We start from the raw sequence: 115,343 nt of genomic DNA, 5'->3' as shown, positions 1-115,343 counted from the left end.
AGAGTGTCACGGCCGTGAGTGGTGCCTTGCAGGCTGTCGTCGCCGGATGTGCCGTTGGTGAGCGGGAGGAAATTATCCGCGGTCAGGCTGGTGCGGTAGTCGCCTTTGAGGATCAGCTCGAAGCGCTGGCCTTGAGCGTCGGCGTCATAGCTCTTGAGGTAGGTAAGGTCCTTGTCGGCGTTGTAGGTCAGGTCCAACGTGCCGTTGTGGCCATTGCCCAGGCCGCTAAGCCCCAGGCTGGTGACATCGATGCTGTCCTTGCTGACATCGAACGCGCTGATGGTATCGGCAAAGCTCGCGCTTGCAGTGCGATAGCTGTCGGTCAGCTGGGTGAATCGGAAGGTATCGTGGCGCTGCGCACCCACGAGCTGGTCCACGCCGGCACCGCCGATCAACTCATTGTCGAGGTCCCCACCCATTATCACGTCGTCACCAGCACCGCCATACAACACAGTGTTGTAAGCCCGGGCATATTCGGAGATCACGTCGTCACCCGTGGAGCCGTAGGTGGTCAACGCGTCGGTGTTATCGAACACTGCGGTCGTGGCGCCGACCACCTTGACGTCGCCCTCGGTGGCGTTGCCGATGAAGTTGTCACCAATACGGTTGTCGTTGCTCTGGCCGCGCTCCTCGACGCCGTAGGTAGACCTCGCGCCGTCATAATAGCCCGTTGCGCCAATCACGTTGCCACGCACTTCGGTGCCGGTGCTGTCTTGCACAAGCACGTAGGAGTGGTTGGCGTCCAGGTAGCTGCCATCGATATGATTGGTGCTGATCTGGGTACCCTGGGAATCGCGTACCTCGATGGCCAACAGGCGGTTGTACGAGATGGACAGGTGATCGACCACCGCGTCGCTGGCCTTGTCGATCAATACTCCACTGGTGCGGTTGCTGGTGATCGATCCACTGATCAACTGCGCCGCATGGCCATCAGCGTCACCCACAACGGCGACGCCATAGCCCTGATTACTGGTGCTGGTGATGTCTTGCACCCTCACCGCACCTTGAGTGGTGAGACCGTTGCCATCGTTGTCCGTGACGATCAGGTCATCGAGCGCACTGCCGACCAGCCCCGCCGTGATCACGCCGCCCTGCCCGTTGTAATCCACGTAGGCCTTGTCGGACTGGACCTGACCGCCCTCAGCGCGTAGATCGAGGCCGTAGCCGGACGCGTTGGTGGCCTGGACGTAATTCAGCGTCAGTTGCGCGCCGTCGCCCAGCGATAAATCGCTGACCACGCCCGTGGTATGCGCGCGGTTGCCGTCGATAACCAGACTGCTGACGCCGACCGCATTACCATCAGCGCGCAGGATGCCGTCGATATCAGCGCTGGAACCGTTTGCCAGTTTCAGCGTCGGCCGATCAGTGGTGTCGCCTTCGAGCAGAACGTTGTCCTTGAGTATCAGCGCGTTGCCGGAGGCCTGGGCGCTGACGATATAGGTGCCGCTGGGGATCACCACCGTTCCGCCCCCTGCGGCCGATGCGGCGTCGATCGCAGCTTGCAACGCCAGGGTGTCGTCACTGTGCCCGTCGCCCACGGCGCCGAAGTCTTTGACATTGAATGAATTCGCCATCTGGTCATTCCTTTAAAGAGAGTCGAGGATTCATCGCTTGCAGGAGGAATCGACCTGAGAATGGCTTGATCATTCAATGGCAATCGATGGGAGGTAAGCGCTTTGGGCTGCCAGTCGCTTCCACGGACGGTATCGGGTGGCGTCAACTCACCACTGCATTTCACCCTTGGCCACCTTGGCGCTGATCTCGAGTGACGATTCCTCGGCCAGATCGGGATACAGGGCCTGCATCGCCACGATCAGCTCTGCCGCGTCTTTAACCTGAGCGGCCTGGGCGTCGAAGGCCTTGATGTAGCCCGCTGTAAACTCGGCAGCGTCGCGGGAATCGAGCTTGCCAGGCAGGAAGTGGCCAGGGACGACCGTGACCGGTTCGAGGCTTTCGATCCGGGCCAAGGTCGCCAGCCAATCCTGATGGGAAGCCGCACTTTGGGTGTCGGCCATCCACACGTGGATGTTGTTTGACAGCACCACCCCACCCACCACGGCTTTTATCGAAGGGATCCATACGAAGCTGCGCTCCGGTTGCGGCCCATCCAGGCCAATGACCTGCAGTTCATGGCCTTCCAGGGTGAGCGCACTACCCTGCATCAACTCAGGGACGATCACTTTGTCGGGTGCGCCATCGCCCATCTGCGGCCCCCAATACGCCAGTTTGGCGGCCATGGTGGCCTTGATATGGGCGACAGTCGGCGCACTGGCGACGACCTTGGCCTGGGGGAAGGCCCCTGTGAGCGCCTCCAGGCCGAAGTAGTAATCCGGATCGCCATGGCTGATGTAGATGGTGGTGAGGTTCTTGCCGCTGTGGCGGATCTTCGCGACCAATTGCTCAGCCTGGGGCCTGGCGAACTGCGCATCGATGAGGATGGCGTCCCTCTCGCCGCTGACCAGCACCGAACTCACGGGGAAGGCTGCCGTCGCGCCTGGGTTATAGACGTCCAGTTGCAGCGGTGGCGCTGCCAGACTCACGACGGCGGTGCCGAGCAAAGCAATACAGACGAGCAGCCGTGGTATGGCGTGTTTCCACATGAGCAATTCCCTTCCAGTGACCAGAGTGCCGGGTAGAGTAGGTCAGGCTGGGAGACCGAAACATACTGGCGAGTGGCCCAAATCATTTCCGCAGATGATCAGCCAAGCATGGGGGTGGACCGCTGGCTACATCGCCGTCGAATGATCACAAAAGCCCCAGCACTGCGCTGGGGTTCAAATCACTTCAACTCACCGTAACCCGGCTATTTCGGCAGAACTGATAGCCGCTCAGCCCTTGTCCGCCGCATGCAGCGCCGCCTGCTCGATCAACGCCGCCACTTCTTTGGGATGCGATTCATACACCGAGTGACTGGCGCCCTTGATCTCGATGGTATGGCTGTTCGCCCGTTTGGCATACATGCGCTCCAGGTCCGGGTTGATGATGCGGTCAGCCTGAGCCACAGCGTACCAGCTAGGTTTGGTTTTCCAGGCTGGGACGCCCGCCGGGGTGGTGAATACCGAGGCTGCAGTCAGCTCTTGGGCATTGGCTTCGAACTCGGCTTGGGCCTTGGGCAGGTCGGCGGCGAAATCCGCGGGGTAGAAGGCCGGGTCCAGATAGAGGAAGCCGTCGTCGGTTTTCTTCACCGCCTTGGTCGCGTTGGGGTACAGCTTGCCGTTCTGCGCTTCGGTCTCCCCCTGATCGAGGGCATGAGCGGCGATATAGACCAGGCCGGTGACATGCTCGTCATTGCCGACATCGGTGATGATCGCGCCGCCGTAGCTGTGGCCGACCAGAATAGTGGGGCCGTCTTGCTGGTCGACGATGCGCTTGACCGCGGTCACGTCATCGGCAAACGAGGTCAGCGGGTGTTCGGCGACCGACACGTGGTAGCCGTCCTTGACCAGGATGTCGTAGACCGGTTTCCAGCCCGAGCCGTTCACGAAGGCGCCGTGCACCAGCACGATATTCTTTACCGGCGCGGCTTGCGCGGCGCTGGCGTTGCTGATGCCCAAGGCCAGGCCGGCAGCGATAAAAGCGCTCGATAGCAAGGTTTTCTTGAAGATGTTCATGGGGGCTTCCTCGGTGTGCGTTCAGGGTTCGGGAGAGGCTTGGCAGGCCGTGGCGCTGCGTTTCGCCGTGGAGCCATTGAATGCTCTGGACGTATCTGCAATGTGTCGTGGCGGGTCGGCAATCAATCACAACGTATCGACGAGGCACCCAGATACAGTTCGATACAAAGCCGCTGGAAATTCCCCGCCTTTGCCGTCACCTTGTAGTGCGTAACCGCCCGGCAAGGGCTGAGAGGCGTCACCCATGGACCATGTGGACCACATTCTGATCGTCGACGACGACCGCGAAATCCGCGAGCTGATCGGCAATTACCTGAAGAAGAACGGACTGCGCACCAGCGTCGCGGCCGATGGCCGTGCGATGCGCAAGTTTCTGGACGGCACGCCGGTCGACTTGATCGTGCTCGACATCATGATGCCCGGCGACGACGGCCTGCTGCTGTGCCGCGAGCTGCGGGCGGGCAAGCACCGGGCGACACCGATCCTGATGTTGACCGCGCGCGACGACGAGACCGACCGCATCATCGGCCTGGAGATGGGCGCCGATGACTACCTGACCAAACCGTTCTCGGCCCGCGAACTGCTGGCGCGCATCAATGCCGTGCTGCGCCGCACTCGAATGTTGCCACCCAACCTGCAGGCCACGGACAAAGGACATCTGCTGTCCTTCGGCAAATGGCGCCTGGACACCATCGCCCGCCATCTGCTCGACGCCCAGGACACCCTGGTGGCCCTGAGCGGTGCCGAATATCGGCTGCTCAAGGTGTTTCTCGATCACCCGCAGCGAGTGCTCAACCGCGATCAACTGCTCAATCTCACCCAAGGCCGCGACGCCGATCTGTTCGACCGCTCCATTGACCTGCTGGTCAGCCGCCTGCGCCAACGCTTGCAGGACGATGCCCGCGAGCCCGCCTACATCAAGACGGTGCGCAGCGAGGGTTATGTGTTTTCCATGAGTGTCGAAACCCTGAGCGCCACGCCATGATGCGCCTGCCGCGCACTCTCACCGCCCAGCTGTCGCTGATCTTTTTCATCGGCCTGGTCCTTGCTTACGGGCTGTCCTTCGGCTCGCAGTTCTACGAGCGCTATCAAAGCTCGTCGAGCATGATCAACTCGATCATCGAGCGCGAAGTGGGGGTCAGCGTGGCGGTGCTCGATCGCTTGCCCGCCAGCGAGCGTGGCGCCTGGCTGGAGCGCCTGCAAGGCCGTAGTTATCGCTATGAGATGGGCGCCACTGAAGCGGGACCCGCGCTGGATCCGCTGCCCCCCGCGGCCCAGGCCATCGCCAATGCGTTGAGACAATACCAGCCCACCTTTACAGGCTCATCCGCGCATTTCCGGGTCCATCTGGCGCTGCACGACGGCCAGTCGATCAGCCTTGATGTCGAGCCCCGCGACCTGCCCGTCGCGTTGTGGCTACCGGTGGCACTGGCCATCCAGTTCGCCCTGCTGTTGCTGTTGATCTGGGTGGCGGTGCGCATTGCCATACGGCCCTTGGCCAATCTGGCGCGGGCCGCCGAAACGCTGGACCCGAACACCCCCGGCAAGCCCCTGGAGGAAACCGGTCCGCGAGAAGTCGCCCACGCTGCCACGGCGTTCAATGCCATGCAGCAACGCATCGCCGACTACCTCAAGGAGCGCATGCAGATCCTCGGGGCGATTTCCCACGACCTGCAAACCCCCATCACCCGCATGAAACTGCGCGCCGAGTTCATGGATGAGTCGGTGGAAAAAGACAAACTCACCCATGATCTAGGGGAGATCGAGCATCTGGTCCGCGAAGGCATCGCTTATGCGCGCAGCAGCCATGGTGCGACTGAAGCGAGTCGGCGGATTGATGTGGATGCGTTTTTGCAGAGCCTGGTGTTTGACTATCAGGATGTCGGTCAGAACGTCGAGTTGCGTGGCAGTACCGCGGCGCTGCTGGATACCCGGCCACAGGGGCTGCGGCGGATACTGGCCAATCTGCTGGATAACGCGGTGAAGTTTGCCGGGGCGGCTGAGATTGAAGTGAGTCGGGGGGGGGATGGCAGCCTGTCGATCAAGGTGCTGGACCGAGGGCCGGGTATTGCGAGTGATGAATTGGCCGAGGTGGTCAAACCCTTTTATCGGATCGAAAGTTCGCGCGGCCGAGAAACGGGAGGCACCGGCCTGGGGCTGGCCATTGCTGAGCAACTGGCGACTGCGCTGGGTGGCAGGCTGACGCTGAGTGAGCGTGAAGGTGGCGGGCTTTGTGTGGAGGTGTGCTTGCTTGGGGTAGCTCGGTAATGGGAGTAGATTGCTTAGAGTCAATCGATCAGCGGCGTCGTTGAAATTACCGATTATTCGGAGGTGCATCATGTTCAAGAATGACATGCGTCCTGTAGGGACACTGCGAAAAGTAATACGGTCGGATATAGAAAGCTATTAGCCGTATTCACTGACAGCCAGACGTCAACGTCTGAAGGTTACATTCTGGTGACTCCGCACCACTGAAGACATCAGCACAGGATCGCCTTCCAATAAACGTAGTCGACACAAAAACCGCTCTTGCTGTTGCCTTTGCTCTGAATCGTATGCTCGGCATACGGGTTATCACCTCTTTCGTGGGCGACGATTGCTACCGCACTTCGTGTTCTGCACGAAAACAGAAGATCAAGATCAAAGACAGATTTTCTGTAATTTCATTTATTGGATAGTGTTCGACCGCAGGTCATAGGTCGATTCGTCCACCGTGAGGTAGGGATAAACCCTCAATGGTGAATGACTTTACAGCGCCGCTGTAGTGTTCATCTGCCTTGACCGTGCATCAACCCTTGGTTGACCTGTATGGAGGCCTGATATTCGCCATACCGCATCCGCAACCATGCCGTAAAGTGCCGCTTCATGCTCGGTCATTCTTTAATTTCCTTTCTGGGTGGTAATGCTGCAATTATAATGTCGCCGACAGAGCTATTTCTACCCATGCATACTTCGGAAACTGCTCCCTGAGCGAATTTATTCCATATGGCGTGATAAATATACCCACCCTGTGTGGCCACAATTGTTACATCGGCAATTTTAGCTTTATTTGAATCTTCAATAATCGCCCCGCGAGCCCAAGCGCCAAGTTTAAAATATTTATGAAAATGCACGATTGAATATTGGCTTGCTTTGATGTCAGAAGCAGTTGTTCCGCTACGTTGTACTTTTATGTAGCGGCCGTCTCCTGAGTCAATCTCTACATATGCGTAGCCTCGACGAATATAATTTTCTGCATCTCTAATCCTCCACCCTTTTGCATAAAAACCGTCTACTTCGTGAGAAGAATACAAATGAGTACCTGCATCACTGCATTCTTGAGTGAATTTAATAAAACATAATATATCGGTGCTGCATAGTGCTAGCGTAGCCAATGTTGAAACAACTACCAGCTTGTGGCGTGGCATTTTAAATAATTTGCATACAGTTGCCACTGTTAGAAAAATAAATATAACAGCGATGAAAAACATGATAATAAGCATATGAGCTCCATACTGCGTGAAAATTTATATTGTGTGGCTGCAGTAACTAACTGTGACAGTTGAGCCTTCGGGTGTAGGTTGGCGGCCAAGCGAGCGAAGCGATGCACGCTATGAGTGGTTCACACCGATAGCGGTGCTATCAAGCTATTGGGTCACCTTCCTGTACGCCCAGTACACAATGCCAGCAAAGAAAGGGATCAGCATGATCCCTGCCGTTCTCCGCGCCTCCTCGGCGTAGAAGCCGCCCCAGTCGAAGGGATCGAACAAACGAATACTGAAGAACCAGAAGACAGCCCATACAGGGCAGATGAACAACCACGCTCGAAACGCCTTCGGCTTGCTTCTCCACCATCCCTGATTGCGGTGCATTATCCCAGCGAACTTCTCGCCCTCTGCTTTCACGTCAAGCGCCCGCTTGTGGGCAATCTCCTTGTCCGTTGCCAGCATCCTGTCGAATGCATCCATTACGTACGTGGGCGGCTTATCGCTACTATTCGTCTTGCCCCATTTGCCATGTGCATAATCGAAGGCGGGTTGCAGGTTCACCGAGGGCGCCAGCCCAACAGCCAGATACGCTTGCCACGCGGCATTGATTCTTTGCTCATTGGCCAGTGACAGTACGTCTCTACTGCCCACCCACCGGCAAATAGCTTCCCAGTCATTCCGTAACGTCTGGGGCGCCCCCTGCTCGCTGGCAAGGGATTCGAGTATCCGCAGGTAGTACGTGCCCGATGATGCAAACAGGTCGAGCGAGGACCGTCCAGTATTGTCCATTGCAGCGTTCCATGGTCTGAGCCTGATGGCCATTATGGCGGCGCTTCACGCCTTGGAACAATGAGTGATGATAATTCGCTTTAAACTCCCAGAAACCATGCGAAAACCTGCCGTTTATTCCCTCGCAGACGGGTACGTCTGATGTGTTCACCACGCCACGGCCCAGCATTTCCGGGCCTTGTGCTCGAACATGGATAAGCCGGGCACGTTGAAAGGTAGTTTCCTAACGATTCAGGACGGCAAAAACGGTCGAACCGGCCAGAATCATCGTTTTCAGCAAAGGAACGCCAGTCATGACCCGCCCCAGTCAATAACCCTTGAGATTCTGCAATGTGCAGCAGAGGGGCGCCCGGTTGAACTTGGCCGACCAGTTGAAGCGTTGCTGCCGGGCTTGATCCTTGGTGGTTACCTGACCATCGACAATGTCGGCGGTATTCCCACGCCTGAGTTAACCGCTATCGGCGAAATAGTTCACCCAGTGCTCACTCCCAAGGGCCAAGACCTTTCAGACACGTTCCGATAGCGACGAATGGCCTTAACGTTTCGCTGCCTACCGTCAGCAATATCTAAGATGCCCATCACCAGCGAAATCAAGGGCGAGCGATGAAACCAGTAGTGGCGTATGCAAGGATGTCGACAGACGATCAATGTCTTTCGGTCGCTGGTCAATTCGCTGCTATCCGCATCGCTGCCGAGGCGAACGGTTGGGACATCGTTGCCCAATTCACCTACGAAGGTGTGTCAGGCTCCATCGATCCACAAGAGCGCTCACAATGCCGTTTGGCTCTGGCCAAGGCCAAAGCACTGGATTGCCCGGTGGTTATCCACCGTGTTGACCGACTAACACGTGACCACACCCACTTCGTAACCCTGCAAAAGAAGTACACCTTCATCGAAGCAGAAGACGTTCACGGCTCTGGCCTCGTCCGCAACATCTAGTCCCTGTTGGCAGAAGGAGAACTGGTGAAGATTCGCCAGCGGACCAAGACTGGCTAGCAGAGTTGAAAGCGCTCGCACTCGCCGACACGCCAGAGGGTGAAGAGGCCCGCCAGAAGATTGCCAACCGCGATGCAGGCCGTAAAGCGGCATGGGCGGTAGGTAACGGGGCTGCTGTCGCTGCAAAGGCTGTTAACGCTGCTGCTCGTGCCAAGGTGCTGGAAGCTGAGCTAAAGGCATGCTTGTACGATGGTAAACCGACATACTCTGCAATCGCTGCATGTTTGAATGCCAAGGGTGTTACCACGGACCGTGGGAGCGTGTTCAGTGCGATGACTGTCAGTCGCTTGATGTCCCGTCTTGGTCTGTCGCTTCCTGCCTGATACAGCGCTTCCAACTGGTGCTGATGCTCCTTCGTCACTGGTTACACCTGGGCCAACGAGTGAAATCCATCGCGCTCAGCGATGATTCCAGCCCGCCCATGGCCAGCGAACCCGCGCAACTTATTAGAAAATCACTCACCTTCACACAGCGAGGTAGAGCCGGGCGCTTAGCCGCTCTGGTACAGATGCCGTCTCTGGTTACTTTTTCTGGTGACGCAGGGACTACCCTTGTTGTGCAACCTTTCTTTTCGGCGGCGGGGGTGGTTGTCACAGAAAAATGCCCCTTGCCGTGTGGCAAAGGGCATGGGCTGTTAGAACTCGAAGCTCAACTGCTGTGGAGGGCTACGGAAATGCTGCCGCACATGCTCCCAGCGGCCAAAGCGCCACCGGGGATAGGCATGCACGTAAATAGATTTGACGCGTTGGCGGGACGTGCGGCGGGTTCTGCGATTTTGCGTGATCATATGGGTAATTCTCTACTGAATTGCAAAGGTGTGCATTCATCTGGAGAACGCCCCACTGATCGCCAACTGTTGACGAAACCGTCACGCTGTTGGCTTAATGGCGCTCGCTCCAGAGTCATGCGTTTTCGAATGCCAGCTTCGGGGGTGATGCGGGTGAACACGTTCTGTGACCAAACTTCGCGTGTTCATCCGTAGTCTTTCCTTCCGCTATCCGTTCAGGATAAGCATCCAGCACAAAAGTCCGAAAACCCAACATGTAGTGGTTTTCTGCGCTTGGGATACAAGATAAAGCGCCATCAGGGGTAATGCAACCAGTCGTGTCTGTGGATAACGTGTGGGTAAAGTGTGTGTGTGGCGTGCGTGAAACGCTGTAGCCCTTGAGCTAACTGGTGTAGGACTTTTCGACAGCTTTGTAGGACGGGGGAAAATTTTTTCCTGAATTGCGCTTTTTGATGCCTGCCGTAAGGCGCCTGTGACGTCGACCACGCTATTTTCGCGAAATCGCTGTGTGTATCACGGAAAACAAGGCGTCGGTTACGTGCGACCCTCCCAAGCCCTGGAAATACGCTTTCAAAATTGTCAACCCCAAAATATTGGCAAAACGTCGCACCCCTCCCGTATATTCCACCCCATCGCCATTACTGGCGAACCACCCAAACGCGGCGCCCAGCGCCGAAGGAAGTGACTCACATAACGAACTGACTACAAGGAGCGCCCCGCCACGCTCGATACTTTCTGCAAAATCACGCACACCCTTCTCCAAGCCAAACACATCATCAGCCGACTTATTGGCGAACCCATCATGTTCAACGCCCAGGATAAAATCCTGTGGGTGTGGTTGAAGGATCGTCACGATTATTTCAAGCGGCTGGGTAACGATTGGTTCGACAACCAAGCCGATCTAGCCTACCCCTGCGGCTGCGACCTAAGCACCGTGAAGCGTGGACTTGCCCCTACCAGACCGGACACCAACTCCCCGTTAAATTGATGCTGCTGCCAGACGCCTAAATTCTCGCGGCGACCGATATTTCAAAGCGCTGTGCGGATGCTGCTCGTTGTAATGCTCGAAGGCAATCGTCAGATTGCGCAGCGCTGTTTCTCGATCCGGCTTGGGCATGTGCGCCACGTAATCTCGCTTGATCGTCTTCACAAAGCTCTCTGCCATGCCGTTGCTTTGCGGGCTGCGTACTGGTGTGGTCACCGGCTGCAAGCCGATCTGACGGGCAAACAGACGCGTCTGTTCGGCGATATAGGCCGAACCGTTATCGCTCAACCATTGCACTGGAGTGCTCGGTAATTGATCCCCAAATCGCTTCTCCACGCTTTCCAACATCAAGTCTCGTATGTCATCGCCGCTGTAGCCTGTCGGGCTGGCGACCCAGCCGATGGCTTCGCGATCACAGCAGTCCAGGGCGAAGGTCACGCTCAACTTTGCACCGTCGTCGCAACGGAACTCGAAGCCGTCTGAGCACCAGCGGGTATCGCTGGTACTAACGGCAATTCGGCCTTCATGCCGACGCTGCACGCCAGGCTGCTTGATGCGTCGTTCCAGCAACAGATTGTGATCGCGCATGACGCGATAAACCCGCTTCACATTGATCGGGGCCAGTAACTGGACTTCACGCTCGCGGCGCAGCAACCCCCAAACCCGGCGGTAGCCATAACTTGGCAACTCGCTGACTTGCTGCTTAATCTCGGCGACCAACTCCGTATCGTTCACGAGCCGACGTCGCCGTACTTTGGGCGATGCCGATTGCTTGATTCGAACCGTTAATTGCGAGCGCGACACACCGAGACATTCGCTGACCAGTTTCACTGGTCGTCCCCCGGCAACAAGGGTGAGTGCGCAATCCATTTTCGCGACCGGGCGATCTCCACGGCCTCTTTGAGGACTTCGGCTTCCATCGTCTTCTTGCCCAACATCCGCTGTAATTCTCGGATCTGCTTGAGCGCGTCGCTCAGCTCCGACGCTGGTACCACCGCTTCGCCAGCACTCACCGCCGACAGGCTTCCGTCCTGGTACAGTTTGCGCCATAAGAACAGCTGGTTGGCATTGATGCCGTTGCGCCGGGCCACCACGGATACACTTTGTCCGGGTTCGAGGCTCTCGCGAACCATGGCCAGCTTCTGGTCGGTGCTCCAGCGGCGTCGGCGTTCCTGGCCGAGCAGCTCGCCACCCTTATCGTTGCTGTTAGTCATAAACATACCCGTTTGCCTATCCCTTATCTTAAGGGGGGAACGGTGTCCTGTCTTTCATGGGGCTCGTTCAAAGCGCTTCATTGCCAAGATGACCACTCATGGGTATTTGGTGATTGAGAAACGCAAAATTCACGGCTGTGCATTCTCAAACTCGATGACCATCACTCAGGACTTGATTCTGGCCCCTGTGGCGGCGCGGAAGGCGATTCCGAAGCCTGTTGTGGCGGTGGTAGCGCCAGAGCATGAGCGTATGCCTGAGTACGCTCCAATCGTTCTGCCAGAGGTGGCGAAAGCCAGGACGAAACCAGTGATGCTGCCGCCAATTCAGGACTTGGACGATGACGCTTACGACGACTCGCCCGAGTGGATGCGTGGTGCAGCATGAGCTACGTGGTGGTCCAGGTGATCCTCGGCATAGGTCAGCCTGCCCTGTGCAGTAGCTCAATATGACCTATCCGGAATGGGGCAGGATGCACCAGTAGTGAGACAGAGTATTTAATAAGACAGAAGTAGAAAGACAGATGTAGAAAGACAGATGTAGCAAGGCCTTGCACGAGCAAGCTGAAGAGCGGGTGAAGCAAGGCAAAAAGCGGATTGGGGATTCTGTATTACTGGCCGAGGTACGGCAGGAAGGGTGATGGCGTTGCAGTGGGCGAGTGAATCGCTATGACGTGCAATCACGCCGAAAGCTGACCGCTTTCGTGCACACCGTTCAAAGCGCCAGCTTTGGTGTTAACTCCCGTCAGCGGCGCTGACGATTGGAGTGGGCAAACCGAGTGGGCAAAGTGAAAAACCATCGGGCACAAAAAAGCCCCGTAAATCAAAGACTTACGAGGCTTTATATGTAATGGCGGAGAGATAGGGATTTGAACCCTAGGTACTGTCACCAGTACAACGGATTTCGAATCCGTCCCGTTCGGCCACTCCGGCATCTCTCCAACGGCGCGCATCATATCAAGCTATTGCCCGGAAGCGAAGCCCCCAATGCAAAAAAATTTCCGTGCTATCAAATGCTTGCGCGCAGACAACACTTTACAGCGGTACACCCAGGCGATGGGCGACTTCTTCGTAGGCTTCGATGACGTCACCGAGGCCCTGGCGGAAGCGGTCCTTGTCCATTTTCTTCTTGGTGTCCTTGTCCCACAGGCGGCAGCCGTCAGGGCTGAATTCGTCGCCCAGGACGATGGAGCCGTCGCTGAACACGCCGAACTCCAGCTTGAAGTCGACCAGCAGCAGGCCGGCGTCGTCGAACAGCTTGCTGAGCACCTCGTTGACCTTCAGGGACAGCTCTTTCATCTTCGCCAACTGCTCGGCGGTGCCCCAACCGAACGCCACCACGTGGGATTCGTTGATGAACGGGTCGCCTTTGGCGTCGTCCTTGAGGAACAGCTCGAAGGTGTAGGGGTTGAGCTTGAGGCCTTCCTCGACGCCCAGGCGCTTGACCAGGCTGCCGGCGGCGTAGTTACGCACGACGCATTCGACCGGGATCATGTCGAGCTTCTTGACCAGCACTTCGTTGTCGGCCAGCAGCTTGTCGAATTGGGTCGGGATGCCGGCCGCTTCGAGCTTTTGCATGATGAACGCGTTGAACTTGTTGTTCACCATGCCCTTGCGGTCGAGCTGTTCGATGCGCTTGCCGTCGAACGCCGAGGTGTCGTTGCGAAACAGCAGGATCAAGCGGTCGGCGTCGTCGGTCTTGTATACCGATTTGGCTTTGCCGCGGTAGAGTTCTTCACGTTTTTCCATGATGGGCTCCGCTTGCTAAGTAGGTGGGCTAGGCGATATGGCGCCAGTCGAGCCCTGAATCTTGATCGGCCAGTTGCAGCCAGGCCGGGTCGCACCCGAGGGTGTCGACGAATTGTTGCCGGGCCAGCTGCGGCAGGTTGTTCTTGCTGCTGAGGTGGGCCAGTACCAGGTGTTGCAGGTGTTTCCAGCCTAGCTCGGCCACTAGGTCGGCGGCCTGGTGGTTGTTCAGATGTCCTTCGCTGCCGCCTACCCGCAGCTTGAGAAAGTTCGGGTAGTGGCCGCGCGCGAGCAGATCGCGGCAATGGTTGGCTTCGATCATCAGGGCATCACAGCCCTCATAGTGGTCCCGTACACGGGGGCACCAGGAGCCCAGATCCGTGAGCAGACCAAAACGTCGCCGACCATCATTGAATACATATTGGGTCGGCTCCAGCGCATCGTGCGCCACGCGGACCACGTCGATGCGCAAGGCACCGATTTCCAGTTGCTGTCCGCAGACCACATGGCCTGCCACCTCGACCGGCTTGCGCATCCCGCGCAAGGTCCCCTGGCTGAGGTAGACCGGTATATTGTAGCGCCGAGACAGCAAACCCACGCCATGCACGTGGTCGGCATGTTCGTGGGTCACCAGGATGGCGCTCAATTGTGCCGCTGCAACGCCCAGGCGGGCCAGCCGCCGTTCGGTTTCGCGCAACGAGAAACCGCAGTCGACCAGCACCAGAGTGTCTTCGCTCGCGATCAGTGTGCCATTCCCTTGGCTTCCGCTTCCCAGTACGGCGAAGCGCACTTAACCCAGGTTGTCCTGAATCACGCTCAGCACACGGCGGGCGATATCGGCCGGGGCCAAGGTGTTGATGTTTTTCTCGACGGTGACCTGGACGCTGTCGCCGACCTTGCTCAGGCGCACTTGATAGCGCTGGGCACGAGCCTCGATCTCTTCCTTGCTGGCCTCGTGGCCGAACAGACGACCGAAGAAGCCCGGCTTGTTGTCTGGCGTGTCGGCTTTTTCCGCGAGGTTGATGTAGTACAGGCCCAGGCTGCGGTTGATGTCTTCGACGCGCCATTGGCCCTTGTCCAATGCACGGCCGACGCTCGACCAGGCGCGGTCGATGTCGGAGCCGACGTTGAGCACCAGGCTGCCGTTGCCGTCTTCGACCAGGCTGACGCGGCTCGGGGCGTCGAAATCGCGGGCGGCGAGCAAGGACACCGAACCGCCCTTCTCGGCTTCGCGGGTCAGGTTGGCGAGCATCTGGTCGACCAGCACCGAATCCAGTCCGGTGTTGGCGCTGCGTGCCGGGAACGCGGTGTCGGCTGTGCTGCCGGCCGGGCGCTCGGCGCTGCTCACATAGATCTCGCTGGTGTTGCGCTGCACGCCGGGCTCGATGCGCACGTGCACGCGCGCCTGGCCATCAGCACTGCTGGCGCTGCTGCGCAGGCGGTCGGCCATGCCAGCAGAAAGCTCGTCGAAACGCTGCCAGGTGGTGCTGAACTCACCGGTTTGCGGGTGATCGTCGGCGATACGGAAGCCGTTGTCCTCGAAGAACTGATGCGCCACGGGCCAGACTTCGGCGGGGGTTTTCTGGGCCAGGATCCAGCTGCCGCTACCGGTGCGTTGCAGCGAGTAGTCGCTGGCCGCAGCCGCCACTTGCAGGGGCAGCGGACGCGGCACTTCGAAGTGGAGCTTGTCGGTATCGTCCGCGACGTTGCGCGGGATCGGCAGCAGAGGGTCGAGACGCTTGCTCAGGGTCAGGTCGGGTGGAACTTGCATCGCTGGGGCCTGATTGGCCTCCAGATAATCATTGCCGCGGTCGCGGAAATAACCCTGGTCGCCCCAGAGCCATCCACAACCGCTCGTGCTCGAAATAACCACGGCAAGAGCACTAAGACCGGCCAATCGCTTCATGCGTCGTTCTTCCTCAATCAAACCAGGACGCCGGACTGGCGCAAGGCCTGCCGCAGCGGTTCGTGATAGTCAGCGCTCAACCAGGTGAGCGGCAGGCGAATGCCTTCGGGCATCAGGCCCATTTCATGCAAAGCCCACTTGACCGGGATCGGGTTGGCTTCGAGGAACAGATTCTTGTGCAGCGGCATCAGTTTGTCGTTGATGGCGCGGGCCAGCGCGGCGTCACCGTTGAGGGCGGCGGTGCACAGGTCGGCAATGGCGCGCGGCGCGACGTTGGCGGTGACCGAGATGTTGCCCTTGCCACCGGCCAGGATCAGCTCGACAGCGGTCAGGTCGTCACCGGAGAGCACCAGGAAGTCGCTGGCAACACCGGCGATGATGGCCTTGGCGCGGTCGATGTCGCCGGTGGCTTCCTTGATGCCGATGATGTTCGGCACGGTGGACAGGCGGATGACCGTGTCGGCGAGCATGTCGCAGGCGGTGCGGCCCGGCACGTTGTAGAGGATCTGCGGGATCGCCACGGCCTCGGCGACGTGCTTGAAGTGCTGGTACAGGCCTTCCTGGGTCGGCTTGTTGTAATACGGGGTTACCAGCAGGCAGGCGTCGGCACCGGCGTTTTTGGCGTTGGTGGTCAGCTCGACGGCTTCGCGGGTGGAGTTGGCGCCCGTGCCGGCGATGACCGGGATGCGCCCGGCGACCTGATCGACGACGCGACGAATGACCTCGATGTGCTCGTTGACATCAAGGGTTGCCGACTCACCGGTGGTTCCGACCGCAACGATGGCATGGGTGCCTTCTTGCAGGTGGAAGTCCACCAGTTTGCTCAGGCTGTCCCAATCGAGACGGCCCTGTGCATCCATGGGTGTGACCAATGCCACCATACTGCCCGAAATCATGCCAACCGCTCCTGCCGGAAAAAGAGAGCGGTAATGGTACTGGCGCCTTCGGGCTTGCACAAGCGAAGTACCGCGCTACGAGCATTCCCCTCAGCGCCGGATTTCGCTACCCTTCAGACTTTGATCGGTACGGGCAAGCCCGCTGACTCGCTTGCGGCGTGAACAATCGTCCTCCAGACCCCTGATCCTGAGCCTTGCGGCCCGCCACAGCAGTGCTTTGGCGGCAATGGCCGGCCTTGGCGCCGGCGATCGGGAGACGACCGACACGCGCACAGCAACTCAGCTTCATGACTCCCGTGCCGACCGCTCATCGTTTTAGAGAGGCTGCATGTCCACCCCCACCGTTCGCGAACAATTGCTTGTCATCAGTGCTCTTGGCCCTAATCCGATGGAGCTGACCAACGTCCTGTGCCGTGCGGCCCACGACAGCCGCTGCTCGGTCGTGACCTCACGCCTGACCCGCCACGGCGAGTGCAGCGCGCTGGTGCTGGAGATTTCCGGCACCTGGGACGCCCTGGCCCGCCTCGAAACCGGCCTGGCGCCCATGGCTAAAAAGCATGGTTTCACGGTCAACGTGGTGCGCAGTGCGCCGCTGGAAAACCGCCCGCAGGCCTTGCCGTACGTGGCCTACATCAGCGCCGCGTATCGCTCGGACATCGTCAACGAGCTGTGCCAGTTCTTCATCGACCACAACGTCGAGCTCGAGAACCTGACCTGCGACACCTATCAGGCACCGCAAACCGGCGGCACCATGCTCAACGCCACCTTCACCGTGACCTTGCCGCCGGGCGTGCAGATCAGCTGGCTGCGCGATCAGTTTCTGGATTTCGCCGACGCGCTCAACCTCGACGCATTGATCGAGCCGTGGCGCCCACAGAATCCTGCGTGAGCCCGCTCGAATCAGATCTGCATTGAAAAGGAACCAACCCGATGACCGTATCCGTCGACCAGCCGGTAGCCGACTTCACCGCCGCGGCCACCAGCGGCCAGACCGTCACCCTCGCCGCGCTCAAGGGCCGTCAGGTGGTGGTGTATTTCTACCCGAAGGACAACACCCCGGGCTGCACCACTCAGGGCCAGGGCTTCCGTGACCAGTACGACGCCTTCAAGGCCGCCAACACCGAAGTCATCGGCGTGTCCCGCGACAGCCTCAAGACCCACGAGAACTTCAAGGCCAAGCAAGGCTTTCCCTTCGAACTGATCAGCGACAAGACCGAAGAGCTGTGCGAGCACTTCGACGTGATCAAGTTGAAGAAGCTGTATGGCAAGGAATACATGGGCGTCGACCGCAGCACCTTCCTTATCGACAAGGACGGCGTGCTGCGCCAGGAATGGCGCGGGGTGAAGGTGCCAGGGCATGTGGATGCGGTGCTGGCGGCGGCGCAGGCGTTGAACAAGGGTTGAGCGCTGAACCAGGCTCACGTGATGCCGTCTAGCCTGGGAATATAATTGTAAATGGTCAGCTCCATGAAGTGCGCCGTACTGCGGTGCTCTTCTTGTAGATATAGCCGGGCACTGATTGAAACTGGTTCATATCTGCTCTGCCAACCGCCACAAGTTCCTGACCGTTTTCAGTTCGGACGATTTTTGCGGCAGGACCGCTCGAGTGATGGGTAGTTATTCTTTCAGTCGTGAACGTTGTTCCATTCTTCAGATGGATATCCGTTCTTGCGGTCTGAACGACATAATTGATATCGCCCACCTCGTAAGCCCTGCCCGCTCTGAAAGCGTTTGAGCTCGATGGTAGAGGGGGAGCCTTTAATGCCGGGGCTGGTAAGGTGCTAGCAGACAGGGGCGCCGCCACGGTACTGCCAGACGCCATGGGCTTGAAGCTGATGGCGTTACGAGGCAGTGCAGAACTGCTATTAAAGACCGCAGAGCCCGCGGTAGGCTTGCTCACCATAGTGGCCTTGGATCTACCGCGTCTACGCAACCAAGCCCAGAATCTGGATAGATACGGAATATGCCCCGTCGGATCCACCCTGTTCACCGGGTCTCCCAGGCAATACACATATGCATTCAAGCCCCCTGCGTCAAAAGGGCTGAAGCTGTCCGGGCTGGTAAATCGCATCAACTGCGGATTGAACGTACGATAGCCCTGACCTAGCAGATATTGCCCTAGCTTTGGCTCAAGCCATTCACCGTTGAAGGCGGGGCCTGGATGCCCGCCAGCACCGAATGGGGCAAATGCCTGAGACCGTCGCGCATTGCGCAATACAGTACCTGGGGCGTCAGTGACCAACAAATTTGTAGAGCTCGATTTCATGGTGAAGTACCGGTTGTCTCAAGGCACTTCACCATAAGCAGCTAAAACCCGACGCACTAGCTATCAGAACTGTTAGGTATCACTGGCGGGCACACTGCGAAGCCTCAGATCATCGGCGAAACCGTCGGCTCGTTGCGCGGCCAGGCATCTAGCACCGCCTTCACCAGAGTCGCCAGCGGAATCGCGAAGAACACCCCCCAGAAGCCCCACAGCCCGCCGAACAGCAGCACCGCGCAGATGATCGCCACCGGGTGCAGGCTCACCGCCTCGGCGAACAGCAGGGGCACCAGCACGTTGCCGTCCAGTGCCTGGATGATCCCGTACACCGCCATCAGGTAGATGAACTGGTCGCTCCAGCCCCACTGGAACAACGCGATGAACGCCACCGGTACGGTGACCACCACGGTGCCGACGTAAGGCACCACCACCGACAAGCCCACCAGCAGCGCCAGCAAGGCAGCGTAATTGAGGCCCAGGGCGATGAAGCCGATATAGGTGGCGATCCCGCAGATGAAGATCTCGATAACCTTGCCGCGGATATAGTTGGCGATCTGGCGGTTCATGACCTTCGCAACCCGAGTCAGCAAGGCCCGGTTGCGCGGCAGGTAGCCGCGCATCCAGCGGCCGATGATCTCGCGGTCCTTGAGAAAGAAGAACACCAGGATCGGCACCAGCACGAAGTAGATCATGATGTTGACCGCCAGGCGCAGACTGGTCAGCGAGACGGTCAGCACCCATTGGCCGAACTTGCCGACCTCGCCCCTCGCCACGTCGATGGCCTGCAGCACCTGCTCGTCCGAGACCAGATGCGGATAGCGCTCGGGCAACAGCAACAGCAGCGACTGCCACTTGCCAAGCATGCCCGGCAGTTCGTTGAACAAGGCGATCAACTGGTGCCAGAGCAATGGCACCAGCACCAGCACGAACAGCGCCAGGGCGCCCATGAACAGGGCGAACACAATAGCCACCGCCAGCCAGCTGGGGACGCGCAATCGCTCGAGCGTCATGACCAGGCCATGCATCAGGAACGACAGCACCATGCCCGCCAGCACTGGCGCCATGATGCCGCCCAGCGTCAGCACGGCGGTGAAGGCCAGCACCAGCAATACGCCGAGGACGACGGCCTCCTCGTCGGAGAAATACCGCTGAATCCAGTCTTGAGCCACCTTGAACATCGAAAATCCCTTATGAATGCACGTACGGCGATCAGGCCTTCTGCAACCAATAGCGATAGACGCCGGCTTCAGCCTTTTCTTGTAACAGCAGGTTGCCAGAAAGTTTGGCAAATGTACGGAAATCGCGCTGCGACCCGGCATCGGTAGCGATGACCTTGAGCACTGCGCCGCTGGCCAGCTGATTGAGCTGCAACTTGGCCTTGAGTAACGGCAATGGACAGTTCAGACCGCTGGCGTCGAGCTCGGCGTCACATTCCGGGAGGTCGGTCATCGGTTTTTTCTCCTGCGGGGGGGGCTCTGGTGCGCTGACGAGGCACAAGCGGCCAGCGACTGCCAAGCATACCGCAAGCGCACAGCGCTGGTCGCCACGCACGGTCCCGGCTACAGTAGCCCATTTGCCGACAAGAGCAGTGTGCATGAATTCATTGCGCCCCCTGGTGATCGCCCTGGCCTGCCTGCTGGCGGTACCTGCCCACGCTGACGATCTGCCATCGCTCGGCGACGCCAGTTCAGCCATCGTCTCCCCGCAACAGGAACACGACCTGGGCCGCGCCTGGTTGAGCCTGCTGCGCAGCGAGGTCGGGCAGCTGTCCGACCCGCAGCTCAAGGATTTCGTCGAAACCACCGTGTATCGCCTGGCCGAGACCAGCCAACTGCAGGATCGTCGGCTCGAATTCATCCTGATCAACAGCAAGGAGCTCAACGCCTTCGCGGCGCCTGGGGGCATCGTCGGCGTCAACGGCGGGCTGTTTCTCAACGCCGACACCGAGGGTGAATTCGCCGGCGTGCTCGCCCACGAACTGGCGCACTTGTCGCAACGCCACTTTGCCCGTGGAGTGGAAGCCTCCCAGCGCATGCAGATACCGGTCATGGCCGCGCTGCTGGCCGGCGTGGTGCTGGCGGCGGCGGGCGGCGGCGATGCGGGCATCGGTCTGATCGCTGGCAGCCAGGCGGCTGCCATCCAGGCCCAGCGCACGTTTTCGCGGCAGAACGAAGCCGAAGCCGACCGTATCGGCATCCTCAACCTTGAAAAGGCCGGTTACGATCCGCGCAACATGCCGGAGATGTTCGAGCGCCTGGCGCGGGTCTACAAGTTCGATGCCTCGCCACCGGAATTCCTCTCCACTCACCCGGTCACCGATGAGCGTATCGCCGACACCCGTAACCGCGCCGAACAGATGCCCAAGGGCGGCAAAGAGGACAGCCAGTGGTTTCAACTGATGAAAGCGCGCACCCAGCTGTTTTATGAGGAAACCCCAGGCATCGCCGCCAAGCGTTTCCGCGCGCAGCTGGACGAGACACCCGGCTCGATACCGGCGCGTTACGGCCTGGCGATCGCGCAGATCAAGGCCGGTCAACTCAACGAAGCCCGCGCGGGCCTCAAGGGCTTGCTCGACAAGGCGCCCGATGACGTGACCTTCAACCTCGCCCAGATCGAGCTGGACGTCACCAACAACCGCCTGCCCGACGCCCAGGCGCGGGTCGACAAGATGCTCGTGCAATACCCGGGCAACTATCCGCTCAACCAGATGCGCATCACGGTATTGCTCAAGCAGAACCGCAATGCCGAGGCCGAAAAAGGCCTGGACGCCTTGCTCAAGACCCGCCCCAACGATCCGGATGTATGGAGCATGGTGGCTGATACGCGTGGCTTGAACGGCAATATCATCGGGCTGCACCAGGCCCGCGCCGAGTACTTTGCCTTGGTGGGGGACTTCGACCAGGCCATGCAGCAACTCGAGATTGCCAAGCGCCAGGCCCCGAACTTCCAGCTGGCTTCGCGCATCGATGCGCGGGAGAAGGACCTGCGCGAGTTGCAACGCACGGTCAAGGACATGATGTAGATCGCTCTGCCCGCATTGGCCCCTTGCGGGCCGAATGTACAGCGGGGCTGCTGAAACCGCACGCTTATGGGAGATTCCAGGGTTTTGGGCAAGCTGCACCGCCGCCTTCGCCAGCAAGCTGTGCCCCCACAGGTGTGTGTACTGCATACACCTGTGGGAGCACAGCTTGCTGGCGAAGGGGCCCGAGCCGCCAACTCAGATCCAGCAGCCAATCCACATTTCCCGCCCCCTCCCCGCCCAGCGTCTAGACTCCAACCAAGTGCGATGATTTTCCGTAACCGGGTTGAACACTATGGGCGCGCTGTGGCAAACCGAACCTCCAAAGACCGCGGCACCGGCCGACGATCTGCAAACGCCCCGTCGCCCTGATCTTCCTCGCCAGCCCAAACGACGTGCCACCTGGCTGTGGGTCACCAGCGCAGTGCTGCTGGTACTCATGGCCATTCTTGCCTATGCGGCACTGATCGAAAGCCGCACCTCACGCCTGCAAGCCCAGCAATTCAGCCGCCTGGCCAGCACCCTCACCTGGCACCTCGACGACGGCCCCAGCGATGCCATCGTCTACCCTGGCGACGGGCCGTTCGACAAACGTCTGGGCTACAGCAGCCTGGGCACCTTCCTGCCACGCCTGCTGGATCACGATTACCGTATCATCCGGCAGGTGCGCTTCTCGCCCGCCTTGATGAGCTACACCGACCACGGCCTGTTCGTGCCCTACGCCGAAAAGAGCCAAGGCGGCCTGCTGATCACCGATTGCAAGGCGGACACGCTGTATCAGTACCGCTACCCGCAGCAGCTCTACGAGCAGTTCAGCGATATCCCGCCGGTGATCGTCGACAGCTTGCTGTTTATCGAAAACCGCGACCTGCTGTCTGTCGACGCGCCGCAGCTCAATCCGGCGGTCGACTGGCCCCGCTTCTTCAAGGCCGCCTGGTCCCAGGTCGCCAAGCTCCTTGCCCTGCCGGGGCAGTCGGCCGGCGGCAGCACCCTGGCCACACAGCTGGAAAAATACCGCCACTCGCCCGACGGCCTCACGCTGTCCGGCGCCGAGAAGATTCGTCAGATGATTTCCGCCAGCGTGCGCGCCTATCAAGGCGGCCCACAGACCCTGCCCGCGCGGCAGATCGTGGTGCGCGACTACCTCAACAGCGTACCGCTGTCAGCGGTGCCGGGGCATGGCGAAGTGCATGGCCTGGCCGAAGGTCTGCGGGTCTGGTATGGCGCCGACTTCCAGCAGATCAACCGGGTGTTGAGCGACACTGCCGCGCCGATCGCCGAACGCGGCCAGGCTCTGCGCGAGGTGCTGTCGTTGATGATCGCCCAGCGCCGCCCCTCGCACTTTCTTGCCAAAAGCCACAAGGAATTGGCGCAACTCACCGACAGCCACATCCGCCTGCTGCAACAGAACAACGTCATCACGGCGGACCTGGCCCAGGCAGCCCTCGCCAGCCAATTGACCTTCCGCGACTGGGCGCAACAGCCCACCCTGCAAGCCAATGAAACCAACAAAGGCATCAGCGTCGCCCGCAGCCGCCTGGGCTTTCTGCTCGAACGCCCGCTGTATGATCTCGACCGCCTCGACCTGGCCGCCACCAGCACCTTGCAAGGCGACTTGCAGCAGCAGGCCAGCGCCTACCTGAAAAAACTCGCCGACCCCGCCTTCGCTCAGCAGATCGGCCTGCTCGGCGACCATCTGCTCGGCGCCGCCGACACCGCCAAGGTCAGCTACAGCTTTACCCTGTTCGAAACCACCGGCGATGGTTTTCGCGTGAGGGCCCAGACCGACAGCACCGACCAGCCGTTCGACATCAACGAGGGCAGCAAACTGGAATTGGGCTCCACCGCCAAGGTGCGCGTGCTCACCAGTTACCTGCAGATTATCGCCGAGCTGCACGACCGCTTCGCCGGGCAGCCCCCCGCGCAACTGCGCAAAGTGCCGGTGGCAGAGCCCGACCGCATTACCCGCTGGGCGATCGACTACCTGATCCAGCACGCAGACCGCAACTTGCCGGCCATGCTCGATGCCGCCCTGGAGCGCCAGTACTCGGCCAGCCCCGCCGAAAGTTTCTTCACCGGTGGCGGCGTGCACACCTTCAAGAACTTTCGCCGCCAGGACGACAGCCAGAATCCGACCCTCAAGGTCGCGCTGCAGGAATCCATCAACCTGTCGTTCATTCGCTTGATGCGCGACCTGTTGCGCTACAGCACCTACCAGGGCGATAACAACAGTGCGCAGCTGCTCAAGGACGATGACGACCCGCGTCGTCAGGAATACCTCGCCCGTTTCGCCGATCGTGAGGGTACGGAATTTCTAAGGCGCTTCTGGCGCAAGTATCAGGACAAGAGCTCGGACGATCGCCTCGATACCTTCATCGACGGCATGAACGTCACGCCGATTCGCTTGGCAGCCGTGCATCGCTACCTGTTCCCCAGCGCCGATCAGGCGACCTTCAACGCCTTTGTGCGCGACCACCTGAAAACCACCACCGTCACCGACAAGCGCCTGGGCGAGATGTACCGCACCTACGGCGCGGGTGCCTATGATTTGCCGGATCAAGGCTATATCGCGCGCTCCCATCCGCTGGACCTGTGGCTGCTGGGCTTTTTGCTGCAGCGCCCTGACGCCAGCCTCAATGACGCGATCAAGGCCAGCGAACAGCAGCGCCAGGAAGTTTATGGCTGGCTGTTCAAGAGCAAGCACAAGAGCGCCCGCGACAGCCGCATCCGCACCATGGTCGAGATCGAAGCGTTCCTCGATATCCATCAACGCTGGAAAAGCGTCGGCTACCCCTTCGACCATCTGGTGCCATCGCTGGCCACCGCCATCGGCAGCTCGGGCGATCGCCCGGCGGCGCTGGCCGAACTGCTCGGGATCATTCAGAACGATGGCGTGCGCTTGCCGACATTGCGCGTCGACAGCCTGCACTTCGCTGCCGGCACCCCTTACGACACGCAACTGAGCAGCGCGCCCGATCAGGCCGAGCGGGTGATGCCCAGCGAAGTCGCAGCGGCGTTGCGCGGGGCGCTGGCGAAGGTGGTCAGCGACGGTACGGCCAGGCGCGTCAACGGCAGCTTCACCCAAGCCGACGGCACGCCACTGGCCATGGGCGGCAAGACCGGCACCGGTGACAACCGCCTGCAGAGCTTCGGCGCGGGTGGGCGGATCATCGCGTCCAAGGCGATCAACCGCACGGCGACCTTCGTGTTCTTCATCGGCGAGCATCACTTCGGCACTTTGACTGCCTTCGTGCCGGGGCGCACGGCGCAGAACTTCAGCTTCACCTCAGCCTTGCCGGTGCAGGTACTCAAGGGCATGGCGCCGATGCTGGCGCCGTATGTGCAACCGGGGGCCCGCAGCCTGTGTACTGCGGACAATGGGGTTATTCAATAGGATTTTCTGCGGCTTGAAGGGCCTCTTCGCGGGCAAGCCCTGCTCCCACAGGTGTACGCCGCTGGATCAGCCTGCCCAGTGGGAGCAGGGCTTGCCCGCGAAGAGGCCGGTACATTCACCCACCAACCATCACATTGATAACAATTCTCACTATCCTCTTGCCGAGCACTAAGATATATCTTAAGGTATATCTTAACGAACGCGAGAGAAGAGAAAATGAGAGAACACAGACCCCAGGAATTCGGCGGTGGCCGCGATGGCTTCGACCGCCACAAAGGCGGTGGCCGCGGCCCCCGCGTATTCGCCTCAGGCGACCTCAAACTGCTGTTGCTGGCGCTGGTCGCCGAACAGCCCTGCCACGGATACGACCTGATCCGCCGCATCGAAGGCCTGTTCGACGGGGCCTACAGCCCCAGCCCCGGGGTCATCTACCCAACCCTGACGTTTCTGGAAGAGAGCGAGCTGGTCACCGGCGACGCCCAGGGCGGCAAGAAGCTCTACACCGCGACCGACCCCGGTCACCAGATGCTGATCGAGCAAGCCGTGGCCCTCGAAGGTGTTCGCACCCGTATCGATGTCAGCAAGCGCTCGCTGCGCGGCCATGATCGCCCACCCCAAATCCACGAAGCGGTGCACAACCTGCGCCACGCCCTGCAGCTGCACCATGGGCGCTGGAGCGCAGAAGAAATCCGCCGCGTGCGCGACCTGCTCAACACCACCGCCCAGGCCATCGTCGACGGCCCCGACATGAATTCCCCCGCTCAGGACTCTGCCCAATGAAAGCCGATCAACACGCCGAAAGCCCCTATGGCATCCACCGCGTCATGCACGACATCAAACGCCGTCGCCTCGACGTGCTGCGGGTCACCGACCTGACCCCGCGCATGCGCCGCATCACCGTCGGCGGCGCCGAGCTGGCCGGTTTCCTCAGCCTGGGCGCCGACGACCACATCAAGTTGTTGTTCGCGACCACGCCCGAGGAACAGGCCGCGCTGGAGACCTTGACGCTCGGCGCCAAGGGCGACGGCCCGAAACCTGCGATGCGCGACTACACCCCGCGGCGCATCGATCTGCAAGCCGGCGAGCTGGACATCGACTTCGTCCTGCATGGCGACGGCCCTGCCTCCACCTGGGCAGCCCAGGCGGCGCCCGGCCAATCGCTGTACATCGGCGGCCCACGCAGCTCGAACATTGTTCCGGACAGCTTTGACAGCTATCTGCTGATCGGTGACGAAACCGCCATCCCCGCCATCGCCCGTCGACTGGAAGAACTGCCGGCCGGGCGCCGGGCAATCGCGGTGATAGAAATCGAAGACGCCAGCGAGCGCCAGCCGCTGCTCAGCGCGGCTGATGTCGAAGTGATCTGGGTGGAGCGGCACAGCGCGCAACTGACCGACGTGGTAAGCCAGCTGACCTTGCCTGCGGGCACGCTATATAGCTGGGTGGCCACCGAAGCTTCGTTGTCTCGCAAACTGCGGCGGATCTTGCTGGATGAGCACAAGGTCGATGACCAGGCGCTGAAGGTCGCCGGTTACTGGCGCGTCGAGGGGGATGACGAGGAGTAACCGGAAAGATCGAGGCCAGTCTCGCTGGCCCCTTCGCGGCCTGACGCGAAGAGGCCACACCCGCCTACCGAAGCCGCTTGGCGATCAGACGGTCAATCACTATGACCAACCCACCGATCGCTAAAAACCCGCCCAGCACCCCGAACGCATTCATCCACACCTGCCAATACCCCAGCTTCAGCACATCCACGAACGGATACGGGTAAACCCCCAGCGTATCCCCGCGAATCAGGATGCAGGCGAAATACGCCGTCGGGTATAGCGCCCACAGCGGCAGATGCCACACCCGCAGATGCCCCTTGGGCACCCATGCCAGCCAATACCCCAGAAACACCAAGGGCATCACATCATGGAGAATCTCGTTGGCCAGCCATTGCCAGCCACGCGGGTCCCAGAGGTCGCGCAGCAACACGTTGTAGGCAATCCCTACCAATACGATGCTGGTGGTCACCCCGGCAATCACCCACGGCATGCGAAACCAACGAGCCATGCAGCCCTGATGCCGACTGGTAGCAGCCGTCAGCACCGCCGCCGCCAGGGTATTGCTCAACACGGTGAAAAAACTCAGGAAGGCCATCAACCCGCCCAGCAGACTGGCCTGCTCCTGCCAGCGGGAGAACAGTATCAGGTACAACTGCAACCCCAGCCCGAACCAGGCCACGCAGGCCACCGTCAGCACGGCAAGATGCAAACGCTCGCCATATAGCCCACCCATGCGATGTCCGTTATCCACTCAGCGCTTGGTGCGTTGCAGTTTGACGTAGAGGCGCTCGACCTTCTCCCGCGCCCACGGCGTGCGCCGCAGGAAGGTCAGGCTCGACTTGATGCTGGGGTCGCTCTTGAAGCAGCGGATATCGATACGCTCGGCCAGCCCCGACCACGCGTAGTGCTCGACCAGCGTGGTGAGGATGTGTTCGAGAGTGACGCCGTGCAGCGGATCGGAATCGGAAGCAGTCACAGCGCGGCGCTCGATGGGCAAAGAGTCATCTTGATGGTCCAGTCTCGGCAAAGCGGCAACCTTAGCCTAGAGCCACGATAGCGCAAAGCGCTGAACGGGGGTGTCGCGAATAAATCTTCACCCGGCGCACACGTTCTCATAGCACCGCGCCGCTGCCGACGGCGGGCTCGTGAAGGGATTTTGCGCCTTGCGGCGACATATTCTGAAACTAAATAGCCCCCTAACGGCTCTACGCATGACTCGGGACATTCGAACCCGATACCAATAATTAACGCACGATGGAGTTTCCCCACGATGAACAACGACGGGACAAACAGTCGCAAGCGGCTACTGCCTAGCCTCTTGGGGCTGGTGTTTCTACTCATGGGCCTGGCCCTGCTGGTTGGCGGCATCAAGCTTGCCAGCAACGGCGGTTCGCTCTACTACCTGATCACCGGCATCGGCATCCTGCTGGTCGGCTTCCTGTTGCTGGCCGGACGCGCCGCCGCATTGGGCCTGTATGCCATCGTACTGTTCGCCAGCAACCTCTGGTCGCTGTGGGAAGTTGGCCTGGACTGGTGGCAGCTGGTGCCGCGTCTGGCGCTGTGGTTCGCTTTGGGCATCGTCCTGCTGTTGCCGTGGTTCCGTCGCCCGCTGCTGTGGGATCAAACCTCGAACCTGGGCAGCAAGGGCCTGACCGTCGCCGTGGTGCTGGCCGGCCTTACCGCCCTGGCCAGCCAGTTCACCAACCCCGGCGAAATCAAAGGCCAACTCGACCGCGACAGCGCCGGCACCGTCAGTGGCGCACCGGCCATGCCCGAGGGCGACTGGCAGTCTTACGGCCGCAGCGGTTTTGCCGATCGCTATTCGCCGCTGGCGCAGATCACACCGGACAACGCCAGCCAGCTCGAGCCGGCCTGGACCTTCCGTACCGGCGACATCCCCGGGCCCAACGACCCGATGGAAACCACCGCCGAAAACACCCCGCTCAAGGTCAACGGCATGCTCTATGTATGCACGCCGCACAGCCAGGTGATCGCTCTGGACCCGGACACCGGCAAGGAAATCTGGCGCTTCGATCCAAAAATCAGCACCCAGAAAGCCGCTAATTTCAAGGGCTGGGCACACATGACCTGCCGCGGCGTCTCCTACTATGATGACGCCGCCTACGCCGCCAGCGCACCGAGCACCACCGAGGCCAGCCCGGTCCCTGTGGTCGAGGCCAGTACGCCGGTCGCCAGCAGCTGCCCTAAACGCATCTTCGTACCCACCGCCGACACCCGCCTGATCGCCCTCAACGCCGATACCGGCAAGATGTGCGAAGACTTCGGCGACAAAGGCCAGATCGACCTCAGCACCAACATCGGCAGCTTCGCCGCCGGCGGTTACTATTCCACTTCACCACCGGCCGTTACGCGCAACCTGGTGGTCATCGGCGGTCACGTCACCGACAACGTGTCCACCGACGAGCCTTCCGGCGTGGTCCGCGCGTTTGACGTGCATGACGGCCACCTGGTGTGGAACTGGGACAGCGGCAACCCCGACGTCACCACCCCGATCGCGGCGGGCGAGCACTACACCCGCAACTCGCCGAACATGTGGTCGCTGATGAGCGTCGACGAAAAACTCGGCATGCTCTACCTGCCCATGGGCAACCAGATGCCCGACCAGTGGGGCGGCAATCGCACCCCTGAATCCGAGAAATACAGCGCCGGCGTCACCGCTCTGGACATCAACACCGGCCACGTGCGCTGGACCTTCCAGTTCACCCACCACGACCTGTGGGACATGGACGTCGGCGGCCAGCCGAGCCTGCTCGACATGAAAACCAGCGAGGGCATCAAGCCGGCGCTGCTGGCCTCGACCAAGCAGGGCAGCATCTACGTGCTCGACCGCAGCAACGGCAAGCCCATCGTACCGATCGATGAAGTGCCCGTGCCGCAGGGCGCGGTGGAAGGCGACCACACCTCGCAGACGCAACCCAAGTCCGAGCTCAATTTCATGCCGCCGCCGCTCAAGGAGCGCGACATGTGGGGCGTGACGCCGTTCGACCAGATGCTCTGCCGTATCGACTTCAAGTCGCTGCGCTATGACGGGCCGTTCACCCCGCCATCGTTGCAGGGCTCGATCGTCTACCCCGGCAACTTCGGGGTGTTCGACTGGGGCGGTATTTCGGTCGATCCGGTGCGCCAGATCGCCTTCGTCAACCCGAGCTACATGGCCTTCCGTTCCAGGCTGGTACCGGCTGCCGATGCTGCCAGCGGCCCTGGCCGCAAGAGCGAAACCGAAGGCGTGCAGCCCAACAAGGGCGCGCCGTACGGGGTGATCCTCGAAGCGTTGCTGTCGCCCATGGGCCTGCCTTGCCAGGCTCCGGCCTGGGGTTACGTGGCGGCCGTCGACCTGACCACCCACCAGACGATCTGGAAGCACAAGAACGGCACCGTGCGTGACAGCTCGCCGGTACCGATCCCGCTGACCATGGGCGTGCCGAGCCTGGGCGGGACCTTTGTCACCGCCAGTGGCGTGGGCTTCCTGAGTGGCACCCTGGACCAGTACCTGCGCGCCTATGACATGCGCAACGGCAAGCAGCTGTGGGAAGGCCGCCTGCCTGCGGGTGGCCAGACCACGCCGATGACTTACACCGGCAAGGATGGCCGCCAGTACGTGCTGGTAATGGCTGGGGGTCACGGCTCGCTGGGTACCAAACAGGGCGACTATGTGATCGCCTACGCGCTGCCGAAAAAATAAGCAGCGCTGCGATAAATGAACGGCTCCTTCGGGGGCCGTTTTTGATGGTGTCCATGCGGCCCTCTTCGCCGCCGAACGCGCATCGTGGCCCCTACAGTGTCGGCAGGTCCTGAGTCGCACGCCTGTGGGAGCCACGATGCGGGCTCGGCCGCGAAGAGCACTGTTGCAAATTAAACAAAGATGAATCCCGTTACTCGATCTGTTAATAATAAAAAAATATCTATAATCTGCCCGCCGAAGACCACTGAAACGTTTAACTTTTCGTAATAATCCATACATTTTGCCCGAATACTTTTTTCTCTCTCGGCAAACGGCATTGAACAGTTAGCAGTCTCGTCTTTGCGATCTTCATCCTCGGTGCTCCGTCGCCGCCGATTTTGCAACTCCCCATAACGTGGCACGACGCCCATTTACCGAGCGCAGGTTAATTCCTGAACTATGCTCGAACGACTGAAATATGCTGATACACCTCGGAGAAAAGACCTATGAGCACTGATGGTGCTTTGAGTAGAACACGCCTGTGGCCCAGCCTGTTGGGCCTGGTATTCGCCGTGATGGGCCTGATCCTGCTGGTACTGGGCGTCAAGCTCGCCAGCCTGGGCGGCTCGCTGTACTACGTGATCGCCGGCCTTGGCATCCTCGTCACCGGCCTGCTGTTGCTGGCCGGGCGCTCTTCGGCCATCGGCTTGTATGCCGTGGTGCTGTTTGCCAGCACCGTCTGGTCGCTGTACGAAATCGGCTTCGACTGGTGGCAGCTGGTGCCGCGCCTGTCGCTGTGGTTCGTGCTCGGCCTGCTGCTGTGGCTGCCGCTGTTCCGCAACCCGTTGGTACGCCGCGCGCCTGCGCCGTTCGCCACCCGCGCCTTGGGCGTGGCGGTGATCCTGGCCGGTGCCTGCGCCCTCATCTCGCAGTTCACCAACCCCGGTGAAATCAACGGCGATATCGGCCGCGACGGTGGCGATCTCGCCAGCGCTGCCCCGGCTCAGCCTGACGGCGACTGGCAGTCCTACGGCCGCACCGAATTCGGTGAGCGCTACTCGCCGCTCAAGCAGATCACCACCGCCAACGTGGGCAAGCTGCAGGAAGCCTGGCGCATCCGTACCGGTGACATGAAGACCGACAAGGACCCGGTAGAAATCACCGACCAGAACACCCCGCTCAAGGTCAACGGCATGCTCTATGCCTGCACGCCGCACAGCAAGGTACTGGCGCTGGACCCGGACACCGGCAAGGAAATCTGGCGTTACGACCCGCAGATCCAAGGGCCTAACAACAACGATTTCACTGGCTGGGCGCACATGACCTGTCGTGGCGTGTCGTACTACGACGAAGCCAACTTCAGCAAGTCCGACGCCATCAGCACTCCGGCCGCTTTGTCGGATCAAGGCAAGGCCATGGCTGCCGAGTGCCCTCGTCGCCTGTTCCTGCCGACCGCCGATGCGCGCCTGATCGCGCTCAACGCCGACACCGGTAAAGTCTGCGAGTCCTTCGGTGACAAAGGCACTGTCAGCCTGCGTACCAGCGAAGGCCCGTTCACTCCAGGCGGCTACTACGCCACCTCGCCCGCCGCTATCACCCGCAACCTGGTGATCATCGGTGGCCACGTGACCGACAACGAATCCACCAGCGAACCGTCTGGCGTGATCCGTGCGTTCGACGTGCATGACGGTCACCTGGTCTGGAACTGGGACGCCGGCAACCCCGACGAAACCACCCCGCTGCCAGCCGGCCAGACCTACACCCGCAACTCGCCAAACATGTGGTCGCTGGCCAGCGTCGACGAGAAGCTGGGCCTGGTCTACCTGCCATTGGGCAACCAGATGCCTGACCAGTGGGGCGCCAACCGCACCGCCGGCAGCGAAAAATTCAGCGCCGGTACCGTCGCGCTGGACATCGACACCGGCAAAGTGCGCTGGAACTATCAGTTCACTCACCACGACCTGTGGGACATGGACGTGCCGGCTCAGCCAACGCTGATGGACATCAAGACCGCCGAAGGCGTCAAGCAGGCGCTGATCCAGCCCACCAAGCAAGGCAGCCTGTACGTCCTCGATCGCAAGACCGGTACGCCGATCGTGCCGATCCAGGAAATCCCGGTGCCTAGCGGTGCTGTAGAAGGCGACCACAGTTCGCCGACTCAGGCACGCTCCGAGCTGAACCTGCTGCCACCCAAGCTGGATGAAAAAGCCATGTGGGGGGTCACGCCGTTCGACCAACTGCTGTGCCGCATCCAGTTCAAGTCGCTGCGTTATGAAGGCCAGTACACCCCGCCGTCGACCCAGGGCAGCATCATCTACCCAGGTAACGTCGGTGTGTTCAACTGGGGCGCGGTATCGATCGATCCAGTTCGTCAGCTGATGTTCACCAGCCCGAACTACATGGCGTTCGTGTCCAAACTGGTGCCGCGTGCCGAAGTGGCCGCTGGCAGCAAGCGCGAAAGCGAAACCAGCGGCGTGCAGCCGAACGCCGGTGCGCCGTATGCGGTGATCATGCATCCGCTGATGTCGCCGTTCGGCGTACCGTGCCAGGCACCTGCCTGGGGCTACGTGGCCGGTATCGACATGACCACCGCCAAAGTGGTGTGGAAGCACAAGAACGGCACCAGCCGTGACAGCTCGCCCGTGCCGATCGGCGTCAACCTCGGCGTGCCGAGCATGGGCGGTTCGATGGTCACTGCCGGCGGCGTTGGCTTCCTGAGCGGTACGCTTGACCAGTATCTGCGCGCCTACGACGTGCGCACAGGTAAAAACCTGTGGTCCAGCCGTTTGCCAGCAGGTGGCCAGGCTACGCCGATGAGCTACACCGGCAAGGACGGTACGCAGTACATCCTCGCGACCGTCGGTGGCCATGGCTCGCTGGGCACCAAGATGGGCGATTACATCATTGCCTATAAATTGGCCCAGTGATGGCTTGAAGCAAGACTGAGAATGGCTCCCTGCGGGGGGCCATTTTTTTGCTTTATCGAAGGCCAGGAACGTCCAGACCTATCAGATCTGAGAGTTGTGGAGTGGCCTGGAACGTCGTCTGATCGATCTTTCACATTTACCTGAAAGGGATGATCCGATGGCCAGTATCAAGCCAGTTCCACACATCAAACTGCTCGCCTGTGACTGGGCCAATAGCGTGACCGGCAGCACCACGACCGAAGGCACCATCGCATTCGCCCATAGCCCGTTTGGCCACCGTTCGCCCGAGGTGGATGACGACACTGGGCCGGGCTACAACGGGCAACATCTAGAGCGTGATGGGGGTTACCTGCTCGGCCATGGCTACCGGGAATACCGACCGAAGCTGGGACGCTTCAATGCACCGGACAGCTACAGCCCGTTTGGCGGTGGGGGGTTGAACTGTTATGCGTACTGCCGAGCGGAGCCGGTGAACAGAAGCGATCCGAGCGGGCACGCGGATAACTCGAAGCGAGATGAAATCCTCTTCGGTTCCTTGGCAGGTTTTATGTTGCTTCTTGGGGTTCTGATAGGCCGGGGGGTCGCTCATCAGATGCGCCATGCCGGTCGATTGGTAGCCGCCCCAGTGGGTGCAGGCTCGGCCTTGGGTGCACGGATGCGAAGGCGCACGAGTGCCCCGGCTGACCTCGGGTCGATATCGGTTGATAGGGATATGCCTGTTTTCGGGCGATTTCAGCGGGCTGACAGCCCCACTCAGGCACATCCCGTTACGAGACGCGAGATTGGCGTGACCTATGCCCAGGTAATAGCGGGACCACCACCACCGCCAAGGCCTCCGAGCCCTGTGCGCTTTACGGGAACGCAACTGAACCATGGCGGTACGCCTCGGGACCTGCTCGCAGGTATCCTTAGAGGTGGGCAAGCGAACCTCAAACCAGTAGGTACTTCAGCAGGCATCCAAAGGGATGTCTTGCCTGACCTGGATGCTCTTACGCCTCGACAGCGATTTATAGCCGCGAGAGAAAGATTATCTGACGCCCCCGTTCACGTGTTAGCAGGCAGTCAAGTCAGCGCAGCAGACGCCAGTGCACAGATCAGGCGCAAATGATTGCGTGGCACCTTACTTACGTATGACCTCCCCTCGCTGCGCTGCCAACCGGGCCAGCAAACGGTTCTGCACCGGCACGGGCACCTGCTGACTGTCCATGGACTTGATCAGATCTTCCACCAGCGCATTGAACTCACTCGGATCGATGTGCTGGCCCTTATGGGCCTCAGCCATATCCACCCCGGTATAGGTGCACGGCCCGCCCGCCTCGACGCAGAACTTCTCCACCAACTTGTCGCGCAGCATCACCGGATCGACGTTGCGAAAGTGCGCGCCGATGCGCGGATCCTTGACCACGATCAGCAACATGCCCTCGACGATCCGGTTGATGCCGGGCTTCTGGCCCAACGCCTGATACAGGCTGTCATCGGCAGCAGGTGGCAAGGTCTTGCTGGCACAGGCCGCCAACAAGGCAAAAACGGTAATCGCAACGAACAGGCGCTTCATCAGAAACTCCCCTGCACAGACAGATACGTGCCGTTCTGGTTATCCAGCGTGGCAATCTCCCCCAGCCGCGCATAGGCCAGCACAAAGGCCACATGCTTGTTGGGGAAGTACCCCAAAAACATGTCCGCCCAATCACTCTCCCCCGCGAACGACAGGTTGTCCGGCTTCTCCCGGTACTCCACGCCCAATGCCCAGCGGGGATTGAACAGCACGGCCACCGAGCCTTCCTTCAACACGCTGCGGGTATCACGGCGATCACCGCCAAATCCGAGCACACCCATCTCGTTGGCGCGGCTGTAGCGCACGCCGCCGTTGACCACCAGGTTGTAGCCGAACGCCGCGCCCATGAACAAGCGGCTAGCGGTGATATAGCCTTCCACATCGTGATCGCGCCTGGCGCCCACCAGGCTGGGGATCAAAAAGTCGCGCTGATGCTTGTACTCCAGCCCGGCCGAGACTTGCGGCAGCTGGTCATAGATCAAGTCACCGAACAGCCGCACTTTCACGCCAAAGATGTCCTGGCTCAGGCTGTTCTCTGGCAGGCTCAGCTTCTTCGCCAAAGTGCCTAGGTCAAAGCGCTGCCTAGCGTAGGAAAATTCCACGCGATTACCGTAGGACGCCGACATCCCGGTCACATCCAGGTTGTAATCCGGCAAGTCCACATGGGTGCCGAATACCGTGCTACTCCACTGCCCCTGCTCGCTGTAGCCGGAAATCACCGCCCACGGGATCAGGCCGCCGCCTGCAGCACCTTCGACACTGGTCGCGCCACCGGTGGCGATCAACCGACCGTCGCCGGCCAGCACCGGGTCGGCACACAGCAGCGCCAACGAACTCAATAGCAAGGGAATTCGATGTTTCATATCAGTGGACCATCAAGGACGGCGTTGCCAATGGTTGCTTGACCCAGACTTCAAACGCCGCTGCCGTGAGCGGTCGACTGATCAGATAGCCCTGGGCCGTGTCGCAGTGCCAGCGCTCGAGCAAGCGCAGGCTGTGTTCGTATTCGACGCCTTCGGCGACCACCTTGAGCCCCAGGTTGTGGCTCATCTCGATGGTCGAACGGACGATCACCGCGTCTTCGCTGGTTTCGTCCAGATTGCGCACGAAAGACTGGTCGATCTTGAGTTCCTGCACAGGCATACGCTTGAGGTGCGCCAGCGACGAATAACCCGTGCCGAAATCGTCTACCGACAGGCTGATGCCACATTCGCGCAAGCGGTGCAGCACCTTGAGGGCGGCCTGCGGCTCGCGCATCACCGCGCTTTCGGTAATCTCGAAAATGATCTGCTCAGCGGGTACGCGGTACTGGCGCAGCAGCCGCGAGGCCTGTTCGGGCAGGTCTTGGCCGTGCAGGTCGTCGGCAGAAATATTCAACGACAGCTGCACGCGCAGCCCGCGTTGATTCCACTCGCTGAGCTGACGAATGCCCTCTTCGATCACCCAGCGGGTCAGTGTCTGAATGCTGCCGGTACGCTCGGCCAGGATGATGAACTCCGCCGGCGAGACCATGCCGAACTGCGGGTGATGCCAACGTAACAGCGCCTCGGCCTGGCGCACCTGGCCGTTGCGAATGTCGAGCTTGGGTTGATAGTTGAGGATCAGCTCGTTGTTGGCCGCCGCATGGCGCAAATCGCGGATCAGGCTGATCTGGCGCTGGTGGGCCAGGTCGCGCCCCTGCTGGTAAACCTGCAAGCGCCCGGGCAGGGTTTTGGCATCGCTCATGGCAATGGAGGCGCGCGACAGCAGCTCTTCGGCGATCTGGCCATCCACTGGGTAGGCAGCGATGCCGATCAGGCACTCCATGGCAATGTCATGGCTGCCCACATGCTGTTGTACCGTCATGAACTGCTGGATACGGTCGGCGGTGGCCACGGCGCTGTCACTGTTGAAGTTTTCCAGCAGCAGGAGAAATTCACCGGCGATCAGATGGGCCAGGGTATCGCCGGGGCGCAACACCTCCTGCAGCAGCTCCCCGGCGCGCTGCAGAATGCCGTCGACCAGCACCGGGCCGCCGTTCTCGCCCAGCTCGCGCAGGTTGTCGATGTTCAGATAGAGCACCGCCACCGGCCGCTCGGCGGCAATCGCACTGCCCAGACGCTCGGTGGCCAGGGCGCGGTTGGGCAAGCCGGTGAGGCTGTCGTGCAAGGCGTTGTGGGCCAGTTGCAGTTCGCGCTCGGCGATACCCGCCTGCATGAGGTTGATCGCACCGGCCAAGGCGCCCAGCTCGTCGCTGCGCTTGAGCAACACTGGCGTCTGATAGTCGCCCTGGCCGATACGGTCGGCGGCTTCGGCCAGGGCCTGTACGGGCTGCGACACGCTGCGGGCCAGCAGCAGCGCGCCGACCAGCGAGGCCAGCAAGGAGGCCATGGCGATATAGATGATGTTGTGGTCCAGCGGCGCGAAGGCCTTCATGGCGTCGTCGAGGGGGCTTTGCAGCAAGGCGATGACTTTGCCGCCACTGGCGCTGTCGCTCGCCAGCATCAGGGGTTCATTGAGGAAGCTTTGCTGCTCGTGGACGGTCAGCGTCACCCGGCGGCCATCCTTGTTGTGCTGCATCCACTCGCTGATGCTGGCATGCAGCTCGGGCGCCTGGGTACTGACCAGTTGGCCGACGCCGTCGCGGGTCTGGGTCAGGAACGACACCTGCAGATTGCTCAGCGAATGCAGCTCCTGAGCAAAGGCCGCATCCATGGTAAAGCCCATCACCACGCGGGCGATGGGCAATGGCGCCAGCACCTGGGCCTCGACCAGCAGGTGCGGCTGGCCATTGAGTGGCACGATGAGCATGGTCTGCTTGCTGCGCCGAGCGTCACGCAAAGCCTGATCGTAGGCGAACGGGGTGCCATCGGCGACATCGTCAGCGGTACTGGAGATGACTTTGCCGTCCATCCCCAGTACGAACATGTCACTGGCGCCGATCCGCGCACCGTGGTTGAGCAGCGCCGAACGAATGGTCGCCGAATCGCCACTGGCGATCGCATCGCGAAAACCGAAGTCCGAAGACAGTATCTGCAAGCCGTCACGCAAGCGCCGCCCGCGCACATCCAGCAAACGCTCGAACACCCGTGTACCCACCTCCAGTTGCTCCGCCGCCTGGCCGCGCACGGCCTCGTTGGTGGCTACTTTGACGGCGAGCGTCAGCGCTGCGACCACAACCAGTAGCAGGAGAATGAGGACGCAGGCAATACGCGCCTGAAAGCTACTTCTCAGTTTCACGCACAGCCTTGCCGAAAGCATCCCCGAAGGCGCTAGGCGCGGGGGCGCTCGGGGCATCGGCAGACAGGGGTTCAAGGGTCATGCTGTAGCTCTTTTGCACGGCCTTGTCGGCCATCACCAGCTCGCCACCGTTTTGCGTGGCCATGTCGGCATGCTGTGGGTGCCAGAGGGTGACGTTGTAGTGGCCGGCGGGCAGGTCGAAAGTGATCTGGCCCTTGGCATCGCTGACGGCGAACCAGGGGTCATCGGTGACATAAATGTAACCGAGCATCCAGTCATGGATATTGCAGCCCAGCACCACGATCCCAGCCTTGTCGAAGACTTGAGCTGCAGGGATGCCTTCATACAGCTTGAGCTCGAAGCGTTTGGTGGGCGAAAACGAATAGACCTGATGGCGAATGTTGTCGCTGTTGGGGAACGTCACGTTGGTGTTGCTGTGCACGGCCAGCACGTGGGGCACGAACTCCTTGTTGCGCTGGTCCATGTCCGCTTTGGTGCTGATCGGGCTTTTGCCAGGCGGCCCCTGCAGGGTGAGCACGGCATCCGCCACGGGCTGGCCTTGCTGATCCACGACCTGGGCGATGAACGGCGCGGCGGTGGCCAACGTGGTGTACAGCAGTGCACCCACGATGATGGTCGCGCCGCAGAAGATTTTAGGCATTGCAAGGCACCTGACAACGAGTGAAAGATCGCGCGGTTTGACCTGCACAGCGGTCAAACCGGAGAAACGATCAGTAACGAATCATTCACGTCCACAACTAGGCGTATTGCCACTATTCACCTCAGCCATGGGCCACCGGGCTTCAGACCGTCTGGGCAGGGGGCCGAACCCGTACCGATCTATGGCTCGCATGAATACAGCGTAGTGGCTTCTGCTCAGGTTATCGTCAACTTCGGGTAAAGCTGGAGGGTCGGGATTGAAACGAGTGGTCGGGTACCCCATCTAACCTGCATAGACCATTGCGCAGGTGCCCCATGAGCGACCAGCAGGATTACGCGGAAACTCCAGACGAACATCTGGAATCGGAACACATCGAACACTCCACCACCTCCAGCACCGAGTTGACCTTGCCCGGCCAGAATCTGCCGGACAAGGTGTATGTCATCCCGATCCACAACCGGCCGTTCTTCCCGGCGCAAGTGCTGCCGGTCATCGTCAACGAAGAACCGTGGGCCGAAACCCTCGATCTGGTCGCCAAGACCCCACATCACTCGCTCGCGCTGTTCTTCATGGAAACGCCCCCTGAAGATCCGCGGCATTTCGATACGTCCGCGCTGCCGCTGTACGGCACTCTGGTGAAAATCCACCATGCCAGCCGTGAAGACGGCAAGTTGCAGTTCGTTGCGCAGGGCCTGTCGCGGGTGCGTATTCGCACGTGGCTCAAACACCATCGGCCGCCCTATCTGGTGGAGGTCGAATACCCGCAACAGCCCATCGAGCCCACCGACGAGGTCAAGGCCTACGGCATGGCGTTGATCAACGCGATCAAGGAGTTGCTACCGCTGAACCCGCTGTACAGCGAAGAACTGAAAAACTATCTCAACCGCTTCAGCCCCAACGATCCGTCGCCGCTGACCGACTTCGCCGCCGCCCTGACCTCCGCCACTGGCGCCGAGCTGCAACAGGTGCTGGACTGCGTGCCCATGCTCAAGCGCATGGAGAAGGTCCTGCCGATGCTGCGCAAGGAGGTCGAAGTCGCGCGGCTGCAGAAGGAAATTTCCGCCGAGGTCAATCGCCAGATCGGTGAGCATCAGCGCGAATTCTTCCTCAAGGAGCAATTGAAGGTCATCCAGCAAGAGCTGGGGCTGACCAAGGACGACCGCAGCGCCGACGTCGAGCAGTTCCAGGCACGCCTGGAGGGCAAGACGCTGCCGGCCCAGGCGCAAAAACGCGTGGATGAAGAAATCGGCAAGCTGGGGATCCTCGAAACCGGCTCACCGGAGTACGCCGTCACGCGCAACTATCTTGACTGGGCCACCGCCCTGCCCTGGGGCGTTTACGGCAAGGACAAGCTCGACCTCAAGCACGCGCGCAAGGTGCTCGACCAGCACCACGCCGGGCTCGACGACATCAAGTCGCGGATTCTCGAGTTCCTCGCGGTGGGCGCCTACAAGGGCGAGATCAGCGGTTCCATCGTGCTGTTGGTCGGGCCGCCCGGCGTGGGCAAGACCAGCGTCGGCAAGTCCATTGCCGAGTCGCTGGGGCGGCCGTTCTATCGCTTCAGCGTCGGCGGCATGCGCGACGAGGCCGAGATCAAGGGCCATCGGCGCACCTACATCGGCGCCCAACCGGGCAAGCTGGTGCAGGCGCTCAAGGATGTCGAGGTGATGAACCCGGTGATCATGCTCGACGAGATCGACAAGATGGGCCAGAGCTACCAGGGCGACCCGGCCTCGGCGCTGCTCGAAACCCTCGACCCGGAACAGAACGTCGATTTTCTCGACCATTACCTCGACCTGCGCCTGGACCTGTCCAAAGTATTGTTCATCTGTACCGCCAACACCTTGGACTCGATCCCCGGGCCGCTGCTCGACCGGATGGAAGTGATTCGCCTGTCGGGTTATATCACCGAAGAAAAAATCGCCATCGCCAAGCGCCACCTGTGGCCCAAGCAGCTGGAAAAGGCCGGCGTCGACAAGGCCAGGCTCAGCATCAGCGACACGGCTCTGCGCGCGGTGATCGAGGGCTACGCGCGGGAAGCCGGGGTGCGCCAACTGGAGAAGCAACTCGGCAAACTGGTGCGCAAGGCCGTGGTCAAGCTGCTCGACGCGCCGCAGTCGTCCATCAAGATCGGCCCCAAGGACCTCGAAGCCTCGCTGGGCACCCCGGTGTTCCGCAGCGAGCAGGTGTTGTCCGGCAAGGGCGTGATCACCGGGCTGGCCTGGACTAGCATGGGCGGCGCCACCCTGCCGATCGAAGCGACCCGTATTCATACTCTCAACCGCGGCTTCAAGCTGACCGGGCAGTTGGGTGATGTGATGAAGGAGTCTGCGGAAATCGCCTATAGCTATGTGAGTTCCAATCTCAAGCAGTTTGGCGGTGAGGCAAAGTTCTTTGACGAAGCATTCGTGCACTTGCATGTGCCCGAGGGCGCGACGCCCAAGGATGGTCCGAGTGCGGGCGTGACCATGGCCAGTGCGCTGCTGTCACTGGCGCGCAACCAGGCGCCGAAGAAGGGCGTGGCCATGACGGGCGAGCTGACGTTGACCGGGCATGTACTGCCCATTGGCGGGGTCCGTGAGAAGGTCATTGCAGCGCGGCGGCAGAAGATCAACGAGTTGATTTTGCCGGAGGCGAATCGGGGGAATTTCGATGAATTACCGGATTATCTGAAGGCGGGGATGACGGTGCACTTTGCCAAGCGGTTTGCGGATGTGGCGAAGGTGTTATTTTAAGTCCGGCCTTGGTCGACAGGCTCTTTCCGGGAATCGCTTCGGCTTCCGAAGATCCCTGGGAAGCGCCTGTCAGATCATCAATACTCATGACGTCAACCTATCAATTCTACTAGCTGAACAATTATCGGTTTTCCCATCAGACTATCCGCTTGATTAAAGGAGAACACGCTAATGGATATTTTCCGCAGTAACACGAGACGTCGTCTGCTAGCAACGGACCAAGCCCGGTCGGTACAGCAAGTTGTCGATGACGAAGGTACCTTGGCCTATACGTCTTTCGGCTACACACATGACCTTCGTCTTCTCCCTATGCGCGTGGCCTTCAACGGGGAGCCTCCAGATCTACTTAACGGCCATTACCCGCTTGGATTGGGTTATCGAAGATACAGCTCCATACTGATGCGATTTACGAGCCCGGATAGCTGGAGCCCCTTTGCAAGCGGGGGACTCAATAGCTATGCCTACTGCGGTGCCGATCCTGTAAATCATATTGATCCGGACGGCCACATGCCCTTAAAAGTGAATATATCAAAACTGCGAGGGGTACCCAGACTACCCAATTCGACCAACCGCCACACCCTGATATCAAGAAATAATAGAAAAAAGCGTTATGATAGTGCAGGACGATTAGCAGAAGAAACTGCTAGCCACTCATCCCTTATAGAAACTGGAGCATTTGACCGGATACGGCATATGAGTATTACCGACCACGGCCGTGCAAATCCAGATATTCTGGACGCTGCCCACGTTGAAATGCTTGACGCTTTTGGACGGGCACGGGGAACGACGCTTCAACCGGCAGCCAGACCAATTGCCTACCGGAACTTACAGGGTGAGTTGCAGCTTTTTGCGGGGCACATGACCGCGGCAGAACAGTACTTCCGCTTGCGTTGGGAACGGTCGTCCGCCGCGGCGAAAAGTCTGCGTAAAGGACAGGCAGATCTCGCGCTGTTACGTCAAAAAAAATATGAGATCGATCATCACAATGCTGACTTGACGACGCTTCCCTATATCGATGAGCAGGATTTACGTAAAGGGATTTGGCGAATACGTGACCCCGCAGCTATAAACAATCAGCGTTGACAAGCTACCGAGGGAAGAACGACGCATTTCGCCAAGTGCTTTACAAGCGGCAGATAACCTCATTCCTTCGACCTTGAGTTATTCTTGTGCCATCCCGTCTTGAAGGAGCCATCATGTCCGCCGCCCGCCTGCTAGCCCCCGCCAGCCTCGCCCTGCTCGCCGCCTGTGCTCAGCAACTACCGCAGAACGTGGCGCTCGACAAGCAAAGCCAGTGTCCGCTCAAGTTAAGCACCGGCCAGCGCCTGACCCTCACCCTGCCCAGCAACCCCACCACCGGCTATCGCTGGCTGGTGCAGAACCCTGCGCCTGGGGTGTTGAAAAGCCTCGGGCCAGAGGTGTACAGCAATCCGGAGGATGCCGGGCTGGTGGGCGGTGCAGGGCAATCGGTGTGGCGCTTTGTGGCGCAGGCATCGGGGGATGGGCATTTGTTGCTGGTGTATCAGCAGCCATGGTCGCCGGAGGTGAAGCCGGTGCAGACGTTTGATTGTGCGTTGACCGTCAAGTAAAACAGGCTGGATTGGTAGTGCGGCGGATCGCCTCTTCGCCGCCGAACGCGCAACCTTGCCCCCACAGGTGCATGACTTCAGATCAGCCACCGCTGTGGGCGCAAGGGCACGCCGCAGGCTCGGCGCCCGTCTGTAATCCATGCAGCCCAGCCGCGCTTGCGCTAAAATCCGCGACCGTTTTCCGTGACCGTCTGGAACCGCCGTGAGCCAACAACCCGATCGCCTCTTCGCCCAGCCCCTGCCCCAGGTGCCCGATTTCGCCTTCAATGAAGACGTGGTGCGGGTGTTTCCGGACATGATCAAACGCTCGGTGCCGGGCTACCCGACCATCGTCGAGAACCTCGGTGTGCTCGCGGCGCAGTTCGCCCAGCCGCACACCACACTCTACGACCTCGGCGCTTCGTTGGGGGCCGTGACCCAGGCCCTGCGCCGCCACGTGCGCCAGGACGACTGCCGCGTGGTGGCGGTGGACAACTCGGCGGCCATGGTCGAGCGCTGCCGAGAATATCTCAACGCCCAGGACTCGATGTTTCAGGAGTTGCTGCCCGTAGACGTCATCGACGGCGATATTCTCGCGCTGGACTTCCAGCCCGCCAGCGTCGTGGCGCTCAACTTCACCTTGCAGTTCATCGCCCCCGAGCAGCGCCTGGCCCTGCTCGGGCGCATCCGTCAGGCACTGGTGCCCGGCGGCGCGCTGATCCTGTCGGAGAAACTGCGTTTCGAGGATGCCGAGCAGCACGCCTTGCTCACCGATCTGCACATCGCCTTCAAACGGGCCAACGGCTACAGCGAGCTGGAAATCGCCCAGAAGCGCAGCGCCATTGAAAACGTCATGAAACCCGCCAGCCTCGAAGAGAACCGCGACCTGCTGCTGGCCGCGGGCTTCTCCAAGGTGGTGCCCTGGTTCCAATGCCTCAACTTCGCCTCGATGATCGCCCTGCCATGATTGATCTCGCTCCTCTGGTCCGCCGCTTGGCGGGCACCCCACTGCAGGACTGGGCCAACACCCTGCAAGCCCAACTCGACGCGAAGATGGACAAGGGCCACGGCGACCTGGAGCGCTGGCAAGGCGCGCTCGATGCCCTGCCCGAGGTCACACCCAGCGACATCGACCTGCTCGACGGCTTGCGCCTGGATGGCGAATGCGATGACGCCACCCGCGCGCAGATGCGTCAGGCACTGATGGGCCTGTCGCCGTGGCGCAAAGGGCCGTTCGATCTGTTCGGCGTGCACGTCGATACCGAATGGCGCTCGGATTGGAAGTGGTCCCGCGTGGCACCGCATCTGGACCTGCACGGCAAGCGCGTGCTGGATGTGGGGTGTGGCAATGGCTACTACCAATGGCGCATGCTCGGAGCCGGCGCCGACAGCGTGATCGGCATCGACCCCAACTGGCTGTTCTTCTGCCAGTTCCAGGCGGTGCAACGCTATCTGCCCGAACTCAACGCCTGGCATCTGCCGTTCGCGCTCGAAGACCTGCCCGCCGGGCTGGAAGGCTTCGACACGGTGTTTTCCATGGGCGTGTTCTACCATCGGCGCTCGCCCATCGAGCACCTGCTGGCGCTCAAGGACTGCCTGGTCAAAGGCGGGGAACTGGTGCTGGAGACCCTGGTAGTCGAGGGCGACGTTCAACAGGTGCTGGTGCCCGAAGACCGCTATGCACAGATGCGCAACGTGTGGTTTTTGCCGTCGGTGCCCGCACTGGAGTTATGGTTGCGCCGCGCCGGTTTCCGCGACGTGGAATGCGTGGACGTCAGCGTGACCACGGTGCAGGAACAACGCAGCACCGAGTGGATGAAGTACCAGTCGCTGAGCGACTTCCTCGACCCCGCCGACCACAGCCGTACCCTCGAGGGCCTGCCGGCGCCGATGCGGGCGGTGATCAAGGCGCGTAAGTGAGGCGGATGGATCGGTATCGATCCTGAGGCAGCTCATATCTCTCAGGACATCGCTCTCAGGACACCGCCGCCACCAACCCATCGATCAACACCTGCGCATTGCCCTGGGAACACCGCTCCACCCGGCCACGCACCCCATACACCTGGGCCAGCGACTGGGCGGTGATGACTTCGGCCGGCGCGCCGTCCGCCATCAACCGCCCGGCCTTGAGCATCAACACATGATCCGTATGGCGCAGGCTGATATTGATATCGTGCAGCACGATCAAGGTCACCATGTTGCGCTGCACGGTCTCCTGGCGGATCACCTCCATCACATGAAACTGGAAATTCAGGTCCAGGGCGCTCAAAGGCTCATCGAGCAACAGCAGGCGCGGCTGGCGAATCAGCGCCTGGGCCAGCCCCACCAGTTGCTTCTGCCCACCAGACAGCTCGTCGAGAAAGCGCATCGCCAGGCTCTCGATACCCAACCGCACCAACAGGCTCTCGGCTTCGACGATGTCGTCGGCTTGCGCGGTGTTGCCGCTGGCTCGGCGCGCCACCAGCAGCGACTCGAACACGCGCAGATGCACGCTGGCAGGCAGGCTCTGAGGCAGATACACCACGCGTTCGGCGCGGCTGGCGAAGCTGGCGCGCAATAGATCATTGCCATCGAGATTGACCGTCCCGCGCGCGCTCACCAGCCCCGCTGCAGCCTTGAGCAGGGTCGATTTGCCACTACCGTTGGGGCCGAGCAACGCCGTCACCCGCCCAGGCAGTAACGCCCCCACCGACAGCTGCGCGATGATCTCGCGTTTGCCATAGCTGACGTGCAGGCCTTCTATCTCCAAGCCTTGGCGATGGATAGCCGGCATCAGCGCACCCCCTTGCCGCGCAGCACGATGGTGAGGAAAAACGGAATCCCCACCAAGGCCGTGACGATCCCCACCGGGATCAATACCCCCGGCACGATATTCTTCGACGCCACCGACGCCAGCGACAGAATCAACGCCCCGGCCAAGGCACTGCCTGGCAGATAGAAGCGATGATCTTCCCCGAACAGCAGGCGCGAGATATGCGGCCCCACCAGCCCGATAAAGCCGATGGTACCGACGAACGCTACCGCCAGCGCCGACAGCACGCTGACCCGCAACAAGGTGCCCAACCGCAGGCGCTTGACGTCGATACCAAAGCTCGCCGCGCGGTCCTCCCCCAGGCGCAACGCGGTCAGCTGCCACGAGCGGCGCATCGCGCAGGGCAAGGCGATCAGCAACGCCAACGCCAACAACCCGAGCTTGAACCAGGTCGCCCGAGCCAGGCTGCCCAGGGTCCAGAACACCAACGCCTGCAGGGCGTCCTCACTGGCGACGAACTGAATCAACGACACCAGCGCACCAAAGGTAAACCCTAGGGCGATACCGAACAGCACCACCACCCCGGTATCGGCCTGGCGCCAGCGCGCCATCAGGTCCAGCAGCAAGGTGGCGATCACCGCGAAGACGAAGGCATTGACCGCCACGATCCACTCGTTGGGGACGCCGGGAAGCCCGAGGTTGAGGATGATCGCCAACGCCGCGCCAAAGGCCGCGGCATGGGACACGCCCAGGGTGAAGGGGCTCGCCAGCGGGTTGTTGAGGATGGTCTGCATCTCGGCACCCGCCAGTCCCAACGCCGCCCCGACCAACACGGCCATCAGCGCCTGCGGCAGACGGATGCTCCAGACGATCACCTGCTGGCCCGGGCTGACCGAGGCCTTGTCCACCAGCGTCTGCCACAGCTCGTGCAGGCTCAGGCCAGCGGGGCCGAGGGTGAAATCGAGCAGCACAGAGGCAAGGATTGCCAGCACGAACAGGCCGAGCAGCAGCAAGCGGCGGCGCAGCACCCTTTGATAGTCGGCCAGAGCGGGCGTTCGGGACGCTTGTCGGCCGGAGGCGCAGCCCGCTTCCTCGGCGGATGAGGATGGATCGACCTTGGCGTTCACGGTGCAGGCTTCAGGTCGACCCAGTAGGCGCCGCTGATGTCCACTGGCAAAAAGCGCTGCTGCAGCTCGGCCAGGGTCTTGTTCGGGTCGAGGTCCTTGAACTGCTCGGGGTAGAACCACTTGGCCATGGCTTCGATCGCGAGGATGTTGTACGGCGAATCATAGAAGTTGTGCCACACACCGTGCACACGGCCCTCGCGCACGGCGGTCAGGCTGGCGATGCCCTCGCGGGCGATCAACGGCTGCAGACTGGCGCGGGCCGTGGCATCGCTGACCCCGGCACCGGCCTTCAGGCCTGGCTCGGTGGAGGTGCTGTCACGGGTACCGCTGACAAGGTAGAAACGCGGATCGGCACTGATCAGCTTCTCCAGATTGATGTCGCCGATGGGGCCCGGCAGCAGCTTGGCGGCGATATTGTTGCCACCGGCGGCCTTGATGAAGTCGCCCATGTTGCCGTCGCCGGCGGTGTGGCAGCACGGCACGCCGCCTTTGCCGTAGCCGGCGAGCATCTCGATGAACACGCTGGGGCGCTGGCTTTCGGGGATCTGGCTGACCACGTCTTGCACCCGCTTGAGGTGCTGCTGGTAGAAGTCGATATAGTCCTGGGCCTGCTGCTCGCGATGCAAGGCCTGCCCCAGCAAGCGCAGGCTGGGGATGGTGTTCTGCAACGGGTGCTGGCGGAAGTCGATGAACACCACCGGTACGCCGGCCTGCTGCAATTGCTCGACGATTTCGTTCTTGACCCCGGGGCCATGACCGGCGATCCCGAAGATGGCGATGTCCGGATGCAGTGCCAGGACTTTCTCCGGGCTGACGCTGGCCTCGGAGGTGGTGCCGATACGCGGCAACTGGTCGATCTGCGGGAATCTGGCCTGATAGGCGGCGTAGCCCTGGGCGTCGACCGTCTTCAATTCACCCTGCCAGCCGACGATGCGCTTGAACGGCTCCTTGCCTTCCAGCATCGCCACCGAATACAGCATGCGCCCCTCACCTAGCAGGACGTGATCGACCTTGTCCGGAATATCCACCTTGCGCCCGGCGATGTCGGTGACCGTTAGGGCCAGCGCCGCGTGGCTGCAAAGGGTCAGGAGTACAGCTGCGACAGCAGTGGTAGAGCCTTTGAGGGAGGGAAAACCGAAACGCATGACGACCTCTTTCAGGGCATGAATGAGCAGTGAGCTTGGCATTTTACCTGATAACACTTCCTATTCGCGATGAAGAAAGGTACATGAAGTCGCAGTGCCGGACGCTCTACAACCGGGCTATCGCTGTTAAAGTAAGCGCATTCATGCCCCTGCCAATTTGCCCAGATACCTTCAAGGAGACCGACATGAGCAATCGTCAAAGCGAAATTGCCCAAGCCCTGGACGTAGTGCCGCCGTTCGCCGACGACGCCGCGATCGAGGCGCAGATCGCGCGACGCAAGCAGTTCATCAAGCAGACGCTGCGCAACGCCAAGCTCAAAGTGCTGGTGCTGGGCATCAGCGGCGGCGTCGACTCGCTCACCGCCGGGCGACTGGCACAACTGTCGGTCGAGGAGCTGCGCGCCGAGACTGGCGACGAGGGCTATCGTTTCATCGCCGTGCGCCTGCCCTATAACAAGCAGCACGACGAAGAAGACGCCAGCGCGTCGATGACCTTCATCCGCGCCGATGTCGAGGACACTGTCAACATTGCCGGCGCTGTGCTCGGGCTATCGGAGCAGGTCACCCATCTGCATGGGCTGAGCGATGCTCGTCGCGATTTCGTGGTCGGCAACGCCAAGGCGCGCATCCGCATGGTGGCGCAGTACACCATCGCCAACGCCAACAACGGCCTGGTGATCGGTACTGACCACGCCGCTGAAGCGGTGATGGGCTTTTTCACCAAGTTCGGTGATGGCGCGTGCGACCTGGCGCCTTTGAGCGGGCTGGTGAAGAACCAGGTACGTAGCATCGCGCGTTACCTGGGGGCGCCGGATAATCTGGTGCAAAAGGTGCCGACCGCCGATCTCGAAGAGCTGCGCCCCGGCAAGCCGGATGAAGAGTCACATGGCGTGACCTACGCGCAGATCGATGCATTTTTGCATGGGCAGCCGGTGAGCGAAGAGGCCTACAACATCATCGTGCGCACTTATGACCAGACTCAGCACAAGCGGGATTTGCCGTTCGTGCCGTGATTTTTTGGAGTCAGTAAGGCCCCCCTTGCCCCCACAGGTCAGTATAACGGTGGGAGCAAGGGGGCGCGTGCGGCGGCGAAGGGCCGGGCAAAGCGCCGTAGAATTCTGCTTACTTAACGCGCCGCCGCGACGATCAACGCTTTCATCTCGGCTACCGCTGCCTTGAACCCCACGAACAGCGCATGCGCCACCAGCGCGTGGCCGATGTTCAATTCGTTGATGCCCTTGATCGCTGCGATCGCTTCGGCGTTGTGGTAATGCAGGCCGTGGCCGGCGTTGACGATCAGGCCCTGGGTCAGGCCAAAGGCCACACCATCCGCCACACGCTTGAGTTCGAGGGCGACCTCGGTCGGCGTCGTCGCATCGGCGTAACGGCCGGTGTGCAACTCGATGGCCGGTGCGCCGATCCGCTGCGATGCGGCGATCTGTTGCTCGTCGGCATCGATGAACAGCGATACTTCACAGCCCACCGAGCTCAAACGCTCGACCGCCGCTTTGATCCGCGCTTCCTGGCCAGCGACGTCCAGGCCGCCTTCGGTGGTCAGTTCCTGGCGGGTTTCCGGCACCAGGCACACATGGGCCGGGCGTAGGCGCTCAGCGAAGGCGAGCATCTCTTCGGTGACGCCCATCTCGAAGTTCATGCGCGTTTGCAGCACGTCCTTGAGCAACAACACGTCGCGGTCCTGGATATGCCGACGGTCTTCGCGCAGATGCACGGTGATGCCATCGGCGCCCGCCTCTTCCGCGTCCAGCGCCGCCTTGACCGGGTCTGGATAGCGCGTGCCTCGTGCCTGACGCAGGGTGGCCACGTGATCGATGTTCACGCCAAGAAGGATTCGGTTACTGGTGGTCACGGGCTGGCTCCTGAATGGTGAAGGGGTACAAGGATACGTGGTGGCGCGGTGAGGGGAAACAGTTGCCGGGTGTCAGGGAGGGCCTCTTCGCGGGCAAGCTTTGCTCCCACAGCACACAGCCCCAGCGGCGTACAACCGTGGGAGCAAGGCTTGCCCGCGAAGAGGCCCGCGTTAACGACCCCAGCCTCAAGACTTACGAAACAGTTCGCGACTGACTAGCGGGCGACCGCCCAGGTGCACCGCCAGCGCCTGGCGCATCAGCCGCTTGGCCGCCAGCAACGCGCCTGGGGCCGACCAGTCGGCTTCGGCCATGGCCAGCAAGTCGGTACCGTTGAACAGGCCAGGCTGCACCAACCATACGCGCTCCAGGCCCGCATCGGTCAGCAGCCGATACAGGCCATCTGCCTCCACGGCATCGCCATTGATGTCGGTGTCCAGCGCGAAGCCATAGCCCAGATCGTCCAGCAGCCGCCATTCGAACGAGCGCAGCAAGGGCTCCAGCGGCCGGCCGGCGCCCAGCGCCTGCAGGGTCGCGGCATAGTGATCGAAAACGCCAGGGTGTGGATCCTCGGCGGGCAACAGGCGAATCAACAACTCGTTGAGGTACAACCCGCTGAACAACGCATCGCCCACCAGCCAACTGGGCACGCCGGCGGCTTCCATGCGGCCGACGTTCTTCAACTCGCTGCGGCCGCGAAACTCGGCTTCCAGCGGCACGAACGGCCGCGCCAGGGTGCCCGCCTTGCCACGGGCGCTGCGCAATACCGCACGCAGACGCCCTTGCGGGGTGAGGAAGTCGACCAGTGCGCTGTTTTCGCGATAGGCCCGGCTGTGGAGGACATAGGCCGGTTGTGCGTCGGGAGGGTTGGACATGAGCGGTTACCTTAACAGGCAACAGGGGCATGTCACACATGCCCCCTGTAGGAGCGAGCTCTGCTCGCGAAGAAGTTGATGCGGTGTCCCTGCTGGCCTCTTCGCGACCAGAGCTTGCTCCCACAGGGGAATAAGCGCGGCCGTCAAACCTGGTCGTTATAGCCCAGCGAACGCAAGGCGCGCTCGTCATCGGACCACCCGCCCTTGACCTTCACCCACAGGTTGAGCATGACCTTGGAGTCGAACAGCAGCTCCATGTCGCGGCGCGCTTCAGTGCCGATGCGCTTGATACGCTCGCCCTTGTCGCCAATGATGATCTTCTTCTGGCCATCGCGCTCAACCAGAATCAGCGCATGGATATGCAAGGTCTTGCCTTGCTGCTTGAACTCTTCGATCTCGACCGTGATCTGGTACGGCAGCTCGGCACCCAGCTGGCGCATGATCTTTTCACGCACCAGCTCGGCAGCCAGGAAGCGGCTGCTGCGATCGGTGATCTGGTCTTCCGGGAAGAAGTGCTCGTTCTCCGGCAGGTGCTCGGCAATCACCCGTTCCAGCGCTTCGAGGTTGTGACCATGCTGGGCGGAAATCGGCATGATCTGCGCATTCGGCAGTTGCTCTTGCAGCCAGGTCAGGTGCGGCATCAGCTCGGCCTTGTCCTCGATGCGGTCGGTCTTGTTCAGCGCCACGATCACCGGGCCCTGCACGTACTGAACACGCTCGAGCACCATTTGGTCCTCGTCGGTCCAACGGGTGCGGTCAACCACGAAAATCACCACGTCAACGTCCTTGAGGGCGGCCGAGGCGGTCTTGTTCATGTAGCGATTGAGGGCTTTCTCGTTGGCCTTGTGCATGCCGGGGGTGTCGACGTAGATCGCCTGCACGGCGCCTTCGGTCTTGATACCCAGCATGTTGTGGCGCGTGGTCTGCGGCTTGCGCGAGGTGATCGCCAGCTTCTGACCAAGGATATGGTTGAGCAGCGTGGACTTGCCCACGTTGGGGCGACCGACGATGGCCACATAGCCACAGCGGTTGGAAGTTGTATCAGTCATTACCATTCTCCACGCCCAGGGCGATCAATGCGGCGGCGGCTGCCACCTGCTCGGCGATGCGCCGGCTGACGCCCTGCCCACGGCTCTTTTCATTCAACAACAGGACTTCGCATTCAACGAAGAACAAGCGGCAATGGGGGTCACCCTGGATGTCCACCACCTCGTAGCGCGGCAGTTCGCAACCACGGGACTGGAGGAATTCCTGCAGGCGGGTCTTCGGGTCCTTGTTGGTGTCGACCAACGTCAGGCCCTCGAACTCGCCGGTCAACCAGGCCAGCACGCGCTCTCGCGCCGCATCCATGCCGGCATCGAGGTAGATGGCACCAATCAACGCTTCGAGGGCGTCGGCCAGGATCGACTCGCGACGAAAGCCACCGCTCTTGAGCTCACCTGAACCCAGGCGCAGGTACTCGCCCAGCCCGAAGCCGCGGGCCAGCAAAGCCAGGGTTTCGCCCTTGACCAGGCGCGCGCGCAAGCGTGACAACTGGCCTTCACGGGCCTGCGGGAAGCGATCGAACAAGGCTTCGCCAGCGACGAAGTTGAGAATGGCGTCGCCCAGGAACTCCAGGCGTTCGTTGTTGCGCCCCGCAAAACTGCGGTGCGTCAGGGCCAGGACCATCAAGTCCTGGTCTTTGAAGGTGTAGCCGAGCTGACGCTCGAGACGACTCAATGAAACGCTCACGGTTTACCCACGTTGAATTCGTGGTTGAACTTCACCACGATATCGAGATTACCGATCAGTGGATCACGCTGTTCATACTGCAGGTGGCCCTTGAAGCCCTCTGCCGACTCACGCACGGTTAATGCCTTGTCCAAATCCACATCCCGGATACTGTTGATGCTCATGTCCTTCTGCACACGAGCAAATAATTCTTCTTTGCTGAGTATCGACTTGTCGGCCATGGCCGTTTCGATACTCTTTTTCACCGACCAGTAATCGGTGTAGTGCGGCACGACCTTGAGCGCGACGCTGACCACAAACGCAACAATCGCCAGGGTCAGCAACCAGCCGGCGAACGATAGACCTTGCTGCGAACGAACTGCTGTCATGGCGAAAACTCGTTAAAGGTCATCCCGTAAAAAACATTCGGCGCTGTCCAGGACAGCGCCGCGCTCGATCACTTGATCAGGCCGACTCGGGAGAGGCTCGGCCAATGGCTGAGTTTAGGCTCTGGCCAGCTCATCCACACGGCAAATGCCTTGCCGACGATATTCTTGTCGGGGACCATGCCCAGTTCGTCCTTGGGAATGTTGGGGTCATCCCAGTAACGGCTGTCGTTGGAGTTGTCACGGTTGTCGCCCATCATGAAGTAGTGCCCTTCCGGCACCGTCCACTGGCTTTCCGGTGGCATGTTGTAGCGGGTCATTTGCTGACGGATCAAATGTTCAGCCTCGCCCAACTGCTCGCGGTACAACTGCGCTGTGCCCATCGAACCCGGCTCATCGCCCACCAACTGCTCGGACACCAACTGATCGTTGATGTACAGCTGCTTCTCTTTGGTATAGCGGATCTTGTCGCCTGGCACACCTACGACGCGCTTGATGTAGTTCACATCAGGGTCGCTCGGGTAGCGGAACACCATGACGTCGCCACGCTGCGGATCGCCGACCGGGATGACCTTCTCGTCGATCACCGGCAGGCGAATGCCGTAGGAGAATTTGTTGACGAGGATGAAATCGCCCACTTGCAGGGTCGGGATCATCGACCCCGACGGAATCTGGAAGGGCTCGACCAGAAACGAGCGCAGCACCAGGACGATGAACAACACAGGAAAGAACGACTTGCCGTATTCGATCAGCAAGGGTTCTTTGTCGAGTTGCTCGACCACCGCGATATCAGGCTCGCCGACGCTGGCCTGATAATTGGCAATCGCCGAACGCCGACGCGGCGCCAGGAAGATCAGATCGAGCAACCCCAGCACACCGCAAACTGCTACAGCAATGACCAACAACAGCGGGAAATTTAGAGACATAGGACCTGACTATTCCAACCTGAGCACGGCGAGGAAGGCTTCTTGTGGAATCTCCACGTTACCGACCTGCTTCATGCGTTTTTTACCAGCCTTCTGCTTCTCGAGCAGTTTGCGTTTACGGCTGACGTCGCCGCCGTAACATTTGGCCAGTACGTTCTTTCTGAGTGCCTTGACAGTTTGTCGGGCAACAATCTGACCACCGATGGCGGCCTGAATTGCCACGTCGAACATCTGCCGCGGAATCAGTTCTTTCATCTTCTCGGTCAACGCGCGGCCTTTGTAGTGCGCGTTGTCCCTGTGCACGATCAACGCCAACGCATCTACCTTGTCACCATTGATCAGTACATCCAGCTTGACCAGATTGGCCGACTGGTAGCGATCGAAGTGATAGTCGAGCGAAGCATAACCGCGACTGGTGGATTTCAATCGATCAAAGAAGTCCAGCACCACTTCGTTCATCGGCAGGTCATAGCGCACTTGCACCTGGCTGCCGAGGAATTGCATGTCTCGCTGAACGCCGCGCTTTTCAATGCACAGGGTAATGACGTTGCCCAGGTGCTCTTGAGGCACAAGGATAGTCGCAGAGACGATAGGCTCGCGGAAGTCTTCGACAGATGAAATATCCGGCAGCTTCGACGGGTTATCCACGTAAATGGTTTCACCGGTCTTGAGCACGACTTCAAAAATCACGCTTGGCGCGGTGGTGATCAGGTCCAGGTCGTACTCGCGCTCGAGGCGCTCCTGGATGATTTCCATGTGCAGCATGCCAAGGAAGCCGCAACGGAAACCGAAGCCCAGGGCATCGGAGCTTTCTGGCGAGTACTGCAGCGACGAGTCGTTGAGCGTGAGCTTTTGCAGGGCATCGCGGAAGTCTTCGAAGTCATCCGAACTGACCGGGAACAGGCCCGCGTAGACCTGCGGCTGAATGCGCTTGAAGCCCGGGAGCACGTCGACGTCCGGGGTGCTGCTCAGGGTCAGCGTGTCGCCGACCGGAGCACCGTGGATGTCCTTGATGCTGCCGATGATGAAGCCCACTTCGCCGGCCTTGAGGTCAGCGGTGGCGGTGTGCTTGGGGGTGAATACGCCGACGCTGTCGACCAGGTGCACCTTGCCGGTGGACTTGACCAGAATCTTGTCGCCCTTCTTGACGCGGCCCTGGCGCACACGCACCAGCGAGACCACGCCCAGATAGTTGTCGAACCAGGAATCGATGATCAACGCTTGCAGTGGCGCTTCTATATCACCGGTCGGCGCAGGGATGGTCTGCACCAGACGCTCCAGCACTTCGAGCACGCCCATGCCGCTCTTGGCGCTGCAGGCCACGGCATCGGTGGCGTCGATGCCGATGATTTTTTCGATCTCGTCCTTGACGCGATCCGGATCGGCCTGGGGCAGGTCCATCTTGTTGAGCACCGGCATGACTTCCAGGCCCTGCTCGATAGCGGTGTAGCAGTTGGCGACCGACTGCGCCTCGACACCCTGGCCGGCATCGACCACCAGCAACGCGCCTTCACAGGCCGCCAGCGAGCGGCTGACTTCGTAGGTGAAGTCGACGTGGCCGGGAGTATCGATGAAGTTCAGCTGGTAGGTCTTGCCATCCTGGGCCGTGTAATACAGCGTGACACTGTGGGCCTTGATGGTGATACCGCGCTCACGCTCCAGGTCCATGGAATCCAGTACCTGGGCTTCCATTTCGCGATCGGCAAGACCACCGCACATCTGAATGAACCGATCGGCGAGTGTCGACTTGCCATGGTCAATGTGGGCGATGATGGAGAAATTGCGGATATGACTCAAATCACTCACGGATCAACACTCGAATAAGGCTGCGGGCCGGACGCCCAACGAAAAATAGCCGGGAATTGTACCTGATTTACACGGGCGTGTGCGCATAAGCGTCGCCCAGTTCCCACAGGGATAGCAGCCATAAAAAAGGGCGACCCGTGGGCCGCCCTTTTTATGTTGCCACCGGTTAGCCGATCATTCGGCCAGCTTGAAGGTGATGAAGCTCGCACGGCCGTCGCGCAACACGCGCATCGACACTGAACGATTCTTCGGCAACGCCTTGGCGATGTCGCTGAACTGCTTGGCCGAGGTCAGCGGCTGATTGTTCAGGTGAGTGATGACGTCGCCTGGCTGCAGGCCGATCATGGCTGCCGGGCCGTCCTGCACATCCTTGACCAAGATGCCGTTCGGCAATTGCAGTTCTTTTTTCTGATCGGCGGTCAGGTCGCCGACGGTCAGCCCCAGGCGATTGCTGTCGGTATCTGCCGAGCCCTGAGCATTGCCATTCATGTCCGGATCGTCGGTCGGCATGGCGCCCACTGTCACGTCGACGGTGCGGTGCTTGCCCTCGCGAACCACGTCAAGGCTGGCCTTGGCGCCCGCCTTGAGACCACCCACGAGATGCGGCAGGTCAGCCGACATGTCGATTGGCTGGCCATTCATGCTCAGGATCACGTCACCCACTTGCAGGCCGGCCTTGGCCGCCGGGCCATCGGGCATGATCTGCGCCACCAGCGCACCGGCAGGTTTGTCCAGACCGAAGGATTCGGCGAGGTCCTTGTTGACCTCCTGGATCACCACGCCCAGCCAGCCGCGATTGACCTTGCCGTCTTTTTTCAGCTGATTGGAAACGTCCAGCGCCACATCGATCGGGATCGCGAACGACAGGCCCATGAAGCCGCCGGAACGGGTGAAGATCTGCGAGTTGATGCCAACCACTTCACCGGCCATGTTGAACAGCGGGCCGCCGGAGTTGCCAGGGTTGATCGCCACGTCGGTCTGGATGAACGGCACATAGGCGTCGTTCGGCAGGGTCCGGCCCTTGGCGCTGACGATACCTTTGGTGACCGAATGGTCGAAGCCGAACGGCGAGCCGATCGCCAGCACCCATTCACCTACCTTGAGCTTGTCGGAATCCCCGAGTTTGACTGTCGGCAGATTCTTGCCGTCGATTTTCAGCAATGCCACGTCACTGCGCGGATCGGTACCCACCAGCTTGGCCTTCAGCTCGCTGCGATCGGACAAGCGCACGATGATCGAATCGGCATCGGCGATCACGTGATTGTTGGTCAGCACGTAACCGTCGGGAGAAATGATGAAGCCCGAGCCCAGTGACTGAGCTTCACGCTGGCGATCGCCGCGCGGCGACTTCTGACCCTTGGGCATGTTGCGCTCGAAGAAATCGCGGAACATCGGCGGCAGGCTGTCGAGGTCCGGCATATCGGCACTGGCAGTCTTGCTGTCGAGTTTTTGCGTGGTACTGATGTTCACCACTGCCGGCGAGGCCTGCTCGACCAAGGTGGTGAAGTCCGGCAACGCCTCGGCCTGCACGGCTGCAATCTGGCCAAGCATCAGCACCGCAGCGCAGATGGAAAGGTAGGATTTGAAACGTGGTATCGACATACGGCTCCCGTTTACAACGAGCGAAATTAAGCAACGTTGTTTAGCAACATGTTCAGCACTGGCCACCCTCATGGAGCAGCCGCTGCGCACAGCCATCACGACTGCACGCGCGCTCTTGGCGAAGATCGCGCGACCTGAACAACGGCGGCGCCATCAACGTCCTGCAGAGCTGAGCTATAAGAAAATTCAGATGCTTTTGCAACCGAAGACACTGAATTTTCATCTTGCCAGCGCAAGCATGAAAACTCTGTCAAAGCCTGCGCGAGAGCCTCGCCGGACGCTGAAACACCGCGCCGGCAAGGGTCGATCACTGCTTGGCCTGGGGGTCGAGAGGACGCATCGACAGGGCGATGCGCTCGGCAGTGCCAATCGGGATTTCACCCACCACCGTGACCATGACGTCACCCTTGGGCGTACTCAAGCGCCGCGACACAGCGGCAGTCGGGCCCAATTGGGTGCGCGCGTCCGTAGCCTTGGCACCATTGAGCGGCTCCAGGAAGACCGAGAAACGCGCCAGGCCATCGTCATACATCAAGCTGCTGACGGTCGACTTGCTGTCAGGATCCTTGCGCACCGCGCTATTGGCCAGCTCGAAACCGGGGGGAAGCCAGTCGGAATGCCAATTGATCGGCCCAGACGGGTCCTTGACCGCCGCCACCTGCGCCACCGGATTGCAGTTCTTGCTGGCGCTCAGGTCAGTATCGCTCGGGCTCGTCGGATCGAATCGAGTGAACTGGAAGCGCTCGAGCAACTGCCCCTTGTCGTTGAGCAACAACGACTTGAGGAGCAAGCCGGTCTCGCTGTCCAGATGCAGTTCGAAACCATAGCGGTATTGATCCTTGGGCGTCATGGTCACGATGGTGGCTTTACGACCCGCCACGCGCGATTCCCCGGCGACCGAGAGGTCGTACCAGGACATGAGCTTCAAGGGATCGAGAGGTCTGGGAGATGTAGCCGGGGCGACACTCACGCCCGGCACCAGGGCACCGCTGACGCACTGCGTCTGGCCGTTCACACGCGTGACTTCCTGGGCAGAGCCATCGAGCTGCAGCAGACGCTCGCTGACCTTGCTGCCTTGGGCACGATGCCAGATGTCATGAGTGGAAAAACTGCCACTGCGTTCGTAAACGAAAGTACCCTGATAACTCTGCTGCTGCTCGGCCTGCGCCAGGCGATTAAGCCATTGTGAAGCGTCGCTGGCCGCAAAGGCCGGGACGCTTAGACACCCACCGAGCAATAACGTGACTAGGGTTGAACCGCGCATGAAGCTCCTTAACGGTTTTCCAGGCTAGCAGCGCGAGCGTAAGGCAGCGCGGTGTCAGTACCCTTTACGGCAGCTTCCTGAGCATGCTGGCGCAGGTAGCCTGGCAGCTTCTGGTCTTGCCAGCCGGCCTGGTTCTGCAGAACGCCGTTGGCCATTGGCCCGGTGCTCGGCTGCTCAGCGCCCTCAGTGTAGTTAGCCAATACTGCTGGGCCTTGCGCTTGCGGCACCGAAGGACCCGACTGTACAGACTGCTGTTGTGCGAGCTGTGCGCCAGTGACTTCGTCGTGGTTGTACAGGCGCACGCCTGCCAGCACGGCGACGGTAACGGAGGCGGCGACCGCCAGGCGACCCAGGCTACGCCAGGCACGCGGCTTGGACTTGGCCGGCACCGCCTCGTCAGCCAGAGCAGCCGACACAGCCGCTGCCAGATCCAGTTTCGGATTGAGCAGGTCTTTGTGCATGACTGCACGGGCAACTTGGTAGCGAGACCAGGTGGCACGTGTTTCGGCATCGTCAAGGGCAGTCAATACCCGACGTAATTCCAGTTCGTCCGCTTCGTTATCCATCACTGCGGACAGCGATTCCTGCAGGGCTTCACGACTCATGGCGTTCCTCTCTTGGCTATCGCCGCTGTCTCAGGATTCCTGCAACAACGGCTGCAGGGCTTTATCGATGGCTTCCCGAGCTCGGAATATCCGAGAGCGAACGGTACCCACCGGACACTGCATGACACTCGCAATGTCTTCATAACTCAGACCGTCGAATTCACGTAAAGTTAGCGCCGTACGTAAATCTTCTGGCAATTGCTGGATGGTCCGATGGACAGTGCCCTCGATTTCATCCCGCAGCAGAGCGCGCTCCGGAGACTCAAGATCCTTGAGACCGTGATCACCGTCGTAGAACTCTGCGTCTTCAGAACTCACATCGCTATCTGGCGGCCGGCGTCCGCGGGACACCAGATAGTTTTTCGCCGTGTTGATGGCGATACGGTACAGCCACGTGTAAAACGCGCTATCACCGCGAAAGTTGCCAAGAGCCCGGTACGCCTTGATGAACGCTTCCTGCGCGACGTCCTGAGCCTCATGAGTGTCGTGCACGAAGCGCACGATCAAACCGAGAATCTTGTGCTGGTACTTGAGTACTAACAGATCGAAAGCTCGCCGGTCTCCGCGCTGTACGCGTTCGACCAGTTGCTGATCCTCTTCCTGGGTTAGCATGCACACTCCTCAGTGAACGTTAAGGAGCATCGCAAAAGGCATCGTTCAGGCTTGCAAACATAGACTCGGGCTTTTCGCAAAAGTTCTCCCCTCCAAGCAAGTTTTCCCGCAGCCAGTCCGGGCGCTGCACGAAAAACGCAGCACGGACCGGGCCGGCTGCGCCAATAATCTTGTCGTTGAAACCCGAAGTGCTTCGCAAGCGCAAGTGCACAGCCGATTCGACGCTGTACCTTTTATAGGTAACCCCTTATGGATTCAACGCCCATACAGAAAGTTCCCTCTGAATTTTCAAGCTTTCGTGCGATGCAGCCCGCTATTGTGCCGCTACGCCTGTCTATATACTAGGGAACCTTTTCCCCTGCCGACCCGGCCGTCGCCCGGGAACCGGCCGCGGCAAGCCCGCGACCGCGGTGAAGCTTGATTCTTGGCGGTCTGTCCCGCCTTCGTCAGTCGTCTCGTGGAATCATAATAATGACTCAGCAGTTCCAACATGATGTTCTGGTAATCGGCAGCGGCGCGGCAGGTTTGAGCCTGGCGCTGAACCTGCCGAGCGATGTGCGTGTGGCGGTCCTGAGCAAGGGTGACCTGCATAATGGTTCGACGTTCTGGGCCCAAGGGGGCGTCGCGGCGGTGCTTGACGACACCGACACCGTGCAGTCCCACGTCGAGGACACCCTCAATGCCGGCGGCGGCCTGTGCCACGAAGACGCGGTGCGCTTTACCGTCGAACACAGTCGCGAAGCCATCGAATGGCTGATCGCGCAAGGCGTGCCATTTACCCGCGACGACAGCAGCGAACCCGACGACGGCCATTTCGAATATCACCTGACCCGCGAAGGCGGTCACAGCCACCGCCGCATTATCCATGCCGCCGACGCCACGGGCGCGGCGATCTTCACCGCTTTGCTCGAACAAGCACGGCAACGACCGAACATCGAATTGCTGGAGCAGCGCGTCGCCGTTGATCTGATCACCGAACGACGCCTGGGCCTGAGCGGTGATCGCTGCCTGGGCGCCTACGTGCTTGATCGTCGCAGCGGCGAGGTCGATACCTTCGGCGCGCGCTTCACCATTGTCGCCACCGGCGGCGCGGCCAAGGTCTACCTCTATACCAGCAACCCTGACGGCGCATGCGGCGATGGTATCGCCATGGCCTGGCGTGCCGGCTGCCGAGTCGCCAACCTGGAGTTCAACCAGTTCCACCCGACCTGCCTGTATCACCCGCAGGCCAAGAGCTTTTTGGTCACTGAGGCGCTGCGCGGCGAAGGCGCCATCCTCAAGCTGCCGAACGGCGATCGTTTCATGCAGCGCTTCGACCCGCGTGGCGAGCTGGCCCCGCGCGACATCGTGGCCCGCGCCATCGACCACGAGATGAAGCGCCTGGGCGTGGATTGCGTGTACCTGGACATCAGCCACAAACCGGCCGATTTCGTCAAAGCGCACTTCCCCACGGTATACGAGCGCTGCCTGACGTTCGGCATCGACATCACCCGTCAGCCCATTCCAGTGGTCCCCGCCGCGCATTACACCTGCGGTGGCGTGATGGTCGATCGCCAAGGCCGCACCGATGTGCCAGGCCTATATGCCATCGGCGAAACCAGCTTCACCGGCCTGCACGGGGCCAACCGCATGGCCAGCAACTCGCTGCTGGAATGCTTCGTGTACGGCCGTTCGGCCGCCGCCGATATCGTCGAGCAGCTGTCCAGTACACCGATGCCCGAACAGTTGCCGGGCTGGGACGCCAGCCAGGTCACCGATTCGGATGAGGACGTGATCATCGCCCACAACTGGGACGAGCTGCGGCGCTTCATGTGGGACTACGTCGGGATCGTACGTACCACCAAGCGGCTGCAACGCGCACAGCATCGGGTACGCTTGCTGCTGGACGAAATCGACGAGTTCTACAGCAACTATAAAGTCAGCCGCGACCTGATCGAGCTGCGTAACCTGGCGCAAGTGGCTGAACTGATGATTCGCTCAGCCATGGCGCGCAAGGAGTCACGCGGGCTGCATTACACGCTGGATTATCCGCTGATGCTGGATGAGGCAGTGGATACGGTGCTGGACCCGAATACAGCGGTGTAGCCTTCGCGGGCAAGCCATGGCTGCGCAGGTGCACCACTCAGGAACGGCTGTTGTGGGAGCAAAGCTTGCTCGCGATGAGGCCATCAGCGGCGCCGCACATCAGCCTGCCTCACCACTGCCGCCCAGCGCCGTCGGCTGAATTTCAGCCGTACCCGCAAGCGGCGGTGCTGATCGGCAGGCAAGGCGTCGGCTGGAACGCAGACACTGCGACTGAACCATTGCCCCGGTCGGCGATAACGGATGATCACCAACCCCGGCAATGCCACGCTGTCGTGGCGCAACTGCACCGGCTGCCACCCTGCCCTCGCCGTCCACAGCTGCCAGCCATCGCGATTGCGCCGCAGACCGGTCACAGCCAAGGGATGACCGAGCAAAACGTGGCGCGGCGTGACCCAGACGACATGGGCCAGACACATCCCCAACAAAGCCAGTTTGATAGCACCCGGCACTGCGAGCATCAGGCAGGCAATCAGTGCCAGCAGATGGCCCACAAGGCACACCACCAGCAAACGCCTCGACGCCCGCCAGCGACACTCGAACCGATCACTTGGGCTGGACACGGTCCAGAATCATGCGAACCATGCGCTGCAATTCGGGATCTTCGGACTCGGCGCGCTCCATGAACCAGCCGAACATGTCCTGATCCTCGCACTCCAGCAGCTTGCGGTAGCACTCGCGATCGACATCACCCAGATGCGGGTAGACCTCCCGGACAAACGGCACCAGCAGCACATCCAACTCGAGCATGCCGCGGCGGCTATGCCAGTAGAGCCGGTTGAGTTCAATATCTTCGACCATGGAGCTCTCCTCAAATAGGCGGCCAGTATACAGAGCGGACGATGCCGGGGCATCCGCGACCATCGGCGAAGTGTTTGCGGGTATATCGCCCCGCTACGCACTGCGGTCTCGGTCACGACGACCATGGTCCCTACCCATTTGCCCGGTGGCGCACTATGATGGGCGCCAGTCTCTTTCCACTGCGAAGACCCATGGCCGATTCCGCTTTTTTCTGCGTGCTGTCCCACGAGGGCGTTGTTGCCGTGCGTGGCTCAGATGCCAGCAAGTTTCTGCAAGGTCAACTGACCTGCAACCTCAATTACCTGGATCAGGACCACGCCAGCCTTGGCGCGCGCTGTACGCAAAAAGGCCGCATGCAGTCCAGCTTCCGTATCTTGCTGCAAGGTGACGGCTGCCTGCTGGCGATGATCAGCGAGCTGATCGAACCGCAACTGGCGGATCTGAAAAAATACGCGGTGTTCTCCAAATCCAAGCTTACCGACGAAAGCGCCGCCTGGGTCCGCTTCGGCCTGCAGCAGTTGCCCGCAGGCGACACCGGTGCTGCTGATGCCGGCGATCCCAGCCAGGCGCTGCTCGGCGAACTCGAGCTGAATCTGGCCGAGGACACCCACAGCGTCGCCCGCGCCGGCGAGCTTATCGCGGTGCGCGCATCCGCCGACCGCGTCGAACTGTGGGTGCCCGCCGACCAGGCGCCGGCCGTGCAGACAAAACTTGCCGCGCACCTGCCGCAAGCCCCGCTCAATGAATGGCTGCTGGGCCAGGTACGCGCCGGCATCGGCCAGGTCATGGCCCAGACCCGCGAGCTGTTCATCCCGCAAATGCTCAACCTGCAAGCCGTGGGCGGGGTCAGCTTCAAGAAAGGTTGCTATACCGGACAGGAAATCGTCGCGCGCATGCAGTACCTGGGCAAGCTCAAGCGTCGCTTGTACCGGGTAGCCCTCGCCGCCGACACCCTGCCCGAGCCCGGCACGCCGTTGTTCGAGCCCAGCCGCAACAGCGCCATCGGCGAGGTAGTGCTGGCGGCCCAGGCCGCCAACGGTATCGAATTGCTGGCCGTGCTGCAGGCCGATGCCGTCGAAGGTGGCGAGATTCACGTCGGTGACGCCAGCGGCCCCTTGCTGAGCTTGCTGACGCTGCCCTACGAGCTGGACCGCGATCGCGAAATCCAGCGCTGAACCACCGTCCCAGGCACCTCCAGGTGCCTGCACGGGCAATCGTTCAGCACCGCAAACACTTTCGAGTACCAAGATGAGCAACCTGGCGGAAACCGTTCAAAAGGACCTGCTGGCAGCGATCGACAGGGACGATCTGATGCTGCCGACGCTGCCTGAAGTGGCCTTGCAGATCCGTGAGGCCGCCGAAGACCGCGACATCAATGTCAGCGAACTGAGCAAGGTCATCGGCCGCGATATCGCCTTGTCCGCACGCTTGATCAAGGTAGTCAACAGCCCCCTGTTGCGCGGCAGCAGCGAAGTCACCGCACTGCACACGGCAATCACCCGGCTGGGCGTCAACTACAGCTGCAACCTGGCCATCGGACTGGTGATGGAGCAGATCTTCAATGCCCGCTCCTCGGTGGTCGAACAGAAGATGCGCGATATCTGGACCACCAGCGTGCAGATCGCCGGCATTGCCTACGAACTCTGCCGCCACAGCAATCGCGGCCTGAAACCCGATCAGGCGGCGCTGGCCGGAATGATCCACCAGATCGGCGCGTTGCCGATCCTGATCTATGCCGAAGAGCACAACGAACTGCTCTCCGATCCGATCTGCCTGAACCACGTGATCGACCGCATCCACCCGCTGATCGGCGAGCGCATTCTCAAGAAATGGGACTTTCCGGCGCCGCTGGCCAATGTCCCCGAATGCTATCTGCAACTGCATCGCGAGCCCGGCCCGGCTGATTACGCCGACGTCATTCAGATCGCCAGCCTGCTCAATCAACCGGCGCGCGAAGGCGCGTCGATCAGCAGCCTGGACAGCTGGCAGCGCCTGGGACTGGGCGATCGCCCGCCCATGAGCCATGACGAGTTGACCAGCGCCCGGCAATTGCTGGCATGACCCCCTTCAGCGCGGCGGGAAACTGACCCTGACCTTGAGCCCGCCAGCCTCGCCATCGTGCAAGCTGATCCGCGCCAGATGCGCCGTGCAGATCTCCCCGACGATGGCCAGCCCCAGGCCGGTGCCGGCGCTGTATTGATTGCGCCGGTAGAAGCGCTCGAATACACGCTCGCGCTCTTGCAGCGGAATGCCCGGCCCGTCGTCTTCCACCTCCAGCACACCTGGTGCATTGACCCGCAGAATCACGTTGGCGCGAGTGTGCGCCAGCGCGTTGTCGACCAGATTGCTGAGCAGCTCGTTGAGCAGCGTCGGCTCGCCCAGCAGCCACACCGGCTCGTCCGCTTCCAGCGCCAGCGACACCCCGCGGGCATGGGCCAGTGGCGCCATGGCCATGCCCAGCTCCCGCGCCAGCGCGGTCAGGTCCAGGCGCTGAGCGCCGCCCTCGGCGATGGCCCGCGCGCCGTTCTCGACGCGCGCCAGCGACAGTAACTGGTTGGCCAGATGAGTCAGGCGATCGGTGCTCTGCCCCGCCGCATTCAAGGTGTCGCGCCACACCTGCGGTTCAGGTGCGCGCAAACCCAGTTCGAGCCGCGCCTTGAGTGCGGCCAGTGGCGTGCGCAGTTCATGGGCGGCATCGGCGATGAACTGCGCCTGGCGCTCGAACTGGCGGCGCAGGCGCTCGGTAAAGTGATTGAGGGCCTGCACCAGCGGCAGCAGTTCGCGCTGCACCTCGACCTCGGGCAGCGGACGCAGGTCGTCGGGGGCACGGTCCTCGACGGCGCCGCGCAAGCGCTCCAGCGGGCGTAACGCAGCACTCACCGTGAACCACACCAGCACCAGCGCGCCCAGGCCCAACATGCCCAGGCGCAGCAGGGTGTCGGCCATCAGGCTGCGGGCCATGGCCTCACGGGCTTCGTCCGTCTCGGCGACACGCACTTCGGCCATGCCGTTCATGCCCGGCTCGACCACCGCCTTGAGCAAGCTCACCACCCGCACGTTCTGGCCCTGATAACGCGCGTTGTAGAAGCTGGCCAGTGCTGGATAGTCGTCAGTACGCAAGGTACCCGGCGGCGGCCCGGGCAAGTGCTCGTAGCCAGAGATGAGCTTTTTGTCGATATCGATGACCTGGTAATAGATATGCCCGGCGCTGTCATAGGCGAAGGGATCGAGGGCCAGGTACGGCACGTCAGCGCTGAGCAGGCCATCGCGTTCCGACAGCCCGGCGGCGATGGTCCGGGCAGACGCCAGCAACGTGCGGTCGTAGGCGATGTCTGCGGCTTCGCGGCCGTTCCAGTAGGCGCTCAGGCCGCTGGCCAGCATCAACACCGTCAACAAGGTGCCCAGGTTCCATAACAGCCGCCCGCGCAGGCTGCCGGGTTCACGCATCGCGTTGCTCCAGCAGGTAGCCAAGGCCGCGGAAGGTGACGATGGCCACCGGGTGCCCGTCGAGTTTCTTGCGCAAGCGATGGACGTATATTTCGATGGCATCGCTGCTGGCTTCTTCATCCAGACCAAACACCTGGGCGGCCAGTTGCTCCTTGCTCATCACCCGTCCGGGACGAGCGATCAAGGCCTCCAGCACGGCTTGCTCGCGGGAGGTCAAGGTGAGCATCTCATCGCCCAGGGTGAAGCGCCGGGTGTCGAGGTCGTAGACCAGCGCCCCGCAGCGTTGCTGGCGCTCGCCGCCCAGCACGCTGCGGCGCAACAGTGCCTTGACCCGGGCTTCGAGCTCGGTGAGTTCGAAGGGTTTGGCCAGGTAGTCATCGGCGCCCAGGTTGAGGCCATGCACGCGATCCTTGACGTCGCTGCGCGCGGTCAGCATCAGCACCGGGGTATTACGGCCACGCCCGCGCAGGCGCGCCAGCACTTCGAAACCGTCCAGGCGCGGCAGGCCGACGTCCAGCACCACGGCGGCATATTCTTCGCTGGCCAGCGCCAGGTCGGCCGCCACGCCATCGTGCAGCACATCGACGGTCAGGCCGGTGCTTTTCAGTGCCTGAGCGACGCTGTCGGCGAGTTGCGGGTGGTCTTCTACAAGCAGGACGCGCATGGGTGGGCTCCGCGAAATCAACAGTGTAACGATATCCCCGTGGGCGCGGGCTTGCGCGTACCCACAGGTTCAAACCGTGACTTTACCGACCCAATAGCGAAACAACGGCTCGGCCAGAAATAACACGAACAGCAACCGCATCACTTGCATCGCCGTCACCAAGGGCACCGACAACTGCAAGGTTTCGGCCGTCAGGCTCATCTCGGCAATCCCGCCCGGCATCATGCCCAGAGTCAGGGAGCGCAGGTCCAGATGAGTAAACACGCTCAGGCACCAGGCGCAGGCCCCGGCGATCAGCATGGTCAAAGCCGTGCCCAACAGCGTGCGCCCCAGAAACGACGGCGCGCGGCGGAAAAACGAACGGTTGAAGTGACACCCCAACCCGCTGCCGATCAACCACTGCCCCAACTGACTGGCGCCATTGGGCAGGCCGAGGTGCAAATCGAAGCTGACACTCATCAATGCGCTCAACAGCAGCGGCCCGAACAACCACGGATTGGGCTGCTGCAACCGCTGCCATCCCCACCCCAGCAGTGCGCCCAGCGGAAAGATCAACGCCAGCCAGCGCCAATCCACCGCCGCTGGTTGCGATAACGGCACACCCTCGCCCAGCAAGTACTTGAACAGCGCCGGCACGCAGAGCACCACCACCAGCACTCGCAAGCTCTGCCCCGCCGCCACCTGGCTGAGATCGGCGCCGTTACGCGCGCCGAGGTTGACCATCTCTCCGGAGCCGCCCGGCATGCTCGAGAAAAACGCCGTTGCGCGCTCCTCGCCGGTGCGCCTCAGCAACCACACGCCCACCACCGAGGACACACTGGTGAGCAACGCGCCAAAAAAGATCAGCCCGAAATGGCTCGCCACCTGCTCCAGCACATGGGGGGTGAAATGCAGACCGATGCCCACGCCGATCACCCACTGGCCGAACTTGCGGCCATGGGGGATCTCGCGCAACTGCCAGGGCGTCAGGCACCGCCCGAGGATGATCGCCAGCAACGAGCCGATCATCCACGGCAGTGGCCAACCGATCAGACCGGCGACGAAACCGCCCGCCAAGCCTGCCAGCGGCGTACTCCACCACGGTAAACCACGGACTTCAGACATCCGCCACCGCACGGCGCGCCACGCTGCGTTTGCGCCAGATGCGCAACAACGGCATCAGCAGCATGAAAGCGGTCAGCACCCAGACCCCGAAGGTGATCGGGCTCGACCACAGGATGTCCAGCGCACCATTGGAGATCGACAGCGCCCGGCGCAGGTTCTGCTCCATCAGGCCACCGAGGATGAACCCCAGCAGCAACGGCGACAACGGGAAGTCCAGCTTGCGCAGCAGGTAGCCGAAGATGCCGATGCCCACCATCAGGAACAGGTCGAAGGTGGTGGCATGCACCGCATACACACCGATGCCGGTGATGATGGCGATGACAGGTACCAGCGCCCAGTTCGGCACGGCGAGGATGCGGGTAAAGATACGAATCATCGGGATATTGAGGATGACCAGCATGATATTGGCGATGAACAACGAGGCGATCAGGCCCCAGACGATATCCGGCTGCTGCTGAAACAGCAGCGGCCCCGGGGTGATGTTATACAACGACAGCGCGCCGATCATCACCGCCGTGGTCCCGGAACCCGGCACCCCGAGGGTCAGCATCGGCACCAGCGCACCACAGGCCGACGCACCGATGGCGGTTTCCGGCGCCGCCAGGCCGCGCTTGTCGCCCTGGCCGAAGTGCCCGCCCGTACCGGCAATGCGCTTCTCGGTCATGTAGGCCACCGCACTGGCCAGGGTCGCACCGGCGCCCGGCAGCACGCCCATGATGAACCCCAGCAGGCCGCAACGGATATTCACCGTGAACACCGAGGCGGCCTCCTTGAAATTGAACATCATGCGCCCGGTAGCCTTGATCGCTTCCTGGCCGCGGTGGGTCTTTTCCAGCAGCAGGAAGATCTCGCTGACCGAGAACAGCCCCAGCACCAGCACCACGAACTGGATACCGTCGGCCAGGTGCACGTTGTCACCGGTAAAGCGGTACACGCCGCTGTTGGCATCGATGCCGACGCTGGACAAAAACAGCCCGATCAACGCGGCGATAAAGGTCTTCAGCGGTCGGTTGCCGGCCATGCCGCCCAGGCAGACGATGGCGAACACCATCAGCACGAAGTACTCCGCCGGGCCGAAGGCGATCGCCCACTTGGCCAGCAACGGCGCAAACAGCACCATGCCGCAGGTGGCGATAAAGGCGCCGATGAACGAGCTCCAGGCCGACAACGATAGCGCCACACCGGCCAGGCCTTGGCGGGCCATCGGGTAGCCGTCAAGGGTGGTCATGACAGTCGAAGCTTCGCCGGGGATATTCAGCAGGATCGAGCTGATCCGCCCGCCGTATTCGCAGCCCAGGTAGACCGCGGCCAGCAGGATGAGCGCCGACTCCGGCGGCAGGCCGAGGGCGAAGGCGATCGGAATCAGCAGCGCCACGCCATTGATCGGCCCCAGGCCCGGCAGCAAGCCGACCACGGTGCCGATCAAAGTGCCGCACAGCGCCGTCACCAGGTTGTACGGGGTGAGGGCAACGCCGAAGCCTTGCCCCAGATATCCAAGCGTATCCATGGTCAGATCTCCAGAAAATCAAGCAGGCCCAAGGGCAGCGGCACATCCATCACCCGATCGAACAGCCAGTACAAGGCAATGCTCATGAGCGTGATGATCACCCCGCTGGGCAACCAGCGGCCGCCGTACAAGCGAGCCATGGGAATGCCGATGAGTATCGAGCTGAGAACGAACCCCAGCGGTTCGAAGAGCCCGGCGAAGACCAGCAGCAGCGCCGTGCAAAGGGCGATCTTGCTCAGCGTCGGGCGATCCAGCTGCGGTTCGTCTTCGCTGTGGACGATGGCCGTGGGGCGCACCAGCATGTACAGGAACGACACCCCGAGCAGCGCCAGCATGAGCAGCGGGTAGGCGCGAGGGCCGACCGGTTCGTAGGAAAAGGCAGCCTGATAGGGCCAGGCCATCACGGCCAGGACCAGGCACACCAGCAGCATCGCCAGAGCGAACAGGCGTTGAAAAACGAGCATGGGCAATCCTCCGCAGCGCCGACCTGCGGCGCAAGGAAAGGGTCCGAGCGCCGGAGCGCTCAGCGGCGAGTCATTGAATCAGGCCGAATTCCTTGGCCAGCACCTTGTAGTCGGCCACTTGTTTTTTCACGTAGGTGTCCAGCTCCGGGCCGGTCATGGCGAAGGGGAAGAGCTCGCGCTGATCGCGCAATTTGGCGAAGTCTTCGGACGCCAGCAGTTTGTCGAAGGCCTCTTTCCACCAGGCGTATTGCTCGTCGGTGACTTTCGGGCCCACATAGAAACCACGTACCACCGGCCAGACGATGTCGTAGCCTTGCTCCTTGGCGGTGGGGATGTCTTTCATCTCCGGCTCGTCAAGGCGCTTGTCGGAGAACACCGCGAGCAGGCGCATGTCGCCGCTCTGGATGTGCGGCATGGAGTCGGAAATATCGGTACTGCCGACCTGGATGTGACCGCCGAGCAAAGCCGTGGCAATCTCGCCGCCGCCTTCGAGCGCGACGTAGCGCAGGTCACGCGGGTTGATGCCGGCGGCCTTGGCGATCAGGGCGGTCTGCATCCAGTCCTGGCTGCCGACGGTACCACCGGAGCCGATCACGACCTTGCTGGGGTCGGCCTTGAGGGCTTTGACCAGGTCATCGAGGGTCTTGTAGGGCGAATCGCTCTTGACCGCGATGGCGCCATAGCTGGTGCCGACCGCCGCCAGCCAGCGCACGGCGTTTTCATCGAAACGACCGAACTTGCCTTGGGCCAGGTTGAGCAGCGAGCCACTGGACCAGGCGATCAAGGTGCCGGCATCGGCCGGGCGCTGGGCGACGACCGCGTTGTAGGCTACCGCGCCGACGCCGCCTGGCATGTAGGTGACGCGCATGGGGCTGCTGAGGATTTTTTCGTTGACCAGGGCGCTCTGGACCAGCTTGCAGGTCAGGTCGAAACCGCCGCCAGGGGAAGCCGGAGCGATGCATTCAGGGCGTTTGGGTTCGGCGGCGAACAGCGAGCTGGACAACATCACACAGCCAGCGGCCAGGGCGAGCGGGCGCAGGGATAGCTTCATGGGAGTTCCTTATTGTTCTTGTTATCGAGTCGCATCATGACGAATCGTATTCGGGCCGGTTGGTACCTGCCGTGAAGCGATGCTAGTTCGTTAACCTTTCAGCAACCTTTCAGCGTGCGCCAACAGGCCCGGCGCCTTCGCGAGCAAGCGTTGCGCCCACAGAGGCGTGAACGCCGGTGGGAGCAAGGCTTGCCTGCAAAGGGGCCCGTGAGTCGCCCTTAAACCGTCGGCAAGCGCCAGTCGATCGGCGCCAGCCCGTGCTGCTCGAGAAACTTGTTGGTGCGGCTGAAATGACCATTGCCGATAAACCCGCGATAGGCCGACAGCGGCGAAGGATGCACCGACTTGAGCACCAGGTGCTTGGTACCATCGATCAGCTTGGCCTTGCCCTGGGCGTGGGCGCCCCACAGCAGGAATACCGAATTGGGCTGGTGTTCGCTGACCACCTCGATGATCCGGTCGGTAAAATGCTGCCAGCCGCGATTGGCATGGGACGCTGCGTTGGCGCGTTCCACCGTCAGCGTGGTGTTGAGCAACAGCACGCCCTGCTCGGCCCAATGCTGCAGGCAGCCGTGGCCGGGGATGTCGATATTGAGGTCGCGCTTGAGCTCTTTATAGATATTGAGCAACGACGGCGGCGTGGGGATGCCCGGCTGCACCGAAAAGCACAGGCCATGGGCCTGGCCTGGGCCGTGATACGGATCCTGGCCCAGGATCACCACCTTGACCTGATCCAGCGGAGTCAGGTTCAGGGCGTTGAAGATCATCGGCCCCGGCGGAAAGATCTCCTTGCCCGCGGCATGCTCTTCACGCAAGAAATCACGCAGTTGGGCCATGTAGGGCTGATCGAACTCGGCGCGCAGCGCGTGCTTCCAGCTGGGCTCGAGTTTGATGCGGTCATCATTGGTTGTCATGGGCTCACCCGAAAAAACTGTGGGCGGACACTAGGAAAGACCATCACACTTGTCAATCGATCTGAGCGATAGTCGGCAGGGTGCACCATAAGAGCCATAATCAGGTGCTGCCCTACAAGAGAGGTCACGATGAATTTGCACTTCGAAGAATTGACGGGAGTAGACGGCGCCCGCATCGGCGTCGCCACCCTGGACGCGGAAAAATCCCTGAATGCCTTGTCGCTGCCGATGATCCAGGCCCTGAGTGCACGCCTCAAGGACTGGGCCGACGATGCCAACATTGCCTGTGTGGTGCTGCGCGGCAACGGCGCCAAGGCCTTTTGTGCCGGTGGCGAGGTGCGCAGCCTGGTCGAGGCCTGCCGCTCGCATCCCGGTGAAGTCCCGCCACTGGCGGCGCAGTTCTTTACCGCCGAATATGCGCTGGACTATCAACTGCACACGTTCCCCAAGCCGCTGCTGTGCTGGGGCCATGGCTACGTGCTCGGCGGTGGGATGGGGTTGCTGCAAGGCAGTAACGTGCGCATCGTGACCCCGAGCAGTCGCCTGGCAATGCCGGAGGTGACCATCGGCTTGTACCCGGACGTCGGCGCCACATGGTTCCTGTCGCAACTGCCGGGCAAGCTGGGGTTGTTCCTGGCCATGACCGGCGCCCACATCAATGCCCGTGACGCGCTTGATCTGGGGCTGGCCGATCGCTTCCTGGGCGAGGAACAACTCGACGCGCTGATCGACGGCCTGTTGCAGCTCAACTGGCAGGAACAGTCCGCGATCCAGCTCAACAGCTTGCTCAAGGCGTTGCAGGCGGAAGCCGTCGCGAGCCTCCCCGCCGGGCAATGGCTGGCACGGCGCGAGCGCATCGACGAGTCGCTCGATGTAGTCGACCCGGTCGGGGCCTGGCGCGCAGTCAGCCAGCTGCGCGATGACCGCGACCCGTTGATCGCCCGCGCGGCCAAGACCATGGCTGAAGGCTGCCCGCTGACGGTGCACCTGATCTGGCAGCAATTCGAGCGTGGGCGTTTGATGTCGTTGGCGCAGGTGCTGCGCATGGAATACACCATGAGCCTGAACTGCTGCCGCCATCCGGAGTTCAGCGAGGGGGTGCGGGCGCAGTTGATCGACAAAGATAAAAACCCACGCTGGCACTGGCCGGACGTGGCGGCCATTCCTCAGGCGGTGGTGGATGCGCATTTCAGCAAGGTCTGGGAAGGCCGCCATCCGCTGGCGGACCTGGCCGAAATCGGTTCGTAGGTAAAGTTATGCATGCCTGGCGGGCCCCTTCGCGAGCAAGCCCTGCTCCCACGAATGAACGACTCACCCTTGTGGGAGCAAGGCTTGCCTGCGAAGAGGCCAGCAGCGACAACGCTGAATCAGGAGCTAACGCCGACCCGGTCCATTACCACCTCGATCGTGGCCGCCACCACCCCGATGGTCACCACCATGGCCGCCGCCGTTGCCGGGCGGTGGCGGGCGATGATCACCACCGCCTGGGCCGCCCGGACGCCCACCACCCCAACCTGGGCCCGGACCGTGCCCACCGCCACCCCAGCCTGGGCCCGGACCGTGCCCACCGCCGCCCCAGCCTGGGCCTGGCCCTCTCCCGCCGCCGCCCCAGCCTGGCGCAGGTGGTGGACGGTAATGGGGAGGCGGCGCGTAGTAGCGCGGCTGCGGCACCACGTAGTAACGCGGCGCGGGACGGGAGTAGTAATACCCGGTGGAATATTCGGGACCGTAGTAAGCGCGGTCGGAACTGTAGACTTCTGTTTGCTGGTAGTAGCTGCCTCCGTCATAGGGCACGCACGCACTGGTCAACACACTCAGGGCTACAATCAAAAGGATTCGTCGATACGTCATGGCGGCCTCCTGGACCGCTGAATAGCACGAACCAGCGACGCTGGTCGGCAACGATCGCCTGGCGGTGATCGTCACAACATCAGACACAATAAAGGGTGCCGAGTGCGGTTCAGGCAATGGTTTGATACAAACATTACACAATCCTGACACTTCCCACTCAGCAGCACAAACCCTTGAAAAATCAGCGACAAATGGACCAACTACCCATGTCCAGATGCAAGTGATTACGGTGCGCCGCATTGTACTCCGGGCCCAGCACCGTATTGAAGCTACGGCAGGCGCCGCGGCTGATCTGACGCAGGAACAATGCCTTGTCTCCTCCCCCAGCCCAATCAGCCAGCACGCTGATGCGCCGACCGTCCGCCAGGCGAAAACCGGCAACATCCAAAGCGTTGGCGCTCGCATGCTGACTCAAGCGACCACTGCTGCGGTTGTAGACATTACGGCAGGCAAAGCTGCCAAGGTGGTCGATCTGCGCGACAGGCTGACCGAACATCTGCTGCGCCGCCGGTTGCAACTGATGGCGTTCGAACAGCGCCAATGCCACGGCCAGTGGGCAACTGGCGACGAAACTGCTGCTCAGCGCCACGTCGCCGCCCTGCACGCGGATCACGTTTTGCAAAGGACACTTGGCGGTCGCCGCAGAATCGGCCTGGCGGCTATAGCGCAGGCCTGAGGTGGCCAGCGCTTGATCGCACAGAGCCCGATCGTTCTGCAGCCTCGACAGTTTGTAGGACGTGAGCCAGTTCGGCGTGTCTCGAACATCCAGCGACGCCCACGGATCCCATGCTGACGGAACCTGAACCCACCCGCGCCAATACGCCAGGGCCGCACCTGCGATCAGCAGTACCAACAGCAGTAATACCTTCACGGCGACTCAGCGATTGAACAGGCCGTTGAGCTGATCGAACGGCATCGCCTGCTCGGCATAACCGAAGGTGCCCTCGCGAATTTCCAACGCGGCGTTATACAAGGCGCCGTAGGCACAGCGCGCCAGGGAAGAACCGACGCTGATGCGTTTGACGCCCATTTCGGCCAGTTGCGCCACGCTGAAATCGACACCGCCCAGGCCCATCAGAATATTGATCGGCTTGGGCGCCAGTGCCTGAACCACAGCCACGATCTGCTCGCGGGTGCGCAAGCCTGGCGCGTAAAGCACATCGGCCCCGGCGTCGGCATAGGCCTGCAACCGGCGAATGGTGTCGTCCAGATCCACGCGCCCGTGCAGAAAATTCTCTGCCCTTGCGGTCAGCGTGAACGCATACGGCAACTGCCGCGCTGCCGCCACGGCCGCTGCGATGCGCTCGACGGCGACGCCTATGGAGTAGATCGGGTCCTGGGCGCGCCCAGTGGCATCCTCGATGGAACCACCTACCAGGCCCACACCCGCCGCATCGGTGATGATCTGGGCGCAGCTTTCGGGATCGTCGCTAAAGCCGTTCTCGAGGTCGGCCGCGACCGGCAACGCGGTGGCATCGACGATCGACAGAGCATTGAGCAGCGTGTCTTCACGGGACAACCGCCCTTCGCCATCCGGCCGCCCCTTGGAATAGGCAAGACCGGCGCTGGTGGTGGCCAAGGCTTCGAAACCCAGGCTGGCGAGCAATTTGGCAGACCCGGCATCCCAGGGATTGGGAATCACAAAGGCGCCCTCGCGCGCATGCAGCGCTTTGAAAGCTTCTGCCCTCAAGGTTCGAACGTCCATGGTGGTGACTCCAGCGGCGGGAAACAGCGAATTCAGAGTAGCCCCAACTGCTCGACCGGCGGCGCTCTGTCTATTACAGATAAGGCCGGCAAGCCCGGCAAACGTTCCATCAGACGCGCGTGAAAACGCTGGGCCAATGCCGGCGCCAGCACATTGTCCGAGGTGTGCAGGAAGATATACGGCGCCCGTCCCTCTTCGATCCAGGCGGCTATCTTTTCCACCCACGGCGTCAAGAATTGCTCGTTGGCCTCTAATTGCGGATGGCCGATAAAGCGCACCTGTGGATGCTGACTGAATGCAGCAGGTCGCGGCGGTACCCGGGGCTTTTTCGATTGCGCGTGCAGCACGGCGGGGTCGCGGGATTCACAGCTGAACAGCGCCCGCGGATCGAGGCAAATGCGCTCGACACCTCGGTCGGCGAGCAGGTGATTGAGCAGACGCTCTTCATCACCCTTGGCAAAGAATGCGCGATGGCGAACCTCTACAGCAACGGCACCCTGCAACTCGTCGAGGAACATCGCCAAGGCACCGAGCTGATCGGGGCCGAAGGTCGCAGGAAGCTGCAACCACAAGGGGGCGACCCTTTCACCCAAGGGCTTGAGCAACTGCTTGAAGGTCTCGGCATTGGCAATCTGTTCGCGCAAGTCGCCCCCGTGGCTGATGTCCCGGGGAAACTTGGCGGTAAAACGGAAATGCGCCGGCATGCACTGTGCCCACCGGGCCACGGTAGACTCGGCAGGGCGCGCGTAAAAAGTGGTATTGCCTTCGACCGCATTGAATACCTGCGCATAAAGACTGAGGTAGTCACTCGCCTTGGCATCCTGTGGGTACAGGTATTCGCGCCAGGCGTTTTCACTCCAGGACGGGCAACCGATGAAGTAGGGAAGCGGCGGCAGGCTCAAATGTGAACGTCGAGCCCCAGGACTTCCATGTCCCACTCGACGAAGCTCGAGGTGGTCAGGTAGCTGGTCAAGGCGTGAGCCACGCGAGTACTCATGGAACGCGGGAAAATCATGTCCTGCTGGCGCGCAGGCAGGGTGTTGCTCGAGCTGCGCGAGCGGGGGGCTTCCTGAGCGATGAACTCTGCCTCGCCTTCGATCCCGTCGTCGTTATCGTCGACGCGCGCGATCGCCTTGCGAGGCTTGCGCTTCACAGGGTACGAACGAGAGGAAAGACCATCTATGCGCATAGGTCGGACTCAATGCAGATTCTTGACTACAATGATGGCAATTTAACGGCACGGCAACAGCGGTGCAATCACCCAGGTGATAACTAGACCACAGTTATCGCAAAAGGTTTGCCAGAAGTCACATTAGCCCGATGAAATACATGATTCGGGCGTGGATGCGAGCTTCCTGATAGCACTTTTTGCGATAAAGCGACTGGCGCCTTCGCGGGCAAGCCTTGCTCCCACAGTGCAATGCCGCACCCGAGCCGTACACCCGTGAGAGCAAAGCTTGCCCGCGAAGAGGCCGTTCTGCTTGCCCGGCACCATGGAATCTCCCACAGGCTCACGACTCAAGATCGATCAACCCGGTGGGAGCAAGGCTTGCCCGCGAAGAGGCAGGACAGTCCAGCGCAAATCCTGCTGGAGTCAACGCGCCTTTGGCGTCGCCACCTTGTCACGCAGATATACCGGCTGCGCCAGATCGGCCGGCACTGCCTCGCCGCGCGCCCAGGCGAAACGCGCCAAGGTCAGCAAGTCCTGAGCATGGGGCAAGGCGCCGGCATCGAATGCGTCGGGCTTGACTGCCAGCCGCTCGGCATAGCCCCACCCGGTGCCCGCACCGAACCAATGGCCACTGGCGGCATCGGGCAACGCCACCTGCTCAGGGGCGAGCACCGCCTCTTCGCCCTGCAGGCGCATTTCACCTTCGACTGCCGCGTAGCAACCCCAGTACACCTCGTCCATGCGGGCATCGATGGCAGCTGCCACTTGCGCTGCGCCTTGTACCCGAAGGGCACCTTGGGCCAGCACCGCCAGGTTGGACACCGGCAATACTGGGCGATCGAGCCCGAATGCCAGGCCCTGCACCACGCCGATGGCGATACGCACCCCGGTGAAAGCCCCAGGGCCACGACCAAAGGCGATCGCATCGATGGCCGACAGCGGCGCGCCGATGTCGGCCATGATCTGCTTGATCATCGGTAGCAGCTTCTGGGCATGCAGACGCGGGATCACTTCGTAATGGCTCAGCACCTTGCCATCATGCAACACGGCAACGGAACAGGCTTCGGTGGCGGTATCCAGGGCCAACAAGGTGGTCATCGGCAATCTCTATGCTATACAAGCGGGCGGGCGAAAAAAGGAGCGGCATTATAAACGCGAAACGGCCCGCAAGCGGGCCGTTATCAATACATCCCTGCAATCAGCTCAGCGCGGCCAGCACCTTGGCGGTGATGTCGTCGACCGAGCCCACGCCTTCGATGTGGGTGAACTTGGGCTTGCCCTTGTCGGCAGACAGTTCCTGATAGAACTTGATCAGCGGCTCGGTCTGCGAATGGTAGACCGACAGACGATGGCGCACGGTGTCTTCGGTGTCGTCCTTGCGCTGGACCAGTTCGTCGCCAGTGGCGTCGTCCTTGCCTTCGACCTTCGGCGGGTTGTAGACCACGTGGTAGACCCGACCCGAAGCCTCGTGCACGCGACGGCCAGCGATACGCTGAACGATGGCTTCGTCATCGACGGCGATCTCGACCACGTGATCCAGGGTCACACCAGCGTTCACCAAGGCGTCGGCCTGAGGAATGGTGCGCGGGAAACCGTCGAACAGGAAGCCATTGGCGCAGTCAGCCTGAGCGATGCGCTCCTGGACCAGAGCGATGATCAGATCGTCGGACACCAGGCCGCCGCTGTCCATCACGCTTTTGGCCTTGATGCCCAGCTCGGTGCCGGCTTTGACGGCTGCGCGCAGCATGTCCCCGGTGGAGATCTGGGGAATACCGAATTTCTCGGTGATGAACTTTGCCTGAGTACCTTTGCCGGCCCCGGGAGCTCCCAGCAGAATCACGCGCATTGATATGCTCCTCAAAATTTTTATATGAAAACCGTCAAACTTGCCCCCAACAACGCTAACTGCCTGAGGGGTATCCAAAAATCGGTCATGGCCACAAAAAGGGCCAAAAGGCTGATCAAGATACACAGCGGGCACAGCCCACACAAGCCACCGAAAGTCGCAGGCACCCGCCCTCGGCAAAAGGTGCAACCCGGGGGTGCACCGGTCCGTGAATCCGGTGCTGCAGGCGGGGTACGCGATGCCAGCAATCGATGCACGCACATGCGGCATCAGCCCCGCCTTCATCCCGTATTGCGCAAGCCGGCAGCGATACCTGCCACGGTGACCAGCAGCGCCTGTTCCAGCGGGCTGTCGAGGGACGCCTCACGCTCCCGGGAACGGGCCAGCAACTCGGCCTGCAACTGGTGCAGCGGGTCCAGGTAGGTGTTGCGCAAGCTGATGAACTCCAGGGTTTCGGGGCTGTGGGCGAGCAGCTCGGCCTGCCCGGTCAGGCCCAGCACCACCGCGCAGCACTGCGACAATAGGTCGCGTAGCTGCACACCCAGCGGCAGCAGCTCGGCGCTCACCAGTCGCTCGTCGTAAAGCCGGGCGATGTCCATGTCGGCCTTGGCCAGGACCATCTCGAGCATGTCGATGCGCGTGCGGAAGAACGGCCAGTGCTCGCGCATCTGCGCTAAACGCTCGCCCTCGCCCCGCGCCAGAGCGTTTTCGAGCGCCGCCTCCCAGCCCAGCCAGGCCGGCAGCATCAGGCGCGTCTGGGTCCAGCCGAAAATCCACGGAATGGCCCGCAGGCTTTCGATCCCGCCCTGGCGGCGCTTGGCCGGGCGGCTGCCCAGCGGCAGACGCCCCAGCTCCTGCTCAGGAGTCGACTGGCGAAAGTACTCGACGAATTGCGGGTTTTCGCGCACCACCGCGCGGTAGGCCTTGACCCCGTCGGCGGCCATCTGGTCCATCACCGTGCGCCAGGCAGGCTCCGGCATCGGCGGCGGCAACAGGGTCGCTTCCAGGACCGCCGCCAGGTAGAGATTGAGGTTTTGCTCGGCGATGGCCGGCAGACCGAATTTGAAACGAATCATTTCCCCTTGCTCGGTAGTACGGAAACGTCCGGCCACCGAGCCCGGCGGTTGCGACAAAATGGCCGCGTGCGCCGGGCCGCCACCGCGCCCGACCGTGCCGCCGCGGCCGTGAAACAGCAGCAACTCGACCTGCTGCTCCTGGCAGATCTGCACGAGTGTTTCCTGCGCTCGATACTGCGCCCAGGCCGCCGCCGTGGTGCCGGCATCCTTGGCCGAATCGGAATAGCCGATCATCACTTCCTGCGGGCCATGCAAACGGCTGCGGTAGCCTGGCAACAGCAATAACTGCTCGATCACCGGGCCGGCGTTGTCCAGGTCCGCGAGGGTTTCGAACAGTGGCACCACGCGCATGGGGCGCAACAGCCCGGCCTCCTTGAGCAAGAGCTGCACCGCCAGTACGTCGGAAGCCGCGCCGGCCATGGAGATCACGTAAGAGCCCAGCGACGCCGCTGGCGCTGCAGCGACTTCTCGGCACGTCGCGAGGACTTCAGCGGTGTCTGCACTGGCCTTGAAATGCCCCGGCAACAACGGGCGCCGACTGGCCAGTTCGCGCAGCAAAAAGGCGATGCGGGCGTCTTCGTCCCAATCGGCGTAACGGCCTAGCCCCAGGTAATCGGTGATTTCACTCATGGCCCCGGTGTGCCGCGAGGAATCCTGGCGCACGTCGAGGCGCACCAGAAACAGCCCGAAGGTTACGGCGCGACGCAGGCAATCGAGCAGCGGGCCATCGGCGATCACGCCCATGCCGCATTCATGCAACGACTGGAAACACAATTGCAGCGGCTCGAGCAGATCACGATTGTTGTCCAGCACCTCAGCGCCCGCCGGCTGGGTCTGCACCAGCGAGGCATGAGCCCAGTTGCGCGTCGCCCGCAAGCGCTCGCGCAGCTGCTTGAGCACCGCCCGGTAGGGCTCGGCGGTGTCGCCTGCTACCGCGCGCAACGCCGGGCTGGCCTGTTGCATCGACAGCTCGGCGGCCAGTTGATCGACATCGCGCAAAAACAGGTCGGCGGCCATCCAGCGCGCCAGCAGCAACACTTCACGCGTCACGGCGGCCGTCACATTGGGGTTGCCGTCACGGTCGCCGCCCATCCACGAGGCGAAGCGCACCGGCGCCGCCTCCAGCGGCAGACGCAGACCCGTGGCGGCATGCAAATCATGATCGGCCTTGCGCAGGTAGTTGGGGATGGCGTGCCAGAGCGAATGCTCGATCACCGCGAAGCCCCACTTGGCCTCGTCCACGGGCGTGGGCCGGGTACGGCGAATTTCTTCGGTATGCCAGGCCTCGGCAATCAGCCGTTGCAGGCGTTGCTTGATGTGCTCGCGTTCGGCCGGGATCAGGTCGCGGTGGTCCTGGGCCGCCAGTTGCGCGGCGATGGCGTCGTATTTCTGGATCAGCGTGCGGCGCGCCACCTCGGTCGGGTGCGCGGTGAGCACCAGCTCGATCTGCAGCTTGCCCAGTTGCCGGGCGAGGGATTCGGCGCTGTGCCCACTGGCCTTGAGGCGTTCGAGCAGCTCCGGCAGTACCCGTGATTCAAACGGCGCGGGCTGGTCCGCGTCGCGGCGGTGAATCAGTTGATACTGTTCGGCGATATTGGCCAGGTTGAGAAACTGGTTGAACGCACGAGCCACCGGCAGCAGTTCGTCTTCGCCAAGATCCTTGAGGCTGGAACTCAGCTGCTCGGCACCATCGTCTCCGGTGGCCCGCCGATCAGCCTTGGCACCATGGCGTATGCGCTCGATCTTCTGCAGGAATTCATCGCCGTACTGTTCGCGTACGGTATTGCCCAGCAGTTCGCCGAGCAGGTGCACGTCCTCGCGCAAGCGGGCATCGATATCGGTCATCCGTACTCTCCGTGTCTTGGCATTGTTGTCGGGGGTTACAGGCGTTGATTCAGAGGTAAAGAACAGGTCAGGCGTTACGCCGAAGGTGAACAATCAGCCCGCGCGCCGCTCTAAACCCTAGAGTGCCCATCGTCATGCATTCTTACAAGAGTGCATCGAACCGGATGGGGAACCCGCCGCCTGATGAGGTCCACATGAAAATTCGCGAGCTCGCGCAACACTGGGAAGAAAGTGCCAAAGGCCGCCTGACCGACACCGGCTACAACATCCATCTAGACGTCGAGTCGGCCGCCCGCCTGGCGGCGCTGACCGAGATGTACCCCAAGCATCATCCTGAAGAACTGCTCGGCGAATTGATCGGCGCCGCCTTGGAGGAGCTCGAAGCCAGCTTCCCCTACGTCAAGGGCACCTAGGTGATCGCCACTGACGAGGAAGGCGACCCGCTGTACGAAGACGTCGGCGCTACCCCGCGATTCCTGGCGCTGTCACGTCAGCGCTTGCAGGATCTCACCGCCCCGGATTGAAAAATGCTGCAATCCTGCGGGAAAAAGAGCTCCGCTCGTGAAGCGGCAATCAGTGCCAACAGGGGTCCAGCCTGCTTGCGCAGGTGCAGGCTGTGCCGCCCCCATCGCTGCCGGATGCGCAAGCTTCGCTCCCGCAGGAATCCATGGGCCGCCCGTTGATCTGCGTCAGCCGTTCAGCACCAGAATTACTTCCGATCGGAATTTTTCTGAACTATTCAAAAATCCCTTGAGTCCCAAAGTTTAGCCATTGCAGAAAAAGGCACCTTGGCATGACGCCCACAACAGGCGCAGCAGGTCCGCCGCTGTCATGGATATTCGTTGTTTTGGGAGTTTTCCTATGGAGTTGAAAATCATGAAGACCCGTCCTGCCGTCACTGCTTTTCCTCAACTGCGCGGGCTCAAGCTGGCTGCCCTGGCGCTGGGTTCGAGCTTGATCCTGGCCGGTTGCGCCGGTAACCCGCCCACCGAGCAATACGCGCTGGCACAATCAGCGGTCAACAGCGCAGTCAGCGCTGGCGGCACTGAATACGCCGCGGTAGAAACCAAGTCCGCCCAGGACAAGTTCAAGCAGGCCGAACTGGCCATGCACGATGAAAACTACGAACAGGCCAAGGTTTACGCCGAACAGGCCGAATGGGATGCCCGCGTCGCCGAGCGCAAGGCCCAGGCCGTGAAAGCTCAGAAAGCCGTTCAGGATGCCAATCAGGGCGTACAGGACATCCGCAAGGAAGGTCAGTACAACCTCCAGCAGCCCGCTCAGTAAGCGCTGCACTGATTCGACATCGCATCGAGAATTGATAAAAGGACTACCGCTATGCGCAAGCAATTGATGATCCCTGCCCTGCTGGCCCTGAGCGTCGGCCTGGCCGCCTGCTCCACGCAACCCAACGCCGAGCTAGAGCAAGCCCGCACCAACTTCTCCGGGCTGCAAAGCAACCCTAAATCCAGCACGTTGGCCGCCCTGGAAACCAAGGACGCCTCGGAGTGGCTGGACAAGGCTGACCAGGCCTTCCGCAACAAGGATGACGAGAAAAAGGTCACGCAGATCTCTTACCTCGCCAACCAGCGCGTAGAAGTGGCGAAAGAAACCATCGCCCTGCGCTCGGCTGAAGAAGAGCTGAAAAACTCTGCCGCCAAGCGTGCTCAGGCGCAACTGGACAACCGCGATGCGCAGATCAAGAAGCTGCAGCAAAGCCTGAATGCCAAGCAGACTGACCGCGGCACCCTGGTGACCTTCGGTGATGTGCTGTTCGACCTGAACAAAGCCGATCTGAAATCGAGCGGTCTGGTCAACGTCAACCAACTTGCCCAGTTCCTGCAAGAAAATCCCGATCGCAAAGTGATTGTCGAAGGTTATACCGACAGCACCGGTTCCGCCGCCTACAACCAAAGTCTGTCCGAGCGTCGTGCCGGTTCCGTGCGCCTGGCGCTGGTGAAGATGGGCGTCGACCCATCTCGCGTAGTGTCGCAGGGCTATGGCAAGGAGTACCCGGTAGCGGACAACAACAGCGCTTCGGGCCGTGCCATGAACCGTCGTGTGGAAGTGACCATTTCCAACGACAACCAGCCAGTTGCGCCACGCTCTTCGATGAAGTGATAGCGCATCTTTGAATGCTGAAAAAATCCCGCCGCCCAGGCGGGATTTTTTATGCACGCTCGTTAGCACCGCCACCGGATGGCCGGGCGGCAGGCATGTACCGCCCCATGAGGCTCGTTCACAGGATCAATAGCGCCTCCGATCCCAGTGGAATGAGCATCATGACCGACAGCAACGCCACATCGTCCACCCGCCAATACGACACGCTGGTGTCGCCTCTCGAGTCCGCCGACGAGCCCGCCTGGCTGCGCGACGCCGCCCCTCAGGAGCGTCGCCAGTTGCTTGAAAACCAGCGCAGTGGCCGCCTGGCAAGGCGTGAAGCCACCCAGGCCTTCGTCGCGCTGCATAGCCTCTATCACCATCACCGCACCATCCTGACCCACAGCGACGCGGCAGACATCACCCCGCGGACGCTGCTGGCCCTTTACCAACAACAGCCGTTGAACATCGACTACATCGACAACCTGACCCGCGCGCTGGACAGCTCGACGCTGCGCAGCGCCAAGGAACATGCCTACCTGGCCACCCTGCGCGAGGAATTCACGCGAGCGACGCTTCGAGGCACGCTGGGCAAAGAGGGCCGGACCCTGCTGGAGTGGATCATCGGCGCATACCATACCGGCTCGCCAGAATTCGCCGACCAAGGCCCTTACCTCGGTACAGGCGTAGCGGTGTGCGCGGCGTTGCAATTGCACACCGACATCGTGCTGGCCGACATCATCCTGCTAGGCCCGGATGACGATGACGCGCCGTGTGTCGCCTTCGTGCCCGGCCATCCACAGCACCCGCTCAAACAGTACCCGACCCGCAAGCACTTCTTCACCAGCCTGCGCCGGGACCTGCTCGACAGCGGGTTCCAGCAGTATTTCAGCCGCTTCATTGCGCTGGCGCACCAGCAACAGGTATTGGCCAGTTGGGCCGGGCGCCAGGCTGTGCTTGATCTGCCGATGGCGGCCAAGCCACTGGAACAGACGCTGCGCAGCTACGCTCACAGCCAGATGGCGGCGCGGCTGCTCGCCGATGCCCGGTACCTGATCCCCCTCGACGCACCTTCGGCCAAGGCGCTGCAAGCGTTGCGCCCCAGCTATGCCACGCTTTTGCAGGAACATCTGCTGCTGGGTGCCGGGGTCGGTATCGGCCCTGGCGAAGAGGATGAAGGGCGCGCGCCCTCTGACTGGCTCGCGCCTTTCAGGGCAGTCAAGTTGCAGGACGCGAGCGGTTACCGGCGCTGGCTGCCAGACCTCAGCAACTACCGCCTGAGCAGCGCCGACAGCCCAACCGGCGAACCGGACGCGCAAGGCATCTATACCGCGGGCGAGCACAAGGCAATCGCGATCAACCAAGCGTTCTACCGCATCGAAAAGACCGCCAAAGGCACCTGGCGATTGGTGCACCCCAGTGCTGGCGGGGTTCATCTGCCGGCGCTACGGCACAATGGTGCGGGCGCCTGGCATCATCACCTCGAACAGCCGCAATACTGGGACCGCCTGGCCTTGCTGCGCCGCCTGGGGCCAGTCAGCGCGGGCTTGGCCGATGAACGCCTGCTGGAGCTGGGGCGGGTGAGCGGCGTCAGCAACGCCGAATTGCGCCAGGTCTATCAACTGGACAAGCCAGTGCCAGCGCTGCTGCTGCATGTGTTGCAACGTGCTCGTATTCAGGACAAGGTCAGCCAGATCATGGCCTTGATCGCCAAGGGCATGCCCGTGCCCGAAGGTGACCAAGTGTCCCAGTTGGACGCGTTCTATGAGGCAGTGGCGATCCGCAACGGCCAACAGCCTCGCCCCCATTCAAGACGCGTGACTCGCAGCGGCGACTCCACCCCCACGCCTCTGCCGTGCGATGGCAATTGCATACCTCCCTCTCTGGACTTCTACCTGCAATGGTTCGCGCGGCTGAGCCGGGCGATCGTCACCCATCGTTACGAGTTGGCCCAGCTGGACACCGATCATGCCGTGCAAGAGCTTCAGCGACGCTACCCACTCATGCCCCTGAGCGCCGCCCGACGCATGCTGCATTCCAGTCAGGGCAGCGTGCGCGCGCTGTTGACCTCGGAATCCGCGCGCCTGCCGCTGGACTTCACCGAAGACGCTCGAGCGCTGGAGCATGACGCAAGACTGACCCGTGCCCTGGAAGGGTTCACCGTGCCTTGGTCGATCAACGAGGACACCTTCGTGCTGGCGGTGCGCCTGCTGGAACACTGCGATGGCTGGCAACCCGGTACCGCCTTGTTGTTGCGTAGCGGCGATCGCTTCGGCACCCCGCTGGCCGAGCTTGGTGAAACCGATGTCGAGACTACCTCGGTGTACCTGGACGACGAGGAAGGCTGGAGCACCAGCACCGCGACGCAAGTGGTGCTGGCCCAGGACATGACAGAGTACGGTTTCTACCGTGCCCTGCTCTTCGCACTTTCCGAGCGCCAGCGAGCGCTGCTCGGTGTTGGCCTCAACGAGCCCGAGCGTCTGCACCAACGCCTGCGGGAGATGGCGCTGGCACGGCCGACACGGGCGCGACTGCTGCTGGGCCTGCCTGTACGGCGCAGTTGGTTGACGCCCCCCACGATCGATGCAGTGCAACGCAGCCCCGCCAACGCCGAGGATGATCTGTTCCAGCGTGAACCCTCCCACCTTCGACTGGCGCGCCTGGTCACTCACCAGCGTCTGGTGATCCCGATCATGAGCGCCGATCGCTACATCAATCGCCTGCTCACCCAGAATCAACCCATCGCTGCCCGCATCGCGCAACTGGAACAGGAACGCCATCAACTCGACCACGCGCTCGATGCCTGGCTCGCTCAAAGCAGTGACGAGACGATTCGTTCCCATCGCGCCGAGATGACACACCAACTGGCCTACGCCTGGGAGGCGCATATCGTCGGGCATGAGCACAGTCTGCATTTCGATAATGTCAACATCGGCCTGCCGTCCCTACCGGTGCCACTGACTTCAGTGGTTTCATTGCTGGTCATGGACATCACGCAGCTGCACAACCTGCCGACGATGCTGCTGCAACTGCCCAACCTGCGACGCCTGGAACTCATCAACCTGCCGCTGACCGAACTGCCCGACGCCTTGCTGAGCCTGCGCCAACTGCGCGCGCTCAATCTTTCGCGCACCGCGCTGTCCTCCGCAAGCCTGGCGCGGCTCGGCACCATGGGCAACCTGCAAACGCTCATTCTCAACGATATGCGCGTGCGCCCCTTCAACTGGAGCGCCAGAGACATGACCCGAGTCACGGCCAGCGGTTCGCTGCAGACCCTGACCATACAGGGCTCGCAGACCAGCTTCGGCCCCGAGGTGTTCGCTGTACTCGGTCGGCTGACCAACCTGATGACGCTGAACCTGGGTGAAAACAACATCGTCCTCAGCGACGCAGACGTGACAGACCTGGGCACGTTGCAGCAACTGCGCAGCCTCGACCTGTCCATCAACCCGCTGTCGCGAATGCCCAACCTGTCGAACCTGCAACATCTGGAAGAGGTCGATCTATCGCATTTGGAAGGGACCGTCAATCAGTGGCCCGAGGGGCTCGAGAACCTGCCGCGGGTGGTCAGGGCCGATCTGCGGCGCGTCCCCATCACCCAAGTGCCCGAAGGTGCCGGGCGCACCCGTGGCTTGCACATGTCCACTGCCCACTTGTCCGTGGTTCAGCGCGGGCGCTTCGACGCGGAGATGCTTGAGGCGGGCAACTATGTCTACGATGACGATGAGGATTCCGGCTCCCAAGGTTCCTCGGAAGACGAAGGACCACAGGTACGCGACCAGAACGCCCTGCGCGACGCCCCACGTTTGTTCGAGGGGATGTCCAGCGACGACCGGGCCCAGGCGATGCAGCTGCTGGTACCCGGCGAGTCGTCGATCGCCGAATTTTTCTCCCTGCTGTTGCGTGTCGATGTGTCCGCACCGGCGCGGCGACCCGAGGCGAACATGCGCGCACGGATCCAGGCACTGGTGCGCGGGGCTTTTACTGCCGACTTGCGCCAGGCCCTGCATGAACAGGCCCGCCAGGCGATCAGCTGCGTCGACCGCGATGCGGTGGTGTTCTCGCAGATGGAGAACCTGCTGCACGCCGACCAGGCCTTGGCCAAGGCCGACGATGCGGCGGCCGGCGGCGAATTGATCGCACTGGCGACCAGCCATTGGCGCGTGCACCGGCTCAAGGAGCATGTCACCGCCAACATCACCACCTGGCGCCTGGCGGGACACTCGATCGACTACAGCGAGATCGAACTGTATTTCCGCATCGCCCTGGCAACACGCCTGGGCCTGCGTGACCAGCCGACCTCTCAGGTTTTCACCAGCTACACCAGTTGGGTCACTCAGGACATGCTCGACACGGCGTACTCGGCCGTACTGGCGCCGCAAGCCGAGCTGCTGCCTGATTACCTCAATGAGCAACCTTACTGGCAGCGCTTTCTCGACTCGGCCCACGCGGACCGTATCGGAGCCATCAATCAGTGGCGAGATCGCCTCGGCGAGTATCTGGACGCGGCGAGTGGCGACGAAGAGTTGCCGCCGCAGTTGAGCGAGATGGAACGCGAGCACTTGCGCCAGGTGTTGATCGGCAGTGGCCAGCTCGGCCGGCTCGATCCGTTGCCGCAGGTGCTGAGCCTCAACAGCAATCAGTACCGCGCCGCCTATGAGGCCTTGGCCAGGCGGGTCGCCCAGGCCAGACTGGACCTGACCCACGCCTTGCTGGAGCCGCAACCCGGGCCATCCTCGCGTCACTGATGAGGCGTGGCACCCAGCCGCCTGTCCCTGACAGGCGGCCTCCCATCCCCGCCAGCGGCCGCGCTCAACGGCCGCTGGCATCACCATCATCAGGAATCTGCGCCAAGCGTCGCAAGCCGCTGAAGCGATGCGGATCGTCCAGGAAACTCAACATCACGGTACGCCAGGTCGGGTCGGCAAAAGTCTGCACGTGGGGACCGCGGGTCAGCTGCAGTACCCGCGGCGGCGGGGCGATCTGGTACAGAGCGATACCGTTGCGCACGGGGATGATGGTGTCGTCGATGCTATGGAAGTACAGCTGGGGCACGCCCTTCAAACGCGTGACCGAGCGAATTGCACTGTCGCCATCGGGCACCAGCCACGACAACGGCACCTGCAACGGCCAGGTCAGCCACGACTCACTCAGGGCGTACTGGCCGATATCTCGGTAACTGGCCGGCACCCCGTCGAACACCAGCGCCTTGAAAGTCCGCAAACGCTCAGGATGCTCACCCAGGTAGTGAATCGCCATGGCGCCACCGAGGCTCTGGCCCAGCAGAATGCGCGGTGCGCCCTGCGCCTCGGGTGCCTGGTCGAGCCAGTCCAGCGCGGCCTCGATATCCTCGTACACGTCCGGCAGTTTTGGCCTGCCGGTTGAAAGGCCATAGCCGCGGTAGTCGATCATCAACACCTGATAGCCCTGTTCGGGCAACCACCAACTGCCGCCCAGCTGCGTGGCCATATTGCCGCCGTTGCCGTGAAGGAACAGCACCGTACCCTTGACCGCTACCCCGGCCTTGGCCGGCAACCACCAGGCGTTGAGGTGCGTACCGTCCTTGGCCAGCAGCGTCAGGTCGCGGTATTGCAGGTGTGCCCTGTCAGGGGTGAACGGCTGACCGCGCTCGGGATAGAACAGCAGTTGACTGCAGCCCGCCAGGCCTAGCAGCGCCAGGAGCACGGCCAGCCGTGCGGCCTCAGAGAATATTCGAGTAGTCCGCTTCAATACGATCCAGGCTCAGGTGATTGAGGAAGTTGGAGAAGCACATCCAGGCCGACAGCGCGTTCATGTCACGAAACTGATCGGGCAGGTACTTGGGCGGCACGACCAGGCCTTCGTCGACCAACTGGCGCAGGGTGCGCATGTCCTCCAGAGTGGTCTTGCCGCAGAACAGCAGCGGCACCTGCTCCAGCTTGCCCTTGCGCACGGCCAGTTGGATGTAGTTGTAGACCATGATGAAACCCTTGAGGTACGACAGGTCCTTGGTAAACGGCAGACCGGTCGGCGTCGAGCCGCGGAACACGCGGCTGGCGTTGCCGTAGCTCTCGGCCATCTCGAAACCCTGCTCGCGGAAGAACTCGAACACCTGGAGAAAATCCGCGCCCTCCTCGACCATATGGATAGCTCGCGTGCGGTTGGTGAGCTTGCGCAGCCGCGAGGGATAGGACGCGAAAGTGATGATTTCCATCAGGATGGCCAGGCCTTCCTGAGTGACCGTCGACGAGGGAGGGCCCTTGGACAGGAATGTGCAGATTGGCTGGTTCTGACCATTAAGCGTGGTGCCGACATGCACCAGGCCCTCGTGTACTTCGAGCGCGCGCACATCGCGCTCGTTGAACATGGCGTCGCTGCGCACCTTGATGTAGTCGGCGCCAGCCGCGGCATCGGCGACGATACCATCGGACTCGAACACGCGGATGGTGCTTTCGGCCTCGCCAAAAACGCGGTTGAGGCGAGTTTGCAACAGCGCCACGGCGTCCTTGGCGGTCAAGGTCTTGGCTTCATCCTTGAGGTCGCCGCGCCCGGCAATATTGTTGAGGTAATCGGAGAGCATCAGGCCAAGGTCGGCCAGGGTCGGATCGCCGGCATGAAAGGCATCCGAGGCTGCGCCGTAAAGCTCCTGGGAGATCAGGCCGAAGTCTTCGGTGCCGCGCGCCTCGAGCATGCGCACCACCATCCGGTATTCCTTGCACATGCGCCGCATGATCTGCCCTACCGGGCTGAACTGCCCAAGGCGCCGGGTGATGTCGCGCTCGATGTTCTGGAATTCCAGTTTGACCGCACTGGAGTCGAACGCCAGCGGGCGATTCTGATACCAGGCGCGGTCGACTTCCGGTAGTGCCTTGCCTTCGGCCTTGAGGAATGCCTGCTTGATGCTGTCGTCCCACTTGACGGCGTCGAGCACCCGAATGGGCGTCTGCGCGGCGACGATGCGATCGGACAGTGTGCGTATGGTCTGCTGGTACTCGTCCAAAACCCCTTCCCTCGCTGGTGAAGCCGTCAGCTGCCTTCCTCGGCAGCATTGCTGTCAGTGCCGGCCGGATCAGGCAGCGGCCAGGACCCGGTGCATGTAGCGGGTGAGGATACCAAGCATCTCGGCGTCCGTGGCGCTATTGCCTGGGCTCAGCAGGCCTTGATACTCCATCCGACCGATGATCGCCGTCAACACCTTGGCATCTTCCTGCGGCTCTCGGGCACCCAGCACTTGCAGCAACTGACAGGCGCCCTGCAGCAGAATCCCCTGGTGAGCGCGCACCAGTTCAGCCAAGCGCGGCGACAGCAAAGCCTCCTGGCGAAAGGCCTGTTCGGCCATCAGAGCGTCACGGCGGGTACGCAACTGGTGCTGGATGTAGTCGGCGGTGGTCTGGGCGATGTCGTCGGCCAGGCGCGAGCGAGCAGCGGGGCTGCGATCGCCACGGGCTGCCATCTGGCGGAGCAGTTCTTCGTTGTCGGTCCACAGGCGCGCCAGATAGGCCGCGCTACGCTCGACGTACCGGGCGAAGGTGTCGGTGAGCAGGTCTTCGATGTCGTTGAAATAATAGGTGGTGGCCGACAGCGGCACATTGGCCTCGGCGGCCACGGCACGGTGGCGAACGCCTCGCACGCCATCGCGGATGACGATGCGCATGGCGGCATCGAGAATGTCCTGGCGGCGTTGTTCGCTGCCTTGGCGAGTGGCCTTGCGGCCTTGATAACGAACGTTGTTTGCCACGTCGGTGGCCAGGCCGGCTGCGCCCTGTGGTGTCATTGCGGGGATCACTTACAGACTTTCCTTGTGTGTAATGGATTTTTACGGTGTCAGCACCGGCCTCTTCGCGACCAAGCCTTGCTCGCACAATGTTCACAGATGCAGCGGCGTACACCTGTGGGAGCAAGGTTGCGCGTTCGGCGGCGAAGGGGCCGGTGTGTGTTGCATAAAAAAACCGCCCTTGCGAGGCGGCTTTTTATTCACTGCATCAGGCTTGCGGGCGCATGTGCGGGAACAGGATCACATCACGGATCGATGGTGAGTTGGTCAGCAACATCACCAGGCGATCGATACCGATGCCTTCACCAGCCGTCGGCGGCATGCCGTACTCCAGAGCGCGGACGAAGTCGGCGTCGTAGTGCATGGCTTCGTCGTCACCGGCGTCCTTGTCCGCCACCTGAGCCATGAAGCGCTCGGCCTGGTCCTCGGCATCGTTCAGCTCGGAGTAGGCGTTGGCGATTTCACGGCCGCCGATGAACAGCTCGAAACGGTCGGTGACGTTCGGGTTGTCATCGTTGCGACGTGCCAGCGGCGACACTTCGAACGGGTACTGGGTGATGAAATGCGGCTGCTCCAGCTTATGCTCGACCAGCTCTTCGAAAATCATCACCTGCAGCTTGCCCAGGCCTTCGAAACCGAGCACCTTGGCGCCGGCTTTCTTGGCGATGGCGCGGGCCTTGTCGATGTCGTTGAGATCATCGGCGGTCAGCTCGGGGTTGTACTTGAGGATCGAATCGAACACCGACAGGCGCACGAACGGCTCGCCGAAGTGGAACACCTTGTCGCCGTAAGGCACGTCGGTCGTTCCGAGCACCAGCTGCGCCAGTTCACGGAACAGCTCTTCGGTCAGGTCCATGTTGTCTTCGTAATCGGCGTAAGCCTGGTAGAACTCCAACATGGTGAATTCGGGGTTGTGCCGCGTCGAGACGCCTTCGTTACGGAAGTTGCGGTTGATCTCGAAGACCTTCTCGAAGCCACCGACAACCAGGCGCTTGAGGTACAGCTCCGGCGCGATGCGCAGGTACATGCCCATGTCGAGCGCGTTGTGGTGAGTCTCGAACGGCTTGGCCGCAGCACCGCCGGGGATGGTTTGCAGCATCGGCGTTTCGACTTCCAGGAAGTCACGCTTCATCAGGAAGGCGCGGGTGTGGGCGATCACCTGCGAACGCACGCGGAACGTCTGGCGCACGTCTTCGTTGACGATCAGGTCGACGTAGCGCTGGCGGTAGCGTTGTTCGGTGTCGGACAGGCCGTGGTGCTTGTCGGGCAGCGGGCGCAGCGACTTGGTCAGCAGGCGCACGGTGGTCATTTCGACGTACAGGTCGCCCTTGCCGGAACGCGCCAGGGTGCCTTCGGCAGCAATGATGTCACCCATGTCCCAGGTCTTGACCGAGGCCAGGGTCTCTTCCGGCAGGGTCTTGCGGTTGACGTACACCTGAATGCGCCCGGTCATGTCCTGGATCACCATGAACGAGCCACGGTTGAGCATGATACGACCTGCCACCTTGACCGGGATGGCCGCTGCTTCCAGCTCTTCCTTGGTCTTGTCGGCGTACTGCTTTTGCAGGTCGGCTGCATAGCGGTCACGGCGGAAGTCGTTGGGGAAGGCCTGGCCCTTGGCGCGCTCGGCAGCAAGCTTTTCCTTGCGCAGGGCGATCAGGGAGTTTTCTTCCTGTTGCAGGGCTTGCGGGTCGAGTTGTTGGTCGCTCATGTCTTTAGAATTTCCATCACGGGGTTGTTGCCCCTGCCTTGCGGCAGGGATCGCGGGCCAGCCCTGTTCGCGCCGAAGCGCGAAGAGGTGTTACAGCCCTTGCTTGAGGCTGGCGATCAGGTATTCGTCGATGTCGCCATCGAGCACCTTGTCGCAGTCACTGCGTTCGATACTGGTACGCAGATCCTTGATGCGCGACGCGTCGAGGACGTACGAGCGGATCTGATGTCCCCAGCCGATGTCCGACTTGGTGTCTTCGAGGGCCTGGGAGGCGGCGTTGCGTTTTTGCACTTCCTGCTCGTAAAGGCGCGCCCGCAGCATTTTCATGGCGGTGTCCTTGTTGGCGTGCTGGGAGCGTTCGTTCTGGCAGCTGACCACGGTGTTGGTCGGTACGTGGGTGATACGTACGGCCGAGTCGGTGGTGTTGACGTGCTGACCACCGGCACCCGAGGAGCGGTAGGTATCGATGCGCAGGTCCGACGGGTTGATGTCGATTTCGATGTTGTCATCGATTTCCGGCGACACGAACACGGCCGAGAACGAGGTATGGCGACGGTTGCCGGAGTCGAACGGGCTCTTGCGTACCAGGCGATGCACGCCGATCTCGGTGCGCAGCCAGCCAAAGGCGTACTCGCCCTTGATATGCAAGGTGGCGCCCTTGATACCGGCGACTTCACCGGCCGACAGCTCCATGATGGTGGTGTCGAAGCCGCGTTTGTCGGCCCAGCGCAGGTACATGCGCAGCAGAATGTTGGCCCAGTCTTGCGCTTCGGTACCGCCAGAGCCGGCCTGGATGTCCAGGTAGGCGTTGTTGGCGTCCATCTCGCCGCTGAACATGCGGCGGAATTCGAGCTTTTCCAGCGACTCGCGCAGGCGCTCGACTTCTTCGCTGACGTCAGCGACGGCGCTTTCGTCTTCTTCCTCGGCAGCCATCTGCAGCAGGTCCTTGGCGTCGGCCAGGCCTGAATGCATCTCATCGAGGGTGTCTACGATCTGCGCCAGCAGGGAGCGCTCGCGCCCCAGTTCCTGGGCGTAGGCAGGGTTGTTCCAGACACTCGGATCTTCAAGCTCGCGATTGACTTCGGTCAGACGCTCATGCTTTTGATCGTAGTCAAAGATACCCCCGAATGGTTTCGGAGCGCTCGGACAGGTCCTTGATGCTGTTAAGGATCGGGTTGATTTCCATGGCGGGCAGCACTCGTGCGTAGCGTTTCAAAAGCCGGAGAGTATAACGCACTCCGGGCTTTAGGGCAGCATCGCCGGGCGAGGAATGATAGCCGCCGAGGCCGCTATTCGATCCCGACCTGATTGCGCCCGTTGTGCTTGGCCAGATAAAGGCCCTTGTCTGCCGCCGAGATCAACAGCCGGCAGCTGGTGCTCTGCGCCGGGGTCATGGTCGACAGACCGATGCTGACCGTGAGGAACGAATCCTCGACCGGTGCATTGTGCGCGATCTTCAAGGCAGCGATGCTCTGGCGCAGTTTTTCCGCTACCAATCGCGCGCCGCCCGGGGAGGTGTTGGGCAATACCAGCGCGAACTCTTCGCCACCGTAACGCGCCGGCAGATCGCTGGAACGGCTGGAGGCCTCGCGGATAGCATCGGCCACCTTGCGCAGGGCTTCATCGCCCTCAAGGTGACCGAAATTGTCGTTATATGACTTGAAGAAGTCGACATCGATCATCAACAGCGACAGCTGCGTCTGGTCGCGCATGGCGCGACGCCACTCCAGTTCCAGGTACTCATCGAAATGCCGACGGTTGGACAGGCCGGTCAGGCCATCGGAGTTCATCAGCCGTTGCAGCACCAGGTTGGTATCGAGCAACTGCTGCTGGCTGACTCGCAACGCCCGATAGGCTTCGTCACGCTGCAACAACGTCAGGTAGGAGCGCGAGTGATAGCGGATACGCGCGACCAGCTCGATGGTGTCCGGCAACTTGACCAGATAATCGTTGGCCCCCGCCGCGAAGGCCGCGCTCTTGATCAGCGCGTCCTCTTTGGTCGACAGGACGATGATCGGGATGTCCTGGGTCGAGGGGTGATTGCGATAGTCACGTACCAGCGTCAGGCCGTCGAGGCCCGGCATGATCAGGTCCTGGAGGATCACCGTCGGCTTGATGCGCACCGCCTGGGCAATGGCCTCGCGCGGGTCGGCACAGAAATGGAAGTCGATGTTGGCTTCATTCGCCAGGCTGCGGCGGATGGCTTCGCCGATCATGGCCTGGTCGTCGACCAGCAGCACCATGGCTTTGTTCTCGTCGGACGATTTGAAATCTTCGATCTGCAGATCAATCATGCGCTTTCACCTGGTAACTGCCTTCATGCCGGCGAGGCGGGAGACGTGTAATCATCGAAAAAAAATATCCGTAAGTCGTGGCGCGATCCGCTCCAGGGGATGAATCTCGACAGCCGCATCGATCGCCGCTGCCGCCTTGGGCATGCCGTAAACGGCACTGCTTTGCTGATCCTGCGCGATGGTCAGCCAGCCTTGCTGACGCATCATTTTCAGACCCTGAGCGCCGTCGCGCCCCATACCTGTCAACAGTACCCCCACCGTATCGCCATTCCAGAAGCGTGCCACACTTTCAAAGAAAACATCGATAGAAGGACGATAAATTTCGTTCACCGGCTCGGCAGTGTAGGCCAAAGTTCCATTTTTCTGTAAGCGAATATGGTGATTGGTGCCAGCCAGCAGCACCGTGCCAGGCTGCGGTGGTTCGCCTTCGCGGGCCAGGCGCACCGGCAGGCGCGACTCGCTGCTCAGCCAATCGGCCATGCCGGCGGCAAATACCTGATCGACGTGCTGCACCAGCACGATAGCCGCCGGAAAGTTTTCCGGGAGTGCCTTGAGGAGGATCTCCAGCGCGGCCGGACCGCCCGCCGACGACCCGATGGCCACCAGCCCTTGGCGCTGCGAGGCTTGGCGCAGCGGCGCCTCGATGGTTTTTTCAACCCGACCACGCGGGCCGATCAGCCAGCCGATATTGAGGATCTTGCGCAACAGGGGCGCCGCCGCTTCTTGCGGATGACTGCCACCGACCGCAGGCGTATCGACCACATCCAGTGCGCCATGGCCCATGGCTTCGAACACCCGGTGCACGTTCTGCTCGCGATCGACGGTGACGATGACGATTGCGCAGGGAGTTTTGGCCATGATCTGACGCGTGGCTTCGACGCCGTCCATCACCGGCATGATCAGGTCCATGAGAATCAGGTCGGGGGTCAGTTCGGCGCAATGTTCCACGGCTTCCTGGCCATTGGTCGCCACCCAGACCACCTGATGGGCCGGCTCGAACGCCAGCGCGCGGCGCAGTGCCTCGACAGCCATGGGCATGTCGTTGACGATAGCGATCTTCATCCCTGTGCCCCCCCAATCAGCTCCACTACCGCGTCGAGTAACGCATCATCATGGAAACTGGCTTTGGCCAGATAATAGTCCGCTCCGGCGTCCAGTCCACGGCGTCGATCTTCTTCGCGGTCCTTGTACGACACCACCATGACCGGCAGCGACTGCAACCGGCTGTCGCGGCGCAGCAAGGTCACCAGCTCGATGCCGTCCATGCGGGGCATGTCGATGTCGGTGATCAGCAAATCGAAATCCTCACTGCGCAGCGCGTTCCAGCCGTCCATGCCGTCCACCGCGACCGCCACTTCGTAGCCGCGATTGGTCAACAGCTTGCGTTGCAATTCGCGCACGGTGAGCGAGTCGTCGACTACCAGCACGCGTTTGCGAGTCTGTTCGACCGCGTGGTTCTGGCGACGATCGATGCGCTCGAGGCGACCAGTGGTCAGCAGTTTTTCCACTGAGCGCACCATGTCTTCGACGTCGACGATCAGTACCACCGAGCCGTCATCGAGCAGTGCGCCCGCAGAGATATCCTGAACCTTGCCCAGGCGCACATCCAGCGGCATCACTACCAGAGTGCGCTCGCCGATGAAGCGCTCGACCGCTACCCCGTAGATGGCATCGCGCTCGCGGATCACCACAACCTTGAGGCTGTCCTGGGTGACTTGCCCCGCCGGGCGTTGCAGCAATTGGGTAGCAGCCACGAGACCGATATGGCGGCCTTCGTACCAGAAATGCTGACGCCCTTCGAGCTGGACGATCTGTTCGGTGAGCAGGTCGAGGGTGTGCTCGATATGGGCCAAGGGAAACGCGTAGGCCTCGGCGCCGACTTCGACCACCAGACTGCGCACCACCGACAGGGTCAGCGGTACCTCAAGCTGAAAGCGGCTGCCCTGCCCGGCGCTCTGATACAGCTCGATGGCGCCGCGCAACTGGCGAATGCCATGTTGCACCGCATCCAGGCCGACGCCACGGCCGGACACCTCGGTGACCTTGTCGCGCATGCTGAAACCGGGCAGGAACAGGAACGAGAGCAGCTCCTCCTCGCTCATCTGCTCGGCAGTGTGCGCAGGCGAGAGCTGACGGGCGACGATATTGGTGCGCAGGCGATCCAGGTCGACACCGGCGCCATCGTCACTGAGCTCAAGCACCAGCAACCCAGCCTGGTGCGACGCGCGCAAGCGCACCACGCCTTCGGCGGGCTTGCCGGCGAGCAAGCGCTGCTCGGGGCTTTCGATACCGTGATCCACGGCGTTGCGCAGCAAGTGGGTCAAGGGCGCTTCGAGCTTTTCCAGGACATCACGATCGACCTGGGTCTTTTCGCCTTCGATGTCCAGGCGTACTTGCTTGCCCAGCGACCGGCCCAGATCGCGGACCATACGTGCCTGCCCCGCCAGCACATCGGCAAAGGGCCGCATGCGGCAGGCCAGGGCCGTGTCGTACAGCAATTGCGCGCGCTGACCGGCATGCCAGCCGAACTCGTCGAGCTCGGCGGTCTGCTGTAACAGCATCTGCTGGGTTTCCCCCAACAGGTCTTGCACCTGAGCCAGCGCCTCGCGAATGTCTGCGCTCGGCGATGTGGCGTCGAGTTGCTCCTTGAGGCCGTCCAGGGCACGCAGGCTCTGGCTTTGCATTCTTTTGAGGCGCTGCATGGTGGCAAGGTAAGGCTTGAGCCGCTGGGTCTCGACCAGCGCCTTGCTCGACAGATCGAGCAAGCTGTTGAGGCGCTCGGCGGTTACCCGCAATACCCGTTCGCCGCCTTCGGGCACACGCTTGCCTCTGAGCGCAGGCGTAGCGGCCTGCATGCCCAGGCTCTGCTCGGCAGACTCCAGCGGCTCCAGGGGCGACTCGCCGATGGCCGCGTCGTCGAGGTCCGCCGACGCAGACGCCAACAGGGCGTGGGCCGCCGCCGATAGCGCGGCAGCGTCCAACGCCGGATCCGAGGCTTGCCGAGAGGGCAATGGTGTCGAGGCCGGATCCAGCACCTGGGCCAGCCGCGCCACATAGGCGGCAATCACCTGCGGCCCGCTGGAGCTGTCGCCCGGCGTAGCGATGCGCATCAGCAGGTCGGTGCCTTGTAGCAGCGCATCGATGTGTTCGGGCTGCAAACGCAGGCGCCCTTCCTGGGCGCTGACCAGGCAATCCTCCATGACGTGAGCGACGCTGACCCCGGCATCGACGCCAACGATCCGCGCCGCGCCTTTGAGCGAATGCGCCGCGCGCATGCAGGCTTCCAGTTGATCGGCCTGGGTGGGGTTGCGTTCCAGTTCCAGCAGGCCGGCGCTGAGCACCTGCGTCTGGGCTTCGGCCTCCAGACTGAAGAGTTCGAGCAGCGAGGCATCGCGCATTTGATCGGGGGTCATGTCAGGCTCCGGGTCACAGCCGACATCAGCAATTCGTCATCCAGTACTCGCAAACTGCGCCCCTTGAATTGCATTACCGCTCGGGTGAAGCGCGCGCCAGCGACCGCGCTGGGCGTTTCGCCGGCTTGAATATCCGACAGATCGATGCGGTGGATCGCATCGACTTCGTCCACCGGCACCACCACCGAGCCGTTTTCCGCCGCCAGAATCAACATCCGCGGCGTCACGCGCGCAGTGCTGGCAACTACGGTATCGGGGTCGACGCCCAGCAGTTCGCCCAGCGACAGGCAGGCCACCAGCGCGCCGCGCACGTTGGCGACGCCCAGCAAAGCGCGCGAGCGCTGGTGCGGCAAGGAGTGCACCGGTTGCAACGGCGCGACCTCGACCAGGCAGCGAGTGGCCAGCGCCAGCCACTCGTCGGCGAGCCGGAAGACCAGCAACGAGCGGTTTTCGACCTTGCCACGCAATTCACTGTACTGCAGCGCCGCGATGTCCTGCTGGCCAAGGCTGTAGCGATCCAGCAGGCGCACCGCCGCCGCGGCGTATACCGCGCAGTTGCGGCAATGAATATGCTCGGCCAATAGCGGGCAGGATTTGTCGCCCCGCACGCCGATGCGGTTCCAGCAGTCGTCGATCGGCTGATCGTCGACGATGACGTCCATCACTTGGCGCTCGATCATGATTTACGCTCACTGCGCGCAGCGCGCTCTTGCAGGCGCCGGGCGCCCACGGCGTCACCAAGCGCAGCCAGCAGCATGGCCAGATGCGCCAGCGCCTCGGGGTGCTGAGGGTCCAGATACAACGCCTTGCGATAGAAACCCTGCGCCTCCATCGAATTACCGGCGACATCGCTGAGCAACCCGAGCCAATAGAACACCTGGGCGCTGGGCGCATGTTCGCGCAAGTATTGCTGGCAGGTATCGCGGGCCTGGGCGGTGTTGCCTTCATTGGCGAGCGTAGCAATGCGTGCCAGCAATATCGCCGCGTCGCTGTCTCTCGCCGAGACTGCCGGTATGCCGACGGATCGAACCGGCTGGCCAGCGTCACGCGGCGTCCGCGCCAACATCGCTCGCGCTGCCACGGGAGGTGCAATGCGCACCGGCACAGCGGCTGGCGGGCGACTGGCAGCGGTGATCGGTGCAGGTATCGGCGTCGGCGCAGGCACCTGATGGTCGCGTACAAAGGCGAACGACTGAGGAATACCGATCGGGCGCATGCCCATGCTCGCCAGCAAGCTGCCTTCGGCAGGGCCGATGAACAGCGCGCCGTCTTCGCGGGTCAGCTTCTTCAACACGTCAAACACGCGCTGCTGGGTGGGCACGTCGAAGTAGATCAACAGATTGCGGCAAAACACAAAATCGTAGGGCGCTTCGCTGGCGAGCAACCTGGGGTCGAGCACATTGCCGGATTGCAAGCGAACCTGCTCGCACACCTGCGCATTGAGCTGATAGCCCTCGCCCACCGCCGTGAAATATCGCTCGCGGTAACTCAAGTCCGCGCCGCGAAAGGAGTTGCGTCCATAGTGCGCGCGCTGGGCACGAACGACCGAGGCGGGGCTGACGTCGATACCGTCGACCTTGAACTGCTGGGGGCAGATACCCGCGTCAAGCAAGCTCATGGCGATGGAGTAAGGCTCCTCGCCGGTCGAACAGGGCAAGCTGAGAAAACGCAGCGGGCGTGACGATTTGAGCTCCAGCAGACGTTTTTTCGCCAGCCCTGCCAATGCGCCGAAGGATTCGGGATAACGGAAGAACCAGGTTTCCGGGACGATCACCGCCTCGATCAAAGCCTGCTGCTCGGCGGCCGAATGCTGCAGCAGGTCCCAATAGGCGTCCAGATTCGCGCTGCCGGCGCTGGCGCAGCGTTGCTCCACGACCCTTTCGATCATCGCCGAGCCCACTGAAGCCACGTCCAGACCGATGCGCTCGAACAGGTATTTGAAGAAGCGCTCGTCAGCATTCATCGAAGGCTATCCTCGTGCAGGCTGACAGCCAGGCTCGGCGCATACAGCATCGTGCGCGCCTGATCGTCGAGCAGGTCCTGGACCCCGACCCATTGCAGCAGCCCCAGCGCATCCTCTCGAACCGGCCCCAGATACGGCGCCGCCGGATTGTCCAGGCCATAGGGCTGGAACTCGGCCGGATCGCAACGCAGGGTATCGGTGGCCTGCTCCAGAATCAGCCCAAGCAAGGCGTCAGGCTGTTGCGGCTGCCCGCGGTAATGCACCAGCACAAGGCGCGTGCTGGTGCGCGCCACGGCCGGTCGATCGAAGGTCAAGGCGCCGATATCGATGACCGGCACCACCTGCCCGCGGTGAGCGAAGATCCCCGCCACCCAGCCGGGCGCGCGCGGGATCGGCTTGAGGGGCAACAACGGCAGGATCTGCGCCACCTCTACCGCCGCCAGGGCGAAGCGTTGCCCGCCTACCTGAAAGACCAGAAACAGCTTGCTGGTGGCAGGCGCCGCGGCGCGTACCGAGGTGGACACCTGGGTCATCAGACTTTGAATCGCGACACGCCACCGCGCAACCCGGTCGCTACCTGGCTGAGCTCGTCGATGGCGAAACTGGCCTGGCGCAGGGATTCGACGGTCTGGCTGCTGGCATCGCTCAGCTGCGCCAGCGCATGGTTGATCTGTTCGGCACCGGTGGCCTGAGCCTGCATGCCCTCGTTGACCATCAGCACCCGCGGCGCCAGCGCCTGCACCTGATGAATGATCTGGTTCAGTTGATCACCCACCTGGGTGACCTCGTACATGCCCCGACGCACTTCCTCGGAAAACTTGTCCATGCCCATCACCCCTGCCGACACGGCGGACTGGATTTCGCGGACCATCTGTTCGATATCGTAGGTGGCCACCGCCGTCTGGTCGGCAAGACGCCGCACTTCGGTCGCAACCACGGCGAAACCACGGCCATATTCTCCGGCCTTTTCGGCCTCGATGGCAGCATTGAGCGACAGCAGGTTGGTCTGGTCGGCGACCTTGACGATGGTGACCACGACCTGATTGATGTTGCCGGCTTTTTCGTTGAGCACGGCCAGCTTGTTGTTGACCAGTTCAGCGGCGCCCATGACCTGATGCATGGTTTCTTCCATGCGCGTCAGGCCTTGCTGACCGGAGCCGGCCAGCAGGGAGGCCTGGTCTGCCGCCGAGGCGACCTCGGTCATGGTGCGCACCAGATCGCGAGAAGTCGCGGCGATTTCCCGCGATGTGGCGCCGATTTCAGTGGTCGTGGCGGCGGTCTCGGTCGCGGTGGCTTGCTGCTGCTTGGAGGTCGCAGCGATCTCGGTGACCGAGGTGGTGACCTGCACCGAAGAGCGCTGAGCCTGGGAAACCAGGGACGTCAGGTTGGTCATCATGTCATTGAAGCCGATTTCCAGATCGCCGAACTCGTCCTTGCGATCCAGCTGCAAACGCGTGCTGAGGTCACCGGTGCGCATGACCTCAAGAATACGCAGGAGCTTTTCCATCGGCGCCATGATGGTACGCATCAGCAGAAAGCCGCAAATACCCGCTGCGATCACGGCGACCAGCAAGGCCGCGCCCATGGTGACCTTGGCCGACGTCACGGCATTGGCGATTTGCTGGGTAGCACTCTCGGCTGCCTTGCTGTTGAGTTCGATGACCGCGTTCAACGCCTTGCGACCTGCAAACCAGGCTGGCGACAAGTCGGTCTGAGCCAGGTCCTGAGCCTCCATGAAGTGCTTCTGCCGATAGGCTTCGAGGGTACGCTCGAGGACGTCGTGGTAGACGGTATTGAGGCGTTTGAATTCGCTGAAGGCAGCCCGATCGGCCTCGTCATGGATGGTGCCTTCATACTTGGCGATCTGCTCGGTGAGGCGTGCGTCGAACCCTTTGTACTGCTCCTCGTCGGAGCTGATCAGCTCGCGCTGGCTGCTCAAGCCGATCAGCTGCTGGGTGTAGACATAGCTGTCGACGAAGGCGCTACGGATCATCGAGCTGTAGTAGACCCCGGGCATGCTGTCGGTGCGCACGTCGTCGGAGCTGTCTTCGATCTTCTGCAGACGGGTGTAGGAGGCGACGATCATCAACAACATGATGGCGATGATGACGGCAAAACTCGCCAAAATGCGGTGGCGCAAGGTCCAGTTCTTCACGATTACCCCTCGAATACATTCGCCTGCCAGCGAAAACGGCAGAGCACAGCCCTGCATATTGCAACCATATGTGTACTTTCCGCCATCTGCGGGGGTATTACCAGCAAGATTTATTACCAAAATGCCAGTATCGGCGGGCTGTTCGTCGCTCGGCAGGCCCCGGTTTCAGGCGCTTACAGCTGGCGCACCTGAGATTCCAGCTCCACGCGCAATGCCGGATCGAGCTTGAGCTGACGGGCGAGTTCATCCAGGTAGGCTTTCTCCATGAAGTGCTCCTCGTCGACCATCATCATGCTGGCCAGATACATCTCAGCGGCGATTTCCGGCGTTTGCGCCGCCCGGGCGACTTCGGCAGGGTCCAACGGTTTGTTCAGCTCCAGATGCAACCATTGCTGGAACTCCTGATCGGCGTCGAGTTTGACGAACTCGCCCTCGATCAAGGCGCGCTCACGGTCATCGACGTGACCGTCAGCCTTGGCGGCAGCCACCAGCGCCTTGAGGATCGCCTGGCTGTGCACCTCGGCTTGCTGCGCCGGCACCTGATCGATGGTCTGCGGCGGGGTTGCCGTCTGGCCGGGCTGGTTGGCCTGCCAGTTGCTGTAGGCCTTGTAGGCCACCACCCCGAGCGCGGCCAGCCCGCCATAGGTGATGACCTTGCCGCCGACGTTGCGCGCCTTCTTGCTGCCCATCAACAGGCCGATGGCCCCGGCAGCCAGTGCGCCGCCGCCCGCGCCCGACAGCAAGCCGGTCAGATCCCCCAGGCCCGGTGCGCCTTTGTGGGAGGCGGAACCGGCGGACTTGTTTTGCAGCATCTGCTGGCCGGATTTGAGCAACTGATCGAGCAATCCACGGGTATTCATCGGGCAATCTCCACTAGGGGTTGGCGAAACGGGTTCAGGGAGATTACGGCGAGCGTTGTCGCCCCGCTTCAGGAGAAATGCTTCCGAATGTTGCCGCGCTTCATCAATTAGAGGCACTCGCCAGACATCCTTTGTTAAAAAATAATCAGCCCTCTGGCGAACCACACCCCATATCAGGTATCTCTTTAGGGTCTTGTCACACTCGGACCCACGGATATCCGAACGCCATTTGCATCCCTTTCATGCCGCACGGAGCGGCTGGGACTCCTTCTGTACAGGGTTATCTATGCACCGCCGGAACCTTCTGAAAGCCTCGATGGCCATTGCGGCTTACACCGGTCTGTCTTCTGCCGGGCTGTTCGCTGCCCAGGCCATGGCCGCCACAGCCGATGGTGAGCTGGAAAAGTTCAGCTTCGACGGGCTCAAGGCCCACGCCAAGGACCTGGCCGGCAAAGGCTTCGTGGATCGCAAGCAGGTCTTGCCTGCCACCTTGGCCAACATGAACCCGCTGCAATTCAACGCCATCAAGTACGACGCCAAGCACTCGCTGTGGTACGACCTGCACGGTCAACTGGATGTGCAGTTCTTCCACGTCGGCATGGGTTTCAAGACCCCGGTACGCATGTACAGCGTCGACACCGCCAGCCAGCAGGCGCGCGAAGTGCATTTCCGCCCCGAGCTGTTCAACTATGCCGACTCCAAGATCGACACCCAGCAGCTCAAGGGTGACCTGGGCTTTGCCGGTTTTCGCTTGTTCAAGGCACCGGAAATCGATCACCACGATATCCTCTCGTTCCTCGGCGCCAGTTACTTCCGCGCAGTGGATGCCACGGGTCAGTACGGTCTGTCGGCGCGCGGCCTGGCCATCGACACCTATGCCGGCGGCCCGGAAGAATTCCCCGACTTCACCAAGTTCTGGTTCGAGGCTCCGAGCAAGGATGGCACCCGTTTCGTGGTCTATGCCCTGCTCGAATCGCCGAGCGCCACCGGCGCCTATCGCTTCGATATCGACTGCCAGGCCAAGCAGGTGGTGATGGCCATCGACGCCCACATCAATGCCCGCAAGGACATCAAGCAACTGGGCATCGCGCCGATGACCACCATGTTCAGCTGCGGTACCAGCGAGCGCCGCATGTGCGACACCATTCACCCGCAGATCCACGACTCCGACCGCCTGGCCATGTGGCGCGGCAACGGTGAGTGGATCTGTCGGCCGCTGAACAACCCTGAGCATATCCAGTTCAACACCTTCGTCGACAAGGATCCCAAGGGCTTCGGCCTAGTGCAGACCGACCATAATTTCGCCAGCTACCAGGACACCGTCGACGGGTACCACGAGCGGCCGAGCCTTTGGGTCGAACCGACGACGCCTTGGGGTGAAGGCTCCATCGACCTGATGGAACTGCCGACCACCGGCGAGACGCTGGACAACATCGTGGCGTTCTGGACGCCCAAGGACCCGGTCAAGGCCGGTGAATCCCTCAACTATGGCTACAAGCTGTACTGGAGCGCGCTACCACCGGTCAGCACTCCGCTGGCGCAAGTGGCCGCGACGCGTACGGGCATGGGTGGGTTTACCGAAGGCTGGGCGCCGGGCGAGCACTATCCGGACGTGTGGGCACGACGCTTCGCGGTGGACTTCGCGGGCGGCGGCCTGGAGAAACTTGCGGATGGCACTCACATCGAGCCTGTGGTGACGGTGTCCAATGGCGAGGTCAAGGACTTCCAGATCCTCTGGCTGCCAGACATCAAGGGCTACCGCGTGCTGTTCGATTGGTACCCGACCAACGACAAGGTCGACCCGGTGAACATGCGCATGTTCATCAAGACGGCCGACCGCACGTTGAGCGAGACGTGGTTATACCAGTACTTCCCGCCGGCGGCGGACAAGCGCAAGTACACCTACTGAAGCAGGCCCCCTGTGAGAGCGGCTATGCCCGCGAGGCCTTGAAGGCTTGGCGGGCAGAGCCCGCTCCCACAGGAGGTGGGCACCATGCGGTGCCTAGTCGCGCAGATCGGACTCGTGGATCGGCTGATCCCGGTGCGTGGCGCGCTGGTATTGCGCCGGCCAGGTGGCCACTCGGCCGCCCAGATCATCATCGGCGTGCAGCGGCCAGTAAGGGTCGCGCAACAATTCGCGCGCCAGGAAAATCAGATCCGCCTGACCGGTACGCAGGATATGCTCGGCCTGCGCCGGATCGGTAATCATCCCCACCGTCCCGGTGGCCAGCTCCGACTCCTGACGCACACGCTCGGCGAAGCGCGTCTGATAGCCGGGCCCGGTCGGGATCTCGGCGCTGCTGGCGGTACCACCCGACGACACGTCTATCAGGTCGACGCCCAATTGCTTCAAGCGCCGTGCCAGCTCGACGGTTTCATCCGGATTCCAGCCGTCTTCGACCCAGTCAGTGGCCGATACCCGCACGAAAAGGGGCAGTTCCTCTGGCCAGACTTCACGTACCGCCTTGGTCACTTCCAGAACGAAACGAATCCGGTTGTCGAACGAGCCGCCGTACTGATCGCGGCGCTGATTGCTTAACGGCGAGAGGAACTGGTGCAACAGGTAGCCGTGGGCGGCGTGCAACTCGGCGATCTTGAAACCAGCCGTCAAGGAACGTTTCGCCGCGTCGACGAAGGTCTGGATGATGTGCTTGATCTGCGTTTCATCGAGCTCGGTGGGCGCGGTGTGCTTAGGGTCGAAGGCGATTTTCGATGGCCCTACCGGCTGCCAGCCGCCGTCGCCGACGGGGATGCTGCCACTTTTGCCCAGCCATGGCCGCCAGGTACTGGCCTTGCGCCCGGCATGGGCCAGCTGAATGGCCGGCACTGCACCTTGGGCAGTAATGAAGCGAGTGATACGTTGCAGCGGTTCGATCTGCCCGTCGTGCCACAGACCAAGGTCCTCGGGGGTGATGCGTCCGTCTTCGGTGACCGCGACCGCCTCGGTAAACACCACGCCCGCGCCGCCGACCGCGCGACTGCCCAGGTGCACCAGATGCCAGTCGTTGGCCAAGCCATCGGCAGCCGAGTATTGGCACATCGGCGAGACCACGATGCGGTTTCGCAGCGTCAACTGACGCAAAGTAAAGGGTTGGAGCAGCAGGCTCATGGGCCACCTCTGTGATTATCGTACGGCTGAGAAACTGGACCGCAGTCGGGCGTGCAACATAGCACCCGCCGTGCGGCAGTCTCTAGAGATCAGTCGACAACCACCGGCGCTTGCAGGTTCCTAGCGAGGCTCTATGTGGGCGATCATCAACTGCACGGTTTCTTGCCCGCGGTACTCGTTGACGTCGAGTTTGTAGGCCAGTTCCACCCAGCGCACGGTCGGGTCGGGCCATACCTCACGGTCGACGCCAAAGGCAATGCCATCGAGCTTGACCGTGCCGCACTCACTCTTGAGCACGACCTTGAGATGACGCTCGCCCACTACCCGCTGCTCGGCCAGCTGAAACACACCATGGAACAGCGGCTCGGGGAAATGCTGGCCCCAAGGCCCGGCATGGCGCAGCGCACGGGCCAGTTCGAGGTGAAACTCCTCGACCGCCAGCGCGCCGTCCGACAGCAGCCGGCCGGTCAGGTCCTCAGCGTGCAGCTGACGGCGGACCTCCGTGTCGAAGGCCTCGGCAAAGACCGCAAAATTGGCCTCGGTCAGGGTCAGGCCTGCCGCCATGGCGTGCCCACCGAACTTGCTCATCAAGCCCGGATGGCGAGCATTGACCGCTTCGAGCGCATCGCGAATATGGAAACCCGGCACCGAACGCGCCGAGCCCTTGAGCAGCCCCTCCCCCGCATCGGCAAAGGCGATGGTCGGGCGGTGGTAACGCTCCTTGAGGCGTGAAGCGAGAATCCCGATCACCCCTTGGTGCCAGTCGGCGTCGAACAGGCACAGGCCGAACGGCATCGACTCCAGCGGCAGTTCCTTGAGCTGCGCCAAGGCTTCACGCTGCATGCCTTGCTCGATGTTTTTACGATCCTGGTTCATGCCGTCCAGTTCTTCGGCCATCTCCCGGGCGCTGGCCGGATCGCGACTGAGCAGGCATTCGATCCCCAGGCTCATGTCGTCCAGGCGTCCAGCCGCGTTGAGCCGCGGGCCGATGATAAAACCCAGGTCGGTGGAGGTGATGCGGGCGGCATCGCGCTTGGCCACTTCCAGAATCGCCTTGATACCCGGACGGGCGCGGCCGGCACGGATGCGCTCCAGGCCCTGATGCACGAGAATGCGATTGTTGGCGTCCAGCGGCACCACGTCGGCAACGCTGCCCAAGGCCACCAGGTCGAGCAGTTCGCCGATATTCGGCTGCGGCGTGCTGGCATACCAGCCCAACTCGCGCAGACGTGCCCGCAGCGCCATCAGCACATAGAACATCACGCCAACACCGGCCAGTGCCTTGCTGGGGAACTCACAGCCGGGCTGGTTGGGATTGACGATCGCGTCGGCGGCGGGCAATTCGGTACCCGGCAAATGGTGATCGGTGACCAGTACTTGCAGGCCCGCCGCCTTGGCCGCCGCCACGCCCTCGATACTGGAAATGCCGTTATCGACCGTCACCAGCAACTGCGGCTCGCGCTCCAGCGCCACGGCAACGATCTCGGGGGTCAAGCCGTAGCCGAACTTGAAGCGGCTCGGCACCAGGTAATCGACGTGGGCAGCGCCTAACAGACGCAACCCCAGCACACCGACCGTGCTGGCGGTGGCACCGTCGGCGTCGAAATCGCCGACGATCAGGATGCGCTGACGCTGCTCCAGCGCGGTGACCAACAGGGCCACCGCGGCATCGATCCCTTTGAGTTGCTGGAACGGAATCAACCGCGCCAGGCTCTTGTCCAGCTCGGCCTCGCTACTGACACCTCGGGCCGCGTACAACCGCGTCAACAAGGGTGGCAGATCACCGAGAAATGGCAGGGTAGCGGGCAGCGGACGGGGTTCGATACGCATGGGTCAGCCGCGCTCGCCTTGCAGCCATTGCAATTGCACTTCGTGCTGGCCGCGGTCATCGGTCACGAACACCGTGCCTTCATCGATCATCACGTCCCACTTGATCACCCGGGGCATGTCCTTGGCCAGGATTTCGAGAACGTCTTGAGGGACCGCAGCGATATTGACGTTTTTCAGGTTCTTGATCGCCGGGATGACCTTGCCTTCCCAGACGCGCAGGCTGCCATAGGCCAGCAGACTGGTGCGCTCTGTACGGCGCGAGCACCACGTCAGGCGATCGGCATCCGGCTGGCCGACTTCGATCCAGTGCAGGACCCGATCATCCAGGCTTTTTTCCCACAGCGCCGGCTCGTCGACGTCCGACAGGCCACGGCCAAACGACAGCTGTTCGTTGTACCACAAGGCGTAGGCCAGCAAACGCACGGCCATGCGCTCCTCGGTTTCAGAGGGATGGCGGGCGATGGTCTGCTTGACGCTCTCGTAGACGTTGCGATCGAGGTCGGTAAGATTCAGTTCGAACTTGTAGGTCGTGGACGGCTGGGCCATGAGGACGCTTCTGGAAACGGAAAAAGTCGCCCAGTCTAACTGATGGCACGCGTTTGCACGAAACCCGGACAAACGGTTACGCCGACGCCACGGCTATGCTACAACTGCGCCGAAGGCATCAACTGGCATGCAGGAGTCTCCCGCGCAATGGCTTTACGCATCAGCCCATGGATTCGGTGGTGGCCTCTGGTTCCGATGAAAGCATGTCTTGGCGCTTGCCTGGCCATTGGTTTGAACATGGCCTTCATACCCCAGGTTCAAGCCAAGGAAACCCTGGTGTGGCTGCTGCGCGAACTGCCTCCGCTGACCATTTTTGAAGGCGCGCAACGCAATCAGGGCGCGGTGGACAGAACCCTCGCCCTGCTTATCCAGCGCCTGCCTCAATACGATCACGTGATTCAACGGGTCAACCGCGCGCGGGCCATGCAAATGCTCCACGAGCCCGGCTTGCGGTGCGATCCGACCCTGCTGTGGAGCCCCGAACGCGCCACGTTCATCGCTTTCTCCATCCCTAGCGTGGTCACATACAGCAATGGCCTGATCATTCGTTCGGCCGATCGACCGCAGTTCGCACCCTTCATGGAAAACGGCGAAGTCGATCTCGATGCCTTGCTGCAGAGTGGCAAATTGAAAGTCGGTAGGGTCGCCGAGCGCAGCTATGGGCCATTTATCGATCAAATATTGAAACACGCGCCAGCGGACATGTTATCGCCCCACTATGGTAACGATGCGGTCAGCAGCTTGATGCAGATGGAACAGCGCGGCCGTCTGCAGGCGCTGATCGGCTACTTGATCGAGGCGCGCTATGTGGCCAGGCAGCAAGGCATGGGCGCCGATGAGTTCAGCTTCCTTGCGATCAAGGGCGTAGAGAAATACCAGTTCAATCATGTCGGCTGCAGCGACAACGCCGACGGCCAACAGGCCATCAGCCGCATCAATCCTGTCCTTGAAACCTTGCGTCGGGACATGCTCCCGCTGTTTTATGCCAGTTGGCTGGACAACGACTCACGTGACCATTACCTGGAGGATGCCAAGAGCTTCTTCAGCGACAAAACTGCTGCGGCCATGCCGTCGCGCTGAGACCTTTCAAGGCTGCTTTTTAACCCGGACAAAAGAAACCCCAACCGGTGGGGAAGCCGATCGGGGTCAACATGGTCCTTGCGGACCAGCACGACAGGTCAAGGACACCGGAGCACAATGTCAACGGCCTGCCCTTGCAAAATTCGAGTAGTGCCTGCTAGAAAGGTTCCTCATCCGCCTGCCTCGTCGCTACATCCCGGCGGAAAAAACCTGGCGCGATTGCGCGGCGTGCTGCAGGGCAGCAATGACACAGGGCTGCAGTCGACCCTCGGCAACCAGGAGATCGCGATGAAATCCATCGACGACATCGATCACGGTACGATTGTCGGTAAGCTGGCTACGATTGACCAGGCGTTCGGCCATTAGTAGTCCATGCTGGTCCTTGACTGCGATACGGCGATTTCCAAGTGTATCGACGGGCCCCACGCTGACCAGGTAGGGGCTCAGGGCTTCATTCAACAGCAAGCTGATATTTTCCAATACGATCACCACTCACTCGTCAAGAATAAAGGTTGCCTATCAATGACTGTCGACCGATCAAAAAAGTTCGATCCGGTCCGGCTTCCTCCAAGCACATTGCACAGTGCACATGACAGGCTGACGAAGCGGGGGAAAGCAGGGATGCCGGATATGATGTTTCATGAATTTTCCGAGGGGGCGCGCTCGTGAGCACTTCGCCCGACTCGCCACTGCGCATCGTACTGGCGGACGACCATCCGATCTTCCGCCTGGGTTTGCGTGCCGTACTGGAACAAGACCCTACAATCAAAGTGGTTGCCGAAGCGGATGGCCCCCAGAGCCTTCTGGCTTGCCTGCAGACGACACCGTGTGACGTGCTGATCAGCGACTTCATGATGCCTGTAGACAAGCAGAACGACGGCTTGCGCTTGATGGAGAGCATACGCCGGGGCTGGCCGCAGTTGCCGATCCTGGTGGTGACCATGCTCAACAACGCCGCGCTGTTCCGTTCAATGCTCAAGCTCGGAGTCCTTGGGCTGCTGGGCAAAGGCAGCCTGGCCGGCGAACTGCCGACGGCAATCGAGCATTTACGCCAAGGCAAATTATACATTGCCCAATCGGTCTCCCAGACCCTGCAGACCGGTGACACCGCAGATACGGCTGGAGGCCTGAACACCGTGGAGCTCTCGGCCAAGGAGCTGGAAGTTGCTCGATTATTGGCCTCAGGGCTGTCGGTGAGTGAAATCGCCGGCCGCCTGCACCGCAGCAAACAAACGGTCAGTGCACAGAAAGTCAGTGCCATGCGCAAGCTGGGGGTCACCAACGATGCGGCGCTGTTTATCTATTTGCAGGAACAGGGCCTGAGCTGAGTCCAGGTTACAAGGCGGCCAAGGCGCGAGCCGAGGAGCGGGTGTTCTGCTGATAAACCTCCAGCAACAGGTGCAAGGTCCGGGTCGAAGCCGGTTTGCTCAGTGCCGCCAGCACCCATAATCCGGATTGTCGCGCCAGCCGCGCTGCATCTTCGCGCAGGGCCTCATCGGCATTGCTGAGAATGATCAAGGCTTCGGCCTGACGGCTGACCGCCAGATGACGTATCAGATCGAGACCACTGCCGGTACGATCCGGATCAAGGTCGCATATCACCAGATCGACGCTGCCGCGCCGCGCCAGGGAGCGACAGGCATCGGTCACGGTAGCGGCGACCAGTACATCATAGACACCACTGGCGTTGAGCATCTGGTGCAGCGCCATCAATTGAAACGGGTTGTCTTCGAGGATCAGAACTCTGAGTGAGCGCATGGACCAGCCTCCAGAAGCGATACGGCCGAGTGCCGCGATATCAGGCACTCTAAAGATCCGGCCGAAGAGCAGCTATAGGACGAATCTGAAACCGTCGTAGGACGGTTCGCTGCGGTCTGTGCACTTCACGTCATTCGTCAGCGACCATGCCCCGCAAAGTTCGCAAGATATCGGCCTGCAAGTCCTCGATGGCCGCCCTGAACGTTGGCCAGTCCTGCCGTACCTGCTGCTCATGGCGAGCGGAGCAGCCTTTGCCGAACTGGCCGCAAGCCCTGGCCAACGGCCCGGCATCGATCATGGCACATACCCCTTTGAGCCGATGCAGCACACCTTCCAGCACCGGCCAGTCCAAAGCCTCGACTGCATCATCCAGCCGTTCGAGCTCCTCTTCGAGATTGCTGTCGAGCTCGCTCAGCATCCGCTGTAGCAACTGAGCATTGGCGTGGGTCAAGGCCTGCAAGGTCGCTGGATCGAAATGTCTTGGGCGGGTCAATTGTGTCAATGCCTGGCTCAGCGCATCGAGCGACAGTGGCTTGGGCAGCCACAGGTCCATCCCGGCCTCTTCACAGCGCTGACGCTCATCATTCATGACGTTGGCGGTATAACCGATGATGGGCGTAGGCGCCAGCTCCTGTTCGATCTCCAACTCGCGGATCCGCGTGGCCAACTCGTAACCGCTGATACCCGGCATGTTGCAGTCGCTGATCAACACATCGAAATCGCCGTCCTGCCAGGCTATCAAGGCGTCTTCCCCGCCAGCCACTGCCTCGACCTGATGGCCGAGGTACTCCAATTGTCGGCTCAACACCAAGCGGTTGGAAGACAGGTCATCGGCAATCAACACGTGCAACATTCGCGGTACCAGATCCGCGCTGACGGCGCTCGTGAGCTCAGGGGGCTCCTTGATGCTGATGACCTCGACCTGATGCACCTGTAACTGGAGGCTGATGCAGGTGCCCTGCCCGGGCGTGCTGCGCAATTGCATCTGCCCGGCCATCAAGGCGATCAGCCGTTGGCAGATGCTCAGCCCCAGCCCCGACCCGCCATAAAGCTGCGCCGCATCGGCTCCGACCTGAACGTAGGGCTCGAACAGCTGTGCCTGCTGGGCCGCGTCGATACCGATACCGGTGTCCTCTACCCTGATGTCCAGTGCCAGTAGGGCCCCTTCCAGATGCGCGTTGACCACCAGGCTCACTCGCCCTCGGTGGGTGAACTTCAGGGCATTGCCGAGCAGGTTGTGCATGACCTGACGCAGGCGCAGTGCATCGATCCAGTATTGACCTTGCAGCCCCAGTGCGATCTGCACCTGGAGGTCCAGCCCCTTGCGCCGTGCTTCCGGCTCGAACAACCGCGCTATGTCGGCAAAAAATGGCGATAGCGCAACCGGGGTCAGGTGCAGTTCCAGCCTGCCAGCCTCGATACGCGACAAGTCAAGGCTGTCGCCTACCAGCTCCAGCAATTCGCAGGCGCAACGAAAGGCGACTTCCAGCCCCTGGGAGAGCGTCTGCCCACGCGCCCTGCTGGTGTCCCGTTCAAGCTCCAGCAAACCGATGATCGCCGACAGTGGTGTACGAATGTCGTGGCTCATGGTCGCAAGGAAAGAGCTTTTCGCCAGGTTGGCGTCTTCCGCCGCCTGCCTCGCCTCGGTGAGCGCGACCTCTAGGCGCTTGCGCTCGGTGATATCGATCCAGCCGCCCAACAACCCTTGCAACTGGCCATCTGCACGATAGAACGGCACCGTCCACTGGTAGGCATCGATCCGTTTGCCCCCCAGTTCTATTTGCCGATCGATGAATACCGGCTTTGGGTTTTCAAGCTGTTTGAGATAGTCGGCGTGGACGCGCTGCGCGTCTTCGGCGCCGATCAAGCCAACCTCGGGCAATTGCAATCCCTTGATGCGCTCGAAACGCGTCGCGAAGCATTCTTCGTAACTGCGGTTGCATGACAGCAGCCGCCCTTCCAGATCGCGCACATAGATCGGATTGGGAATGCCATCGAGCAGCGCCTTCTGGAAGACCAACTGATCGCTGAGGGCTTCCTCGGCGCGCTGCCGCTGGGCAATCTGCACCCGCAAGCGACCGCTCCAAAGCAGTGATATCAAGGCGATAAGGCCGGCAACGGCAGCCCCCCAGTAGACCCAAGGTGCAATGCGTTGCCACACCGGCACCTCGGGCAGGGCCGCCCCAAGCCACTTGAGGCGAATGGCGCGCAAATCTGCCACTGGGAAGGCTTCGAGCGCCTTGTTGAGGATACTCGTCAGCTGTGGATTGGCCAACGTGACCGAAAAACGGTCCGGAGACCACGCGCCGTCGAGACTGCGCCCGACCGTCAGCCCGGTATCGCTTTCGCGCTGGACCGCCCGATAGGCGCCGACTTCGCTGTCGATGGTGGCGTCAGCCTGACCACGAGCGACGGCATCTCGGGCCTGATCCATGGTCGCCACCTGCTTGAGGCGGATCTGCGGATACTCGCGCCGAATGAAATCTTCCAGTGCATGCTGCGCCGGCAGGGCCAGCACTCGGTCGTCCATTTCCTCGAGGGAATCAAACGCAACGCCGTCACGGCGCAGGATGAAGACCCAGCTCTGACCACCATATGAATGGGTGAACTCCAGTAGAGACCGGCGTTCCGAGGTCTCGCTGAGGGTAGTGTTCATCTGCGCCCGGCCGCTCTTGAGCAGGTCGAGGCTCTGGGCGATCGAACTGGCATGGACGTACTCGAACTGCAGGCCGGTCATCTGCGACAGCGCCGCCAGAATATCGACATTAAGCCCGACCCAGCGACCCTGACGATCCCGGTACAGATAGGGGGCATATTCGGTGGCCGCGACCTGAACCTTGGGGTGAGCAGCAATCCAGGATTGCTCGTCGCTATCGAGTTGCACCGGACGCTGAGCGATTCCGGCACCCAGCCCCGAAGTCCAGCGGCCAAGAATTTCACGCTGCAAAGCGCCCTGAAGACTGCCCAGCGCTCGATCGAACATCGCCGTGAGCGGCGCATCAGTGTTACGAATGGCAAAGGCAAAGCCGCTGGACGACAGACGACTGTCACCGGTGATGCGCAACTCCACGTAGGGCCGCAGCGCCATATAGGAGCGCAGGATAATTTCGTTGCCGATCACCGCGTCGACCGCGCCCTGCCTTAGCGCCTCCAAGGCACTGCTTAAACTGGGAGCGACCACCACACGGCTGCTCGGATAGGCCCTTTGTACCGCGTCGACCGAAGCATAACCTTCCACCACTGCCACGCGTTGATCGTCAAGACCGTCGCCGCTCTGGCGGATATCATCGCTGCGACGGGCCAGTACAGGACGATCGAACAGATAAGGGCTGGTAAATGCCAGACCGGCAAAACCCTGCTCGTAACTATTCGATGCGGTGAGTACATCGATGTCGCCCTGGTGCAGCGCCTCGATGGCATCGTCACGGCGCGTAAACCCATGGATCTGCAGGGTGACACCCAGCCGGGCGCGTATCAGGTTCAGGTAGTCGGCACTCACGCCCTGGTAGCGGTTGCGATCGACGGCGATATCCAGAGGTTCGTTGTCGTTGATCGACATGCCGATGCGCAGCGTCTGTTGATGCTTTTGCAGCCACTGCTGCTC

Annotated in this window: 101 protein-coding genes, 1 tRNA gene and 1 pseudogene (2 of these 103 cut by a window edge); 32 read left to right on the top strand and 71 right to left on the bottom strand. The window is 61.6% G+C overall.

Annotated elements, in window-relative coordinates:
* The 3 genes from REH34_RS21550 to REH34_RS21540 form a co-directional block, all read right to left on the bottom strand.
* Nucleotides 1–1,574, bottom strand: partial view of a M10 family metallopeptidase C-terminal domain-containing protein gene (locus REH34_RS21550; RefSeq protein ID WP_311969115.1) — the 5' portion only. 967 nt of this gene lie to the left of the window's left edge; the window shows 1,574 of its 2,541 coding nt (coding positions 1–1,574); it begins with the start codon at nucleotides 1,572–1,574; the stop codon falls past the left edge of the window.
* Nucleotides 1,575–1,721: 147 nt separating this feature from the next.
* Entirely contained in the window at nucleotides 1,722–2,600 is an 879-nt protein-coding gene (locus REH34_RS21545; protein WP_311969114.1) for an MBL fold metallo-hydrolase, read from the bottom strand.
* A 228-nt stretch (nucleotides 2,601–2,828) separates the two neighbouring features.
* Complete coding sequence (locus REH34_RS21540) at nucleotides 2,829–3,611, bottom strand: alpha/beta fold hydrolase (RefSeq protein ID WP_226503277.1); 783 nt, start codon at nucleotides 3,609–3,611, stop codon at nucleotides 2,829–2,831.
* Between the two features lie 244 nt (nucleotides 3,612–3,855).
* On the opposite strand from REH34_RS21540, the gene REH34_RS21535 reads away from it, so the two are divergent.
* Nucleotides 3,856–4,596 carry a response regulator gene (locus REH34_RS21535; protein WP_311969113.1) on the top strand — a complete coding sequence of 247 codons (741 nt, stop codon included), beginning with the start codon at nucleotides 3,856–3,858 and terminating at the stop codon, nucleotides 4,594–4,596.
* On the top strand, nucleotides 4,596–5,879 hold the full coding sequence (locus REH34_RS21530) for a HAMP domain-containing sensor histidine kinase (protein ID WP_311972130.1): 1,284 nt from the start codon (nucleotides 4,596–4,598) through the stop codon (nucleotides 5,877–5,879). Before REH34_RS21535 ends, REH34_RS21530 begins: the two co-directional genes overlap by 1 nt.
* Nucleotides 5,880–6,484: 605 nt before the next feature.
* On the opposite strand, the gene REH34_RS21525 is transcribed toward REH34_RS21530, so the two are convergent.
* Together REH34_RS21525 and REH34_RS21520 are read right to left on the bottom strand one after the other, a co-directional pair.
* Nucleotides 6,485–7,093 (bottom strand): hypothetical protein, encoded by a 609-nt coding sequence (locus REH34_RS21525; protein WP_311969112.1) that lies wholly within the window; start codon nucleotides 7,091–7,093, stop codon nucleotides 6,485–6,487.
* 144 nt (nucleotides 7,094–7,237) lie between these two features.
* Nucleotides 7,238–7,867, bottom strand: a complete 630-nt coding sequence (locus REH34_RS21520) for a hypothetical protein (RefSeq protein WP_311969111.1) — start codon at nucleotides 7,865–7,867, stop codon at nucleotides 7,238–7,240.
* A gap of 190 nt (nucleotides 7,868–8,057) precedes the next feature.
* On the opposite strand from REH34_RS21520, the gene REH34_RS21515 reads away from it, so the two are divergent.
* The 3 genes from REH34_RS21515 (at nucleotide 8,058) to REH34_RS21505 (ending at nucleotide 9,186) form a co-directional block, all read left to right on the top strand.
* A complete protein-coding gene (locus tag REH34_RS21515; RefSeq protein ID WP_311969110.1) occupies nucleotides 8,058–8,390 on the top strand; it encodes a hypothetical protein in 333 nt (110 codons plus the stop codon).
* 80 nt (nucleotides 8,391–8,470) lie between these two features.
* On the top strand, nucleotides 8,471–8,806 hold the full coding sequence (locus REH34_RS21510; protein WP_311969109.1) for a recombinase family protein: 336 nt from the start codon (nucleotides 8,471–8,473) through the stop codon (nucleotides 8,804–8,806).
* Nucleotides 8,807–8,868: 62 nt separating this feature from the next.
* Nucleotides 8,869–9,186 (top strand): hypothetical protein, encoded by a 318-nt coding sequence (locus REH34_RS21505; protein ID WP_311969108.1) that lies wholly within the window; start codon nucleotides 8,869–8,871, stop codon nucleotides 9,184–9,186.
* Between the two features lie 951 nt (nucleotides 9,187–10,137).
* Here the strand turns inward: REH34_RS21505 and REH34_RS21500 are convergent.
* Both REH34_RS21500 and REH34_RS21495 read right to left on the bottom strand, forming a co-directional pair.
* Nucleotides 10,138–10,545, bottom strand: a complete 408-nt coding sequence (locus REH34_RS21500) for a hypothetical protein (protein ID WP_311969107.1) — start codon at nucleotides 10,543–10,545, stop codon at nucleotides 10,138–10,140.
* Nucleotides 10,546–10,629: 84 nt separating this feature from the next.
* Nucleotides 10,630–11,849, bottom strand: a protein-coding gene (locus tag REH34_RS21495) for an IS3 family transposase (RefSeq protein ID WP_311969106.1) whose coding sequence is annotated in 2 segments (ribosomal slippage) — nucleotides 10,630–11,504 and nucleotides 11,504–11,849 — 1,221 coding nt in all. Because the reading frame shifts where the segments join, the coding sequence is not laid out codon by codon here.
* Between the two features lie 109 nt (nucleotides 11,850–11,958).
* Here REH34_RS21495 and REH34_RS21490 point away from each other — a divergent pair.
* A complete protein-coding gene (locus REH34_RS21490) occupies nucleotides 11,959–12,234 on the top strand; it encodes a hypothetical protein (RefSeq protein ID WP_311969105.1) in 276 nt (91 codons plus the stop codon).
* A gap of 463 nt (nucleotides 12,235–12,697) precedes the next feature.
* On the opposite strand, the gene REH34_RS21485 is transcribed toward REH34_RS21490, so the two are convergent.
* The 5 genes from REH34_RS21485 to dapA all read right to left on the bottom strand — a co-directional run bounded on the left by REH34_RS21485 (nucleotide 12,698) and on the right by dapA (nucleotide 16,394).
* Nucleotides 12,698–12,787 (bottom strand) — tRNA-Ser (locus REH34_RS21485).
* A gap of 94 nt (nucleotides 12,788–12,881) precedes the next feature.
* Nucleotides 12,882–13,595 (bottom strand): phosphoribosylaminoimidazolesuccinocarboxamide synthase, encoded by a 714-nt coding sequence (gene purC, locus REH34_RS21480; protein ID WP_226503275.1) that lies wholly within the window; start codon nucleotides 13,593–13,595, stop codon nucleotides 12,882–12,884.
* A 28-nt stretch (nucleotides 13,596–13,623) separates the two neighbouring features.
* Nucleotides 13,624–14,382 (bottom strand): MBL fold metallo-hydrolase, encoded by a 759-nt coding sequence (locus tag REH34_RS21475; RefSeq protein ID WP_311969104.1) that lies wholly within the window; start codon nucleotides 14,380–14,382, stop codon nucleotides 13,624–13,626.
* On the bottom strand, nucleotides 14,383–15,498 hold the full coding sequence (bamC, locus tag REH34_RS21470) for an outer membrane protein assembly factor BamC (protein ID WP_226503273.1): 1,116 nt from the start codon (nucleotides 15,496–15,498) through the stop codon (nucleotides 14,383–14,385).
* A gap of 17 nt (nucleotides 15,499–15,515) precedes the next feature.
* On the bottom strand, nucleotides 15,516–16,394 hold the full coding sequence (gene dapA, locus REH34_RS21465; protein WP_226503272.1) for a 4-hydroxy-tetrahydrodipicolinate synthase: 879 nt from the start codon (nucleotides 16,392–16,394) through the stop codon (nucleotides 15,516–15,518).
* 328 nt (nucleotides 16,395–16,722) lie between these two features.
* Here dapA and REH34_RS21460 point away from each other — a divergent pair, with 328 nt between their 5' ends.
* The gene (locus REH34_RS21460) at nucleotides 16,723–17,283 is read left to right on the top strand and encodes a glycine cleavage system protein R (RefSeq protein ID WP_311969103.1); all 561 of its coding nucleotides are present in this window, start codon (nucleotides 16,723–16,725) and stop codon (nucleotides 17,281–17,283) included.
* Nucleotides 17,284–17,324: 41 nt separating this feature from the next.
* Nucleotides 17,325–17,798: a peroxiredoxin gene (locus tag REH34_RS21455; protein ID WP_311969102.1), complete on the top strand. Its 474-nt coding sequence runs from the start codon at nucleotides 17,325–17,327 to the stop codon at nucleotides 17,796–17,798.
* A 55-nt stretch (nucleotides 17,799–17,853) separates the two neighbouring features.
* Here the strand turns inward: REH34_RS21455 and REH34_RS30315 are convergent, their stop codons facing one another.
* From REH34_RS30315 to REH34_RS21440, 3 genes are all read right to left on the bottom strand, one after another.
* Nucleotides 17,854–18,660, bottom strand: a complete 807-nt coding sequence (locus REH34_RS30315; RefSeq protein ID WP_409373155.1) for an RHS repeat-associated core domain-containing protein — start codon at nucleotides 18,658–18,660, stop codon at nucleotides 17,854–17,856.
* 104 nt (nucleotides 18,661–18,764) lie between these two features.
* Nucleotides 18,765–19,835 (bottom strand): AI-2E family transporter, encoded by a 1,071-nt coding sequence (locus REH34_RS21445; RefSeq protein WP_311969101.1) that lies wholly within the window; start codon nucleotides 19,833–19,835, stop codon nucleotides 18,765–18,767.
* A 31-nt stretch (nucleotides 19,836–19,866) separates the two neighbouring features.
* On the bottom strand, nucleotides 19,867–20,106 hold the full coding sequence (locus REH34_RS21440; RefSeq protein WP_226503267.1) for a sulfurtransferase TusA family protein: 240 nt from the start codon (nucleotides 20,104–20,106) through the stop codon (nucleotides 19,867–19,869).
* A 145-nt stretch (nucleotides 20,107–20,251) separates the two neighbouring features.
* Here REH34_RS21440 and REH34_RS21435 point away from each other — a divergent pair, with 145 nt between their 5' ends.
* The 4 genes from REH34_RS21435 (at nucleotide 20,252) to REH34_RS21420 (ending at nucleotide 26,635) form a co-directional block, all read left to right on the top strand.
* Nucleotides 20,252–21,679 carry a M48 family metalloprotease gene (locus REH34_RS21435; protein ID WP_311969100.1) on the top strand — a complete coding sequence of 476 codons (1,428 nt, stop codon included), beginning with the start codon at nucleotides 20,252–20,254 and terminating at the stop codon, nucleotides 21,677–21,679.
* A gap of 292 nt (nucleotides 21,680–21,971) precedes the next feature.
* The gene (locus REH34_RS21430) at nucleotides 21,972–25,070 is read left to right on the top strand and encodes a transglycosylase domain-containing protein (RefSeq protein WP_311969099.1); all 3,099 of its coding nucleotides are present in this window, start codon (nucleotides 21,972–21,974) and stop codon (nucleotides 25,068–25,070) included.
* A gap of 216 nt (nucleotides 25,071–25,286) precedes the next feature.
* Nucleotides 25,287–25,850, top strand: coding sequence for a PadR family transcriptional regulator (locus tag REH34_RS21425; protein ID WP_311969098.1), 564 nt, complete (start codon nucleotides 25,287–25,289; stop codon nucleotides 25,848–25,850).
* Nucleotides 25,847–26,635 (top strand): siderophore-interacting protein, encoded by a 789-nt coding sequence (locus REH34_RS21420; RefSeq protein WP_311969097.1) that lies wholly within the window; start codon nucleotides 25,847–25,849, stop codon nucleotides 26,633–26,635. The genes REH34_RS21425 and REH34_RS21420 overlap by 4 nt, the downstream gene beginning before the upstream one ends.
* A gap of 64 nt (nucleotides 26,636–26,699) precedes the next feature.
* Here REH34_RS21420 and REH34_RS21415 read toward each other — a convergent pair whose 3' ends face one another.
* Both REH34_RS21415 and REH34_RS21410 read right to left on the bottom strand, forming a co-directional pair.
* Nucleotides 26,700–27,350 carry a Pr6Pr family membrane protein gene (locus REH34_RS21415; protein WP_311969096.1) on the bottom strand — a complete coding sequence of 217 codons (651 nt, stop codon included), beginning with the start codon at nucleotides 27,348–27,350 and terminating at the stop codon, nucleotides 26,700–26,702.
* A gap of 18 nt (nucleotides 27,351–27,368) precedes the next feature.
* Entirely contained in the window at nucleotides 27,369–27,593 is a 225-nt protein-coding gene (locus REH34_RS21410) for a VF530 family DNA-binding protein (RefSeq protein ID WP_226503261.1), read from the bottom strand.
* Nucleotides 27,594–27,887: 294 nt separating this feature from the next.
* On the opposite strand from REH34_RS21410, the gene REH34_RS21405 reads away from it, so the two are divergent.
* From REH34_RS21405 to REH34_RS30310, 3 genes are all read left to right on the top strand, one after another.
* The gene (locus tag REH34_RS21405; RefSeq protein ID WP_226503260.1) at nucleotides 27,888–30,320 is read left to right on the top strand and encodes a glucose/quinate/shikimate family membrane-bound PQQ-dependent dehydrogenase; all 2,433 of its coding nucleotides are present in this window, start codon (nucleotides 27,888–27,890) and stop codon (nucleotides 30,318–30,320) included.
* Between the two features lie 485 nt (nucleotides 30,321–30,805).
* Nucleotides 30,806–33,226, top strand: coding sequence for a glucose/quinate/shikimate family membrane-bound PQQ-dependent dehydrogenase (locus REH34_RS21400; protein WP_311969094.1), 2,421 nt, complete (start codon nucleotides 30,806–30,808; stop codon nucleotides 33,224–33,226).
* Between the two features lie 157 nt (nucleotides 33,227–33,383).
* Nucleotides 33,384–34,334 carry an RHS repeat-associated core domain-containing protein gene (locus REH34_RS30310; RefSeq protein ID WP_409373154.1) on the top strand — a complete coding sequence of 317 codons (951 nt, stop codon included), beginning with the start codon at nucleotides 33,384–33,386 and terminating at the stop codon, nucleotides 34,332–34,334.
* A gap of 12 nt (nucleotides 34,335–34,346) precedes the next feature.
* Here REH34_RS30310 and REH34_RS21390 read toward each other — a convergent pair whose 3' ends face one another.
* From REH34_RS21390 to REH34_RS21375, 4 genes are read right to left on the bottom strand one after another with little or no spacing between them, the layout of a single operon-like run.
* Nucleotides 34,347–34,781, bottom strand: coding sequence for a group 1 truncated hemoglobin (locus REH34_RS21390; protein ID WP_226503258.1), 435 nt, complete (start codon nucleotides 34,779–34,781; stop codon nucleotides 34,347–34,349).
* Nucleotides 34,781–35,644: a DUF3034 family protein gene (locus tag REH34_RS21385; protein ID WP_311969092.1), complete on the bottom strand. Its 864-nt coding sequence runs from the start codon at nucleotides 35,642–35,644 to the stop codon at nucleotides 34,781–34,783. The genes REH34_RS21390 and REH34_RS21385 overlap by 1 nt, the downstream gene beginning before the upstream one ends.
* A 1-nt stretch (nucleotide 35,645) precedes the next feature.
* On the bottom strand, nucleotides 35,646–38,000 hold the full coding sequence (locus REH34_RS21380) for an EAL domain-containing protein (protein WP_311969091.1): 2,355 nt from the start codon (nucleotides 37,998–38,000) through the stop codon (nucleotides 35,646–35,648).
* Nucleotides 37,984–38,661, bottom strand: a complete 678-nt coding sequence (locus REH34_RS21375; RefSeq protein ID WP_311969090.1) for a methylamine utilization protein — start codon at nucleotides 38,659–38,661, stop codon at nucleotides 37,984–37,986. Before REH34_RS21375 ends, REH34_RS21380 begins: the two co-directional genes overlap by 17 nt.
* Nucleotides 38,662–38,975: 314 nt before the next feature.
* Here REH34_RS21375 and lon point away from each other — a divergent pair, with 314 nt between their 5' ends.
* From lon to cmoB, 5 genes are all read left to right on the top strand, one after another.
* On the top strand, nucleotides 38,976–41,396 hold the full coding sequence (gene lon / locus REH34_RS21370; protein WP_226503254.1) for an endopeptidase La: 2,421 nt from the start codon (nucleotides 38,976–38,978) through the stop codon (nucleotides 41,394–41,396).
* Nucleotides 41,397–41,567: 171 nt separating this feature from the next.
* Nucleotides 41,568–42,479, top strand: a complete 912-nt coding sequence (locus REH34_RS21365) for an RHS repeat-associated core domain-containing protein (protein ID WP_311969089.1) — start codon at nucleotides 41,568–41,570, stop codon at nucleotides 42,477–42,479.
* Between the two features lie 113 nt (nucleotides 42,480–42,592).
* Entirely contained in the window at nucleotides 42,593–42,985 is a 393-nt protein-coding gene (locus REH34_RS21360; RefSeq protein WP_226503252.1) for a protease inhibitor I42 family protein, read from the top strand.
* Nucleotides 42,986–43,187: 202 nt separating this feature from the next.
* Entirely contained in the window at nucleotides 43,188–43,931 is a 744-nt protein-coding gene (gene cmoA, locus REH34_RS21355; protein ID WP_226503251.1) for a carboxy-S-adenosyl-L-methionine synthase CmoA, read from the top strand.
* Nucleotides 43,928–44,884, top strand: coding sequence for a tRNA 5-methoxyuridine(34)/uridine 5-oxyacetic acid(34) synthase CmoB (gene cmoB / locus REH34_RS21350; RefSeq protein ID WP_226503250.1), 957 nt, complete (start codon nucleotides 43,928–43,930; stop codon nucleotides 44,882–44,884). Before cmoA ends, cmoB begins: the two co-directional genes overlap by 4 nt.
* 55 nt (nucleotides 44,885–44,939) lie before the next feature.
* Here cmoB and REH34_RS21345 read toward each other — a convergent pair whose 3' ends face one another.
* The 3 genes from REH34_RS21345 to REH34_RS21335 form a co-directional block, all read right to left on the bottom strand.
* Nucleotides 44,940–45,737 (bottom strand): ABC transporter ATP-binding protein, encoded by a 798-nt coding sequence (locus REH34_RS21345; RefSeq protein ID WP_311969088.1) that lies wholly within the window; start codon nucleotides 45,735–45,737, stop codon nucleotides 44,940–44,942.
* Nucleotides 45,737–46,762: an iron ABC transporter permease gene (locus REH34_RS21340; protein ID WP_226503685.1), complete on the bottom strand. Its 1,026-nt coding sequence runs from the start codon at nucleotides 46,760–46,762 to the stop codon at nucleotides 45,737–45,739. The genes REH34_RS21345 and REH34_RS21340 overlap by 1 nt, the downstream gene beginning before the upstream one ends.
* A 77-nt stretch (nucleotides 46,763–46,839) precedes the next feature.
* The gene (locus tag REH34_RS21335; RefSeq protein WP_311969087.1) at nucleotides 46,840–47,988 is read right to left on the bottom strand and encodes an ABC transporter substrate-binding protein; all 1,149 of its coding nucleotides are present in this window, start codon (nucleotides 47,986–47,988) and stop codon (nucleotides 46,840–46,842) included.
* A 185-nt stretch (nucleotides 47,989–48,173) separates the two neighbouring features.
* On the opposite strand from REH34_RS21335, the gene nadE reads away from it, so the two are divergent.
* Complete coding sequence (gene nadE / locus REH34_RS21330) at nucleotides 48,174–49,001, top strand: ammonia-dependent NAD(+) synthetase (RefSeq protein WP_226503247.1); 828 nt, start codon at nucleotides 48,174–48,176, stop codon at nucleotides 48,999–49,001.
* A gap of 113 nt (nucleotides 49,002–49,114) precedes the next feature.
* Here the strand turns inward: nadE and pdxJ are convergent, their stop codons facing one another.
* From pdxJ to rpoE, 11 genes are all read right to left on the bottom strand, one after another.
* Nucleotides 49,115–49,855: a pyridoxine 5'-phosphate synthase gene (gene pdxJ, locus REH34_RS21325; RefSeq protein WP_311969086.1), complete on the bottom strand. Its 741-nt coding sequence runs from the start codon at nucleotides 49,853–49,855 to the stop codon at nucleotides 49,115–49,117.
* A gap of 186 nt (nucleotides 49,856–50,041) precedes the next feature.
* Nucleotides 50,042–50,728, bottom strand: coding sequence for a DNA repair protein RecO (gene recO, locus REH34_RS21320; RefSeq protein ID WP_311969085.1), 687 nt, complete (start codon nucleotides 50,726–50,728; stop codon nucleotides 50,042–50,044).
* A gap of 143 nt (nucleotides 50,729–50,871) precedes the next feature.
* Nucleotides 50,872–51,777 (bottom strand): GTPase Era, encoded by a 906-nt coding sequence (gene era / locus REH34_RS21315; RefSeq protein WP_226503244.1) that lies wholly within the window; start codon nucleotides 51,775–51,777, stop codon nucleotides 50,872–50,874.
* The gene (gene rnc / locus REH34_RS21310; protein WP_226503243.1) at nucleotides 51,770–52,459 is read right to left on the bottom strand and encodes a ribonuclease III; all 690 of its coding nucleotides are present in this window, start codon (nucleotides 52,457–52,459) and stop codon (nucleotides 51,770–51,772) included. The genes era and rnc overlap by 8 nt, the downstream gene beginning before the upstream one ends.
* On the bottom strand, nucleotides 52,456–52,827 hold the full coding sequence (locus tag REH34_RS21305; RefSeq protein ID WP_311969084.1) for a DUF4845 domain-containing protein: 372 nt from the start codon (nucleotides 52,825–52,827) through the stop codon (nucleotides 52,456–52,458). The genes rnc and REH34_RS21305 overlap by 4 nt, the downstream gene beginning before the upstream one ends.
* 68 nt (nucleotides 52,828–52,895) lie before the next feature.
* Complete coding sequence (lepB, locus tag REH34_RS21300) at nucleotides 52,896–53,750, bottom strand: signal peptidase I (RefSeq protein ID WP_226503241.1); 855 nt, start codon at nucleotides 53,748–53,750, stop codon at nucleotides 52,896–52,898.
* A 9-nt stretch (nucleotides 53,751–53,759) separates the two neighbouring features.
* Nucleotides 53,760–55,556, bottom strand: coding sequence for a translation elongation factor 4 (gene lepA, locus REH34_RS21295; protein ID WP_226503240.1), 1,797 nt, complete (start codon nucleotides 55,554–55,556; stop codon nucleotides 53,760–53,762).
* A gap of 174 nt (nucleotides 55,557–55,730) precedes the next feature.
* Nucleotides 55,731–57,158, bottom strand: coding sequence for a DegQ family serine endoprotease (locus REH34_RS21290; protein ID WP_311969083.1), 1,428 nt, complete (start codon nucleotides 57,156–57,158; stop codon nucleotides 55,731–55,733).
* A gap of 307 nt (nucleotides 57,159–57,465) precedes the next feature.
* Nucleotides 57,466–58,422, bottom strand: a complete 957-nt coding sequence (locus REH34_RS21285) for a MucB/RseB C-terminal domain-containing protein (RefSeq protein WP_311969082.1) — start codon at nucleotides 58,420–58,422, stop codon at nucleotides 57,466–57,468.
* Between the two features lie 8 nt (nucleotides 58,423–58,430).
* The gene (locus REH34_RS21280) at nucleotides 58,431–59,027 is read right to left on the bottom strand and encodes an RseA family anti-sigma factor (RefSeq protein ID WP_226503238.1); all 597 of its coding nucleotides are present in this window, start codon (nucleotides 59,025–59,027) and stop codon (nucleotides 58,431–58,433) included.
* Between the two features lie 30 nt (nucleotides 59,028–59,057).
* On the bottom strand, nucleotides 59,058–59,639 hold the full coding sequence (gene rpoE / locus REH34_RS21275; protein WP_040070299.1) for an RNA polymerase sigma factor RpoE: 582 nt from the start codon (nucleotides 59,637–59,639) through the stop codon (nucleotides 59,058–59,060).
* Between the two features lie 471 nt (nucleotides 59,640–60,110).
* On the opposite strand from rpoE, the gene nadB reads away from it, so the two are divergent.
* Nucleotides 60,111–61,724, top strand: coding sequence for an L-aspartate oxidase (nadB, locus tag REH34_RS21270; protein ID WP_226503237.1), 1,614 nt, complete (start codon nucleotides 60,111–60,113; stop codon nucleotides 61,722–61,724).
* A gap of 83 nt (nucleotides 61,725–61,807) precedes the next feature.
* Here the strand turns inward: nadB and REH34_RS21265 are convergent, their stop codons facing one another.
* Both REH34_RS21265 and REH34_RS21260 read right to left on the bottom strand, forming a co-directional pair.
* The gene (locus tag REH34_RS21265) at nucleotides 61,808–62,284 is read right to left on the bottom strand and encodes a protein YgfX (RefSeq protein ID WP_311969081.1); all 477 of its coding nucleotides are present in this window, start codon (nucleotides 62,282–62,284) and stop codon (nucleotides 61,808–61,810) included.
* Nucleotides 62,268–62,522, bottom strand: a complete 255-nt coding sequence (locus REH34_RS21260; protein WP_226503235.1) for a succinate dehydrogenase assembly factor 2 — start codon at nucleotides 62,520–62,522, stop codon at nucleotides 62,268–62,270. Before REH34_RS21260 ends, REH34_RS21265 begins: the two co-directional genes overlap by 17 nt.
* Nucleotides 62,523–62,713: 191 nt before the next feature.
* Between REH34_RS21260 and REH34_RS21255 the strand changes: the two genes are divergently transcribed.
* Both REH34_RS21255 and REH34_RS21250 read left to right on the top strand, forming a co-directional pair.
* Nucleotides 62,714–63,697 carry a folate-binding protein gene (locus REH34_RS21255; protein WP_311969080.1) on the top strand — a complete coding sequence of 328 codons (984 nt, stop codon included), beginning with the start codon at nucleotides 62,714–62,716 and terminating at the stop codon, nucleotides 63,695–63,697.
* A 73-nt stretch (nucleotides 63,698–63,770) separates the two neighbouring features.
* Complete coding sequence (locus tag REH34_RS21250; RefSeq protein ID WP_311969078.1) at nucleotides 63,771–64,583, top strand: HDOD domain-containing protein; 813 nt, start codon at nucleotides 63,771–63,773, stop codon at nucleotides 64,581–64,583.
* A gap of 6 nt (nucleotides 64,584–64,589) precedes the next feature.
* On the opposite strand, the gene REH34_RS21245 is transcribed toward REH34_RS21250, so the two are convergent.
* The 7 genes from REH34_RS21245 to ung form a co-directional block, all read right to left on the bottom strand.
* Nucleotides 64,590–65,969 carry a sensor histidine kinase gene (locus REH34_RS21245; protein ID WP_226503232.1) on the bottom strand — a complete coding sequence of 460 codons (1,380 nt, stop codon included), beginning with the start codon at nucleotides 65,967–65,969 and terminating at the stop codon, nucleotides 64,590–64,592.
* Nucleotides 65,962–66,633, bottom strand: coding sequence for a response regulator (locus REH34_RS21240; RefSeq protein ID WP_226503231.1), 672 nt, complete (start codon nucleotides 66,631–66,633; stop codon nucleotides 65,962–65,964). Before REH34_RS21240 ends, REH34_RS21245 begins: the two co-directional genes overlap by 8 nt.
* A 69-nt stretch (nucleotides 66,634–66,702) precedes the next feature.
* Nucleotides 66,703–67,737, bottom strand: coding sequence for an AbrB family transcriptional regulator (locus REH34_RS21235; RefSeq protein ID WP_311969077.1), 1,035 nt, complete (start codon nucleotides 67,735–67,737; stop codon nucleotides 66,703–66,705).
* Nucleotides 67,730–69,244 carry a tripartite tricarboxylate transporter permease gene (locus REH34_RS21230; RefSeq protein WP_311969076.1) on the bottom strand — a complete coding sequence of 505 codons (1,515 nt, stop codon included), beginning with the start codon at nucleotides 69,242–69,244 and terminating at the stop codon, nucleotides 67,730–67,732. The genes REH34_RS21235 and REH34_RS21230 overlap by 8 nt, the downstream gene beginning before the upstream one ends.
* A 2-nt stretch (nucleotides 69,245–69,246) precedes the next feature.
* Entirely contained in the window at nucleotides 69,247–69,708 is a 462-nt protein-coding gene (locus REH34_RS21225) for a tripartite tricarboxylate transporter TctB family protein (RefSeq protein WP_311969075.1), read from the bottom strand.
* Between the two features lie 70 nt (nucleotides 69,709–69,778).
* Entirely contained in the window at nucleotides 69,779–70,759 is a 981-nt protein-coding gene (locus tag REH34_RS21220; RefSeq protein WP_226503227.1) for a tripartite tricarboxylate transporter substrate binding protein, read from the bottom strand.
* A gap of 218 nt (nucleotides 70,760–70,977) precedes the next feature.
* Nucleotides 70,978–71,673, bottom strand: a complete 696-nt coding sequence (ung, locus tag REH34_RS21215) for a uracil-DNA glycosylase (protein WP_226503226.1) — start codon at nucleotides 71,671–71,673, stop codon at nucleotides 70,978–70,980.
* Nucleotides 71,674–71,802: 129 nt separating this feature from the next.
* Between ung and REH34_RS21210 the strand changes: the two genes are divergently transcribed.
* Nucleotides 71,803–72,921 carry an enoyl-CoA hydratase/isomerase family protein gene (locus REH34_RS21210; protein WP_311969074.1) on the top strand — a complete coding sequence of 373 codons (1,119 nt, stop codon included), beginning with the start codon at nucleotides 71,803–71,805 and terminating at the stop codon, nucleotides 72,919–72,921.
* 126 nt (nucleotides 72,922–73,047) lie between these two features.
* Here REH34_RS21210 and REH34_RS21205 read toward each other — a convergent pair whose 3' ends face one another.
* From REH34_RS21205 to ppc, 8 genes are all read right to left on the bottom strand, one after another.
* Complete coding sequence (locus REH34_RS21205; protein ID WP_311969073.1) at nucleotides 73,048–73,524, bottom strand: hypothetical protein; 477 nt, start codon at nucleotides 73,522–73,524, stop codon at nucleotides 73,048–73,050.
* Nucleotides 73,525–73,705: 181 nt separating this feature from the next.
* On the bottom strand, nucleotides 73,706–74,395 hold the full coding sequence (locus tag REH34_RS21200) for an extensin family protein (protein ID WP_311969072.1): 690 nt from the start codon (nucleotides 74,393–74,395) through the stop codon (nucleotides 73,706–73,708).
* 6 nt (nucleotides 74,396–74,401) lie between these two features.
* Nucleotides 74,402–75,229 carry an oxaloacetate decarboxylase gene (locus tag REH34_RS21195; RefSeq protein ID WP_226503222.1) on the bottom strand — a complete coding sequence of 276 codons (828 nt, stop codon included), beginning with the start codon at nucleotides 75,227–75,229 and terminating at the stop codon, nucleotides 74,402–74,404.
* Nucleotides 75,230–75,261: 32 nt separating this feature from the next.
* The gene (locus REH34_RS21190) at nucleotides 75,262–76,131 is read right to left on the bottom strand and encodes a DUF72 domain-containing protein (RefSeq protein ID WP_226503221.1); all 870 of its coding nucleotides are present in this window, start codon (nucleotides 76,129–76,131) and stop codon (nucleotides 75,262–75,264) included.
* Nucleotides 76,128–76,418: a hypothetical protein gene (locus REH34_RS21185; RefSeq protein WP_311969071.1), complete on the bottom strand. Its 291-nt coding sequence runs from the start codon at nucleotides 76,416–76,418 to the stop codon at nucleotides 76,128–76,130. Before REH34_RS21185 ends, REH34_RS21190 begins: the two co-directional genes overlap by 4 nt.
* 405 nt (nucleotides 76,419–76,823) lie before the next feature.
* The gene (gene tsaB, locus REH34_RS21180; RefSeq protein WP_226503219.1) at nucleotides 76,824–77,498 is read right to left on the bottom strand and encodes a tRNA (adenosine(37)-N6)-threonylcarbamoyltransferase complex dimerization subunit type 1 TsaB; all 675 of its coding nucleotides are present in this window, start codon (nucleotides 77,496–77,498) and stop codon (nucleotides 76,824–76,826) included.
* Nucleotides 77,499–77,598: 100 nt separating this feature from the next.
* Nucleotides 77,599–78,246: an adenylate kinase gene (gene adk / locus REH34_RS21175; protein WP_226503218.1), complete on the bottom strand. Its 648-nt coding sequence runs from the start codon at nucleotides 78,244–78,246 to the stop codon at nucleotides 77,599–77,601.
* 281 nt (nucleotides 78,247–78,527) lie between these two features.
* Complete coding sequence (gene ppc, locus REH34_RS21170; protein ID WP_311969070.1) at nucleotides 78,528–81,167, bottom strand: phosphoenolpyruvate carboxylase; 2,640 nt, start codon at nucleotides 81,165–81,167, stop codon at nucleotides 78,528–78,530.
* 194 nt (nucleotides 81,168–81,361) lie between these two features.
* On the opposite strand from ppc, the pseudogene REH34_RS21165 reads away from it, so the two are divergent.
* From REH34_RS21165 to REH34_RS21150, 4 genes and pseudogenes are all read left to right on the top strand, one after another.
* A pseudogene (locus tag REH34_RS21165) lies at nucleotides 81,362–81,691 on the top strand (pilin assembly protein).
* A 337-nt stretch (nucleotides 81,692–82,028) separates the two neighbouring features.
* Nucleotides 82,029–82,454: a DUF4398 domain-containing protein gene (locus tag REH34_RS21160; RefSeq protein ID WP_226503215.1), complete on the top strand. Its 426-nt coding sequence runs from the start codon at nucleotides 82,029–82,031 to the stop codon at nucleotides 82,452–82,454.
* A gap of 51 nt (nucleotides 82,455–82,505) precedes the next feature.
* Nucleotides 82,506–83,288, top strand: a complete 783-nt coding sequence (locus tag REH34_RS21155; protein WP_226503214.1) for an OmpA family protein — start codon at nucleotides 82,506–82,508, stop codon at nucleotides 83,286–83,288.
* A gap of 161 nt (nucleotides 83,289–83,449) precedes the next feature.
* Entirely contained in the window at nucleotides 83,450–88,015 is a 4,566-nt protein-coding gene (locus REH34_RS21150) for an NEL-type E3 ubiquitin ligase domain-containing protein (RefSeq protein ID WP_311969069.1), read from the top strand.
* A gap of 64 nt (nucleotides 88,016–88,079) precedes the next feature.
* Here REH34_RS21150 and REH34_RS21145 read toward each other — a convergent pair whose 3' ends face one another.
* The 13 genes from REH34_RS21145 to REH34_RS21085 all read right to left on the bottom strand — a co-directional run bounded on the left by REH34_RS21145 (nucleotide 88,080) and on the right by REH34_RS21085 (nucleotide 103,416).
* Entirely contained in the window at nucleotides 88,080–88,997 is a 918-nt protein-coding gene (locus tag REH34_RS21145; protein WP_311969068.1) for an alpha/beta hydrolase, read from the bottom strand.
* Entirely contained in the window at nucleotides 88,969–90,246 is a 1,278-nt protein-coding gene (locus REH34_RS21140; RefSeq protein ID WP_311969067.1) for a flavohemoglobin expression-modulating QEGLA motif protein, read from the bottom strand. The genes REH34_RS21145 and REH34_RS21140 overlap by 29 nt, the downstream gene beginning before the upstream one ends.
* Nucleotides 90,247–90,315: 69 nt before the next feature.
* Complete coding sequence (locus REH34_RS21135) at nucleotides 90,316–91,020, bottom strand: TetR family transcriptional regulator (RefSeq protein WP_311972129.1); 705 nt, start codon at nucleotides 91,018–91,020, stop codon at nucleotides 90,316–90,318.
* Between the two features lie 208 nt (nucleotides 91,021–91,228).
* The gene (lysS, locus tag REH34_RS21130) at nucleotides 91,229–92,731 is read right to left on the bottom strand and encodes a lysine--tRNA ligase (RefSeq protein ID WP_311969066.1); all 1,503 of its coding nucleotides are present in this window, start codon (nucleotides 92,729–92,731) and stop codon (nucleotides 91,229–91,231) included.
* Nucleotides 92,732–92,821: 90 nt separating this feature from the next.
* A protein-coding gene (gene prfB / locus REH34_RS21125) for a peptide chain release factor 2 (RefSeq protein WP_226503209.1) occupies nucleotides 92,822–93,917 on the bottom strand; the annotation gives its coding sequence in 2 pieces (ribosomal slippage) (nucleotides 92,822–93,844 and nucleotides 93,846–93,917; 1,095 coding nt in all).
* Nucleotides 93,918–94,020: 103 nt separating this feature from the next.
* A complete protein-coding gene (locus REH34_RS21120) occupies nucleotides 94,021–95,025 on the bottom strand; it encodes a diguanylate cyclase (protein WP_226503208.1) in 1,005 nt (334 codons plus the stop codon).
* A gap of 51 nt (nucleotides 95,026–95,076) precedes the next feature.
* Nucleotides 95,077–96,087, bottom strand: a complete 1,011-nt coding sequence (locus REH34_RS21115) for a chemotaxis response regulator protein-glutamate methylesterase (protein WP_226503207.1) — start codon at nucleotides 96,085–96,087, stop codon at nucleotides 95,077–95,079.
* Complete coding sequence (locus REH34_RS21110; RefSeq protein WP_311969065.1) at nucleotides 96,084–98,438, bottom strand: hybrid sensor histidine kinase/response regulator; 2,355 nt, start codon at nucleotides 98,436–98,438, stop codon at nucleotides 96,084–96,086. Before REH34_RS21110 ends, REH34_RS21115 begins: the two co-directional genes overlap by 4 nt.
* Nucleotides 98,435–99,118, bottom strand: coding sequence for a chemotaxis protein CheW (locus REH34_RS21105; RefSeq protein ID WP_226503205.1), 684 nt, complete (start codon nucleotides 99,116–99,118; stop codon nucleotides 98,435–98,437). The genes REH34_RS21110 and REH34_RS21105 overlap by 4 nt, the downstream gene beginning before the upstream one ends.
* On the bottom strand, nucleotides 99,115–100,401 hold the full coding sequence (locus REH34_RS21100) for a CheR family methyltransferase (RefSeq protein ID WP_311969064.1): 1,287 nt from the start codon (nucleotides 100,399–100,401) through the stop codon (nucleotides 99,115–99,117). Before REH34_RS21100 ends, REH34_RS21105 begins: the two co-directional genes overlap by 4 nt.
* Nucleotides 100,398–100,934 (bottom strand): chemotaxis protein CheW, encoded by a 537-nt coding sequence (locus tag REH34_RS21095; protein WP_311969063.1) that lies wholly within the window; start codon nucleotides 100,932–100,934, stop codon nucleotides 100,398–100,400. The genes REH34_RS21100 and REH34_RS21095 overlap by 4 nt, the downstream gene beginning before the upstream one ends.
* Nucleotides 100,934–102,496, bottom strand: a complete 1,563-nt coding sequence (locus tag REH34_RS21090; protein WP_409373344.1) for a methyl-accepting chemotaxis protein — start codon at nucleotides 102,494–102,496, stop codon at nucleotides 100,934–100,936. The genes REH34_RS21095 and REH34_RS21090 overlap by 1 nt, the downstream gene beginning before the upstream one ends.
* 233 nt (nucleotides 102,497–102,729) lie before the next feature.
* Complete coding sequence (locus REH34_RS21085) at nucleotides 102,730–103,416, bottom strand: DUF533 domain-containing protein (RefSeq protein WP_311969061.1); 687 nt, start codon at nucleotides 103,414–103,416, stop codon at nucleotides 102,730–102,732.
* Between the two features lie 286 nt (nucleotides 103,417–103,702).
* Between REH34_RS21085 and REH34_RS21080 the strand changes: the two genes are divergently transcribed.
* Nucleotides 103,703–105,325 carry a glucan biosynthesis protein D gene (locus tag REH34_RS21080; RefSeq protein WP_226503200.1) on the top strand — a complete coding sequence of 541 codons (1,623 nt, stop codon included), beginning with the start codon at nucleotides 103,703–103,705 and terminating at the stop codon, nucleotides 105,323–105,325.
* 93 nt (nucleotides 105,326–105,418) lie between these two features.
* Here the strand turns inward: REH34_RS21080 and REH34_RS21075 are convergent, their stop codons facing one another.
* The 3 genes from REH34_RS21075 to REH34_RS21065 form a co-directional block, all read right to left on the bottom strand.
* Nucleotides 105,419–106,525 carry an NADH:flavin oxidoreductase/NADH oxidase gene (locus REH34_RS21075; protein WP_311969060.1) on the bottom strand — a complete coding sequence of 369 codons (1,107 nt, stop codon included), beginning with the start codon at nucleotides 106,523–106,525 and terminating at the stop codon, nucleotides 105,419–105,421.
* A gap of 120 nt (nucleotides 106,526–106,645) precedes the next feature.
* Complete coding sequence (gene recJ, locus REH34_RS21070; protein WP_311969059.1) at nucleotides 106,646–108,355, bottom strand: single-stranded-DNA-specific exonuclease RecJ; 1,710 nt, start codon at nucleotides 108,353–108,355, stop codon at nucleotides 106,646–106,648.
* Nucleotides 108,356–108,358: 3 nt separating this feature from the next.
* Nucleotides 108,359–108,901, bottom strand: a complete 543-nt coding sequence (locus REH34_RS21065) for a YaeQ family protein (RefSeq protein WP_311969058.1) — start codon at nucleotides 108,899–108,901, stop codon at nucleotides 108,359–108,361.
* Between the two features lie 237 nt (nucleotides 108,902–109,138).
* On the opposite strand from REH34_RS21065, the gene REH34_RS21060 reads away from it, so the two are divergent.
* The gene (locus tag REH34_RS21060) at nucleotides 109,139–109,981 is read left to right on the top strand and encodes a TIGR02285 family protein (RefSeq protein WP_311969057.1); all 843 of its coding nucleotides are present in this window, start codon (nucleotides 109,139–109,141) and stop codon (nucleotides 109,979–109,981) included.
* A gap of 189 nt (nucleotides 109,982–110,170) precedes the next feature.
* Here REH34_RS21060 and REH34_RS21055 read toward each other — a convergent pair whose 3' ends face one another.
* Nucleotides 110,171–110,461: a DUF3509 domain-containing protein gene (locus REH34_RS21055; RefSeq protein WP_311972128.1), complete on the bottom strand. Its 291-nt coding sequence runs from the start codon at nucleotides 110,459–110,461 to the stop codon at nucleotides 110,171–110,173.
* A 185-nt stretch (nucleotides 110,462–110,646) separates the two neighbouring features.
* Here REH34_RS21055 and REH34_RS21050 point away from each other — a divergent pair, with 185 nt between their 5' ends.
* Entirely contained in the window at nucleotides 110,647–111,309 is a 663-nt protein-coding gene (locus tag REH34_RS21050; RefSeq protein WP_226503195.1) for a response regulator, read from the top strand.
* A gap of 7 nt (nucleotides 111,310–111,316) precedes the next feature.
* Here REH34_RS21050 and REH34_RS21045 read toward each other — a convergent pair whose 3' ends face one another.
* Both REH34_RS21045 and REH34_RS21040 read right to left on the bottom strand, forming a co-directional pair.
* Nucleotides 111,317–111,739 carry a response regulator gene (locus REH34_RS21045; RefSeq protein ID WP_226503194.1) on the bottom strand — a complete coding sequence of 141 codons (423 nt, stop codon included), beginning with the start codon at nucleotides 111,737–111,739 and terminating at the stop codon, nucleotides 111,317–111,319.
* 130 nt (nucleotides 111,740–111,869) lie between these two features.
* Nucleotides 111,870–115,343, bottom strand: partial view of a transporter substrate-binding domain-containing protein gene (locus REH34_RS21040; RefSeq protein WP_311969056.1) — the 3' portion only. 162 nt of this gene lie beyond the right edge of the window; the window shows 3,474 of its 3,636 coding nt (coding positions 163–3,636); its start codon lies off the right edge, out of view — the gene reads right to left on this strand; its stop codon occupies nucleotides 111,870–111,872.

It is taken from the genome of Pseudomonas baltica (genome assembly GCF_031880315.1).
Taxonomy (GTDB): domain Bacteria; phylum Pseudomonadota; class Gammaproteobacteria; order Pseudomonadales; family Pseudomonadaceae; genus Aquipseudomonas.
Note: the sequence above shows the minus strand (reverse complement) of the source record. Positions and strands in the feature narration are given on the sequence as shown.

What these genes read in the sequence shown, in the direction of transcription:
- nadE (WP_226503247.1), top strand. Translation starts at nt 48,174, where the DNA reads ATGAGCAATCGTCAAAGCGAAATTGCCCAAGCCCTGGACGTAGTGCCG.
- REH34_RS21405 (WP_226503260.1), top strand. Translation starts at nt 27,888, where the DNA reads ATGAACAACGACGGGACAAACAGTCGCAAGCGGCTACTGCCTAGCCTC.
- REH34_RS21365 (WP_311969089.1), top strand. Translation starts at nt 41,568, where the DNA reads ATGGATATTTTCCGCAGTAACACGAGACGTCGTCTGCTAGCAACGGAC.
- rpoE (WP_040070299.1), bottom strand. Translation starts at nt 59,639, where the DNA reads ATGCTAACCCAGGAAGAGGATCAGCAACTGGTCGAACGCGTACAGCGC.
- REH34_RS21435 (WP_311969100.1), top strand. Translation starts at nt 20,252, where the DNA reads ATGAATTCATTGCGCCCCCTGGTGATCGCCCTGGCCTGCCTGCTGGCG.
- REH34_RS21120 (WP_226503208.1), bottom strand. Translation starts at nt 95,025, where the DNA reads ATGATTGATCTGCAGATCGAAGATTTCAAATCGTCCGACGAGAACAAA.
- REH34_RS21110 (WP_311969065.1), bottom strand. Translation starts at nt 98,438, where the DNA reads ATGACCCCCGATCAAATGCGCGATGCCTCGCTGCTCGAACTCTTCAGT.
- REH34_RS21335 (WP_311969087.1), bottom strand. Translation starts at nt 47,988, where the DNA reads ATGCGTTTCGGTTTTCCCTCCCTCAAAGGCTCTACCACTGCTGTCGCA.
- REH34_RS21245 (WP_226503232.1), bottom strand. Translation starts at nt 65,969, where the DNA reads ATGCGTGAACCCGGCAGCCTGCGCGGGCGGCTGTTATGGAACCTGGGC.
- REH34_RS21385 (WP_311969092.1), bottom strand. Translation starts at nt 35,644, where the DNA reads ATGAAACATCGAATTCCCTTGCTATTGAGTTCGTTGGCGCTGCTGTGT.
- REH34_RS21230 (WP_311969076.1), bottom strand. Translation starts at nt 69,244, where the DNA reads ATGGATACGCTTGGATATCTGGGGCAAGGCTTCGGCGTTGCCCTCACC.
- REH34_RS21305 (WP_311969084.1), bottom strand. Translation starts at nt 52,827, where the DNA reads ATGACAGCAGTTCGTTCGCAGCAAGGTCTATCGTTCGCCGGCTGGTTG.
- REH34_RS21535 (WP_311969113.1), top strand. Translation starts at nt 3,856, where the DNA reads ATGGACCATGTGGACCACATTCTGATCGTCGACGACGACCGCGAAATC.
- REH34_RS21255 (WP_311969080.1), top strand. Translation starts at nt 62,714, where the DNA reads ATGGCCGATTCCGCTTTTTTCTGCGTGCTGTCCCACGAGGGCGTTGTT.
- REH34_RS21460 (WP_311969103.1), top strand. Translation starts at nt 16,723, where the DNA reads ATGTCCACCCCCACCGTTCGCGAACAATTGCTTGTCATCAGTGCTCTT.
- cmoB (WP_226503250.1), top strand. Translation starts at nt 43,928, where the DNA reads ATGATTGATCTCGCTCCTCTGGTCCGCCGCTTGGCGGGCACCCCACTG.
- recJ (WP_311969059.1), bottom strand. Translation starts at nt 108,355, where the DNA reads ATGCGTATCGAACCCCGTCCGCTGCCCGCTACCCTGCCATTTCTCGGT.
- adk (WP_226503218.1), bottom strand. Translation starts at nt 78,246, where the DNA reads ATGCGCGTGATTCTGCTGGGAGCTCCCGGGGCCGGCAAAGGTACTCAG.
- REH34_RS21185 (WP_311969071.1), bottom strand. Translation starts at nt 76,418, where the DNA reads ATGCGCATAGATGGTCTTTCCTCTCGTTCGTACCCTGTGAAGCGCAAG.
- REH34_RS21135 (WP_311972129.1), bottom strand. Translation starts at nt 91,020, where the DNA reads ATGACACCACAGGGCGCAGCCGGCCTGGCCACCGACGTGGCAAACAAC.
- REH34_RS21455 (WP_311969102.1), top strand. Translation starts at nt 17,325, where the DNA reads ATGACCGTATCCGTCGACCAGCCGGTAGCCGACTTCACCGCCGCGGCC.
- REH34_RS21150 (WP_311969069.1), top strand. Translation starts at nt 83,450, where the DNA reads ATGACCGACAGCAACGCCACATCGTCCACCCGCCAATACGACACGCTG.
- lon (WP_226503254.1), top strand. Translation starts at nt 38,976, where the DNA reads ATGAGCGACCAGCAGGATTACGCGGAAACTCCAGACGAACATCTGGAA.
- era (WP_226503244.1), bottom strand. Translation starts at nt 51,777, where the DNA reads ATGACTGATACAACTTCCAACCGCTGTGGCTATGTGGCCATCGTCGGT.
- REH34_RS21240 (WP_226503231.1), bottom strand. Translation starts at nt 66,633, where the DNA reads ATGCGCGTCCTGCTTGTAGAAGACCACCCGCAACTCGCCGACAGCGTC.
- REH34_RS30310 (WP_409373154.1), top strand. Translation starts at nt 33,384, where the DNA reads ATGGCCAGTATCAAGCCAGTTCCACACATCAAACTGCTCGCCTGTGAC.
- REH34_RS21545 (WP_311969114.1), bottom strand. Translation starts at nt 2,600, where the DNA reads ATGTGGAAACACGCCATACCACGGCTGCTCGTCTGTATTGCTTTGCTC.
- REH34_RS21235 (WP_311969077.1), bottom strand. Translation starts at nt 67,737, where the DNA reads ATGTCTGAAGTCCGTGGTTTACCGTGGTGGAGTACGCCGCTGGCAGGC.
- purC (WP_226503275.1), bottom strand. Translation starts at nt 13,595, where the DNA reads ATGGAAAAACGTGAAGAACTCTACCGCGGCAAAGCCAAATCGGTATAC.
- ppc (WP_311969070.1), bottom strand. Translation starts at nt 81,167, where the DNA reads ATGACCGATATCGATGCCCGCTTGCGCGAGGACGTGCACCTGCTCGGC.
- REH34_RS30315 (WP_409373155.1), bottom strand. Translation starts at nt 18,660, where the DNA reads ATGAAATCGAGCTCTACAAATTTGTTGGTCACTGACGCCCCAGGTACT.
- REH34_RS21420 (WP_311969097.1), top strand. Translation starts at nt 25,847, where the DNA reads ATGAAAGCCGATCAACACGCCGAAAGCCCCTATGGCATCCACCGCGTC.
- recO (WP_311969085.1), bottom strand. Translation starts at nt 50,728, where the DNA reads ATGTCCAACCCTCCCGACGCACAACCGGCCTATGTCCTCCACAGCCGG.
- REH34_RS21515 (WP_311969110.1), top strand. Translation starts at nt 8,058, where the DNA reads ATGGATAAGCCGGGCACGTTGAAAGGTAGTTTCCTAACGATTCAGGAC.
- REH34_RS21525 (WP_311969112.1), bottom strand. Translation starts at nt 7,093, where the DNA reads ATGCTTATTATCATGTTTTTCATCGCTGTTATATTTATTTTTCTAACA.
- REH34_RS21210 (WP_311969074.1), top strand. Translation starts at nt 71,803, where the DNA reads ATGAATTTGCACTTCGAAGAATTGACGGGAGTAGACGGCGCCCGCATC.
- REH34_RS21095 (WP_311969063.1), bottom strand. Translation starts at nt 100,934, where the DNA reads ATGACCCAGGTGTCCACCTCGGTACGCGCCGCGGCGCCTGCCACCAGC.
- REH34_RS21375 (WP_311969090.1), bottom strand. Translation starts at nt 38,661, where the DNA reads ATGCCTAAAATCTTCTGCGGCGCGACCATCATCGTGGGTGCACTGCTG.
- REH34_RS21540 (WP_226503277.1), bottom strand. Translation starts at nt 3,611, where the DNA reads ATGAACATCTTCAAGAAAACCTTGCTATCGAGCGCTTTTATCGCTGCC.
- REH34_RS21440 (WP_226503267.1), bottom strand. Translation starts at nt 20,106, where the DNA reads ATGACCGACCTCCCGGAATGTGACGCCGAGCTCGACGCCAGCGGTCTG.
- REH34_RS21090 (WP_409373344.1), bottom strand. Translation starts at nt 102,496, where the DNA reads ATGTTGTTGATGATCGTCGCCTCCTACACCCGTCTGCAGAAGATCGAA.
- REH34_RS21100 (WP_311969064.1), bottom strand. Translation starts at nt 100,401, where the DNA reads ATGAATGCTGACGAGCGCTTCTTCAAATACCTGTTCGAGCGCATCGGT.
- REH34_RS21085 (WP_311969061.1), bottom strand. Translation starts at nt 103,416, where the DNA reads ATGAATACCCGTGGATTGCTCGATCAGTTGCTCAAATCCGGCCAGCAG.
- REH34_RS21445 (WP_311969101.1), bottom strand. Translation starts at nt 19,835, where the DNA reads ATGTTCAAGGTGGCTCAAGACTGGATTCAGCGGTATTTCTCCGACGAG.
- REH34_RS21160 (WP_226503215.1), top strand. Translation starts at nt 82,029, where the DNA reads ATGGAGTTGAAAATCATGAAGACCCGTCCTGCCGTCACTGCTTTTCCT.
- REH34_RS21105 (WP_226503205.1), bottom strand. Translation starts at nt 99,118, where the DNA reads ATGATCGAGCGCCAAGTGATGGACGTCATCGTCGACGATCAGCCGATC.
- ung (WP_226503226.1), bottom strand. Translation starts at nt 71,673, where the DNA reads ATGACAACCAATGATGACCGCATCAAACTCGAGCCCAGCTGGAAGCAC.
- nadB (WP_226503237.1), top strand. Translation starts at nt 60,111, where the DNA reads ATGACTCAGCAGTTCCAACATGATGTTCTGGTAATCGGCAGCGGCGCG.
- REH34_RS21510 (WP_311969109.1), top strand. Translation starts at nt 8,471, where the DNA reads ATGAAACCAGTAGTGGCGTATGCAAGGATGTCGACAGACGATCAATGT.
- REH34_RS21225 (WP_311969075.1), bottom strand. Translation starts at nt 69,708, where the DNA reads ATGCTCGTTTTTCAACGCCTGTTCGCTCTGGCGATGCTGCTGGTGTGC.
- REH34_RS21045 (WP_226503194.1), bottom strand. Translation starts at nt 111,739, where the DNA reads ATGCGCTCACTCAGAGTTCTGATCCTCGAAGACAACCCGTTTCAATTG.
- REH34_RS21430 (WP_311969099.1), top strand. Translation starts at nt 21,972, where the DNA reads ATGGGCGCGCTGTGGCAAACCGAACCTCCAAAGACCGCGGCACCGGCC.
- REH34_RS21400 (WP_311969094.1), top strand. Translation starts at nt 30,806, where the DNA reads ATGAGCACTGATGGTGCTTTGAGTAGAACACGCCTGTGGCCCAGCCTG.
- REH34_RS21060 (WP_311969057.1), top strand. Translation starts at nt 109,139, where the DNA reads ATGGCCTTCATACCCCAGGTTCAAGCCAAGGAAACCCTGGTGTGGCTG.
- REH34_RS21425 (WP_311969098.1), top strand. Translation starts at nt 25,287, where the DNA reads ATGAGAGAACACAGACCCCAGGAATTCGGCGGTGGCCGCGATGGCTTC.
- REH34_RS21250 (WP_311969078.1), top strand. Translation starts at nt 63,771, where the DNA reads ATGAGCAACCTGGCGGAAACCGTTCAAAAGGACCTGCTGGCAGCGATC.
- REH34_RS21345 (WP_311969088.1), bottom strand. Translation starts at nt 45,737, where the DNA reads ATGCCGGCTATCCATCGCCAAGGCTTGGAGATAGAAGGCCTGCACGTC.
- REH34_RS21390 (WP_226503258.1), bottom strand. Translation starts at nt 34,781, where the DNA reads ATGAAGCGCCTGTTCGTTGCGATTACCGTTTTTGCCTTGTTGGCGGCC.
- REH34_RS21195 (WP_226503222.1), bottom strand. Translation starts at nt 75,229, where the DNA reads ATGGACGTTCGAACCTTGAGGGCAGAAGCTTTCAAAGCGCTGCATGCG.
- REH34_RS21290 (WP_311969083.1), bottom strand. Translation starts at nt 57,158, where the DNA reads ATGTCGATACCACGTTTCAAATCCTACCTTTCCATCTGCGCTGCGGTG.
- REH34_RS21205 (WP_311969073.1), bottom strand. Translation starts at nt 73,524, where the DNA reads ATGACGTATCGACGAATCCTTTTGATTGTAGCCCTGAGTGTGTTGACC.
- dapA (WP_226503272.1), bottom strand. Translation starts at nt 16,394, where the DNA reads ATGATTTCGGGCAGTATGGTGGCATTGGTCACACCCATGGATGCACAG.
- REH34_RS21285 (WP_311969082.1), bottom strand. Translation starts at nt 58,422, where the DNA reads ATGCGCGGTTCAACCCTAGTCACGTTATTGCTCGGTGGGTGTCTAAGC.
- REH34_RS21080 (WP_226503200.1), top strand. Translation starts at nt 103,703, where the DNA reads ATGCACCGCCGGAACCTTCTGAAAGCCTCGATGGCCATTGCGGCTTAC.
- tsaB (WP_226503219.1), bottom strand. Translation starts at nt 77,498, where the DNA reads ATGACCACCTTGTTGGCCCTGGATACCGCCACCGAAGCCTGTTCCGTT.
- REH34_RS21155 (WP_226503214.1), top strand. Translation starts at nt 82,506, where the DNA reads ATGCGCAAGCAATTGATGATCCCTGCCCTGCTGGCCCTGAGCGTCGGC.
- REH34_RS21520 (WP_311969111.1), bottom strand. Translation starts at nt 7,867, where the DNA reads ATGGACAATACTGGACGGTCCTCGCTCGACCTGTTTGCATCATCGGGC.
- lepB (WP_226503241.1), bottom strand. Translation starts at nt 53,750, where the DNA reads ATGTCTCTAAATTTCCCGCTGTTGTTGGTCATTGCTGTAGCAGTTTGC.
- REH34_RS21065 (WP_311969058.1), bottom strand. Translation starts at nt 108,901, where the DNA reads ATGGCCCAGCCGTCCACGACCTACAAGTTCGAACTGAATCTTACCGAC.
- REH34_RS21220 (WP_226503227.1), bottom strand. Translation starts at nt 70,759, where the DNA reads ATGAAGCTATCCCTGCGCCCGCTCGCCCTGGCCGCTGGCTGTGTGATG.
- REH34_RS21075 (WP_311969060.1), bottom strand. Translation starts at nt 106,525, where the DNA reads ATGAGCCTGCTGCTCCAACCCTTTACTTTGCGTCAGTTGACGCTGCGA.
- REH34_RS21260 (WP_226503235.1), bottom strand. Translation starts at nt 62,522, where the DNA reads ATGGTCGAAGATATTGAACTCAACCGGCTCTACTGGCATAGCCGCCGC.
- lysS (WP_311969066.1), bottom strand. Translation starts at nt 92,731, where the DNA reads ATGAGCGACCAACAACTCGACCCGCAAGCCCTGCAACAGGAAGAAAAC.
- REH34_RS21530 (WP_311972130.1), top strand. Translation starts at nt 4,596, where the DNA reads ATGCGCCTGCCGCGCACTCTCACCGCCCAGCTGTCGCTGATCTTTTTC.
- REH34_RS21360 (WP_226503252.1), top strand. Translation starts at nt 42,593, where the DNA reads ATGTCCGCCGCCCGCCTGCTAGCCCCCGCCAGCCTCGCCCTGCTCGCC.
- REH34_RS21415 (WP_311969096.1), bottom strand. Translation starts at nt 27,350, where the DNA reads ATGGGTGGGCTATATGGCGAGCGTTTGCATCTTGCCGTGCTGACGGTG.
- bamC (WP_226503273.1), bottom strand. Translation starts at nt 15,498, where the DNA reads ATGAAGCGATTGGCCGGTCTTAGTGCTCTTGCCGTGGTTATTTCGAGC.
- REH34_RS21115 (WP_226503207.1), bottom strand. Translation starts at nt 96,087, where the DNA reads ATGAAGATCGCTATCGTCAACGACATGCCCATGGCTGTCGAGGCACTG.
- REH34_RS21280 (WP_226503238.1), bottom strand. Translation starts at nt 59,027, where the DNA reads ATGAGTCGTGAAGCCCTGCAGGAATCGCTGTCCGCAGTGATGGATAAC.